This is a genomic window from Tenacibaculum aquimarinum, assembly GCF_022478115.1.
Lineage (GTDB): Bacteria > Bacteroidota > Bacteroidia > Flavobacteriales > Flavobacteriaceae > Polaribacter > Polaribacter aquimarinum_A.
Genome location: NZ_JAKGSC010000005.1, coordinates 1 through 115,343, shown reverse-complemented (window position 1 = coordinate 115,343; position 115,343 = coordinate 1). Strand labels below are relative to the sequence as shown.

General features: G+C 30.5%; 109 protein-coding genes and 2 tRNA genes (1 of these 111 running past the window's edge). 68 read left to right on the top strand and 43 right to left on the bottom strand.

Going from position 1 to position 115,343, the window contains the following annotated elements; translation table 11 throughout:
- The 3 genes in view from L1S33_RS10950 to L1S33_RS10940 are tightly spaced (at most 56 nt apart) and all read left to right on the top strand, a layout consistent with a single transcriptional unit that may run on beyond the window.
- Positions 1–1,082, top strand: partial view of a DUF7507 domain-containing protein gene (locus L1S33_RS10950; protein ID WP_240562357.1) — the final stretch only. It extends 3,883 nt beyond the left edge of the window; only the last 1,082 of its 4,965 coding nucleotides appear in the window; the start codon falls outside the window, past its left edge; its stop codon occupies positions 1,080–1,082.
- Between the two features lie 56 nt (positions 1,083–1,138).
- The gene (locus tag L1S33_RS10945; RefSeq protein WP_240551557.1) at positions 1,139–2,056 is read left to right on the top strand and encodes a PorP/SprF family type IX secretion system membrane protein; all 918 of its coding nucleotides are present in this window, start codon (positions 1,139–1,141) and stop codon (positions 2,054–2,056) included.
- A gap of 11 nt (positions 2,057–2,067) precedes the next feature.
- Positions 2,068–4,044, top strand: a complete 1,977-nt coding sequence (locus L1S33_RS10940; RefSeq protein ID WP_240562356.1) for an OmpA family protein — start codon at positions 2,068–2,070, stop codon at positions 4,042–4,044.
- Between the two features lie 152 nt (positions 4,045–4,196).
- On the opposite strand, the gene L1S33_RS10935 is transcribed toward L1S33_RS10940, so the two are convergent.
- Entirely contained in the window at positions 4,197–5,030 is an 834-nt protein-coding gene (locus tag L1S33_RS10935; protein WP_240562355.1) for a universal stress protein, read from the bottom strand.
- A gap of 126 nt (positions 5,031–5,156) precedes the next feature.
- Between L1S33_RS10935 and L1S33_RS10930 the strand changes: the two genes are divergently transcribed.
- Positions 5,157–5,801 carry a hypothetical protein gene (locus tag L1S33_RS10930; RefSeq protein WP_240562354.1) on the top strand — a complete coding sequence of 215 codons (645 nt, stop codon included), beginning with the start codon at positions 5,157–5,159 and terminating at the stop codon, positions 5,799–5,801.
- Between the two features lie 55 nt (positions 5,802–5,856).
- Here L1S33_RS10930 and L1S33_RS10925 read toward each other — a convergent pair.
- Positions 5,857–5,932, bottom strand: a tRNA-Phe gene (locus L1S33_RS10925).
- Between the two features lie 99 nt (positions 5,933–6,031).
- Here L1S33_RS10925 and L1S33_RS10920 point away from each other — a divergent pair.
- The 7 genes from L1S33_RS10920 to L1S33_RS10890 all read left to right on the top strand — a co-directional run bounded on the left by L1S33_RS10920 (position 6,032) and on the right by L1S33_RS10890 (position 13,634).
- Positions 6,032–6,763 carry a type III pantothenate kinase gene (locus tag L1S33_RS10920; protein WP_240562353.1) on the top strand — a complete coding sequence of 244 codons (732 nt, stop codon included), beginning with the start codon at positions 6,032–6,034 and terminating at the stop codon, positions 6,761–6,763.
- Entirely contained in the window at positions 6,756–8,036 is a 1,281-nt protein-coding gene (locus L1S33_RS10915) for a hypothetical protein (protein WP_240562352.1), read from the top strand. Before L1S33_RS10920 ends, L1S33_RS10915 begins: the two co-directional genes overlap by 8 nt.
- Positions 8,037–8,054: 18 nt before the next feature.
- Positions 8,055–9,368: a tetratricopeptide repeat protein gene (locus tag L1S33_RS10910; RefSeq protein ID WP_240562351.1), complete on the top strand. Its 1,314-nt coding sequence runs from the start codon at positions 8,055–8,057 to the stop codon at positions 9,366–9,368.
- Positions 9,369–9,379: 11 nt separating this feature from the next.
- Complete coding sequence (lptC, locus tag L1S33_RS10905; RefSeq protein ID WP_240562350.1) at positions 9,380–9,943, top strand: LPS export ABC transporter periplasmic protein LptC; 564 nt, start codon at positions 9,380–9,382, stop codon at positions 9,941–9,943.
- Between the two features lies 1 nt (position 9,944).
- The gene (locus L1S33_RS10900; protein WP_240562349.1) at positions 9,945–10,148 is read left to right on the top strand and encodes a hypothetical protein; all 204 of its coding nucleotides are present in this window, start codon (positions 9,945–9,947) and stop codon (positions 10,146–10,148) included.
- Positions 10,148–11,413: a hemolysin family protein gene (locus L1S33_RS10895; RefSeq protein WP_240562348.1), complete on the top strand. Its 1,266-nt coding sequence runs from the start codon at positions 10,148–10,150 to the stop codon at positions 11,411–11,413. The genes L1S33_RS10900 and L1S33_RS10895 overlap by 1 nt, the downstream gene beginning before the upstream one ends.
- A 103-nt stretch (positions 11,414–11,516) precedes the next feature.
- Positions 11,517–13,634, top strand: a complete 2,118-nt coding sequence (locus L1S33_RS10890; protein ID WP_240562347.1) for a peptidylprolyl isomerase — start codon at positions 11,517–11,519, stop codon at positions 13,632–13,634.
- 181 nt (positions 13,635–13,815) lie between these two features.
- Here L1S33_RS10890 and rho read toward each other — a convergent pair whose 3' ends face one another.
- Complete coding sequence (rho, locus tag L1S33_RS10885; protein WP_240562346.1) at positions 13,816–15,486, bottom strand: transcription termination factor Rho; 1,671 nt, start codon at positions 15,484–15,486, stop codon at positions 13,816–13,818.
- A gap of 210 nt (positions 15,487–15,696) precedes the next feature.
- Here rho and L1S33_RS10880 point away from each other — a divergent pair, with 210 nt between their 5' ends.
- The 4 genes from L1S33_RS10880 (at position 15,697) to L1S33_RS10865 (ending at position 19,656) form a co-directional block, all read left to right on the top strand.
- Entirely contained in the window at positions 15,697–16,128 is a 432-nt protein-coding gene (locus L1S33_RS10880) for a DUF4293 domain-containing protein (RefSeq protein WP_240551591.1), read from the top strand.
- A gap of 244 nt (positions 16,129–16,372) precedes the next feature.
- Positions 16,373–17,026 (top strand): response regulator, encoded by a 654-nt coding sequence (locus L1S33_RS10875; protein ID WP_240551592.1) that lies wholly within the window; start codon positions 16,373–16,375, stop codon positions 17,024–17,026.
- Positions 17,027–17,195: 169 nt separating this feature from the next.
- On the top strand, positions 17,196–17,861 hold the full coding sequence (locus L1S33_RS10870; RefSeq protein ID WP_240551593.1) for a hypothetical protein: 666 nt from the start codon (positions 17,196–17,198) through the stop codon (positions 17,859–17,861).
- Between the two features lie 211 nt (positions 17,862–18,072).
- Positions 18,073–19,656, top strand: coding sequence for a tetratricopeptide repeat-containing sensor histidine kinase (locus tag L1S33_RS10865; protein WP_240562345.1), 1,584 nt, complete (start codon positions 18,073–18,075; stop codon positions 19,654–19,656).
- Here the strand turns inward: L1S33_RS10865 and L1S33_RS10860 are convergent.
- Positions 19,646–20,140, bottom strand: a complete 495-nt coding sequence (locus L1S33_RS10860; protein ID WP_240551595.1) for a metallophosphoesterase family protein — start codon at positions 20,138–20,140, stop codon at positions 19,646–19,648. The genes L1S33_RS10865 and L1S33_RS10860 overlap by 11 nt on opposite strands.
- Positions 20,141–20,200: 60 nt before the next feature.
- Between L1S33_RS10860 and truA the strand changes: the two genes are divergently transcribed.
- The 3 genes from truA (at position 20,201) to L1S33_RS10845 (ending at position 23,261) form a co-directional block, all read left to right on the top strand.
- On the top strand, positions 20,201–20,941 hold the full coding sequence (truA, locus tag L1S33_RS10855) for a tRNA pseudouridine(38-40) synthase TruA (protein ID WP_240562344.1): 741 nt from the start codon (positions 20,201–20,203) through the stop codon (positions 20,939–20,941).
- The gene (locus L1S33_RS10850) at positions 20,942–22,705 is read left to right on the top strand and encodes an ABC transporter ATP-binding protein (RefSeq protein WP_240562343.1); all 1,764 of its coding nucleotides are present in this window, start codon (positions 20,942–20,944) and stop codon (positions 22,703–22,705) included. It abuts the gene before it with no gap.
- Positions 22,706–22,784: 79 nt separating this feature from the next.
- Positions 22,785–23,261 (top strand): hypothetical protein, encoded by a 477-nt coding sequence (locus L1S33_RS10845; protein WP_240551598.1) that lies wholly within the window; start codon positions 22,785–22,787, stop codon positions 23,259–23,261.
- 239 nt (positions 23,262–23,500) lie between these two features.
- Here L1S33_RS10845 and cdaA read toward each other — a convergent pair whose 3' ends face one another.
- The 3 genes from cdaA to folP all read right to left on the bottom strand — a co-directional run bounded on the left by cdaA (position 23,501) and on the right by folP (position 25,993).
- Complete coding sequence (gene cdaA / locus L1S33_RS10840) at positions 23,501–24,280, bottom strand: diadenylate cyclase CdaA (protein WP_240562342.1); 780 nt, start codon at positions 24,278–24,280, stop codon at positions 23,501–23,503.
- Between the two features lie 36 nt (positions 24,281–24,316).
- A complete protein-coding gene (locus tag L1S33_RS10835; RefSeq protein WP_317208779.1) occupies positions 24,317–24,937 on the bottom strand; it encodes an ExbD/TolR family protein in 621 nt (206 codons plus the stop codon).
- Positions 24,938–25,165: 228 nt separating this feature from the next.
- Entirely contained in the window at positions 25,166–25,993 is an 828-nt protein-coding gene (folP, locus tag L1S33_RS10830) for a dihydropteroate synthase (RefSeq protein WP_240562340.1), read from the bottom strand.
- Positions 25,994–26,073: 80 nt separating this feature from the next.
- Here folP and L1S33_RS10825 point away from each other — a divergent pair, with 80 nt between their 5' ends.
- Genes L1S33_RS10825 through L1S33_RS10810 form a run of 4 tightly spaced genes read left to right on the top strand, consistent with a single transcriptional unit; the run spans position 26,074 to position 28,667 of the window.
- Entirely contained in the window at positions 26,074–26,610 is a 537-nt protein-coding gene (locus L1S33_RS10825) for a DUF1599 domain-containing protein (RefSeq protein ID WP_240562339.1), read from the top strand.
- 9 nt (positions 26,611–26,619) lie between these two features.
- The gene (locus L1S33_RS10820; RefSeq protein ID WP_240562338.1) at positions 26,620–27,582 is read left to right on the top strand and encodes a BT_3928 family protein; all 963 of its coding nucleotides are present in this window, start codon (positions 26,620–26,622) and stop codon (positions 27,580–27,582) included.
- Positions 27,582–27,953: a fluoride efflux transporter CrcB gene (crcB, locus tag L1S33_RS10815; protein ID WP_240562337.1), complete on the top strand. Its 372-nt coding sequence runs from the start codon at positions 27,582–27,584 to the stop codon at positions 27,951–27,953. Before L1S33_RS10820 ends, crcB begins: the two co-directional genes overlap by 1 nt.
- Before the next feature lie 12 nt (positions 27,954–27,965).
- Complete coding sequence (locus tag L1S33_RS10810; protein WP_240562336.1) at positions 27,966–28,667, top strand: crotonase/enoyl-CoA hydratase family protein; 702 nt, start codon at positions 27,966–27,968, stop codon at positions 28,665–28,667.
- 170 nt (positions 28,668–28,837) lie between these two features.
- On the opposite strand, the gene L1S33_RS10805 is transcribed toward L1S33_RS10810, so the two are convergent.
- The 3 genes from L1S33_RS10805 to L1S33_RS10795 are packed head-to-tail and all read right to left on the bottom strand — an operon-like array spanning position 28,838 to position 31,044.
- On the bottom strand, positions 28,838–29,455 hold the full coding sequence (locus tag L1S33_RS10805; RefSeq protein ID WP_240562335.1) for a DUF1684 domain-containing protein: 618 nt from the start codon (positions 29,453–29,455) through the stop codon (positions 28,838–28,840).
- Positions 29,455–29,988, bottom strand: a complete 534-nt coding sequence (locus L1S33_RS10800) for a DUF4252 domain-containing protein (protein WP_240562334.1) — start codon at positions 29,986–29,988, stop codon at positions 29,455–29,457. Before L1S33_RS10800 ends, L1S33_RS10805 begins: the two co-directional genes overlap by 1 nt.
- A gap of 12 nt (positions 29,989–30,000) precedes the next feature.
- Positions 30,001–31,044, bottom strand: coding sequence for a hypothetical protein (locus L1S33_RS10795; RefSeq protein WP_240562333.1), 1,044 nt, complete (start codon positions 31,042–31,044; stop codon positions 30,001–30,003).
- 219 nt (positions 31,045–31,263) lie between these two features.
- Here L1S33_RS10795 and L1S33_RS10790 point away from each other — a divergent pair, with 219 nt between their 5' ends.
- A complete protein-coding gene (locus L1S33_RS10790) occupies positions 31,264–32,481 on the top strand; it encodes an MDR family MFS transporter (RefSeq protein ID WP_240562332.1) in 1,218 nt (405 codons plus the stop codon).
- A gap of 85 nt (positions 32,482–32,566) precedes the next feature.
- Here the strand turns inward: L1S33_RS10790 and lysS are convergent, their stop codons facing one another.
- Both lysS and L1S33_RS10780 read right to left on the bottom strand, forming a co-directional pair.
- Complete coding sequence (gene lysS, locus L1S33_RS10785; protein ID WP_240562331.1) at positions 32,567–34,261, bottom strand: lysine--tRNA ligase; 1,695 nt, start codon at positions 34,259–34,261, stop codon at positions 32,567–32,569.
- 373 nt (positions 34,262–34,634) lie between these two features.
- Positions 34,635–35,138 carry a DUF456 domain-containing protein gene (locus L1S33_RS10780; RefSeq protein ID WP_240562330.1) on the bottom strand — a complete coding sequence of 168 codons (504 nt, stop codon included), beginning with the start codon at positions 35,136–35,138 and terminating at the stop codon, positions 34,635–34,637.
- Positions 35,139–35,309: 171 nt separating this feature from the next.
- Here L1S33_RS10780 and L1S33_RS10775 point away from each other — a divergent pair, with 171 nt between their 5' ends.
- From L1S33_RS10775 to L1S33_RS10760, 4 genes are read left to right on the top strand one after another with little or no spacing between them, the layout of a single operon-like run.
- The gene (locus tag L1S33_RS10775) at positions 35,310–35,672 is read left to right on the top strand and encodes a BlaI/MecI/CopY family transcriptional regulator (protein WP_240562329.1); all 363 of its coding nucleotides are present in this window, start codon (positions 35,310–35,312) and stop codon (positions 35,670–35,672) included.
- A gap of 5 nt (positions 35,673–35,677) precedes the next feature.
- Positions 35,678–37,234 (top strand): M56 family metallopeptidase, encoded by a 1,557-nt coding sequence (locus L1S33_RS10770; RefSeq protein ID WP_240562328.1) that lies wholly within the window; start codon positions 35,678–35,680, stop codon positions 37,232–37,234.
- A gap of 9 nt (positions 37,235–37,243) precedes the next feature.
- Complete coding sequence (locus L1S33_RS10765; protein ID WP_240562327.1) at positions 37,244–38,497, top strand: tetratricopeptide repeat protein; 1,254 nt, start codon at positions 37,244–37,246, stop codon at positions 38,495–38,497.
- Positions 38,498–38,537: 40 nt separating this feature from the next.
- On the top strand, positions 38,538–39,005 hold the full coding sequence (locus L1S33_RS10760; protein ID WP_240562326.1) for a PIN domain-containing protein: 468 nt from the start codon (positions 38,538–38,540) through the stop codon (positions 39,003–39,005).
- Between the two features lie 42 nt (positions 39,006–39,047).
- Here the strand turns inward: L1S33_RS10760 and L1S33_RS10755 are convergent, their stop codons facing one another.
- From L1S33_RS10755 to secDF, 4 genes are all read right to left on the bottom strand, one after another.
- Positions 39,048–39,551: a hypothetical protein gene (locus tag L1S33_RS10755; protein ID WP_240562325.1), complete on the bottom strand. Its 504-nt coding sequence runs from the start codon at positions 39,549–39,551 to the stop codon at positions 39,048–39,050.
- Between the two features lie 6 nt (positions 39,552–39,557).
- On the bottom strand, positions 39,558–40,547 hold the full coding sequence (gene obgE / locus L1S33_RS10750; RefSeq protein ID WP_240562324.1) for a GTPase ObgE: 990 nt from the start codon (positions 40,545–40,547) through the stop codon (positions 39,558–39,560).
- 87 nt (positions 40,548–40,634) lie between these two features.
- Positions 40,635–41,753, bottom strand: coding sequence for an adenylate kinase (locus L1S33_RS10745; RefSeq protein WP_240562323.1), 1,119 nt, complete (start codon positions 41,751–41,753; stop codon positions 40,635–40,637).
- 91 nt (positions 41,754–41,844) lie between these two features.
- Complete coding sequence (secDF, locus tag L1S33_RS10740) at positions 41,845–44,814, bottom strand: protein translocase subunit SecDF (RefSeq protein WP_240562322.1); 2,970 nt, start codon at positions 44,812–44,814, stop codon at positions 41,845–41,847.
- Positions 44,815–45,103: 289 nt separating this feature from the next.
- Between secDF and L1S33_RS10735 the strand changes: the two genes are divergently transcribed.
- Entirely contained in the window at positions 45,104–46,780 is a 1,677-nt protein-coding gene (locus L1S33_RS10735) for a formate--tetrahydrofolate ligase (RefSeq protein WP_240562321.1), read from the top strand.
- 199 nt (positions 46,781–46,979) lie between these two features.
- Here L1S33_RS10735 and L1S33_RS10730 read toward each other — a convergent pair whose 3' ends face one another.
- From L1S33_RS10730 to L1S33_RS10710, 5 genes are all read right to left on the bottom strand, one after another.
- Complete coding sequence (locus L1S33_RS10730; RefSeq protein WP_240551622.1) at positions 46,980–47,393, bottom strand: VOC family protein; 414 nt, start codon at positions 47,391–47,393, stop codon at positions 46,980–46,982.
- Positions 47,394–47,582: 189 nt separating this feature from the next.
- The gene (gene mdh, locus L1S33_RS10725) at positions 47,583–48,509 is read right to left on the bottom strand and encodes a malate dehydrogenase (RefSeq protein ID WP_240562320.1); all 927 of its coding nucleotides are present in this window, start codon (positions 48,507–48,509) and stop codon (positions 47,583–47,585) included.
- A 123-nt stretch (positions 48,510–48,632) separates the two neighbouring features.
- On the bottom strand, positions 48,633–49,649 hold the full coding sequence (locus L1S33_RS10720) for a DUF6588 family protein (protein WP_240562319.1): 1,017 nt from the start codon (positions 49,647–49,649) through the stop codon (positions 48,633–48,635).
- A gap of 95 nt (positions 49,650–49,744) precedes the next feature.
- Positions 49,745–51,682: a DNA topoisomerase (ATP-hydrolyzing) subunit B gene (gene gyrB / locus L1S33_RS10715; protein WP_240562318.1), complete on the bottom strand. Its 1,938-nt coding sequence runs from the start codon at positions 51,680–51,682 to the stop codon at positions 49,745–49,747.
- 274 nt (positions 51,683–51,956) lie between these two features.
- Entirely contained in the window at positions 51,957–55,409 is a 3,453-nt protein-coding gene (locus tag L1S33_RS10710) for a pyruvate carboxylase (RefSeq protein ID WP_240562317.1), read from the bottom strand.
- Between the two features lie 521 nt (positions 55,410–55,930).
- Between L1S33_RS10710 and L1S33_RS10705 the strand changes: the two genes are divergently transcribed.
- The 10 genes from L1S33_RS10705 (at position 55,931) to trpA (ending at position 67,568) form a co-directional block, all read left to right on the top strand.
- Positions 55,931–56,200, top strand: coding sequence for an Asp-tRNA(Asn)/Glu-tRNA(Gln) amidotransferase subunit GatC (locus L1S33_RS10705; protein ID WP_240562316.1), 270 nt, complete (start codon positions 55,931–55,933; stop codon positions 56,198–56,200).
- A gap of 2 nt (positions 56,201–56,202) precedes the next feature.
- Positions 56,203–57,603: an amidase family protein gene (locus L1S33_RS10700; RefSeq protein ID WP_240562315.1), complete on the top strand. Its 1,401-nt coding sequence runs from the start codon at positions 56,203–56,205 to the stop codon at positions 57,601–57,603.
- A complete protein-coding gene (gene gatB/aspS / locus L1S33_RS10695) occupies positions 57,603–60,941 on the top strand; it encodes a bifunctional amidotransferase subunit GatB/aspartate--tRNA ligase AspS (RefSeq protein WP_240562314.1) in 3,339 nt (1,112 codons plus the stop codon). Before L1S33_RS10700 ends, gatB/aspS begins: the two co-directional genes overlap by 1 nt.
- Positions 60,942–61,121: 180 nt before the next feature.
- Entirely contained in the window at positions 61,122–62,513 is a 1,392-nt protein-coding gene (locus tag L1S33_RS10690; protein ID WP_240562313.1) for an anthranilate synthase component I family protein, read from the top strand.
- 72 nt (positions 62,514–62,585) lie between these two features.
- Positions 62,586–63,161, top strand: coding sequence for an anthranilate synthase component II (locus tag L1S33_RS10685; protein ID WP_240562312.1), 576 nt, complete (start codon positions 62,586–62,588; stop codon positions 63,159–63,161).
- A complete protein-coding gene (gene trpD, locus L1S33_RS10680; protein ID WP_240551631.1) occupies positions 63,161–64,150 on the top strand; it encodes an anthranilate phosphoribosyltransferase in 990 nt (329 codons plus the stop codon). The genes L1S33_RS10685 and trpD overlap by 1 nt, the downstream gene beginning before the upstream one ends.
- Position 64,151: 1 nt before the next feature.
- Positions 64,152–64,940: an indole-3-glycerol phosphate synthase TrpC gene (gene trpC / locus L1S33_RS10675; RefSeq protein ID WP_240562311.1), complete on the top strand. Its 789-nt coding sequence runs from the start codon at positions 64,152–64,154 to the stop codon at positions 64,938–64,940.
- 1 nt (position 64,941) lies between these two features.
- Entirely contained in the window at positions 64,942–65,640 is a 699-nt protein-coding gene (locus L1S33_RS10670) for a phosphoribosylanthranilate isomerase (protein ID WP_240562310.1), read from the top strand.
- Positions 65,621–66,799, top strand: coding sequence for a tryptophan synthase subunit beta (gene trpB, locus L1S33_RS10665; RefSeq protein ID WP_240562309.1), 1,179 nt, complete (start codon positions 65,621–65,623; stop codon positions 66,797–66,799). Before L1S33_RS10670 ends, trpB begins: the two co-directional genes overlap by 20 nt.
- 1 nt (position 66,800) lies before the next feature.
- Positions 66,801–67,568: a tryptophan synthase subunit alpha gene (gene trpA, locus L1S33_RS10660; RefSeq protein ID WP_240551635.1), complete on the top strand. Its 768-nt coding sequence runs from the start codon at positions 66,801–66,803 to the stop codon at positions 67,566–67,568.
- A gap of 37 nt (positions 67,569–67,605) precedes the next feature.
- On the opposite strand, the gene L1S33_RS10655 is transcribed toward trpA, so the two are convergent.
- The 4 genes from L1S33_RS10655 to L1S33_RS10640 form a co-directional block, all read right to left on the bottom strand.
- On the bottom strand, positions 67,606–68,133 hold the full coding sequence (locus L1S33_RS10655; protein ID WP_240551636.1) for a hypothetical protein: 528 nt from the start codon (positions 68,131–68,133) through the stop codon (positions 67,606–67,608).
- Positions 68,134–68,229: 96 nt separating this feature from the next.
- The gene (locus L1S33_RS10650; RefSeq protein WP_240562308.1) at positions 68,230–68,838 is read right to left on the bottom strand and encodes a TonB-dependent receptor plug domain-containing protein; all 609 of its coding nucleotides are present in this window, start codon (positions 68,836–68,838) and stop codon (positions 68,230–68,232) included.
- A gap of 52 nt (positions 68,839–68,890) precedes the next feature.
- Positions 68,891–72,322, bottom strand: a complete 3,432-nt coding sequence (locus L1S33_RS10645) for a methylmalonyl-CoA mutase family protein (RefSeq protein ID WP_240562307.1) — start codon at positions 72,320–72,322, stop codon at positions 68,891–68,893.
- 70 nt (positions 72,323–72,392) lie between these two features.
- Positions 72,393–72,716: a hypothetical protein gene (locus L1S33_RS10640; protein ID WP_240562306.1), complete on the bottom strand. Its 324-nt coding sequence runs from the start codon at positions 72,714–72,716 to the stop codon at positions 72,393–72,395.
- Between the two features lie 70 nt (positions 72,717–72,786).
- Between L1S33_RS10640 and L1S33_RS10635 the strand changes: the two genes are divergently transcribed.
- From L1S33_RS10635 to L1S33_RS10615, 5 genes are all read left to right on the top strand, one after another.
- Complete coding sequence (locus L1S33_RS10635; RefSeq protein ID WP_240562305.1) at positions 72,787–74,781, top strand: urocanate hydratase; 1,995 nt, start codon at positions 72,787–72,789, stop codon at positions 74,779–74,781.
- Between the two features lie 10 nt (positions 74,782–74,791).
- Positions 74,792–75,346, top strand: coding sequence for a DUF4136 domain-containing protein (locus L1S33_RS10630; RefSeq protein ID WP_240562304.1), 555 nt, complete (start codon positions 74,792–74,794; stop codon positions 75,344–75,346).
- Between the two features lie 90 nt (positions 75,347–75,436).
- Entirely contained in the window at positions 75,437–75,604 is a 168-nt protein-coding gene (locus L1S33_RS10625; RefSeq protein ID WP_240551642.1) for a DUF5522 domain-containing protein, read from the top strand.
- Positions 75,605–75,655: 51 nt separating this feature from the next.
- On the top strand, positions 75,656–76,360 hold the full coding sequence (locus tag L1S33_RS10620) for a DUF4197 domain-containing protein (RefSeq protein ID WP_240562303.1): 705 nt from the start codon (positions 75,656–75,658) through the stop codon (positions 76,358–76,360).
- Positions 76,361–76,452: 92 nt separating this feature from the next.
- On the top strand, positions 76,453–76,650 hold the full coding sequence (locus tag L1S33_RS10615; RefSeq protein WP_240551644.1) for a Lacal_2735 family protein: 198 nt from the start codon (positions 76,453–76,455) through the stop codon (positions 76,648–76,650).
- On the opposite strand, the gene L1S33_RS10610 is transcribed toward L1S33_RS10615, so the two are convergent.
- Together L1S33_RS10610 and pyrF are read right to left on the bottom strand one after the other, a co-directional pair.
- Positions 76,633–77,418 (bottom strand): ABC transporter substrate-binding protein, encoded by a 786-nt coding sequence (locus L1S33_RS10610; RefSeq protein WP_240551645.1) that lies wholly within the window; start codon positions 77,416–77,418, stop codon positions 76,633–76,635. The two genes, L1S33_RS10615 and L1S33_RS10610, sit on opposite strands and share 18 nt — an antisense overlap.
- Before the next feature lies 1 nt (position 77,419).
- The gene (pyrF, locus tag L1S33_RS10605; protein ID WP_240551646.1) at positions 77,420–78,235 is read right to left on the bottom strand and encodes an orotidine-5'-phosphate decarboxylase; all 816 of its coding nucleotides are present in this window, start codon (positions 78,233–78,235) and stop codon (positions 77,420–77,422) included.
- Positions 78,236–78,297: 62 nt separating this feature from the next.
- Between pyrF and L1S33_RS10600 the strand changes: the two genes are divergently transcribed.
- The 6 genes from L1S33_RS10600 (at position 78,298) to L1S33_RS10575 (ending at position 82,253) form a co-directional block, all read left to right on the top strand.
- Positions 78,298–79,374, top strand: coding sequence for an ABC transporter permease (locus tag L1S33_RS10600; protein ID WP_240562358.1), 1,077 nt, complete (start codon positions 78,298–78,300; stop codon positions 79,372–79,374).
- Positions 79,375–79,860, top strand: a complete 486-nt coding sequence (locus L1S33_RS10595; protein ID WP_240551647.1) for a TlpA family protein disulfide reductase — start codon at positions 79,375–79,377, stop codon at positions 79,858–79,860.
- A 96-nt stretch (positions 79,861–79,956) separates the two neighbouring features.
- Positions 79,957–80,715: a triose-phosphate isomerase gene (gene tpiA, locus L1S33_RS10590; RefSeq protein ID WP_240562302.1), complete on the top strand. Its 759-nt coding sequence runs from the start codon at positions 79,957–79,959 to the stop codon at positions 80,713–80,715.
- Positions 80,716–80,806: 91 nt separating this feature from the next.
- Positions 80,807–81,643, top strand: coding sequence for a 50S ribosomal protein L11 methyltransferase (gene prmA / locus L1S33_RS10585; protein WP_240551649.1), 837 nt, complete (start codon positions 80,807–80,809; stop codon positions 81,641–81,643).
- 10 nt (positions 81,644–81,653) lie between these two features.
- Positions 81,654–81,965, top strand: a complete 312-nt coding sequence (locus L1S33_RS10580) for an ATP-dependent Clp protease adaptor ClpS (protein WP_240562301.1) — start codon at positions 81,654–81,656, stop codon at positions 81,963–81,965.
- 3 nt (positions 81,966–81,968) lie between these two features.
- Entirely contained in the window at positions 81,969–82,253 is a 285-nt protein-coding gene (locus tag L1S33_RS10575) for a hypothetical protein (RefSeq protein WP_240551651.1), read from the top strand.
- A 354-nt stretch (positions 82,254–82,607) separates the two neighbouring features.
- Here L1S33_RS10575 and L1S33_RS10570 read toward each other — a convergent pair whose 3' ends face one another.
- Positions 82,608–83,294, bottom strand: coding sequence for a Crp/Fnr family transcriptional regulator (locus tag L1S33_RS10570; protein WP_240551652.1), 687 nt, complete (start codon positions 83,292–83,294; stop codon positions 82,608–82,610).
- 104 nt (positions 83,295–83,398) lie between these two features.
- On the opposite strand from L1S33_RS10570, the gene L1S33_RS10565 reads away from it, so the two are divergent.
- The 9 genes from L1S33_RS10565 (at position 83,399) to L1S33_RS10525 (ending at position 93,410) form a co-directional block, all read left to right on the top strand.
- Positions 83,399–85,774, top strand: coding sequence for a heavy metal translocating P-type ATPase (locus tag L1S33_RS10565; RefSeq protein WP_240562300.1), 2,376 nt, complete (start codon positions 83,399–83,401; stop codon positions 85,772–85,774).
- Positions 85,775–85,777: 3 nt separating this feature from the next.
- Positions 85,778–87,148 carry an oxygen-independent coproporphyrinogen III oxidase gene (hemN, locus tag L1S33_RS10560; protein ID WP_240562299.1) on the top strand — a complete coding sequence of 457 codons (1,371 nt, stop codon included), beginning with the start codon at positions 85,778–85,780 and terminating at the stop codon, positions 87,146–87,148.
- A gap of 89 nt (positions 87,149–87,237) precedes the next feature.
- Complete coding sequence (gene ccoS / locus L1S33_RS10555; RefSeq protein WP_072555424.1) at positions 87,238–87,420, top strand: cbb3-type cytochrome oxidase assembly protein CcoS; 183 nt, start codon at positions 87,238–87,240, stop codon at positions 87,418–87,420.
- 7 nt (positions 87,421–87,427) lie between these two features.
- Positions 87,428–89,629, top strand: a complete 2,202-nt coding sequence (gene ccoN, locus L1S33_RS10550; RefSeq protein ID WP_240562298.1) for a cytochrome-c oxidase, cbb3-type subunit I — start codon at positions 87,428–87,430, stop codon at positions 89,627–89,629.
- A 4-nt stretch (positions 89,630–89,633) separates the two neighbouring features.
- Complete coding sequence (locus L1S33_RS10545; protein WP_072555422.1) at positions 89,634–89,801, top strand: cytochrome C oxidase subunit IV; 168 nt, start codon at positions 89,634–89,636, stop codon at positions 89,799–89,801.
- A 12-nt stretch (positions 89,802–89,813) separates the two neighbouring features.
- Entirely contained in the window at positions 89,814–90,686 is an 873-nt protein-coding gene (locus L1S33_RS10540) for a cbb3-type cytochrome c oxidase N-terminal domain-containing protein (RefSeq protein WP_240562297.1), read from the top strand.
- A gap of 29 nt (positions 90,687–90,715) precedes the next feature.
- The gene (gene ccoG / locus L1S33_RS10535; RefSeq protein WP_240562296.1) at positions 90,716–92,137 is read left to right on the top strand and encodes a cytochrome c oxidase accessory protein CcoG; all 1,422 of its coding nucleotides are present in this window, start codon (positions 90,716–90,718) and stop codon (positions 92,135–92,137) included.
- Positions 92,138–92,259: 122 nt separating this feature from the next.
- Positions 92,260–92,706 carry a FixH family protein gene (locus L1S33_RS10530; protein WP_240551657.1) on the top strand — a complete coding sequence of 149 codons (447 nt, stop codon included), beginning with the start codon at positions 92,260–92,262 and terminating at the stop codon, positions 92,704–92,706.
- A complete protein-coding gene (locus L1S33_RS10525; protein WP_240562295.1) occupies positions 92,706–93,410 on the top strand; it encodes a sulfite exporter TauE/SafE family protein in 705 nt (234 codons plus the stop codon). Before L1S33_RS10530 ends, L1S33_RS10525 begins: the two co-directional genes overlap by 1 nt.
- Here L1S33_RS10525 and L1S33_RS10520 read toward each other — a convergent pair.
- The 4 genes from L1S33_RS10520 to L1S33_RS10505 form a co-directional block, all read right to left on the bottom strand.
- Positions 93,407–93,547, bottom strand: a complete 141-nt coding sequence (locus tag L1S33_RS10520) for a hypothetical protein (RefSeq protein WP_204218314.1) — start codon at positions 93,545–93,547, stop codon at positions 93,407–93,409. The two genes, L1S33_RS10525 and L1S33_RS10520, sit on opposite strands and share 4 nt — an antisense overlap.
- Before the next feature lie 148 nt (positions 93,548–93,695).
- Positions 93,696–93,769, bottom strand: a tRNA-Arg gene (locus L1S33_RS10515).
- A 44-nt stretch (positions 93,770–93,813) separates the two neighbouring features.
- The gene (locus L1S33_RS10510; protein WP_083426193.1) at positions 93,814–94,041 is read right to left on the bottom strand and encodes a putative signal transducing protein; all 228 of its coding nucleotides are present in this window, start codon (positions 94,039–94,041) and stop codon (positions 93,814–93,816) included.
- A gap of 15 nt (positions 94,042–94,056) precedes the next feature.
- On the bottom strand, positions 94,057–94,209 hold the full coding sequence (locus L1S33_RS10505; protein WP_240551743.1) for an SsrA-binding protein: 153 nt from the start codon (positions 94,207–94,209) through the stop codon (positions 94,057–94,059).
- Positions 94,210–94,835: 626 nt separating this feature from the next.
- Here L1S33_RS10505 and L1S33_RS10500 point away from each other — a divergent pair.
- Positions 94,836–95,777 carry a calcium/sodium antiporter gene (locus L1S33_RS10500; protein ID WP_240562294.1) on the top strand — a complete coding sequence of 314 codons (942 nt, stop codon included), beginning with the start codon at positions 94,836–94,838 and terminating at the stop codon, positions 95,775–95,777.
- A 76-nt stretch (positions 95,778–95,853) separates the two neighbouring features.
- Here the strand turns inward: L1S33_RS10500 and L1S33_RS10495 are convergent, their stop codons facing one another.
- Positions 95,854–96,870: a glutamine synthetase beta-grasp domain-containing protein gene (locus L1S33_RS10495; RefSeq protein ID WP_240562293.1), complete on the bottom strand. Its 1,017-nt coding sequence runs from the start codon at positions 96,868–96,870 to the stop codon at positions 95,854–95,856.
- A 569-nt stretch (positions 96,871–97,439) separates the two neighbouring features.
- Here L1S33_RS10495 and L1S33_RS10490 point away from each other — a divergent pair.
- From L1S33_RS10490 to L1S33_RS10455, 8 genes are all read left to right on the top strand, one after another.
- Positions 97,440–98,276, top strand: a complete 837-nt coding sequence (locus tag L1S33_RS10490) for a hypothetical protein (protein ID WP_240562292.1) — start codon at positions 97,440–97,442, stop codon at positions 98,274–98,276.
- A 76-nt stretch (positions 98,277–98,352) separates the two neighbouring features.
- Positions 98,353–98,811, top strand: a complete 459-nt coding sequence (locus tag L1S33_RS10485) for a hypothetical protein (protein ID WP_240562291.1) — start codon at positions 98,353–98,355, stop codon at positions 98,809–98,811.
- A 13-nt stretch (positions 98,812–98,824) separates the two neighbouring features.
- Entirely contained in the window at positions 98,825–99,544 is a 720-nt protein-coding gene (locus L1S33_RS10480; protein WP_240562290.1) for a curli production assembly/transport protein CsgE, read from the top strand.
- A 14-nt stretch (positions 99,545–99,558) separates the two neighbouring features.
- Positions 99,559–99,972, top strand: coding sequence for a curli assembly protein CsgF (locus tag L1S33_RS10475; protein ID WP_240562289.1), 414 nt, complete (start codon positions 99,559–99,561; stop codon positions 99,970–99,972).
- 10 nt (positions 99,973–99,982) lie between these two features.
- Entirely contained in the window at positions 99,983–101,329 is a 1,347-nt protein-coding gene (locus L1S33_RS10470; protein ID WP_240562288.1) for a CsgG/HfaB family protein, read from the top strand.
- Between the two features lie 12 nt (positions 101,330–101,341).
- Entirely contained in the window at positions 101,342–102,841 is a 1,500-nt protein-coding gene (locus L1S33_RS10465) for a carboxypeptidase regulatory-like domain-containing protein (RefSeq protein ID WP_240562287.1), read from the top strand.
- Between the two features lie 102 nt (positions 102,842–102,943).
- Entirely contained in the window at positions 102,944–104,122 is a 1,179-nt protein-coding gene (locus L1S33_RS10460; protein ID WP_240562286.1) for an AIR synthase related protein, read from the top strand.
- 141 nt (positions 104,123–104,263) lie between these two features.
- Positions 104,264–105,313, top strand: a complete 1,050-nt coding sequence (locus L1S33_RS10455; protein ID WP_240551753.1) for a nucleoid-associated protein — start codon at positions 104,264–104,266, stop codon at positions 105,311–105,313.
- A 116-nt stretch (positions 105,314–105,429) separates the two neighbouring features.
- On the opposite strand, the gene L1S33_RS10450 is transcribed toward L1S33_RS10455, so the two are convergent.
- The 3 genes from L1S33_RS10450 to L1S33_RS10440 form a co-directional block, all read right to left on the bottom strand.
- Positions 105,430–106,311, bottom strand: a complete 882-nt coding sequence (locus L1S33_RS10450; protein WP_240562285.1) for a DUF4145 domain-containing protein — start codon at positions 106,309–106,311, stop codon at positions 105,430–105,432.
- Positions 106,312–106,457: 146 nt separating this feature from the next.
- Positions 106,458–107,231, bottom strand: a complete 774-nt coding sequence (locus tag L1S33_RS10445; RefSeq protein WP_240562284.1) for a hypothetical protein — start codon at positions 107,229–107,231, stop codon at positions 106,458–106,460.
- A gap of 52 nt (positions 107,232–107,283) precedes the next feature.
- Positions 107,284–107,715, bottom strand: coding sequence for a hypothetical protein (locus L1S33_RS10440; RefSeq protein ID WP_240562283.1), 432 nt, complete (start codon positions 107,713–107,715; stop codon positions 107,284–107,286).
- 82 nt (positions 107,716–107,797) lie between these two features.
- On the opposite strand from L1S33_RS10440, the gene prfA reads away from it, so the two are divergent.
- Positions 107,798–108,874, top strand: coding sequence for a peptide chain release factor 1 (prfA, locus tag L1S33_RS10435; protein ID WP_240562282.1), 1,077 nt, complete (start codon positions 107,798–107,800; stop codon positions 108,872–108,874).
- A gap of 266 nt (positions 108,875–109,140) precedes the next feature.
- On the opposite strand, the gene L1S33_RS10430 is transcribed toward prfA, so the two are convergent.
- From L1S33_RS10430 to thrS, 7 genes are all read right to left on the bottom strand, one after another.
- On the bottom strand, positions 109,141–109,524 hold the full coding sequence (locus tag L1S33_RS10430) for a hypothetical protein (protein WP_240562281.1): 384 nt from the start codon (positions 109,522–109,524) through the stop codon (positions 109,141–109,143).
- A gap of 212 nt (positions 109,525–109,736) precedes the next feature.
- Complete coding sequence (locus tag L1S33_RS10425; protein WP_240562280.1) at positions 109,737–110,495, bottom strand: MBL fold metallo-hydrolase; 759 nt, start codon at positions 110,493–110,495, stop codon at positions 109,737–109,739.
- 185 nt (positions 110,496–110,680) lie between these two features.
- The gene (locus L1S33_RS10420) at positions 110,681–111,271 is read right to left on the bottom strand and encodes a hypothetical protein (RefSeq protein WP_240551759.1); all 591 of its coding nucleotides are present in this window, start codon (positions 111,269–111,271) and stop codon (positions 110,681–110,683) included.
- 94 nt (positions 111,272–111,365) lie between these two features.
- Positions 111,366–111,710, bottom strand: coding sequence for a 50S ribosomal protein L20 (rplT, locus tag L1S33_RS10415; RefSeq protein ID WP_072555391.1), 345 nt, complete (start codon positions 111,708–111,710; stop codon positions 111,366–111,368).
- Between the two features lie 88 nt (positions 111,711–111,798).
- Positions 111,799–111,996 carry a 50S ribosomal protein L35 gene (rpmI, locus tag L1S33_RS10410; RefSeq protein WP_240551760.1) on the bottom strand — a complete coding sequence of 66 codons (198 nt, stop codon included), beginning with the start codon at positions 111,994–111,996 and terminating at the stop codon, positions 111,799–111,801.
- A gap of 77 nt (positions 111,997–112,073) precedes the next feature.
- The gene (gene infC / locus L1S33_RS10405; RefSeq protein WP_303435542.1) at positions 112,074–112,592 is read right to left on the bottom strand and encodes a translation initiation factor IF-3; all 519 of its coding nucleotides are present in this window, start codon (positions 112,590–112,592) and stop codon (positions 112,074–112,076) included.
- Between the two features lie 73 nt (positions 112,593–112,665).
- Complete coding sequence (gene thrS, locus L1S33_RS10400; protein ID WP_240551761.1) at positions 112,666–114,609, bottom strand: threonine--tRNA ligase; 1,944 nt, start codon at positions 114,607–114,609, stop codon at positions 112,666–112,668.
- Positions 114,610–115,343: the final 734 nt, after the last annotated feature.

Below are 115,343 nucleotides of genomic sequence, written 5' to 3'. Positions count from 1 at the left end.
TTGCAGAAATGCCAAATTTATCTTTAGTAAAAGGAGCACAAGTTATAGATACTAATGGAAATAACTTAACAGATGCAGGAGATGAAATTGCATATACATTTACGGTAACTAATACAGGAAATGTAACTATAGATAATGTAACTATTGATGACACAACTATTGGTATCTCGAACTTATCAGTAGCACCATCAACTTTACAGCCTAATGAAACAGGTATTGTTATAGCTAATTATACAATGACACAAACCGATATTGAAAACGGTAGACTTGTTAATTCTGCAGTTGTTAGTGGTACAGATGCCATGGGACAACCAGTAACAGATATTTCAGATAGTGCAAATCCAGCAGATGATACTGGAGCAGGTGATGATCCAACAGTAACAGAATTTGAAATTGCAAGAATTTCTTTATTAAAAGAAGCAGAATATGTAGATGCTAATAATAATGATGTTGTTGATGAAGGAGATGCTATTCATTATTCATTTACTGTTACTAATACAGGTAATGTAAACTTATTTGAAATTACTATTACTGATGATTTAGTATCAGTAAATGGTGGCCCAATTAATTTATTAGTAGGAGCAACAGATAGCACAACATTTACTGCAGTATACAGCTTAACAATAGCAGACCTCCAAGCAGGTATGGTTGAAAATACTGCAACGGTTAAAGGACAAGATAGTAATGGTAATATTGTTAGTGATATTTCTGATGATCCAAACAATCCGTCGGACATTGATGTTAATAATGATGCAAATCCAGATGACCCAACAATTACAATGTTAGAAACTCAAAACGATTTAGAAATCTTTAATGAAATATCTCCAAATGGAGATGGAGATGGAGACTTCTTTGTTATTCAAGGTTTACATAATTATCCAAACAATACATTATATATCTATAATAGATGGGGTAATATAGTGTTTGAAGCTAAAAACTATCAAAACAATTTTGAAGGTATTTCTAATGGAAGAGCAACCGTTGCAAAAGATAAAGAATTACCTGTAGGAACTTATTATTACCTTTTAGATTTGGGTGATGGTTCTAGAGTAAATTCAGGATGGTTATATATTAATAGGTAATTAAAAAAATAAATTAAAAGAAGACAGTTAATGCTTTCTTCAAAATAAAATTTTATATGAAATTAAATTTGAAAACGATAATAGGAGTTTGTTTGTTAGTGGTAGGTAGTACTACTTTTGCGCAACAAGACCCTCAATTTACTCAATATATGTATAACACATTATCGGTAAATTCTGCTTATGCAGGTACAAGAGGTCATGTTGCAATTACAGCAATTCATAGATCTCAATGGGCAGGATTAGAAGGAGCTCCTGAAACACAAACATTAACTTTTGATTCGCCAATTGGTAGAAATTTAGGTTTAGGTATTTCTATTGTTCAGGATAAACTAGGACCATCAAAGGAAACTTATTTTGATGCTAATCTTTCATATTCAATAAAGACTTCTAAAACTCATAGGTTATCATTAGGACTTAAAGGTGGATTAAGATTGTTAAATATTGATTGGTCTAGAGGAAATCATCAAGCAAGTGGAGATGTTCTTTTTCAGGAAAATATAAATAGAACACTACCAACTTTAGGAGCAGGATTATATTACTATAGTGAAAAGAGTTATTTAGGTTTTTCTATTCCTAATTTTTTCGCGGACCAACATTATGATGATATTCAAGGTGGTGTTGCAACCGAACGTTTGCATATGTTTTTTATCGGTGGATTGGTTAGAAACATAAGTGATAACATTAAATTTAAACCAGCATTTTTACTAAAAAGTGTTTCGGGAGCTCCGTTAATTTTAGACTTATCGGCAAACTTTATGTTTAATGAAAAGTTTAGATTAGGTGCAAGTTATAGATGGGACGATTCTGTAAGTGGTTTAATAGGTTTACAAGTTTCTCCTAAATTACTGTTAGGTTATTCTTATGATTATACAACAACAGAGTTGCAGAGAGTAAATTCTGGAACGCATGAATTTATGCTTCGTTTCGAACTTATATCTAAAGAAAGAAAATTAAAATCACCTCGATTCTTTTAAAAAAACATCATATGAAAAATATAATAACTTTAAGTTTTATTCTTATTTCTTTTAGCCTAAGTTATGGGCAAGAAACTTATAAGGCTGCAGATAGAGTTTTTGAAAAAATGCAATATTTAGATGCAGCAAAAATGTATGAATCTAAATTAAGTAATGGAGATTATTCTAAAGAATTACTCCAAAAAGCAGGTGATGCTCATTATTTTAATACCAATATGGCTAAAGCTAATAAATGGTATGATATATTAATAAGTGATTATTTAAATGAAGTTGATGCGGAATATATTTTTAGATACGCACACACTTTACAAGGTATAGGTGAAAATAATTCAGCAAAAAAATGGATGAAAATCTTTGCGAAAAGAGCTAAGCAAAACGATAAAAGAATTGTAGATCATTCAGAAAGTGATGTTGTTTTAGAGAATGTATTGAGTATTAAACCTCAGTTTAGATTGCAAAATTTATCAATTAATACAAAGAATTCAGATTTTGGACCTATGTATTATAAAAATAAATTAGTCTATTCATCAGCTTTAGACTCGTCATATTATCATGAAAGAATATATAATTGGAACAATCAACCCTACTTAAGTTTCTACTTAGGTAGAATTAATGCAGTTGAAACTGATGTAAAATTTATAGAAGAATTTTCTGAAACTATAAACACAAAATATCACGAAGCTACTTTGGCTTTTTCGCCAGACAATCAAAAAGTATATTTTACAAGAAATAACTATATAGATGAATTAGGTAGAGATGATGATGGTGTAAATCATTTAAAATTATATAGCGCAGAGTTATCAGTAGATACTTTATCAAACAAGAACAGAAAAGAATGGAGGAATATAAAAGAATTACCATTTAATAGTGAAAACTATTCAGTTGGTCATCCAACAGTTAGTAAAGATGGTAAAAAGCTATACTTTGTTTCTGATATGCCAGGAACTATTGGAGCAACAGATATATTTGTTGTAGATATTTTAAATGATGATGAGTATTCTACTCCTAAAAACTTAGGACCAAAAGTAAATACTTCTGGTAGAGAAATGTTTCCGTTTATTACTGATAACTCGTTGTACTTTGCTTCAGATGGCCATATTGGTTTAGGAGGTTTAGATGTTTTTGAAAGTGCTTTAACTTCAAATACATTTCAAAAACCAACAAATTTAGGAGCTCCATTAAATAGTCAATTAGACGATTTTAGTTTTATTATTAAAGAAGAAGAAAATATTGGTTTTGTATGTTCTAATAGAGAAGGAGGTAAAGGAGATGATGATATCTATTCTTTTGAAAGATTCCAAGCAATAACTCCAGTTAAGGTAGAAGATTGTCAGCAATTTGTAAAAGGTTACGTATCTAACAGTAAAACAGGAGAACGTATTCCAGATGCAACAGTAACGCTTTATAATGAAAAAGATGTAAAGTTATCTCAAACACAAAGTAGAATAAATGGAGATTATGCATTTAACTTCGACTTAGGATGTAGTAAAAAGCATTATATTAAAGTTGAAAAGAACGGATATAATCCTAATGAAAAGATATTTGTAACCTCAAGTATTTCTTCAGAAACAATTGTTCCTTTAGATATTGAAACGATAGATGAATTAATTGTTGAAGATAACGGGCTTTTAAAAATTAAAATAGGAATTATATATTTTGATTTAGATAAGTTTTTTATACGTGATGATTCTGCTAACGAGTTAAATAAAATTGTAGTATTAATGACTAAATACCCAAAAATGGTTATTAATATAGAGTCTCATACCGATTCTCGATCTAAAGATGAGTATAACTTAGAGTTATCTAACAATAGAGCACAAGCTACCAAAAACTATATAATTTCAAAAGGAATTTCGGCTAACCGTATTAATAATGCTCAAGGGTTTGGAGAAACTCAGTTAATTAATAAATGTAGTAACGGCGTTTCTTGTACTGAAGCTCAACATCAATTAAATAGAAGGTCAGAGTTTATAATTTTGAAGATTTAGTAAAATATATTTAATACTTCAAAAGCCCAAACATAAGTTTGGGCTTTTTTGATACAGCTTTATTTTAGTAAATATATTTTTTGTTGTTAATAGTGCTATTTTCAGCCTGATGAATATTCGAATTTCCTCTTTTTTTATACTTTCTTATTCTTTTATTCAGGAATTATTAAAAAAGGAATTTCTAAATGATGCCCTAGTTTTTTAATAACAGGTTCATGTAAGAGTTTTTCAAGAAAACTATGTTTATATCGTATCATAGCTAAAATATCTATATCAAAGTCAAAGATGAAATCAACTATTTCTCTAGCTTTATCAGCATAATTTGACATTAAATGATAGCTGGTCTTAACATTACTTCTATATAAGTACATTGTTAATGCGTCCAAGTTTTTCTGTTGCCCTGCACTTAATTCACCTTCAGTATTTATGTGCATAATTCTAACTATTGAATTACTAATTTTAGCCATATCTTTAATAGGGTTTAATAATTCACTTTTATATAATCTATTAAAATCTGAAGGAAAGCCAATATCTTCTGGCATTAAAATATCTACCATAATTGGTACAGCCAAAACAGGGCAATTATTAATTTTGTTTATAACATTTATAGTATTGCTACCCAAAAGCACTTCTTTTAAGCCACTTGCTCCTTTGGTTCCCATAACGACTAAATCTATTTGATGATTTTCTATGGCAATTTCTATTGCTTGTTCTAAATCATGACCACTTTCAGAGATTTTGAAGGTGTGCTTAGGGTTTGAATCTGCTTTTTCAGCTCTTTCTTGTAAGTGTTTTAAGTCTTTTATGGCGTTTTCTCTCATAGCACTAGTTAGTTTGTTTGAGATGTTAGACATCATAGATACACCTATTTTTATTGAGTGCAACAAAACGAACTCACACTCTTCACTAGAAAAAATATTTAGAGCATATTTAGTAGCAAACCAAGCGTTGTCAGAAAAATCTGTAGGTATTAATATTTTTTTCATTTTAATTAGATTTATTGTTGATTAAAAGTAAAAGATTAAAAAGCTTTAAAAGCTGATATTTATCAGGATTTAAAAAATAAAAACTAATTAACTTTGATGGGTTAACACTTTTAAATAATGGGTTTTATGAAAACATCGATAAAGATATTTTTACTATTTTTTATATCAATACTTTTTAATAACTGTACAACTGCAGATTTGGTTGAGAGTTGGAAGAGTCCGGATATTGATACACTTACTGTAACAAAAGTTTTGGTTATTGGAATGACACCAAATATTCAAGCACGTAGAGAATTTGAAAAAAAAATAAAAGATGAATATACAGTTAGAGGTATAGAGGCAGTAATGAGTTTAGACGTGCTAGACCCAAATTTTACTTTTGATAGTTTGCCAGAAAATCAAATTAAAATTATTGAAAATATATTAACGTCAAATTTTTATGATGCTGTACTTTTTACGAAAGTAAAAGGTGTTGAAGATAGAGTAGTCTACAATGATAATTTTGAAAGAAAAGAATATTTAGATGTTAAATTTAAAGAAGACTATAACAATCACTTAAAGATAATAAATGATCCAAAGTACTATGATAAGTATAAGGTTTATCATGCAGAAACATCGTTATATTGTATTTGTCCTACAAAAGATAGAGAGTTAGTGTGGAAAGGATCAATTAATATAGTAGACCCAACATCAGTAGAAGAAACAGTTAATGATTATGTTAATGTGCTAATATTAGCAATGGAAGAACTGAATCTATTACCTGAAAAATAAATTGATTTATAATTTTACTAAATTAAAAAAGCCCAAACATAAGTTTGGGCTTTTATGGTGGTGCCTCCAGGAATCGAACCAGGGACACAAGGATTTTCAGTCCTTTGCTCTACCAACTGAGCTAAGGCACCATTGCGTTAGCGGATGCAAATATAAGACGCTTTTTACTTATTAACCAAATAAAAGTTAAAAAATCTGTTGTATTTTTACAATATATTAAAATTAAAAGAATGTACTTAATTATAGATGTTGGTAATACAAGAATTAAAGCAGCTGTTTATCAAAATGATAGCCTGTTGGATCTTGTGGTGTTTGATAAAAAAAGAATTATTTCTGAAATAAAAAAAATAGTAAAAAAGTATACTATTTCTAAAGGAATTATATCTGCTGTAGCTACAATATCAAAATTTAAGATGGATAAGTTGAAGAATATTCTACCAATTATAGAACTTTATCACAAAACTAAGGTTCCTTTTAAGAATAATTATAAAACTCCTAAAACCCTTGGTGTAGATAGAATTGCATTGGTTTCTGCAGCTGTTCAACAATTTCCTGAAGAAAATGTCTTAATTATAGATGCAGGAACTTGTATAACGTTTGATTTTGTTACAAAAGAAAATGAATATTTGGGAGGAGCAATTTCACCAGGAATACAAATGCGCTATAAAGCCCTAAATACGTTCACATCAAAACTACCATTATTAAAAAATAAAGAAGTAGAAGATTTTATAGGTAATTCTACAGATACTTCAATCCATTCAGGAGTTGTTAATGGAGTTTGTAATGAGTTAGACGGTGTAATTAATCAGTATAAAAAGCAATTTAAGGATTTAACAGTAGTTTTAACAGGAGGAGATACAAATTTCTTGGCTAAACAATTAAAAAGTAGCATATTTGCGACTCCAAATTTTGTTTTGGAAGGATTACACACAATTTTGATTTACAATTCTAAGAATGACTAAGAAAATATTATTTGCGTTTATACTATTATCAACTTCAGTAATAATAGCACAAAGGAACAACTCATCACCTTATTCTTATTTTGGTTTAGGTGACGAATTTAGTTCAACCACAGTTGAACAATCGTCAATGGGAGGTATTGGTGTTGCTTTTAAGACAGATCATTATTTAAATTTTATCAATCCTGCTGCAAATGCTAATTTACGTTTTGCAACTTATGGAATAGGAGGTTTAATAACTGACTTAACTTTAAAAGATAACACAGGAGAACAGTCTGGTTCTTCAACAAGTTTACGTTACATAGCTCTTGGTTTTCCTATTGGAGATAAAGCAGGTTTTTCTGCAGGGTTACAACCACAATCTTCTGTTGGTTATGCATTATTAAATCAAGTATATGACACAGATGATAATTTAACAGAGTTTACTCGTTATACAGGAACTGGAGGTACAAGTAGATTGTATGGGGCTTTTGGTATAGAAGTAATGAAGGGATTGTCTTTAGGAGCAGAAGCATCTTTTGTTTTTGGTACGGTTAATAATGATATTTTAAATCAAAGAGATGGCTTAGCTTTAGGAACAAAAAACGAGGAAACCACTAGAGTTAGAGGTGGTTTATATAAAGTAGGTATGCAATACCAAAAAGAGTTATCTAATAAATTACAATTAAACGCAGGAGTTTCATTGCAGCTAGAAAGTAATTTAACAGAAAAAAATCAAGCTTATTTATATTCACTTTCTTTTGATGGAACAGGTTTCGAAATTCCAAGAGATACGCTTTCAGCATCATCAACAGTAACAACATTTAATATTCCTCTAAAAACTAATTTAGGAGTTGGTCTTGGTAAAAGAGATAAATGGTATGCAGGTGTTAATTATGAATTTCAGGATGCGTTAGATAATAATTCTGCTATTGGAAGTACTTATATGTATGGAGAATCTAATAAATTAGCAATTGGTGGTTTTTATTTGCCAAAAATTAATTCTATTTCTAGCTACTGGAACAGAATAACTTACCGCGCCGGATTAAGGATAGAAGATACTGGTTTACTGGTTGATGGAAGTGGAAATGGAAATAATTTTACACCAATTAAAGACTTTGGCATAAATGTTGGATTAGGATTGCCGTTGGGTAACCGAGCTTCTAATATTAATATAGGTTTAGAGTATGGGCAAAGAGGAACAACTGACAATAATTTAATACAAGAAAATTATTTTAATTTTAGATTAAGTTTATCTTTGAACGATATTTGGTTCAAAAAACGACAAATAGATTAACAAAAAAATACGGACAAGATGATGAAAAAAATTACACATTTATTAACAGGGCTGTTTCTTATAGCAGCAATTGGTGTTAACGCACAGGCGGAAGACTGTAATGTTAAATACAACCTTTTTAAAGGGAATGTAACAACAAAAAAATATACCGAAGCTAAAACACAATTAGACGGATTATTAACTAGTTGTCCTACATTATCTGTAAATATTTATAAATATGGAACAAAAGTAGCTGAGAATTTAAAGGATCAAGCGTTAGTAAAAAAACTATATGAAATGCGTTTGGTTAATTTTCCAAACAAAGGAACAGCAAAAGCCCATAGTGATTATGCAAGTTATTTAGCCGAGAACAATTTAGGTTCTGAAGATGAAATTTTTTCAATCTTAGAAAAAGCATATAAAATTTCACCAAAAGATATGGGTGTTAAAAACATCTATAAATATTTTCAAGGTGTAACGGATAGATATAAAGATACAGATCCTCAAAAAGTATTTAATGCTTATGATGATGTAATGGAATCTGTAGGTGAAAAATTAGATGACTATTCTAAAAAAATTGCTAAAGCAAGAAAAGATTCAGCAAATTTAGACAGTAGAGGATTAAGAAACTTAAGAGCATATAAAATAAACTCTAAGTCTTTAGGACAAGTAGAAGGTGGTTTGGATAATATTATTTCTGAAATTGCAACATGTCCAAGATTAATACCATTATTAAGTAGAGATTTTGATGCTAACAAAAATGATGCAACTTGGTTAAGAAGATCTGTTTCTAGATTATATAACAAAGGATGTCAGTCAGATCCATTATTTGAAAAAATGGCTAGAGCTTATGCTGAAGCAGCACCATCTGCAGATTCATATAAATTCTTAGCAGGTGTTTTATCTAAAAATGGAGATGAAGCAGGAGCTACTCAAATGAGAGCAAAATCATTTGACTTAGAAACGGACCCTTTTAAGAAAGCAAAAATAAAATTAAGTTTCGCACAACAAGCTGCTTCTGCAGGTCAAAAGTCTAATGCAAGAGCTTTAGCTTTAGAAGCATTAACTTTTAACCCTAATTATGGTAAAGCATATTTATTAATTGCAAACTTATATGCTAAAAGCGCTAATAGTTGTGGTAGCGATGAGTTTGAAAAGAGAATGGTTTATGCTGCAGCATTAAAAATGGCAAGAAAAGCACAATCTGTAGATCCAGGTTCTAATGCAGGAAGATATGTATCTAGCTATAGATCATCTTTACCTTCTAAGAAATTAATTTTTCAAAAAGGTGTTGCATCAGGAAGTTCTTATAGAGTAGGATGTTGGATAGGTGAAACTGTAAGAGTACCTTAATAGTTTTCAATTTGAAACATACAAGAAATATATATATAAACATTGCTGCCATATTTATGGTGGCAATGTTTTTTTCTTGTACAAACAATGCAAAAGAAGTCCGTAATTTTTTAGCTGAAAAAAATTTACCAATAGCAGTTGCCAAAAATGCATATCACGTATATAAAGATTCAGGTAGAATTACTTCTAAATTAACAACACCTTTACTACACGATTTTTCTAACAGGAAAGATCATCCTTATAACGAATTTCCAAAAGGAATTAAAATTGTAACAATAGATAAAAACGGGATAGATTCTACCACAGTAACTGGAAATTATGCATTATCATATTCTAAAACTTCAATTTCAGAAATTAGAGGCAATGTTGTAGTTGTTAACCATACAGGGAAATCTAAATTAGTAACAGATCAATTATATTGGGACCAAAAATTGGGGTACTTTTTTTCTGAAGATAAATTTATACTTATCCAAGAAAAAGATACCTTTACAGGAGTAGGATTTGAGTCTAAAGAAGACTTAACAAAATGGATGGCAAAAGACGTTACAGGTAATTTAGAAGCAAAACAAAATTAAGATGAACAAACTTTGGAAAATAATACAATACGGTTATTTAGTTGTAGCTGTAATTTGCCTTGTAGAAGGAATAATTAGATTTAATTCTGATAGAAATAAAGCATATCTATTTTTAATAGTTGCGGTTTTAGTTACCTTTATGTTTTTTGTAAAGAGAAGATTAAGACAGAAAATAGAGAAAAGAAATAGTAATAAACCCAATTAATGCAAGTAGAAATAATAATTGCAATAGCTTCCATTTTATTCTCAGCTTTTTTTTCTGGGATGGAAATTGCTTTTGTTTCTGCTAATAAACTTCATATAGAATTAGAGAAAAAACGAGAAGGTTTTTTACCTAAAATACTAACAAGGCTTACACATAAATCTTCAAAATTTATTACCACAATGTTAGTTGGTAATAACATTGCTTTGGTAATTTACAGTTATTTTATGGGAAGAATCTTGTTAAGGTTTCTTCCAGTAGAAATGTTTTCTAATTTTATTGTTTTAGTAATACAAACTCTTATTTCTACCTTAATAATTTTGGTTACTGCAGAGTTTTTACCAAAAGCTATTTTTAGAATTTATGCAAATGAAGCACTAAAGCTTTTCGCAATTCCTGCTTATTTCTTTTATATTATTTTTCATTTTATTTCAGAATTTATAACTGCAATATCAGATTTTTGTTTGCGAGTTTTTTTTAAAACAAATAGTCAAGAAGAGCAAACGGAATTTAGTAAAGAAGAACTAGGGAATTATATTACAGAACAACTAGAAACTACAAATTCAGACGATGAAGAGTTAGATTCAGAAATTCAAATTTTTCAAAATGCTTTAGAATTTCATAATGTAAAGGCAAGAGAAATCATGGTTCCTAGAACAGAAATTATGGCTGTAGAATTACATCAAACAGTTACTAATTTAAAAAAAGAATTTATAGAAACTGGGTATTCTAAAATATTAGTTTATAAAACCTCTTTAGATGATATTATTGGTTATGTAAACGCATTTGAGTTATTTAAAAACCCAAAAACTATAAAATCTATTTTGCTACCAGTAGAAATTGTTCCAGAATCTATGATGATTAATGATGTACTAAATGTTTTAATGAAAAAACGAAAAAGTATAGCAGTAGTTGTAGATGAATATGGAGGAACTTCTGGAATGATAACTGTTGAAGATGTTGTTGAAGAATTATTTGGAGAAATTGAAGACGAACACGATAGTCAAGAGTTTTTAGAAGAAAAAATTAATGATAGAGAATTTAATTTTTCTGCACGTTTAGAGGTGGATTACTTAAATGAAACGTACGATTTAAATATTTTAAAGGAAGAGGCTTATGAAACTCTTGGAGGTTTTGTAATTCATCACACAGAAAATATTCCTGAACAAGATGAAGTAATTATTATAAACAATCTTCATATTAAAATTTTAAAAGTAAGTACCTCAAAAATTGATGAAGTTCATGTAAAACTTCTAGATTTTGAATAGTAAAATATAGCTATTACAAAGAGCTGAAAATCTTGTTTGTAAATCATTGCATTTTACAAACCCAAATTGTATCTTCGCCCACTGAAAATAAATTAAATTACGTATGGCAATTTTATCGAAAATTAGAGAACGTTCAATGTTCTTAATTCTTGTAATAGGTTTAGCACTTTTTGCATTTGTGTTAGATCCTTCAACTTTAGGAGATTTTTTTAACTCTTCTAAAATAAATGAAGTAGGAGATATCAATGGAGAAACTATCTCTAGACAAGAGTTTGCAGAAGCTTTAGAGTTATATCAAACACAAAATGGTAATAGAGTTTCAGAAATGCAAGCATCTAAAATTGTTTGGGATAATTTAGTTAGACAAAAATTATACACAGCACAATTAGAAGAAGCAGGAATAACTTTAGGAGAACAAGATATTATGAATGTTTTGTATCAGACACCTTCTGTGCAAAATGATCCTAGGTTCCAAACTGCTGGAATGTTTGATAAAAGTAAATTTTTAGAGTATTTAGCTACCATAAAAGAAGATTCTAGTCAAAAAGAAACTTGGAATTCTTGGCAAAGTTATATGAGCTCTATAGGAGATAATTTAAAAAGAACTACTTACGACGATTTAATTGGAGCTGGTTTAGGAGCTTCATTAAAAGAAGGAGAGGCTCAATACTTAAATGAAAACACTAAAATTTCAGGTAGTTTTGTTTATGTACCATATACAAGTGTAGCTGATAGTTTAATTGCTTTAAAAAAGAGTGATATTCAAAACTATATAGATGCTAATCCTGCTGATTTTAAAACGGAAGCTTCAAGAGATATTAAATACGTAAAGTTTGATATTTTGCCTACAGCAGAAGATGAATTAGCAATAAAAAATGAAATTGGTGCTTTGTTAGAAGATAATGAGCGGTTTGCTTCTAAAGGATTAAAGAACGCAACGGATTATGTTGCTTTTTTAGATGAAAATAAATCAGACGAACCATTAAACAACAATTATATGTTTAAGAATGATCTTTTTGCAGAAGTTGCAGAAGGTATTATGTCTAAAAATGTAGGAGAAGTTTTTGGTCCTTATAAAGATAGAGGTTTTTACAAAATATCTAAAGTAACTGAAGTTGCGCAAATGCCAGACTCTGTAAAAGCGAGTCATATTTTAATTCCTTTTTTAGGCTCTAGATCAGCTACAGCTGAAACTACTCTAGTAGAAGATGATGCAAGAATACAAGCTGATAGCATTTTATCTGTATTAAAGCGTAACAGAAATAAATTCTCTGATTTGGCAAAGAAATTTTCTGTAGACAAAACAAATGCAGATAAAGGAGGAGAGCTAGATTGGTTTGCTTATAACCGTATGGTTCCTGAGTTTAGAGATTATACTTTTAATAATAAAAAAGGAGATATTGGTGTTGTAAAATCACCATTCGGTTTTCATATTGTTAAAATTGATGATCAAACTAAAAAGCAAAAAGTTGTAAAATTAGCAACTTTATCTAAAAGAATTGTTGCTTCAGAAGCAACTGAAAATACTGTTTTTCAAAATGCAGAAACATTTGCCCTAGAAGTATCTAACGGTAACTCTATAGATGAAGCTGCTAAAAGTAAAGAATTACAAGCTAGAGCATCAGTAGGTTTAAAAGTTTTAGATGAAAACATTGCAGGTCTAGGTAACCAAAGACAAATAGTTTCTTGGGCTTTTGGAAATGATATTGAAGTTGGATCTTTTAAAAGATTTGATGTTGATAATGGCTATGTTGTAGCTACAGTTACAGGGAAAGCTGAAAAAGGTTTATTATCTGTAGAAAAAGCAACAGCAAGAGTTCGTCCATTAGTTTTAAAGGAGAAGAAAGCAGCATTAATTAAAGATAAAATGGATGGGGCTACTTTAGCAGATATAGCAAGTGCAAATGGTCAATCTGTAAAAAATATTTCTGATGTAACATTAAATTCTCCAACAATTTCAGGCGTAGGTAATGAGCCAAGTGTAATTGGAGCAATGATAAATGCTAAAGAAAACGAATTATACAATAAAATAGAAGGTGAAAAAGGAGTATTTGCTTTTAGTGTTTCTAAAAAAGAATTACCAACCGCTTTGCCAAATTATGATACTTACAGAAAACGTATAGCAGATCAGAGAAGAAATCAATCTTTTAAAATGTATGAAGCAATTAAAAAAGCTTCTGATGTTGAAGATAATCGAGCTTCTTTTTACGGAATTCAGTAAAAAAAAACATTATATATAAAAAATACCGAAGCATTTGCTTCGGTATTTTTTTTGCTGAAAAGTAAAACCTTTGAAATTAAATCTATTATTTATACTTAGTAAGTAACACAAAAAATAAAAACCACCTTTTTGATAAATCAAAAAGGTGGTTTTTTTATTTAATAACAATAACTAGTTGAATTTAACCATTCATAGAAATTAAGAACTCATCGTTGTTCTTAGAGTATTTAACCTTGTCATTAATAAATTCCATTGCTTCAATAGGGTTCATATCAGCTAAATATTTACGTAAAACCCACATGCGTTGTACATTTTTAGGGTCTAACAATAAGTCATCTCTTCTTGTAGATGATTTAATTAAATCGATAGCTGGATAAATTCTTCTATTAGAAATGTTTCTATCTAATTGAAGTTCCATATTACCAGTTCCTTTAAATTCTTCAAAGATAACTTCATCCATTTTAGAACCTGTTTCAGTAAGAGCAGTTGCAATAATTGTTAACGAACCTCCGTTTTCAATTTTTCTTGCCGCTCCAAAGAAACGTTTTGGTTTATGTAACGCATTTGCATCAATACCACCAGATAAAATTTTACCAGAAGCTGGAGCAACTGTATTATAAGCTCTGGCTAAACGTGTAATAGAATCTAAAAGAATAACTACATCATGACCACATTCTACCAAACGTTTTGCTTTTTCTAAAACAATATTAGCAACTTTAACATGCTTGTCTGCTGGTTCATCAAAAGTAGAAGCAACAACTTCTCCACGTACATTACGCTTCATGTCTGTAACTTCCTCAGGGCGTTCATCAATTAGTAAAACTATTTGATACACTTCTGGATGGTTTGCTGCAATTGCATTTGCTACATCCTTTAACAGCATTGTTTTACCTGTTTTTGGTTGTGCTACAATCATACCACGTTGTCCTTTTCCGATTGGAGAAAACAAATCAATAATTCTTGTTGATAGAGAACTTCCTTTTTCTGCTAAATTGAATTTTTCTTGAGGAAAAAGAGGTGTTAAGTGTTCAAATGAAACTCTATCTCTTACAATATTTGGATTTAATCCATTAATTTTTGATACTCTAATAAGAGGGAAATACTTTTCACCTTCTTTTGGAGGTCTAACAATACCTAAAACTGTATCTCCAGTTTTAAGGCCAAATAATTTAATTTGAGATTGAGATACATAAATATCATCAGGAGACGATAAGTAATTATAATCAGAAGAACGTAAGAAGCCGTAGCCATCTTGCATCATTTCTAAAACACCTTCACTTTCAATAATACCATCAAACTCAAAATCAGGATCGCGATATTTATTCCCGCTTTTATGACTTAAATTTTGATTTTTCTTATTACTGTTTCGGTTTTTATTTGCGTTGTTATTTTGTGCTTGTTTTGGGTGTTGAGGCTTAGGTTGTTGAAGTTGCTGAGGTTTTTGCGATTTCTGTTGCTTATTCTCAGGTTTCTTGTCTTCCTTTACAACCCTGTCGTTTGTTGCGGATTTTTCTTTTGTATGTTCTTTTTCAACATTAGTAACCTTTTTAACTTCTTTAGTCTTATTAGGAACTACTTGTTTTTCAACTTCTGGTTCCTTTTTTTCTATAGTCGTAGGAGTAATTTTAGTTTCCGCTTTATTTGTAGTGGTATTTCTTACTACACGTTTTCTCTTTGGTTTTTCTGAAGTAGTATTTTCTTTTTTCGCAGCATTAGATTCTGCTTGTGCATCTAGTATTTTATATACTAAATCTAATTTTTTAAGTTGACTAGTTTTTTTTAAACCAATTGTTTTAGCAACTTCTTGTAATTCGGGAAGTGTTTTTGCTTTTAGTTCTTCAATTTCGAACATTATGTATATGAATTAATTATTTTTTATAATTTCTTAATGATAATTAAGATTGAGAGGTGATGTTTTTTTTTTGAATAGAATGCTAAATAGATGTAATTCAGCATCAACTGTTGTGTAGTTGAATATATAGCAAATATAGTATATTATTTTAATATGCAAAGTTTCTTATTAAAAAAGAAAATGCTACTTTTGCTATCTCAATTTTTAAAGATGATTCAAAGAATACAAACTATATACTTAATACTCGCAGCAATAGTAGCTGGAGGATTAATTTTTGTTTTTAATATTTGGACAGTTTCTGATAATACACTTTTTGCTCAAGACTTTATGCAGGTAGTAGATGTAAAGCAAAAAGCAATACCGGTATTATTTATTTTATCATCTTTAATATCCTTAATAACTGTTTTTCAATTTAAAAATAGAAAGTTACAGTTTGTTTTAGGAAGAGTAGTAATTTTGATTAACCTTCTTTTATTAGGACTGTTGATATATCTAATGCTAACATTATCTGGAGAAGCTTCGGTTTCAGAGAAAGGTATTGGGATGTTCTTACCTATTATTGTTATTTTGCTTACTGTGTTTGCAAATAAAGCCATTAAAAAGGATGAAGATCTTGTGAAATCTGTAGATAGATTACGATAAACCTAACATCTTAGTAATATTTTGTGCGAGAAAACCGAAGTGAAAGCTTCGGTTTTTGTATTTTTGTAATTAACTATAAAACAGCTTGTTAATTGTGTTTGGTGCAACTAATTCACGATTTTTCAAAAAACGAGTAACCTAATTTGCGGTAAAACCGAAGGTCATTTGCGGTAAAACCGCAGAAACGTTTCGTATTTTTACCATTGTAAGATATAAAATAACCTCATAGATTTGTAATGTAATAATGAAACAACAGATACAAGTTCACATTGCTGACGATCACAAGATTTTAATTGAAGGAATCGTAGCATTATTAAATACTGATGATGAGATTAATGTTGAAGGCTACTCTTTAACAGGAAGGCAAATTGTAGAATGGTCTAAAAATAACAGTGCAGATGTACTTATTTTAGATATTAATATGCCAGAAATGGATGGTATAGATGTTTTAAAAACATTTAATGCCAGAAACATTGATCAAAAGACAATTATTCTGTCAAGTTTACAAGACCCTAAGCTTGTAGATGAAATGATTAAGTTGGGAGCCAATGGCTTTATTGAAAAAAGTGCGGCAAGCGAACATTTAATCAAAGGAATAAAAACAGTGTATAATAATCAGCAATACATAAGCGATAATGTAAAAGAAAATTTGTTCGAAATGTACTTCTCAAACACTCAAAAAGTAAATAAAAGTGAAGAGTTAGAAGAAGAATTAACTGATAAAGAAATAGAGCTTTTAAAGTTAGTAGCACAAGAAAAAAACACTAATGAAATAGCAGAGTCTATGAATGTTAGTATTCGAACAATAGAACATTACAGAAGTCGATTAATTAAGAAAATAAATGTAAAAAATGCAGTAGGTTTAGCAATGTATGCAGTTAAAAACAATATACTCTAATCCCCCTAATTACCCTTCAGTTTTTCTATTCCCCCAAAAGAAAATTTGATCCCCCTAATTATTGTTCTAGTATATTGCTAAAACCACTCATTTTAACCAAACCAAACCAAACCAAACCAAACCAAATTTAAAGCCTTAATAAAGTCTTTAAAAAGTAAAACTACCTCTTATGAAAAAATTAGTATTAAGTGCATTTGCTTCAGTTCTTTTTTTAGGATTAACATCTTGCTCAAACAATGAGTCTCTTGACAATGTTGAACTAGGAACTCAAGGAAAATTATTAAAATCGTATAAGTTACAAAAAGATGTTAACGGACGTTATTCAATTGATTATACCCTAAATGATAATACAACATCTGAGGTTATAAAAAGTAATGGGACTAAAGAGATTTATTTATATGCTGGTGAATTTACTGGAAAAGGAGAGAAAAGTGAAGAATTATCTTTAGAAAACAACCAATTAAGTGTAGATTTTGTAGAGGATTCTCAATCAAAAACATCATTTGTAGTAGAAGATGAAAATATTGTTTTAGCAAAAGGAGAAAAGAATAATCAATTTTTACAAACGTATAGTTTAGTTAGTAACGGAGACAATACATTTCAATTAGATTTTACTGTTAAAGAAGGTATTAGCGTAGAGTTTGTTTACAATGAAAAAGAAGGAGCTTACGAAATTAACCTAAAGGAAGGTAAAACTAGTAATGATACCTTTACTAAAACCTTTGTAAAAGATGCAAATGATTTAAAAATAGATTTTATAAATCATACAAATAGAGCTGCAAAGGGTGAGGCAGCTGCTGGTCCTAAAAGACCTAGAATGATAATTGTAACATAATAATACCAGACTGAATTTGAAAATTATTAAAATCTTCATTATCCCCCTAATTTTTTTATTATATAGTAGTAGAATTAATTCAACCAATGAAAAAGCTGATTCATCATCAGCTTTTTCTTTATTTACAAAAGTTAATGATTCTATAATAAAAAATAAACTTAATAAGGCGTTAAGTTTAACTAATAACGGAAATTATTCAGAGTCTTTAAAGATGGCTTTTAATATATTAGATGAATCTAAAGATGTAAAAACAATAATTAATGTAAATAAATTATTAGGAAACATTTATGAAAACATCAACGATCATAAAAATGCTATAAAATATTTTAAAACAACTTTAAATTTAATTCTTAAAAACGAAGGTCTATATTCTGAAACAGCAGAAGATGTTTTCGAAAACATTAAAGCAGAAAGCTTATTAAAAATAGGTGGGATATACCAAAAAATTCCCCAGTTAGATAGCGCTAAATATTATTTAGAACAATTACTTAGTTTAAATAGTTTTAAAAAAGAGACTAGACTTAAAAAGGCTGACGCTCACACTAACTTGTCAGGAATACATTTTTATTACGAAAATCTTAAAGACTTAAAAAAGGCTAAGTATCACGCAAATAAAGCTATTGAAATCCATAAAGAACTGAATTTTAATCAAACACTTGCTGCAGATTATGGAAACTTAGCAAGTATTTACATGGAAGAGGATAATCTTATTGAGGCAAAGAAGTTATACTATATAGCCTTAGGTTATGTTGAAAATGATAATAGATTAAAGGCAGTAAAATATAAGGAAGCATTGTATGATAATTTAGGCTGGACTTTATATAATTTAAAAGATTATGTTGCATATGGCTATCTAGATAGGTCAGTTTCTATAAGGGATAGCCTTAGAGACATAGAGCTTAATAAAGCAATTAAAGAGATTGAATCTAAGCATAATGTTGAAATGGCCACTAAAGATGTTGAGGCTCAAAAATTAAAAGCAGAACAGAACACTTGGTTAGTTGGTATAGCAAGTTTTTCAGCGATTGCCTTATTGTTTTACTTTGTCAATGTTTACAAGTTACGCCAACAAAGACTTAAAATTAAGTTGTCGGAAAATGAACTAGTTCAGCAAAAAAACATTGAAAAAATAAAATCTGAATCGCAAATAAAAATATTAAATGCAACTTTAGATGGTAAAGAAGCAGAACGTAAACAGATAGCAGAAACATTACATGATAATGTAAGCGCAATGTTATCTTCGGCAAATTTACACTTACAAGCAAGTCAAAAACAGTTTAATGGAAATGTGCCGGCAGAAATTCAAAAAACCCAAAAAATAATTTTAGAAGCATCTCAGCAAATTAGAGACCTGTCTCATAATTTAGTTTCATCAATTTTATTAAAGTTTGGTTTAGAATATGCTTTAAAAGATGCTGCAGAAAATTTTTCGAACTCTCAAATAAATTTCTTTACCAAAATTGAAGGATTAAATCGATATGATCAAGATTTTGAGATAAAAGTTTATAATATTATTCAGGAGTTTTCTAATAATATTATAAAACATAGCCAAGCAAATGAGGCACTTATAAAAGTTGAAGAGGAAGATGGTGAGTTGAATATTTTAGTTGAGGATAACGGAGTTGGGTTTAATGTTGAGGATCCAATTAATAAAGGTGGTATTGGATTAAATCAGATTAATGCACGTGTTACAATGTTGCAAGGGACTTTTACAGTAGAGTCTAAAGAAAATGAAGGCACAAAAATTAAAATCACTTTACCAATTAAAGAAAGAAAAAAAGCATTTATCGGGTAGCAAGCTCAATTACCTCCATGTTAGTTATATTTCCATTATCTATTTGAAAACGAATCATAGTACGGACTTTATGAAAACCATGTTTGCCACAAGCTCCAGGATTTAAATGGAGTAAATTTAGTTTTTGATCAAACTGAACTTTTAGAATATGGGAATGACCAGAAATAAATATTTTTGGAGAGTTCTCTTTTAATTCTGTCCTAATACGTTGATAGTAATTGCCAGGATAACCACCAATGTGTGTAATCCAAACAGAAACACCATCAACATTAAATTTATTATCTAAAGGAAATTCAGCTCTAGCATCTTTGTCGTCAATATTTCCATATACAGCACGTAGAGGCTTCAGTTTTTTTATAGTATCGGTTACCGATAAATCACCGATATCACCTGCGTGCCATACTTCGTCCGCTTGTTTTACAAACTTTAATATCTGATCATCAATATAACTATGAGTGTCTGAAAGTAATAAGATTTTCTTCACACTGCGAAAGTACAAAGAACAAAATAAATTCAGTAATTTTGATGTTTCCAAAAAACAATTTTGAGATACTTTTTAGAACTAGCATATAACGGGAAAAATTATCATGGTTGGCAAGTACAACCAGATGTAATTTCCGTACAAGAAGAAATAAATAAAGCACTTAGCATAGTGTTGCAAACTACCGTTAATATTGTGGGAGCTGGAAGAACCGATACTGGTGTTCACGCTTCGCAGATGTTTGCACATTTTGATATTGATAGAGAAATTGAAGAGAATTACGTGTTTAAGTTTAATTCAATATTACCAAAAGACATTGTAATTTATAAAATAATTTTGGTTGAAGACGAAGCTCATGCACGCTTTGATGCTTTAAGTAGAAGTTATCAATATAATATTTGGTTAGGTAGAAACCCGTTTACATTAGAAAGTTCTTGGCAAATACATTCGCAGAAATTTAATGTAGATTTGATGAATGAAGCTGCTAAAATTCTTTTAGAATATGAAGATTTTGAAAGCTTTTCAAAAGTAAAAACAGAGGTTTATACGTTTAATTGTACTATTACTGAAGCTTTTTTTAAAGAAAATAGGAACGAAATAACATTCCAGATTTCTGCAAATAGGTTTTTAAGAAATATGGTAAGAGCAATTGTTGGTACATTATTAGAAGTAGGACAAGGAAAAATTTCTATAGATGATTTCAGAAAAATTATAGAAAGTAAGAATAGAGGAAATGCAGGTTTATCAGTTCCTGCAAAAGGATTGTTTTTAACAAAAGTAGCATACACATATATAAAAGATTAAATGAGTAATAAAACAGGAAATGCTTTCGATATAAAGATTTTTGCAAGAATAATGAGTTTTGCAAAGCGTTATCGTATGCAATTTATTATTGCAGCAACATCAACAATTTTACTTGCTATAGTTTCAGCTGTAAGACCATATGTTTTGGTTTTAGCTGTAGATGATTTTACAGTAAGCAAAGATTTAAATAATCTAGTAAACTTTGTATTATTAATGTTAGGACTTCTTATAATAGAGGTTTTATTACAATTTATATTTATTTATTACGCAAATTGGGTTGGTCAGCATGTAATTAGAGATATGAGAGCTAAAGTTTTTCGTAAAATTTTAGCCTTTAAAATGACTTATTTTGATAATACTTCAGTAGGTAAATTAGTAACAAGAGTAGTTTCAGATATAGAAACAATTGCAAACTTTTTTACACAAGGAGTGTTTATGATTGTAAGCGATTTGCTAAAAATGATTGTAATAACAGGAGTAATGCTTTATATAAATTGGAAGTTGGCTTTAATTGCATTAGCAGTTTTACCAATTTTAATTTATGCAACAAAGTTATTTCAAATAGCTATAAAAGCAACTTTTCAAGATGTTAGAGATCAGGTTTCTAACCTAAACGGATTTGTGCAAGAGAGAGTTACAGGAATGAAAATTGTGCAATTATTTAATAGAGAAAAGATCGAGTATCAGAACTTTATGAAAATAAATGATAAGCACAAAAAAGCACACGTAAAAACAGTGTGGTATTATTCAATTTTCTTTCCGATTGCAGAAATTTTTTCATCAATAGCAATTGGTTTATTAGTTTGGTATGGAGGTTTCCAAGCCATTGGAGATGAGGCTGTAACGGTTGGTGCAATTATCGGATTTATAAAAATGTCTCAAATGTTATTTCGCCCTTTAAGACAAATTGCAGATAAATTTAACCAATTACAAATGGGAATTGTAGCTGGAGAACGTGTTTTTAAAGTAATTGATACTGAAAGTTCTATTGATATTTCAGGAACAACTTCAGCAGAAAATCTACAAGGAAATATAGATTTTAAAGATGTTCGCTTCAGTTATATAAAAGGAGAAGAAGTTTTAAAAGGAATTTCATTTTCAGTTAAAAAAGGACAAACTGTAGCTATTGTAGGTTCTACAGGAGCAGGGAAATCTACAATTATCAATTTAATAAATAGATTTTACGAAATAGATAATGGTGTAATATCTGTAGATAAAACACCAGTTCAAGAATATGATGTAGAATCCTTAAGAAATAAAATTGCGGTAGTTTTACAAGATGTATTCTTATTTTCAGATTCAATTTTAAATAACATAACACTTAAAAACGATTCAATTTCTTTAGAAACGGTTCAAAAAGCAGCAAAACAAATAGGTATTCACGATTTTATAATGACACTTCCAGGCGGTTATAATTATAATGTTAAAGAACGTGGTGCAATGTTATCATCAGGTCAACGTCAATTAATAGCTTTTTTAAGAGCATATGTTAGCAAACCAAGTGTGTTAATTTTAGACGAAGCAACATCATCTGTAGACGCACATGCAGAGCAAATGATACAATATGCAACAGAAGAAATTACTAAAGGAAGAACCTCAATAGTAATAGCACACAGGTTAGCTACTATTAAGAAAGCCGATAAGATAATTGTAATGGATAAAGGAGAAATTGTAGAGGAAGGAACTCATCAAGAATTGCTTGCAAAACCTAAAGGATATTATAAAAATTTATTCGATAAACAATTTAGTACACAACTAGCTTAAATAACATAAAAAATGCTTGTTTACTAGTAATAAACTGCTATTTTTGTAGTTCAATCAAAAACATTAAAATCAAAACAAAATGAAAAAAGTAATTTTATCTGTATTTGTTGCTGCAACTTTATTAGCAACAGGATGTAAAAAAGCACAAGAAGCAGGAAAAGATTTAAAAGATGCAACAGTAGAAGCAGCTGATAAAGCTGGAGATGTTGTAGCTGAAGGAGCCGACAAAGTTGTTGACGGAGCAGAAAGCGTTGTAGACGGAGCAAAAGATTTAGCTGATAAAGCTGGAGATGCAATTACATCTGCTATAGAAGGAGTAACTATTCCTAAATTTGAAGACCCTAAAGTTGGTGAGCACTTACAAGCTTATACTGCTTATGCAAAAGATTATATCGCTGCAAAAGGAGATGTTGTAAAGAATGCAGAATTAGCTAAAAAAGGAGTTGAATTAGCTGCAAAAGGTAAAGAGATTTTATCTTCTTTAGACGCTGAAAGCGCTGCAAAATTCAAAAGTGTTATGAACGCTATCCAATCTAAAATGGCACCAGCTAAATAATTAGATTAGAAAACTATATTTAAAAAGGCTCTCAAATTTTGGGAGCCTTTTTTTATGTTATATTTTTTTATTTGAAGCTGTTTCCTGCTTTCCGTTATATCTTTTTTACTTCTGTTCTCGATACAAATTTGTTCATGCTTCACAAATTCACTCGAACTGACAGTAAAAAAGGATGCCACTTCAATCAGGGCTAAGCTAATTTACAAAGTTGGTTTTACTATTAAATAATTAATGGTTTTTTAACCTACCAAATCACCACGAAGTTTTTCTGCAAGAATCTCAAAATCTTTATACAGTACAAACTCTCCATCTTTAATGTAGGAAATTTCTCCTGTTTCTTCAGAAACTAAAATACAAACAGCGTCTGTTCTTTCAGTAACACCAATTGCAGCTCTGTGTCTTAAACCAAAGCGAGCAGGAATTTTAGTATTGTTTGAAACTGGTAAAATAACACGTGTTGCTACTACGTAATTGTCTCTAATTATAGTTGCACCATCATGTAAAGGACTATTTTTATAGAAAATACTTTCTAAAATAGCTTCGTTAATTAACGCATTCATTTTATCACCAGAATTTATAAGAAAATCTAAACTATTGGTACGTTCAACAACAATTAGAGCACCTGTTTTAGTTATACTCATTTTTTTACAAGCACCTAAAATTATATCGCTATCGGTTTCTGAGCTAATTTCAGATTGTAAAAATTTTAATTGCTTTAAAAAACTTTTTTTGGTAGAGAAATTGGTGGTTCCTATCATTAATAAGAACTTACGTATTTCTTGCTGAAACACAATAATAAGTGCAATAACTCCACCAGAAAGCAAGTAGCCTAAAATACCACTTAACATTTCCATTTTTAATGCTTGTGTTACTTTCCAAATTAAAAAGATTAGCGCAATTCCAATAAAAATATTAATAGCAACAGTTCCTTTTAATAATTTGTAAATATAATAGAGTAGTGTTGCAACCAACAGAATATCTAGAACATCTAAAAAAGAAAAATCGATAAAATCTAACATTAAAAAGTTTGTGTTTTGGGTAAATGTACTAATTATTTACCTTTTTGCCATATCTGGACTTACATCAATATCAGAAATAAGTAAAGGATATTTTTCTCGTATGTTTTTAATTTTTTTTAGAATTGGTTCTTTGTTTTTCGAAGCCTTTTTATATGCACCTTCTAAAGCATTGTAGTTTTTACCATAAAGCTTAACTGAAAGCTTGTTTCTTAGTTGATCATAAGCGCTATTTATATTGTCTAAAACTGAAATGTAGGTTCCGTAATCTGCATTTCTGTCTGCATCAATTGCTATAATTGCTTTTGTAGGATGGTCTGATGATTTTGGATTCTTATTACCATTACACCAATTACATTCTTGTCCGTCTTTATTAAGTCCACCACCATTATCTATAAAATTCAATGCAATTTCTTTCAGTTCAGAAATAGCTACTGTTTGCTCGTTTATAAATAACTCGTTGTTTTTGTTGATTGTTATTTCTAAAAGATTTTTTTCTTTAATAGTTATCTCTCGAGGATGTTTCTCTTCCTGAGGTATTTTTTTTAAAATACCTGAATCTACATCCATAGTTGTGGTAACTAAAAAGAAAATTAATAATAAAAATGCGATGTCTGCCATTGAGCCAGCGTTAATTTCTGGCCAATCTTGTTTGCTAATAATAGATAGTTTTAAAAATTAATAAATTGATTTTCTCTTCAATAATTATTGAAAAGCAGTATTAAAGTTTAAGTTGGTTGAGCTTTGGTCTTAACATAATTTTAACAAAAAGAGTGCCAAGTTTTTTGAGTGCTAAAAGTTAGCAAACAAGTTTAGCCCTGATTGAACGGCCTGTTTGAGCTCTTTTGAAGTATGAAAAAAGCGAGTAGTGAAAGCAGGAAATAGCTTCTAAAAAGAAATCTGATTCACAATTTTAACGGCTTCAACAGCTTCTTTAACGTCGTGAACTCTAAGGATTTTAGCACCATTTAAAAGTGCAATTGTATTGGCAGAAGTTGTTGCGTTTAATGCTTCTTGGGCAGTAGTATCTAAAGTTTTATACAACATAGATTTACGAGAAACTCCAGCGAGCATTGGTGCATCTAAACTTTTAAAAAGCGATAGGTTTTTAAGTAATTCGAAATTATGTTCAATGGTTTTTCCGAAGCCGAAACCAACATCGAGAATAATGTCGTTTACTTTTAATTGATGTAAAATGTTAATCTGTTCAGCAAAAAAAGAAATTACTTCTTTGGTTACATCTTTATATTCTGGATTATTTTGCATGGTTTTCGGCGTTCCTAACATGTGCATTAAAATATAAGGAACTTGTAGTTTTGCAACCGTTGCAAACATATTATCGTCCATTTTTCCATCGGAAATATCGTTTATGATTGCGGCACCAGAATTTATAGTTTCTTGGGCAACTTTACTTCTAAAAGTATCTACAGAAATAATAATTTCGGGGAAGTTTTTAACTAATAATTCTATTACGGGAACAATTCTTTGTAATTCTTCTTCTTCAGAAATATGTTTTGCACCTGGGCGAGAAGAATATGCACCAATATCTATAAAAGTTGCATCTTCAGAAAGCATTTTTTCTGTTTGAGAAAGAATGTCAGATTCGTTTTTATATTTTCCTCCATCAAAAAAAGAATCGGGTGTAATATTCAAAATCCCCATAACTTTTGGAGAAGATAAATCTATTAAAGTTCCGTTGCAATTAATTGTGTACATCTAATTAAATTTCTTCTGTAAAAATAAATGAAAAAGAAGTTAGATTTACTATTTTTACACAATTACTTTTAAAAAATACAATGCAAAATACCTCAAAACAATACGATTTAGTTATTAACGAATGTAGAAGTTTATTTATTAAAAAAATGAGCGATTATGGTAGCGCATGGCGTATTTTACGTTTGCCATCGCTAACGGATCAAATTTTTATAAAGGCGCAACGCATACGTCAATTACAGGAAAATGAAGTTAGAAAAGTAGATGAAGGTGAGAAATCTGAGTTTATTGGTATTATAAATTATTCTATTATGGCGTTAATTCAGTTGGAGTTAGGAGTTGTTGAAAATCCTGATTTAAACACGGAAGAGGCAACTGTTTTGTATGACAAGCATAGCAAAATTACCAAAGAATTAATGCTGAATAAAAATCATGATTACGGTGAAGCTTGGCGAGATATGCGAGTTTCAAGTTTAACTGATTTAATTTTGCAAAAATTACTTAGAGTAAAGCAAATTGAAGATAATAAAGGAAAAACTATAGTTTCGGAAGGTATTGATGCAAATTATCAAGACATGATTAATTATGCGGTTTTTGCAATGATTCATTTGGGAGAATAATATTAAAATATGAAAATAATAACACACATCATTAGATTTATAGTCGGAGCATTATTCATCTTTTCAGGATTTGTAAAATTGGTAGACCCAATTGGCTCACAATATAAATTTCAAGAATACTTTTCAGAAGGTGTTTTAGATATGGAGTTTTTAATTCCGTTTGCTTTGCCATTAGCAATTCTTTTAATTATTGGAGAAATAGTTTTAGGTGTTGCACTTTTAGTAGGTTGGCTTCCAAAATTAACTTTATGGAAACTTCTAGGATTAATATTAGTTTTCTTGTTTTTAACTTGGTATTCAGCATATTATAACAAAGTTACAGATTGCGGTTGTTTTGGAGATTTTATGAAACTTACGCCTTGGCAATCGTTTTATAAAGATGTTGTTTTAACTATTATGATTATCTTTTTGTTGTTCCAAACCAAACATATAAAGCCAATACTTTCAGGGAAAACACCAGCATTGGTAACAATTTTATCATTTTTTGCTTCCATGTTTTTGGCGTATCATGTACTAACGCATTTACCATTAATAGATTTTAGACCGTATGCAATTGGTAATAATATTTCGGAAGGAATGGAGTATAAAGGTGATGGTGAAATTCCGCCAGTGCACGATTTTTCTTTAGAAAGTGCAGAAGCAGATTTAACAGAAGAGCTTTTATCTAAAGAAAAAGTAATGCTTGTTATTGTTTATAATATTGATAAAGCTGATGAAAACGGATTTTCACCAATTAAAAAAATGACTGATGAAGCCATTATAAAAGGCTACACAGTGTATGGTGTTTCCGCTTCTTTTGAAGACGATTTAGTAATTGCTCAAAACAAATACAATTTACCTTTCGAGTTTCTTTTCTGTGACGAAACTACCTTAAAAACAATTGTTAGAGGAAATCCAGGAGTTGTAATTCTGAACAAAGGAACTGTAACAGGAAAATGGAATTATACGGATGTTGCAGATATAGAATTATAATGAAACAACTATTCTTAGTTTTTATTGGTGGTGGATTTGGTAGCGTACTTCGTTTTATAATAGGGAAGTGGCTTAATAATTCGGAAAACGGAATTCCGTACGGAACTTTTGCAGCCAATATTTTAGGAAGTTTGTTAATTGGGATAATTTTAGGCTTAGCCGCAAAAAATAATACACTTACAGAAAATAGTACATTACTCTTAGCAACAGGTTTTTGTGGAGGTTTTACAACCTTTTCTACCTTTGCTTATGAGAATCATGTTTTTTTAAAATCGGGAGATTTCACAAGTTTTGCTTTTTATACCATTGCAAGTTTTGTAGTTGGTTTTTTAGCCGTTTTTGCAGGAATGTATGTAGTTAAATTTATATAATAAAATAGTATAATGAACGAAGTAGTAAAATATATATCAGAAGAAAAGTACGCAATTATAAAAATTGAAAACGGAAAAGCAAATGCAATTTCACACGAAGTTGTTGAAGGTTTAAATGCTGCTTTTGATAAAGCGGAAGCTGATAAAAAAGTAGTAATACTTACAGGACAAACTGGAATTTTTTCTGCTGGATTTGATTTAAAAGTAATGACAGCTTCGCCAGAAAGTGCCAAAGAATTGGTAACTAAAGGCTCTAAGTTATCTTTAAGAATGTTGTCTTTTCCAATGCCAATTATTGTGGCTGCTACTGGACATGCAATTGCAAAAGGTGCCTTTTTATTGCTTTCTGCAGATTATAGATTAGGTACAGAAGGACCGTTTAAAATTGGTTTAAATGAGGTTGCAATTGGTATGACAATGCACCAAGCTGGAATTGAAATTGCCAAAGCGCGTTTGTCTTCCGTCTATTTTGAAAGAAGTGTTTGTAACGCAGAAATGTACAGTCCAAATGATGCAATTACTGCAGGATTCTTAGATAAAGTTGTTCCTGATACTCATTTGTTGCCAACGGCTATTAAAATTGCTGAAATGTTTTCACAATTAAACATGAAAGCACATGCAGGAACAAAATTAAAATCGAGAAAACCGTATTTGGACAAATTAGCAAAAGCTATTGAATTGGATTTGGTTTCCGATATTTCTATAAATTCTTAATTGTTTTTGTCATTCCTGCGAAGGCAGGAATCCATAATTAGAATATTAATAAGCGTTCTTTTTATTATAAAAAAGAACGCTTATTAATTAGTTTAGCCCTGATTGAAGTGGCATCCTTTTTTATTTTTCATAAAAAAGATATAACGTAAAGCAGGAAATAGCTTCTAAAATTAATGTTTTTTAAAAGCCTTAACACCAGCTTTAATTTCTAAATCTAAATGATTTTTACGTGGCGTAATTGGGCAAGAGTACTTTGGATTATAGGCGCAGTAAGGATTATAGGTGTTGTTGAAGTTTAAAAGAACTTTGTTGTTTGATGAAATATCTGAAATAAAAATGTCCATATAACGACCGCCTCCGTAAGATTCGTTTCCGCTTGTGTGGTCTGTAAATGGTAAAAATAGATAATCATCATATTTTTTATCTCTATCTAAACTTTGGTCTTGATAAACAGTTAATTCTCCATCTTTTCCATTAACGGTAAAGTTTATTACGCCGTATTCTTTGTATAAAGGTCTTCTGTCTGTAGTTGTTTTCATTTCAAAAACTGGCGCATCAATTGTTGGTGTTAATGAAGCAATTACGATGTAAGAACTGTCTACTGGAAAGAAATCTAAACCTTTAAAATTTTTTAAATCACGTTTGGTTAATGGAGATTCTGATGCGTCTTTATAACTTGAATTTAATTCTTGTTGATACTTAGTTTCTCCAATTAAAGCCCTTTTATTTTGAGAATTACAGGCGTTTATAAAGAATGAAATTAGAATTATTAATGATAGCTTTTTCATTATTTATTAGGATTAAAACCAGGTGTTAAAGGTGATTGGTATTGGTTTAATAGTTTTGTTGAAAGTTGGTCGAATTGATCTTTCTCTGAAATTTCTTTCAATGTATTTGGATCAAAACTTCCTTTTAGATAAAAAACCGAAGTTTTTGCAAGTGTTGAGTTAAAAATAATAGCTTCTTTAACAACGTCTCCATCTTCTACAACGGAAAGTATTTTTGTTTTATCAACCTTATTTTCTCTTAAAATATCGGTGTATTTATTTGTTGTTACCAAGCCCATTTGGTTAATTAATTCTCCTTGTTTGGCTGCATCAATTTCATTAAAAGTAATAAATTTAAAATCTTGAATGTTATCAAAAACTCCACCCATTTCTGGTGAAATAGAACCCAACAAGGTTCTCATAAAATTTGGGACTTGAAATGCAGTTACGCCAATGTCATTTTTATGGTCATTAAAAAAACTTTGAAAAGATTTTCCGCTTCCGCAAGAAATAAATAAGAATAATGTTAAAGTGAGTGTTGCAATCTTTTTCATAAAATGTGTAAATTAATTTCTTTTTAAAATTATAAAATTATCGTCCATAACATTACCAACCAAAATTAAATTTCCAAAAGTTACAGCAACTGTAGAGGCAGACATTTCTGTACCGTCTTCCATATAAATTTGCTCTACTGTGTAATCTCCTTTTGCTTTGTAATTTATTTTAATTATTTCTGAAGGCGATGTTTTTTTGTTTCCTTTTGCGTATTCTGCAAAGTGTAATAAATTTGGATGAGAACCAATCCAAAGATTGTTTTCTTCATCAAATTCAATATTATCTACACCCGTTCCGCAATCTATATCTTCAATAAAAGTTAATGAATTGTCTTCATTTTTTTGATACACTTTTACAATAAATTTTCTTGGAGAAGCAAGAAAGACTAAGTTCCTTTTCTTGTCGATATTTATTCCGTTTGCAAAGGCAATTCCGTCTGCAACTTCTGTGTATTTATTTCCATCAAAAAACACAACGTTTGCTATTTCTACGCCAACATAATCTTCTATAAGTCTACCAATTCCGGTTTCATATTTATGATCGTTGCTAAAATAGAATTTGTCTTTATCTAACCAAACAACGTCATTTGGACTTGTCATAGACTTGTCTTTAAAAGTTTTTTCATGAGTTAAAGTTTTACCTTTAAGAGTAAAAACTTCAATTGTATGCCCTTTTTCTGTATGATTTATTGCAGCAATTTTAAAAATACTATCAACTTTTATCATAGAAATTCCATGCGGAGCAAACTGAGTTTCAAATTCTGATGTTAATTTAATGGGTTCAAAATCATTCGTTTTTAAATCTAAATAATACAATCCGCCAGTTTCATAATTCACTTTTGGTAAAGCTCTTCCTTTGGTAGATGAGATAATAGCAAAGCTATCAATTCTACTAATTACAATATCTTCAGCTCCAGGAAGGTTTATTTTTTTAATGATTTTTCCATCAAACTTATTTTCAATAGTTCTAAAAAAACCGGTTGAAATAAAAACATACGCAACAAAAATTAGAATACATAAAAATAGGATTGAAAAAAATCTTTTAAATAATTTCATTTTATAAAAATACAACTTTCAATTATTTTGTGTAGTTTTGGAGTATAAATAATTAAGAAATGACAATTTATAATTCATATAAGAAACAATTTACCTCTGTGAGAAACGGAAGAAGTTGGGCTGTGTATGTGTTATGATAATATCAATATAAAATCATTCAATCATAAAAAGTCCGACTTCACAGTCGGACTTTTTATTTTTACAATAATCAACCAAACCATGAAAAAATTATACACCAATTACATCAATACTTTTAGAGGCCTCTCTATAGAAGTTTGGTGGCTTTCATTAATTACACTTATTAATAGAGCAGGAACAATGGTAATTCCGTTTTTATCTATTTATTTATCTGAAAGTTTAGATTTTGAAAAATCTGATATTGGCTGGATTATGACATTTTTTGGTTTAGGTTCTGTTGTAGGAACTTGGATTGGAGGTAAGTTAACAGATAAAATTGGCTATTATAAAGTGATGTTGTACAGTTTGTTTGGAACAGGATTTCTGTTTGTAATGTTACAATATGCATCAACTTTTGAAGAATTTTGCTTCGGAATATTTATGGTAATGTTAGTTGCAGATACGTTTAGACCTGCAATGTTTGTAGCATTAAGTGCTTATAGTAAACCAGAAAATAAAACACGTTCGGTTACTTTAATTCGTTTGGCAATTAACCTTGGTTTTTCTGCTGGACCTGCAATTGGCGGATTGATAATTACGCTTTACGGTTATGAAGGTTTGTTTTGGATAGACGGAATAACATGTACGTTGGCTGCAATATTATTGTTGCAAGTTTTACATCCTAAAAAAGCAAAAATTTTAGACGAAGTAAAAGTTGAAAATCCTGTTTCGGTTTATAAGGACAAAGCGTTTTGGATATTCTTTGTGGCAATGTTCATTTTCGGATTTGTATTCTTACAATACTTTTCTACAATGCCATTGTATTATAAAGAAGCAAGAGCGTTAACAGTTTTAGAAGTTGGTTTGTTAATGGGATTCAATGGAGGTTTTATAGCAGTTTTTGAAATGCCATTGATTAAATGGTTAGAAAATACCAAGAATTCAAAAACAAAATTAGTTGCTATCGGTTTGTTTTTAGTAGCAATAAGTTTTTTAGTTTTAAACCTAACTTCTTGGGTTGGAATTTTAATATTTGGAATGTTTTTAATGACCATTGGAGAAATGATAGCATTTCCTTTTTCGAATGCCTTTGCTTTAGATAGAGCAAAAAAAGGAAATCAAGGAGAATATATGGCGTTGTACGCAATTGCTTTTTCATTATCGCATATTTTTAGTCACAATGCAGGAATGCAAATGGTAGCTAAATTTGGTTACGAGTTTACTTGGAGTGTAATTACCGTTTTAGCTTTAATTGGTGTGTTCGTTTTGTTTTGGTTGATGCGAGTTTTGAAAAATGAAAAAGGAACTACATTATTGTAGTTCCTTTTTTACTTTTTTGTCTATTAAGAAATCACATAATTTTCTCAAGATTAGATTCTGAAACAAGATCAGAATGCTAAATATTTTACAAAGCTTCCACAAACAAACCTTCGTCTGTTTTAGAAACCTTTGCAACTTCTTTTTTAGTTAAACCTTTAATGGTTTTATCCCATTTTTTGTTAGACAAACCAGATTGCGTTTTCAATTCGTTTAAATCTATTTTTTCTGCTTTAGTAATAATTTCCAAAACCGCTTTTTCTTCATCATTTAGTTCAACAGAAGGCGCTTTTTTCTCAGGACGCATTTGCGGGAAGAATAATACTTCTTGTATAGATTGGTTATTAGTTAAAAACATAATTAAACGATCCATTCCAATTCCTAAACCAGACGTTGGTGGCATTCCGTATTCTAAAGCACGTAAGAAATCTTCATCAATAAACTCGGTAGCTTCATCATCTCCTTTTTGCGCTAATTTTAATTGATGTTCAAAACGCTCACGTTGGTCAATTGGGTCGTTTAATTCAGAATATGCATTTGCAATTTCTTTACCACAAACCATTAATTCAAAACGTTCCGTTAATTCTGGGTTTTCTCTATGTTCTTTACAAAGCGGAGACATTTCCTTAGGATAATCGGTAATAAAAGTAGGCTGAATGTAGTTTCCTTCACATTTTTCACCAAAAATTTCATCAATTAATTTTCCTTTCCCCATGGTTTCATCAACCTCAATCTTCATACCTTTTGCAGCAGCTCTAATTTCATCTTCAGTTTTACCTGTAATGTCAAATCCTGTAAAATGTTTAATAGAATCTGCCATAGTAACTCTTGCGTATGGCGCTTTAAAATCTATTTTATGTTCACCAAAAGTAGCTTCTGTAGTTCCGTTTACAGCTTTAGCACAATGCTCTAAAAGTTGTTCGGTAAAATCCATCATCCAGTTGTAATCTTTGTAAGAAACATAGATTTCCATGGCTGTAAACTCAGGATTATGTGTTCTGTCCATTCCTTCATTTCTAAAGTTTTTAGAAAACTCATAAACACCATCAAAACCACCAACAATTAATCTTTTAAGATATAATTCGTTTGCAATTCTCATATATAAAGGAATGTCCAAACTATTATGATGCGTAATAAATGGTCTTGCAGCTGCACCACCAGGAATTGGTTGTAAAACAGGAGTTTCAACCTCAAAATAACCAGCTTCGTTAAAGAAAGTACGCATTGCTGTAAACAATTTGGTACGTTTAACAAATACTTCTTTTACATGCGGATTTACTACTAAATCTGCATAACGTTGTCTGTAACGCATTTCTGGATCAGTAAAAGCGTCAAACGTTACACCATCTTTAACTTTAGGCATTGGTAAAGGTTTTAAGGCTTTACTCAATAATTTAAAAGTTTTAACACGTACTGTTTTTTCTCCTACTTTAGTAGTAAATAATTCACCTTCAACACCAACAAAATCTCCTAAATCTAGTAATTTTTTAAAGATTTCGTTGTATAAAGTTTTGTCTTCACCTTGGCAAATTTCATCTCTGTTAAAATAAACCTGGATTCTTCCTTCACCATCTTGTAATTGTGCAAAAGAAGCTTTTCCTTGCACATTAATTGCCATTAATCTACCTGCAATTATAACCTGTTTGCCTTCAGAAAAAGATTCTTTAATCTGTTTTGAATTAGAATTTAACGGAAATAAATCTGCTGGATACGGATTTATACCCAAAGCACGTAATTTTGTTAACTTTTCTCTACGGACAATTTCTTGTTCTGATAACTGCATATCGGTTTATTTAGATAAATTTTTAAAAGCCGTAAAGATACAAACACTCACAGAATTAGGCAATGTAAAAAAAAACGATTTTTCATTGCAGGTTTGGTTAAAGTATTTATATTTGCAGGCTGTTTATTTTTAAGCAGCAGTTGTGTTGTTAGGCACTTAAATGTGTCAAGGTTTTTGTTAAACCGATGGAAAGCTTCCCTTAAATGGGACGCTTTTTTTTTGCACTAAATTTAAATTACTTTTTTTGAAGCTATTTCCCGCTTTCACTACTCGCTTTTTTCGTTCCTCAAAAGAGCTCAAACAAGCCGTTCAATCGGGGCTAAGTGTGTTTGCTAACTACCTTTCAAAGTTTTAGTATTGGCTTAACTACTAACTAGAAAAATACTCCTTTATATTCCCAAAACTGAATAAAAAATAACACAAAATACACAGCAGCAATAGAAAACTTAATAGTTGCTGAAGCTAAAAATCCAAGAAATGCACCAAACGAAGCTTTTAAAGCTCGGTTTGTATCTTTTCCGTCATACATTAATTCACCAATAAAAGCACCTAAAAAAGCACCGATTAACATTCCTAAAGGAACAGGAATAAAGAAAAATCCAATAAATAAACCAATTGTAGTTCCATAAACTCCAAATTTAGTTCCGCCAAATTTTTTAGTTCCCATTGCTGGAATAAAATAATCGAGAATCCATATTAAAATTGCTATTGCTAATGTAATTCCGAGAAAAGTCCAATCCATCGGATAAACCTTTGTTGAATGTAATAATAATAAACCTATCCAAGAAGTTAAAGGACCTGGTAAAACAGGTAAGAAAGAACCAATGATGCCCAAAACAACAAACACAAAGCCTAATAGAAGTAAAAATATATCCATTTAATTTTTTAATTATTATAAATCAATACTCAAAATGTAAGCCAAAGCATTGATTTTACTAACTATTAGACGATTCTTTACTTTATTTGTTACAACTTAATCAACTAAAAAATTAGTTTAAACTAATTTTTTAGTTATATTTGAAACGTAATAATATCAGAAAATTGAAGTATGAGCAAACAATTAACAAAAGCAGAGGAGCAATTAATGCAAGTTTTATGGCAGTTAAAAGAAGCTTCGGTAAAAGAAGTTATTGAAGAATTACCAATGCCTAAACCAGCATACAATACAGTTTCAACCATTATTAGGATTTTAGAGACAAAAGAATTTGTGGGCCACAAAGCAAAGGGTAGAGGTTATGTATATTTTCCATTGATAGAAAAAGCAGCTTATAGCAACCAGAGTTTACACAAACTAATGGATGGTTATTTTGAAGGTTCATTTAAAAGTATGGTTTCGTTTTTTGTAAAAGAAAACAAAATGGATATTAATGAATTGGAAACTATTTTAAAGGAAGTTAATAAGAAAAAATAATTGCCATGATAAACTATATAATACAAGTAATTCTATTTCAAGTACTGTTCTTAGCAGTATATGATTTGTTTTTAAGTAAAGAAACTTTTTTCAATAAAAACAGATGGTATTTATTAGGTACAGCAATTGTTTCTTTTTTAATTCCGTTTATTAAAATACCAAGTTTTCAAAAGGTAGTTCCACAAGAAATTTCAATCTTGTTGCCAGAAATAATGTTGTCTCCACAAAAAGTTATTGAGAGTACAACAATGTATCAATCAACATCAATAAATTATATTCAAATACTATTTTGGTTAGGTTGTGCAGTTTTCTTTGTGCTATTCCTATTCAAATTAGAAAAGATAATCCGACTAATTTTAAAACACGAAATAGTTAAAAAAACGACTTATAAATTAGTCTTATTACCAAAAAAGAGTAGTGCATTTTCATTTTTTAAATTCATTTTTTTAGGAAAAGATATTGCCGAGAATAAAAAAGAGAAAATAATACAACATGAACTGGTTCACAGTTCACAAAACCATACAGCTGACCTGTTATTTTTTGAATTTTTGAAAATTGTAATGTGGTTTAATCCTATGATTTGGATGTATCAAAACCGAATTACGTTGGTTCATGAATATATTTCAGATGAAATTGTAACCAAAGAAACTACTAAAGAAAACTACATAAATAATATACTTTCAGATCTTTTTCAAGTAGAAAATATATCGTTTATCAATCAGTTTTATAAACATTCATTAATTAAAAAAAGAATTATTATGATGACCAAAAGAAAATCAAATCAAACAAAACAACTGCGTTATTTACTGTTAGTTCCAGTTTTAGCAAGTATGTTATTTTATACAGCTTGTACGGATGAGGTTCAAAATACCGAAGATGCGGTTGCTAAAAAGGAAGTAATGAAAGTGTATTTTGGTGAAAAAAACATAAAATCTGGTTTAACAGAAGAATCTTATTTCGATTTATATGTAGGTGAATTACCAAGTACAAAAGAATTAACTTATAACGATTTAGAATTATACGAAAAAGATGAGTACGATAAGTTTAATGATAAAGCAAAAGGCAATAAGAGTAGGTTTTCAAATCCCAAAATTTATGAAGGATTAGATTCCAAAAAGAAAATGTTAGTTTTTGATTTAGATAAAATAAGAGATGCTAACGTAACAGGTGGAGTTACAGAAATTCAAGAAGTGGATAGCAAAGGAGAAATATCAGAAGACGTTCCTTTTTCAATTATAGAAACACCACCAACATTTCCAGGTTGTCCAGAAGGAGATAAAGATTGTTTCAATAAAAAAATGAGAGAATTTGTAAGAGACAATTTTGATGCCAGTTTAGGAAAAAGTTTAGGCTTATCTTCAGGTAAAAAGAAAATATATGTGCAATTTAAAATTGATAAAGATGGCTTTATTGCAGATGTAAATGCACGTGCACCACATCCAGATTTAAAAGCGGAAGCTGTTAATATGATTGATAAATTACCTAAAATGAAACCAGGCATACAAAGAGGTAATAAAGTAAGAGTAGGTTATACATTACCAATTACATTTATGATAGAATAAAAGTGGATTATGAAAAAGAAAATTTTAGTACTATTTGTTTTAATTTTTCTAACAAAAGTCGAGGCGCAAACTTCGGCTTTTACTACGATTGATAGTTTACTGCAAAAAGGACGTTATAAGATTGCGTTACAACAATTAGAAAAACTACCAGAAAGTTTTGTGTCTAATTATAAAATAGCTGCCATTTTTGAAGCAATAGACAATAATAAAAAAGCAGTTTTATATTATGAAAAAGCGCTTAGTTTTAAAGATGATTATGCTACTAAGGTAAAACTAGGTAAAGCATATCAAAAACTAAAAAAATACAAAAAAGCTATTTCAGTTTTTGAAGAAATTACTAAAAACGATTCAGAAAATCTATTAGTAAATTATAGCGTTGGGCGTCTGTATTTGTTGACAAACAAGCCTAAAAAAGCAAAAGAAATTTTTCAAGAACTAATTAAAAAAGATGCTGAAAATGCTAATTACTCATATCAATTAGGTTTGGCATATACAATGTTAAAAAAGCGAAATTTAAAAATTAATAGCTTTTTAGATACGTATAAAAAAGATGATGAACATATTAAAGCAATTCATCTATTAGCAACTTCATTTCTTAGCCTAAGAGATAGAGATTCTGCGAATATTTTTATAGAAAGAGGTTTGGTTGTGAATCCAAATCATATTCCGTTAAATAAATTAAAAGCTAATAAGTTGTATCGAGACAAACGTTATTTAGACGGAATTAGAATTTTAGAAAAAGTAGATTCTTTAAGTCCAAACGAAATGTTTACACAAAAGATGCTGGGTAGAAGTTGGTATAAATTAAAGAATTTTGAAGAAGCTAAAAAGTATTTTAAGAAGGCTAAAGAATTGGATCAAAATGATCATAAAAGTTATACTTATTTAGGTCAAATTGCTTTAGAAGAGAAAGACTTTAAAACAGCTTTTTTTCAATTTAGCATGGCAACTTTTACAGGTAAAGATAGGAGAGACGAAGAGTATTATGGTTTAGGTCAAGTAAATTTGGAAACCAAAAAAATAAAAGAAGCAATTGCTATGTTTAAAAGTGCATATCAGGAAAATCGTGCTAATTATAAGGCATTGTATCAAATGGCAACCTTGTCTCAAGAATATTATAAGGACAAGAAAATAGCATATAAACACTTTAATAATTACGTAGATAAGTTTGAAGAAAAGGATAGTTTATTAACTAATCATGCAAAAGAACAACTCACAATAATCAAGAAATATTATTTCCAAAAAGGAGAAATTTTAGATTAAACTAAAAGTTGTATTTTCACGTAATAATTTATTTAACTAAATGCGTGTATTGTTTTGTTTTTTACTAGTAATTTGTTGCACTTCGTGTACGTATTTTTATTCGGATAAAAACTCAACTCAGCAAAGTTTAGATACAATTATCAATTTTAATAAAGTTGACGTTTTTCCATCATTTTTAGAATGTAAAGACAAAATTGATGAAGCTAAAACAAGTTGTTTTAGAGAAACTATTCACAAAAAGATTGCAGCTAATTTAGCACAACATCATTTAGAAATTAAAAAACCTATTGACGAGTTCATAAATGTTGAGTTAGAGATTTCTACAGAAGGGAAATTTATTTTAAAAAAGATAAATTCTTCAGAAAATATTAGAGAACAATTACCTAAGTTAGATAGTTTACTACAAGCATCCGTAAATAGTTTACCTAAAATATTTCCTGCTATCAAACGTGGAATTCCAGTTGCTTCGCAATATTCTTTGCCGATAAGAATTCAGTTAAAGGAGTAAGTTTATTTAAGGCCTAATCTGTTTTATGCAGTCGAAACCTAATTATTTGTTAAATTTCTCTCTAAATTTCTCTGTAGACTTAACTAAATACATGCTGTAAGATAAACTACCAATAAAAATTATTTTCCATAAAATTCCTTGAAAAAGAGTGTTTGGATTAATAATAAAATTTAATATAATTATTGAAATAAATAGAATTAACGGAATTAGTGTTTTTTCAAAAGGATTTTTTTTAATCGTAATAGCACACCAAATAAATATAAAAATTACAATTAAGTTAAGGATTATATTTAAAATATCTATTTGTCCGTTATATAAGCCAAAAATTAAAAAGATAGTATTGAATAAAGCAATAATTGAAATTATTTTCTTGCTCCTACCTAAAGATTCATCAGTGTCATAAACAACTCCTTTTTTCATTATGAATTGTCCAATATGTTTAGATTTTTCTTGCTCAGATCCGTTAAAAGGGAAATCACATTTAATACAGTTATCAACACTTTGTGTTGATTCGTTTTTACAGGCTAAACAAATAATTTTTTCCATAGGTATCTAATTCAACATTTTCCATAGTTTATCTTTTAATTCAGTAATACCTTGTTGGGCAACAGAAGAGATAAATAAAGCTTCAATACCTTCTGGTAAATCTTGCTTAATTTCTTCTTTTAATTCATCATCCAACATATCTGATTTTGAGATTGCTAACAACTTATCTTTATCTAATAATTCTGGATTGTGTTTTTTAAGTTCGTTTAGTAAAATTTCATATTCCTTTTTAATATCATCACTATCAGCAGGAACTAAAAATAACAAAGTAGAATTACGTTCAATATGACGTAAAAATCGGTGTCCTAAACCTTTTCCTTCGGCTGCGCCTTCAATAATTCCAGGAATATCTGCCATTACAAAACTTTGATAATCACGATATTCTACAATACCTAAATTAGGCTTTAGCGTTGTAAAAGCATAATCTGCAATTTTTGGTTTTGCTGAAGTAATAACAGATAATAAAGTTGATTTTCCTGCATTAGGAAAACCTACCAAACCAACATCTGCTAATAATTTTAATTCTAATCTGTACCAACCTTCTTGGCCTTCAATACCAGGTTGCGCATAACGAGGTGTTTGATTTGTAGAAGATTTAAAATTCCAGTTTCCAAGTCCACCTTTTCCTCCAGGTAATAAAATTACTTCTTCTTGATCTTCAGTTATTTCAAACAATATTTCATCAGTATCTGCATCTCTAACAATGGTTCCTAAAGGAACAGGAATTACAGCATCTGCACCATCTGCGCCAGAACTACGGCTTGCGCTTCCGTGTCCACCGTGATCTGCTCTAAAGTGCTTTTTAAACTTTAGGTGAAATAATGTCCACATATTTTTATCGCCACGAACAATTATATGTCCGCCGCGACCACCATCTCCACCATCTGGACCACCTTTGGTAATAAATTTTTCACGATGTAAATGCACCGATCCACCGCCGCCTTTTCCAGATTCTGCGTGTATTTTTATGTAATCAACAAAATTTCCTTCAGTCATGGTTTCTGTTTAATCGTGTAATTGTTTATTCGTTTATTTGTTTAAATAGTTTATTCGTTAAACGGATAAACTAATCAACTATATAATTTATAATGTATCAAAAACTTCAGATAAACGTGCTGTAATTTCTTCAATAGAACCTACACCATTTATACCAAAGTAATTTCCTTGTGCCTCGTAAAAATCTTTTAAGATGGCTGTTTTTGTATTGTATTCGTTAAAACGATTTCTAATTTTAGATTCGTCAGTATCATCTGTTCTTCCACTAGTTTTACCACGTTCTAATAAACGCTCTACTAATAAATCTTCAGGAACTTCTAAAGCAACCATACCGTTAATACGTTCTCCTTTTTCAGCTAAAAAAGCATCTAAAGCTACTGCTTGATCTTCAGTTCTTGGAAATCCGTCAAAAATAAATCCGTTAGCATTAGCATTTTTTTCAACTTCAGCTTTTAACATGTTTATGGTAACTTCATCTGGAACTAAATCTCCTTCATCCATATATTTTTTGGCTAATAAACCAAGCTCAGTTTGATTTTTTATATTATAACGAAATACATCTCCAGTAGAAATGTGAATTAAGTTATACGTGTCTTTTAAAACTGTTGCTTGTGTTCCCTTTCCTGCTCCTGGAGGGCCAAATAATACGATGTTTTTCATTTTAGGTTGTGTTGTTAGTTGGTATATTGAAGGTAGATTTCTACCTAATTCGTTGTAGTCTAATCCGTAGCCAACAATAAATTTGTCGTCTATGTTTTTACCAATATAATTTATTGGCAACTCTTTTTTGTAAACATCTGGCTTAAAGAATAATGTTACAATTTTAAGTTCTTTTACATTGTGGCTTCTAAAAATTGTATAAATCTCCTGTAATGTTGTTCCTGTATCAATTATATCTTCAAGAATTATAACTGTTCTTCCAGTTAAATCTTCATTTATACCTACTAGTTTTTTTACATTTTCGGTTGAAGATGTACCATTGTAAGATGCCAGTTTTACAAATGAAACTTCGCAATTACCATTATATTCTCTAATAAAATCTGCGGCAAATACAAAGCATCCGTTTAAAATACCAACAAATATTGGCACTTCATTTTTGTCTATATCGCTTTCTACTTGTCTTGCTAAATTTTTAACAATGCTAGTAATTTCATCCGAAGGGATAAACTCTTTAAAATATAAATCGTGAATTCTTGTTATTTTCATCAGGTTGCAAAGATAGTTGCTTGATATTAAATACAAAAACCGTTTTTAGCGATAACTTAAAACGGTTTTTGAATATTTTGTGAAAAGAGTTTTAGTTCTTTTTGTTTTCTTCTTTTTTAGAAGTATCGTACATTAATGGAGTAGCCACAAATAAAGATGAATATGTACCTACAACAACACCTACAATTAAGGCAAACATAAATCCTCTAATAGAATCTCCTCCAAAGAAGAAGATTGCTAACATTACTAATAATGTTGTTAAAGATGTATTTATTGTTCTTCCTAAAGTAGAACTTAATGCTTTGTCTACATCTCCTTCAGCAACTGTTTTCTTACCACCAACAAAATCTCTAATTCTATCAAAGATAACCACGGTATCATTTAATGAATATCCAACTACAGTTAATATAGCTGCAATAAATGATTGCCCGATTTCCATATCAAATGGCATTATTTTATAGAATATTGAGAATACTCCTAATACAATTAATACATCGTGGAATACAGCTCCAACAGCACCAATAGAATAAGACATTTTTCTAAAACGTAATAAGATGTATAAGAATACAACTATTAATGAACCAATTACAGCCCATAAAGCAGATTTTTTAATATCATCTGCAATAGTTGGTTCTACTTTCATATAGCTCATTACTCCACTTCCTGCTTTTTCAAAACCAGGTTTAAAGGCTTCGTAAGTAGTGTCTCCTAAATAAGATTTTAATCCAGTAAATAATGCATTTTGAACATCGTTGTCAACATTTTTACCTTCTTCATCAATTTTATAAACCGTTGTTATTTTTAATTGATGATCGTTTCCATAAGTTTTTACTTCGGGAGCAGTACCAAATGCGTCTTTTAATGTATTTGCAACTTCTGTTGGGTTCATTGTTTGATCAAAACGAACAACATAAGAACGTCCTCCTTTAAAATCAACTCCCTGTTTTAATCCTAAAGTTCCAATAGAAACTAAACCAGCTAAAATAATAGCACCAGAAATAAAGTAAGCAATCTTACGTTTTTTTAAGAAGCTTATGTTAATGTTTTGGAACCATCCTTTAGAAATTGAAGTGTTAAATGTTAAGTTACTTCCTCTTGCAACAGCACCATCAATAAACAAACGAGTAATAAATACTGCTGTAAATAATGATGTTAAAATACCAACCATTAATGTTAATGCAAAACCTTTAATTGGTCCAGTTCCAAATACGTATAAAATAACTCCTGTTAAGAAAGTAGTAATATTTGCATCAATAATTGCAGATAAAGCTCCTTTAAAACTAAATCCTTCTTCTACAGATTGTTTTAAACCTTTTCCTCCGTAAAGTGCTTCCTTAATTCTTTCAAATATAATTACGTTTGCATCTACAGACATACCAATTGTTAAGATAATACCAGCAATACCAGGTAATGTTAACACAGCATTAAATGAAGCTAAAACTCCAAAAATAAATAAGATATTTACTAATAATGCAATGTCTGCATATAAACCAGCTTTACCATAGTATAAGAACATCCATACTAATACTAATAAAATTGCTAAGCCAAAAGACCAAGTACTTGCACTAATAGATTCTTTACCTAAAGATGGTCCAACAACTTCCGATTGAATAATTCTTGCAGCAGCAGGTAATTTACCAGCTTTTAAAACCGTAGCAATATCTTCAGCTTCTTCAACTGTCATAGTTCCACCAGAGATAGAAGTTCTACCACCAGTAATTGCACCAGGAACAGATGGAGCAGTATATACATAGTCATCTAAAACAACTGCTACAAATTTACCAGTATTATCACCAGTTAATTTTGCCCATTGCTTAGAACCAGAACTGTTCATTGTCATACTAACTTCAGGCTTACTTAATTGGTCGTAAACTTGTGCAGCATCTAAAATAACATCTCCTTCTATATTTGCAACATCGTTTCTGTTACCTTTAATAGCGTATAAACCAATGTATTCAGTTCCGTCAGTTCCTGTATTAGATTTATAATCCCATAAGAATTTTGTGTACTTTAAGTTTGCAGGTAATAAAGCAGTAACTTCTTTCATTGCTAAAAGAGTATTAACCTTAGCAGTATCTAATACACTTGCATTAGCAACTAAAGAGCTAATTTGTTGTTGGTTTTGAGCAACCATTGGTTGTAAATACTTAAACAACGATTCTTGTTGAGCAACCTTTGTAGAGTCTGCACTTTCACCTAAAAGATCATCAATACTATTTGTATCTGTAGAATCTTTAGCTTGTTCTGTAACTGAAGTATCTTTTAATAATTCGCTTACTTTTGCGTTCGCTTCAAAGAAAAAGTTTTGTACTTCTGCGTTAGTATGTACTTCCCAGAATTGTAATTCTGCAGTACTTTGTAATAATTTTTCTACACGATCAATATCTTTAGCTCCTGGTAATTCAATTTGAATTCTTCCAGAGTTTCCAATACGTTGTATGTTTGGTTGTGCTACACCAAATTTATCAATTCTACTACGTAATACTTCAAAAGCAGTATTAATAGAACTGTTAATTTCTTCTTGTAAAATAGGTTTAACCTCAGCGTTTGTCTTTTTAAAGTCAATTTTTTCACGTAAAGCTTTAGTTCCAAAAACTCCAGGATCACTTAATTTAATAGTACCGTTTGCTTCCGTTTCAAAAGCATTAAAAAATAAGTCTAAGTAGTTATCTTGACTATCTTTTTGAGCTTCATCAGCATTTGCTAACGCTTTTTTAAATACCACACTCTTAGAATCGTTAGATAAACCAATTAAGATATCTTTTACAGATACTTGTAAAATGGCATTAATACCACCTTTTAAATCTAACCCAAGGTTCATTTCCTTGTCTTTAATATCATTGTAGGTATACCCAGCAATAATATCTTTGTTAGCAACACTATCTAAATATTTTTTCTCTAGCGTAGCAAGTTCTCTACCTGTTTTTTCAACAGCCATTTCCTGAGAATAGGCTTTTGCACTGTTCTCTACATTGTTTGTAAAAAACGAAAATGATAATTGGTATAAACTAACTAATCCAAAAAGGATAGCGAATACTTTAATAAGTCCTTTGTTTTGCATCTTTATAATTTTGTTCGACTTTTGTGTAAAAACGTGCAAATATAGTATTTCAAATACTCTTACCCAATTCTTTTTTAATACAATTGCAAGTGTTTTAAAAAGTTAATTTTTTTACTTACAAAAAACAGTATATTTACTTGGTTTTTATTGTATTGAAATATTGCTATTTGGGCGTTCGAGCGGGCTTTCATTACTCGCTTTTTATTCGTGCCTCATAAAAGAGCTCAAACACGCCATTCAATCCCTAACGCAAAACCAAAATTGAACATAAACAACTAAAAAGATAAGAATGAGTTTTAAATCGGATATAGAAATTGCACAAGAAAAGCATTTATTACACATAAAAGATATTGCAAAAAAGCTTTCTATTAAAGAAGACGATTTAGAAATGTACGGAAAATACAAAGCTAAATTACCTTTACATTTAATAGATGAAGAAAAAATAAAAAACAACAATCTTGTTTTAGTAACCGCATTAACACCAACGCCAGCAGGCGAAGGAAAAACCACAGTTTCAATTGGTTTAACCGAAGGTTTAAATAAAATAGGAAAACAAGCAACCGTAGTTTTAAGAGAACCATCTTTAGGGCCCGTTTTTGGAATAAAAGGAGGTGCAGCTGGTGGCGGATTCTCGCAAGTTGTACCAATGGAAGACATAAATCTTCATTTTACGGGAGATTTTAACGCTATTGAAAAAGCCAATAACTTATTGTCTGCCTTAATTGATAACAATTTACAAAGCAAAGAAAATAACTTAAATATAGATCCAAGAACTATTTTATGGAAACGCGTTATCGACATGAATGATAGAGCGTTGCGAGATATTACAATTGGTTTAGGGGGAACAGCAAACGGAATTCCAAGACAAGACGGATTCAATATTACGCCAGCTTCAGAGGTAATGGCAATTCTTTGCATGACAACCGATTTCGAAAACCTTAAAAAACGTTTAGGAGATATTTTTATAGGATTTACTTTTGATAAAAAACCTGTTTTTGCACGCGATTTAAAAGCCGAAAACGCCATGGCAATTCTGTTAAAAGATGCCATAAAGCCAAATTTAGTACAAACATTAGAAGAAAATCCTGCAATTATTCACGGTGGACCTTTTGCAAATATTGCACAAGGAACAAATACTTTAATTGCTACCAAAATGGGACTTTCATTATCCAATTATGTAGTTACAGAAGCTGGTTTTGGAGCAGATTTAGGAGCGGAGAAGTTCTTGAATATAAAATCTGCTTTTGGAGGTTTAAACCCTAAGTGTGTAGTTTTAGTGGCAACAATTAGAGCATTACGTCATCATGGAGGCGCACAAAAAGAAGCGTATAATACGCCAGATTTAGAAAAAGTAAAAACGGGATTTTCAAACTTAGAAAAACATATAGAAAACATCAGAAAATTTAATATTGAACCTGTGGTTGCAATCAATTCTTTTGTATCAGATTCTGATGAAGAAGTGAATTTTGTGATAGAGAAATGTGCAAGTTTAGGTGTACAAGCAGTTTTATCTAAAGGTTGGGCAAATGGGGGAGAAGGAACTAAGGATTTAGCAACTGCTGTAGTTGATGTTGTGGAAAATAAAGCGACAGAGTTTAAGCCGTTATACAATTGGAAGTCTCCTGTAAAAGATAAGATTGAAACTATAGCTAAAGAAATTTATGGAGCAACTTCTGTAGAATACGATAATAAAGCAAAGTTAAATTTACGTAGAATTGATAGGTTAGGTTTTAACGATTTTGCAATTTGTATGGCAAAAACACAGAAATCATTTTCTGATAATGCTAAACTGATTGGAAGACCAGAAAACTTTGTAGTTACCGTTCGTGAAATAGAGATTGCTGCTGGTGCACAATTTATAATTCCTATTTTAGGTAAAATGATGCGAATGCCAGGTTTGCCGTCAAAACCAGCTTCCGAAGGAATGACAATAGATAATAATGGTGTAATTTCTGGGTTGTCTTAGTTTTATAGAAAAATATTAAAAAAAACTCCAATTTTAAGAATTGGAGTTTTTTTATGGTTTCGCTAACGTGTTTGTATATGGTTTGTTGCGTGGTTTTGCACGTAATTTAGCAAATACAAACCAAATAGAAAATCCGCGAGGATTTTCGTAAGTAGGCTAGAACTAGCAATAAATTATATACGTTGTTACCTGCTGGCTTTTATTCGGCAAAAACCTCATTATTGTTTGAAAATGATTTAAATTCTATTGGGTTTCCACTATAATCAAATACAAACATTGTCATCTGTTCTCCAACTTTTCCTTCGTATCTCTTTTGTGGTTTAACTACAAAGTCAATTTTCTCCGATTTCAGTTTCTTTTCAATTCTTTCGAACTCGCTTTTGTCCAATAAACACCCAAAATGAGGAATTGGAACACTTACTCCATCTACTTTTCCACAATAATCCAATTCAGGAAATTTATTACTAACGTGAGCAGATAGTTGATTATCAAAAAAATCAAAATCAATCCAAGATTCAGTTGACCTTCCTTCTTTACATCCTAAAATTTCTACATAAAATTTTCGTGTTGACTCGATGTCTTTTACTTTAAAAGCGAAGTGAAATATACTCATATTTTCTATTTTTTTCTTTTTGTTCGGTTGTTCAGCTTGCAGGTAACTTAAATGATATGCCGAGTTTTAATTCGATATATCAGGAGTTAGCGAAGTTCGTATTTTTTTATGAGAAAGTCAAGTGAAGTAAAACCATAAAAAAAAAGCAACTCATTTGAGTTGCTTTTTTAAAAGAATATAAGTTTACTATTATAATTCTAATGCAGCGTTGTTGTTTTTAACAGCTTCTGCAGAAGAGCTTAAATGCGCTTTTTCAGCGTCAGATAAATTAATTTCAACAATATTTTCAATTCCGTTTTTACCTAATACAACAGGAACTCCAATACATAAACCAGATAAACCGTATTCTCCATCTAATAAAGCAGAACAAGGAAAAATCTTTTTAGTATCACAAGCAATAGCTTGTACCATTCCAGAAACTGCAGCACCTGGCGCATACCAAGCAGAAGTTCCTAATAAACCAGTTAATGTTGCTCCACCAACTTTAGTGTCTTGCATAACTTGGTCTAATCTTTCTTCTGATAAAAATTCTGAAACTGGTACAGAGTTGCGAGTAGCTAATCTAGTTAAAGGAACCATTCCTTTATCTGAGTGTCCACCAATAACCATTCCGTCTACATCAGAAATAGGAGCTCCTAAAGCTTCTGCTAATCTATATTTAAAACGAGCTGAATCTAATGCTCCACCCATTCCAATAATTCTATTTTTTGGTAATCCAGTTGTTTTATGAACTAAATAAGTCATTGTATCCATTGGATTAGAAACAACAATAATAATTGTGTTTGGAGAGTGTTCAATTAAGCTTGCAGAAACCATCTTTACAATACCTGCGTTTATTCCTAATAACTCATCACGAGACATTCCTGGTTTACGAGCAATACCAGAAGTAATTACACAAATATCAGAACCTGCAGATTTACTATAATCTCCAGTTGTTCCTGTAATTTTAGTGTCAAAACCGTTTAAAGAAGCGGTTTGCATTAAATCCATTGCTTTACCTTCAGCAAAACCTTCTTTAATATCTACTAATACAACTTCAGAAGCGAAGTTTTTTATTGCAATATATTCTGCACAACTTGCGCCTACTGCTCCTGCACCTACAACTGTTACTTTCATTTTATGTTTTTTTATTGTGTTATTAATTTAAGTTACACAAAAGTAGTTATTTACGGAGTTATATAAAAGTAAAACTCCATTGAAATTTCAATGGAGTTAATATAAAATAATGTAATTTTATTTCTACCTGAAACTAAATGCAATACCTGCATTTACTGAATTGTATTCTTGAAATGTGTAGCTTCCAAATACTTTGAAAAACCCTAAACTTATTCGTGTTCCAAGGGTTGCGTTCATTCCGCTAGAGTTAAAGTCTAAATTTAATGGATCGTTAAGAGTTCTTTGGTTTAAAGAAGCGTTATATGAAACAGTATATTTTCCAGACATTACAAAAGAAGAAGAGCCGCCATTATAACCAACACCTCCATAAACGTTAATGATAGGAAAATTTAAAGAAGCAATTGCTTGAATTGTATAAGAATTTAAATCAAAATCTACTTTACCATTTTCAATTTCAATATCATCAGTAGGATCTTCGTCTGTAATATTGTAATCAACATTCATGGTAGAATAAGCAGCTAATAAAGAAATGTGTAGCGGTATTTTTCCTAAAGGACCAAACCAATCTGTTATTTCTTTTTTCAAACCAACACCAAATAAACTCCCTTTTACGTCATTATCTCCAACTTTAGGAACGTAACGTACCATAATGTCAGATTGAAATGGAAGTCCTAAACTTGCTTGTATTGCCGGAGCAGGAACAGCATTTATTGGTAGCTCTTCTTTTATTCCGCCAGGCATATCAAAAGTTCCGGTAAAAGTAATTCCATTTTCTTGAAATGTAACTGTAGCTGTGCTTCCATCATTTTCTGAGCCAGCAATTGTAGCTGAAGTTAAATTTCCAGATGGTTGATTTACCGAGTTTAAGTTTGTTAATGAAAATATTTCATCTTTTGAAGGAACTATAGAACCACTAACTCCAATTGTAATATCGAATCCAAATTTCTTATGAACTTTTGCTGTATGATACCAGCCATTACTCATGCTAAAAATTAGTCCGTTCATAACAGGATTTACGTATCCTTCTGCTAAGCGGTTTGTATCTTCTGAAGCAGCAAAAAGAATTCCTTCTGCACCATCTTGTGAGTATATATTAATTGTTGAGACTGAAAATAAAAGTAGTAAAAGTATTTTTTTCATGTTGTAGTAGTTTTACGTAAATATATGAAACTGAAATTTAGTGCATAAAAAAGCCCAATCTAAATTAATTGGGCTTTTAAGTTTGTTGCTAATAATTAAGCATCAATATTTGCATATTTAGCATTTCTTTCAATAAAATCTCTACGCGGTGGAACTTCGTCTCCCATTAACATAGAGAAAACTCTATCTGCTTCTGTAGGGCTATCAATAACAACCTGACGTAGCGTTCTAAATTCAGGATTCATTGTTGTGTCCCAAAGTTGTTCTGCGTTCATCTCTCCAAGACCTTTATAACGTTGAATATTTACTGAACCGCCCATTTGCTGTGCAATTAAATCACGTTGATTGTCATCCCAAGCGTATTCTCTCTTTTGACCTTTCTTAACTAAATATAACGGTGGTGTTGCAATGTAAATGTAACCTTGCTCAACCATTTCTCTCATGTATCTAAAGAAGAATGTTAATATTAAGGTAGCAATATGCGATCCATCTACATCGGCATCACACATAATAACTACTTTATGGTATCTAACTTTTGATAAGTTTAATGCTCTTGGGTCCTCTTCAGTTCCAATAGAAACTCCTAAAGCGGTAAACATGTTTTTGATTTCTTCGTTTTCAAAAACTTTATGCTGCATTGCTTTTTCAACATTTAAAATTTTCCCACGTAGTGGAAGAATTGCTTGAAAGTTTCTGTCACGACCTTGTTTTGCTGTTCCACCTGCCGAATCTCCCTCAACTAAGAAAATTTCACATTGAGCTGGATCCGTTTCAGAACAGTCAGATAATTTACCAGGTAAACCTCCAATAGACATTACAGTTTTACGTTGTACCATTTCTCTGGCTTTACGTGCTGCGTGTCTTGCGGTTGCTGCTAAAATTACTTTTTGAACAATTGTTTTTGCATCATTAGGATTCTCCTCTAAGTAATCAGTTAACATTTCTGAAACTGCTTGAGAAACTGCAGAAGATACTTCTCTGTTTCCTAATTTGGTTTTTGTTTGTCCTTCAAATTGTGGTTCTGCAACTTTTACAGAAACAATAGCTGTTAAACCTTCACGGAAATCATCTCCAGCAATTTCGAACTTTACATTTTTCAATAAACCAGATTCATCAGCATACTTTTTTAAAGTATGTGTTAATCCACGTCTAAAACCAGATAAGTGTGTTCCTCCTTCGTGCGTATTAATGTTGTTTACATACGAGTGTAAATTCTCTGAATACGACGTATTATAAACCATGGCAACTTCAACAGGAATTCCGTTTTTCTCACCTTCCATAGAAATTACTGTAGCTGTTAATTGCTCACGAGTAGAATCTAAATATTTGATAAATTCAGGTAAACCTTCTTTAGAGTGAAATGTTTCAGAAACAAAGTTTCCTTCATCATCTGTATTTCTTTTATCTGTTAGAGTGATTGTAATACCTTTATTAAGGTACGCCAATTCACGCATACGCGTTGCTAATGTTTCGTAATTGTATTCTGTAGTTTGCTGAAAAATAGAAGTATCTGGTAAGAAAGTTACTATTGTTCCAGTAAAATCAGTTTCTCCAATTGTTTTAACTGGATATAATGTTTTTCCTTTAGAATATTCTTGTTGCCAAACTTTTCCTTCTTTATGTACTGTTGCTGTTAAGTGTTCAGATAATGCGTTAACACAACTTACACCAACACCATGTAAACCACCAGAAACTTTATAAGAATCTTTATCAAATTTACCACCAGCACCAATTTTTGTCATTACAACTTGTAATGCAGAAACGCCTTCTTTTTTGTGAATTCCAACTGGAATTCCACGACCGTTATCTTTAGTTGTGATAGAGTTGTCTTCGTTTATTGTAACATCAATTGTATCACAATAACCACCCATTGCTTCATCAATAGAGTTATCTACAACTTCATAAACTAAATGGTGTAAACCACGTACGCCAACGTCTCCAATATACATTGAAGGACGCATTCTTACATGCTCCATTCCCTCTAGTGCCTGGATGCTGGACGCATCATAATTATGTTTTTTTTCTTCGCTCATTATAAAGTGAATTATTAAGTTTTAATTTCATAAAAAATCGTCTTTAAATAAGACGACTTGAATTGTATCAAATTTACGAAATTTTGATATTAAATAAAAGCTTTTAATGAAGTGAAGTTGATAATTATCAACATTTGTTAAGAAGAAAAAAGTGGCTTAAATCGCTTAAAAATGACTTTAAATTTAATTTGAATACTTTTTTATGTTGATGTAAAATTGAAAAACCTAAAAAACCTCGCAAAAGCGAGGTTTTTAATTTGTTGGAAATGGTGTTTTATGCTAATTTAATCACTAAATCTTCAGAATTTACCATAATGCCAGCTTTTAAAACGAGTTGTTTTATGGTTGCGTCTTCTGTCGCTGTAATTGTGGTTTCCATTTTCATGGCTTCAATAATAAATAAAGGTTGATTTTTACTTACTTTTTCGCCTTTCTTAACCAAAATAGTAGATAACATTCCTTGTAAAGGAGCACCAATTTCTTTCTGGTTGGCTTTGTCTGCTTTTGCATGTTCTACTTTATCAACTTTAATAGATTTGTTTTTTATCTGAACAGATCTTCCTTGTCCATTCACTTTAAAATAAACAGTTACCATTCCGTCACTATTTGGTCTTCCAATAGAATCTAAGGTAATCAATAAGGTTTTTCCTTTATCGAGCTCAATAATAATTTCTTCGCCTCGTTCCATTCCGTAGAAGAAATTTTTGGTTGGTAAATTTATTAAACTGTCGAATTTTAAGTGCTTGTTATAGGCTTCTGTAAATACTTTTGGATATAATTTATAGGATAAGAAATCAGTAAAATCGATTGGTCTACTTAAATCGTTTTCAAATATTTTTCTGAACTCTTTGTATTCTTTGTCAATATCAATAGGTTCAATATGTGCGTTTGGTCTGTCTGTGTAAGGTTTTTCATCTTTCAAAATTAACTTTTGTAGCTCTTTTGGAAAACCACCAACAGGTTGACCTAAATCTCCTTTAAAGAAACTTACTACAGATTGCGGAAACGAAATGGTGTCACCACGCTCTAAAACATCTTGAACTGTTAAATTGTTACTAACTAAGTATTGTGCCATGTCTCCAACTACTTTAGAGCTAGGCGTTACTTTTACAATATCTCCAAAAAGTAAGTTAACATCTCCGTACATTTTAGTAATTTCATGGAACCTATCTTCCAAACCTAAAGCCTGAGCTTGTGGTTTTAAGTTTGAATATTGTCCGCCTGGAATTTCATGTTGAAAAACTTCACCAGAACCTGCTTTTAAGCCAGATTCAAACGGATAATAATATTCTCTTACAGTTTCCCAATAATTAGAATATTCATTTAAAGAATCGATATTTAAACCGCTTTCTCTTTCGTTGAATTTCATCATTTCTACAACCGAATTAAAGTTGGGTTGGGATGTTAATCCAGATAAACCGCCAAGAGCAACATCAACAACATCTACACCAGCTTCAATAGCTTTTAGGTAGGTTGCGGATTGTATTGATGAAGTATCATGTGTATGTAAATGAATAGGAATATTTACTTCTTGTTTTAAGGCTGAAACCAACTCGAAAGCTGCATACGGTTTTAATAAACCAGCCATATCTTTTATGGCAAGAATATGAGCACCTGCATTTTCAATATCTTTTGCTAAAGTTGTGAAGTATTTTAGGTTGTATTTTTTGTTTTTTGGGTCTAAAATATCGTTTGTATAACAAATTGAACCTTCTGCTAAACCATCTGTTTTTGTACGAACATGTTCGATACATGGTGCAATCGATTTCATCCAGTTTAATGAATCGAATATTCTAAAAATATCGACTCCGTTTTCCCAAGATTGCTGTACAAAACTTTCAATTAAATTGTCTGAATATGCTGTGTAACCAACTCCGTTAGAACCTCTAATTAACATTTGAAGTAATACATTTGGCATCGATTTTCTTAATAATCGTAGGCGTTCCCAAGGATTTTCTTGTAAAAAACGCATACAAACATCAAAAGTTGCGCCTCCCCAAACTTCCATGCTAAAGATATTTGAATTGTTTTTTGCGTAACCTTCAGCAACTTTTAGCATATCATACGTGCGCATTCTGGTTGCTAATAAACTTTGATGTGCATCTCGCATTGTGGTGTCTGTAAAATGAACTTTCTTTTCATTTTTTAACCATTGAGAAAACTTGTCTGGGCCTAATTCTGTTAATAAATCTTTTGTTCCTTTTGGAAATGCTGCATTTGCATCAAACTTAGGAACAATAGGTTGTGAAAATGTTTTAGTTGGATCTAATTTTTTAACATCCGGATTTCCGTTTACAATAACATCACCTAAATACGTAACTAATTTTGTAGCTCTATTTCTTGGTGCTTTAAAGATGAATAAATCAGGATTTTGTTTAATAAAGTTTACGGTTACTTCACCTTTTCTAAAGGTTTCGTGTTGTAAAATATTATCCAAAAATGGCATGTTGGTTTTTACACCTCTAATTCTAAATTCAGCTAAAGCTCTCCTTATTTTTCTACAAGCACCATCCAAAGTTCTGCTATTTGCAGTAACTTTTACTAACATAGAGTCGAAGAAAGGAGAAATTATTGCACCTTGATAAACGCTTCCGGCATCTAAACGAATTCCGAATCCAGACGCACTTCTGTAGGTTGTAATTTCTCCGTAATCAGGTTTAAAATCGTTTTGAGGATCTTCCGTAGTAATTCTACATTGCAACGCGTAACCATTTACTTTTACAGCTTCTTGATTTGGTATCTTAATTTGCTGATCTGCCAGTTTATAACCGCCAGCAATAAATAACTGTGTTTTTATTAAGTCGATATTTGTTACTACTTCTGTAACCGTGTGTTCTACTTGAACTCTTGGATTTACTTCAATAAAATAGATAGAACCATCATCATCAACTAAAAATTCTACGGTTCCAATATTGTTATAATTTACAGCTTTACAAATGTCAATTGCATACTTGTAAAGTGCATCTTTTGTTTCTTGTGCTAAATCAAATGAAGGAGCAAATTCAATTACTTTTTGGTAACGACGTTGCACAGAACAGTCACGTTCAAAAAGGTGAACTGTATTTCCGTAATTATCGGCAACAATTTGAATTTCTATATGCTTCGGGTTTTCAACAAATTTTTCTAGAAAAACTGTGTCGTCTCCAAAAGCATTTAATGCTTCTCGCTTACTTTCGTTAAAAGCTCTTTTTAATTCGTCTGCTTTTCTAATAACACGCATTCCTCTTCCGCCTCCACCAGAAGCAGCTTTTAGCATAATTGGATAGCCGATTTTATCAGCTTCGCTTAAAGCAGTTTCAATATCCTTTAAAGGTTTGTTATTGCTTTTAATAATTGGAATATTATTAGCAACAGCAACTTCTTTTGCGGTAATTTTATCACCTAAAGACTTTAGAACAGACACTTTTGGTCCAACAAAAATAAGGCCGTTGTCTTCGCATTTTTGAGCAAGATTTGCATTTTCAGATAAAAAACCATAACCAGGATGTATAGCGTCAGCGCCACTTTCTAAAGCAACTCTAATAATTTCATCAATGTTTAAATACGGTTTTAGAGGTTCGTTGTTTTCTCCAATCTGATAAGATTCATCAGCTTTATATCTGTGTAAAGAGTATCTATCTTCAAACGTATAAACACCTACGGTTTTAACGTTTATTTCTGTACAGGCTCTAAAAATTCTAATAGCAATTTCTCCTCTGTTGGCAACAAGTACTTTTTTAATTTTCATTTTTGTTGTTGTGTGTTTTGAATTCTGTTAGCGAATGTTCGCTGTAAAAATAAGAAACGAAAATTTAATTATCAATAAATTTTCAATTAGAATGTTATTGCTTATTAACAATCTAGTTTTTTTTAGTGCCAATTTTAATTATTTTAAAGCATGTGTACAGTGTCTTTAAAATCTTTATTTAATGAAAGTACATGTAATATTTTGCGTTATTTTACAATATCTGTAATTAAATACCAATATTTTACAAATACTTCAATAGCCTTATAAAAATAAGAGAAAGAGGTTTTTGTACCATATTTTCTACATATATTTGTCAGTAATATAACAAAAATGGCAAACAATAATAACAATCGTAATTTCAATAATCCTAATTTATAGGACGGAAGGCTGTTGTTTAGAAATATATAAAGCCTTCCAAATTTTGGAAGGCTTTTTTAATTAAAGAAATGCTCCTCGTTTTTTATTGCGGGGTTTTAAATGAATTGTCATTCTCGCGAAAGTGGGAGACTAAAAATAAAGAAATGAGTAAAATAATGACTGTCGACATTTTGTCGAGTATTAAAGGAGCTAAAGAATCTGAAGCTGTAGGTAAATTGTTTGAAACAATTAAAAACGCAAATACTTCAAATAATAATGCTATTAATGCAAATCATAATAACGCAGTGTCTTTAGATGAATTAAGAGAAGACATTGTAATTGATAGTCCGCAAGCGGAAAAAGAAATCATTATTGAAAACTTCCCAAAAGAAAAGAACGGATTTTTAGTAGTTGCTAAAGTGATAGAAGAATAATTATGGAATCTCAAATACATAAAATTCATCAACAATTGATGAAAAAAGAAATTTCATGTACAAATTTAGTGCAAGAAAGATTAGATTTATTAAAATTGAATACACACAATACTGTTAATTCACTTTTAGACAATCTGGCGTTAGATTTAGCAGCAAAAGTAGATGTTAAAATTGCAAACGGAGAAGAAATTGGCTTGTTAGAAGGAATTCCATTCGGAATTAAAGATGTGTACATGGTGCAAGGAACTTTAACAACTGCAAGTTCAGATTTGTTGAGGAAATACAAATCACCTTATACGGCAACTGCTATTCAGAAATTATTAGATGCAGGTGCAATTCCTTTAGTAAAAGAAAATTGTGATTCTTTTGGACACGGTTCTTCTTCTGAAAACACCATTTTTGGAGCCGTTAAAAACGCCATTAATACAGACTTAGTTTCTGGAGGATCAAGTGGAGGTTCTGCAGTAAACGTTGCCAAAGATTATACTGTTTTTTCAATTGGTGGAGATACAGGAGGTTCTGTTCGTCAACCGGCAGGTTATAATAAAATATATGGATTAAAACCAACTTACGGAAGAATTTCTAGATTCGGATTAATGGCATACGCATCATCTACAGATTGTGTTGGGCCCATTGCAAAATCGATAGAAGATATTAGAATTGTTTTAAATGTAATGAGTGGTAAAGATGTAAAAGATCAAACTACGTATCAATCAGAAGCAATATCAGAAGAAACTATTTTAAATGCTGATGAAATTAAAACCGTTGGTTATTTTAAAAACTTTATAGAAACTGATGCAATTGACGCAAAAGTAAAAGCAGATTTTTTAGCATCTATAGAAAAAATTAAAGCCAAAGGAATTGAAGTAAAAGAATTAGATTTCTTTGAATCTGATACCTTAGTTTCTACTTATTACACCTTGGCAATGGCAGAAACGGCATCAAATCTTTCCAGATTAGATGGTACAAATTACGGAAATAGAATAGAAGGTGCTAATTTAAAGGATACCTATTCTATTACACGTTCAGAAAACTTTTCAGAAGAAACAAAACGTAGAATTATTGGTGGTAATCAAGTATTATCTCAAGGTTTTTCTGATGAAATTTATTTAAAAGGATTGAATTTAAGAGACCAGATTTCTGAAAATTTTGAAAAAGATTTTAAAGAAGTTGATGTTATTTTATCACCAGTTACTCCAAACTCACCTCCAAAAATTGGTGATAGTTTAAAAGATCCATTAGCAATGTATTTGTCTGATGCGTATACGGTTGGTTTTAGTTTAGGGCAATTGCCAACGTTAACAGTGCCACAAGGAACAGAAACTGGTTTACAAATTACGGCAGCAAAAAATAATGACGAACTTGTTTTGAAGTTTGCTAACTTCTTAAAAGATACGATATAATGGAATTGGAACAATTAAATGAGCTTATAGAAAAGCACGATTTAGAGTTAGTAATCGGTTTAGAAACACACGTTCGACTAAATACAAACACAAAGTTATTCTGTTCTTGTGCAAATCAAGAAATAGAACAACCAAACCAGAATATTTGTTCTGTTTGTACGGGACAAATGGGCGTTTTGCCTTCTATTAACAAAGAAGCAATTACAAAGGCTATTTATTTTGGTAAAGCAGTAGAATCTACTTTTTCTAATGAAGTAATCTCGTGGGATCGTAAACATTATGAATATCCTGATAATCCGAAGAATATTCAGATTACTCAGTTCCATAATCCGGTAATTCCAGACGGAAAAGTTTCTTGTTTTAGAAATGATGGAAGTCAATTTACGGTAGAATTAACACAAGTTCATATAGAGGAAGATGCGGCAAAATTAATGCACGAAAAGAAAGTTTCTTTAGTCGATTTTAATAAAGCTGGTGTTCCGTTAATTGAAATTGTTACCGAACCTTGTATTCGTAATATTGAAGATGCATCTACATACGCACAATACATTCAGCGTATTGTTCAGAATTTAAAAATATCGGAAGCAAACCTAGAAAAAGGAGAGTTTAAATCGGATGTTTCTGTATCTTTAAGAAAGAAAAATAGCAATGTTTTAAACCCAAGAACAGAAATCAAAAACTTAAATTCTTTTAAGTTTATGGTAGATGCTTTAAAGGAAGAAATTGAAAAGCAATTAAATTATTACGTAGAAAATAACGCCTTTAGACCAGACCAAACTACGGTTTTATGGGATGCCGATTTAAAGCAAACCAAAACCATGCGTAAAAAGGAATTTGAAGCAGATTATCGTTTTATTTCTGAGCCAGATTTACCTTTTGTAAGCATTAAACAAGTGGTAGAAAGTATAGATGTAGACGTTAGCACTTTGCCATTTGCAGTTGAATCAATTTTGATAAAAGGTGGCGTTTTACCACAAGATGCTAAGTTTTTTACAGCAGATTCGTTACGTTCAGAAACCTTTGTGGCTATTAATAATAAGGTGAATGATGCTTCTTTTGTAGCAAAAACGTTAACCAACAATATTAAACCAGAACAATATAAGGATATTCAGAATATTGACGACTTAAGTGCTATTTTTACTTTATTAAAAGAAGATAAAGTAACTATTGTTTTGGCTCAAAATGCTATTACATCGTTATTAGAAGATTCAAAATTTGACTATACAGCATATTTTAAAACAAATACAATTTCTGGAGCTCAAATTGAAGCTGCAATTCAGAAGGTAGTTTCAGAAAATGAAGCAATTGCAAACGATATTAAAGCAGGAAACCAAGGTAAAGCAGGTATTTTAGTTGGTAAAGTAATTGGAATTATAGGTAAAGGAGCTTCAGGAAAAGTAATTCGTGAGGGCATTTTAGATGCTTTAAGTAATAAAGTTGTTGTACAAACTTCAAATAATAATGAAGAAAGTAAAACAACAACTAACAACCAAAAACAAAAGGGCAACAACCAAGAGGAAGAATTGCCAACAGTTCCTATAATAATCAAGGAAAATTATAGAACCCATAAAATATCTCAATTATCCGAAGCTTCTATTAATGAAGAGGTAACGTTATCAGGTTGGGTTTCTAGTGTTAGAGATCATGGAGAATTAATTTTTATCGATTTAAGAGATTCAAGTAATCAAGTTTTTCAAGTACGTTTAAGTAAAGAAACGTTTCCTAATTTAGATGAACTAGTAAAGCTGAAACCAGAATCGGTAATTGCTGTAACAGGTGTTGTAGTTCAAAGAAATGAAGACGATTATAATGCAGGTTTAAGAACCGGTAAATTAGAATTAGAAACAGCTAGTTTAGAGATTTTAAACCTTTCTAAAACGTTGCCTTTCGAAATTAAAAGAGCGTTTAAAAGTAACGAGCAGGTTCGTTTTCAATACAAATTTTTAGACCATAGAAATGATGAGGTTCGTAAAGCAATTGTAAACCGTCATAAAGTAATCAAGCTAATGCGAGATATTTTAGATGAAGAGGAATTTTTAGAAATTGAAACACCAATTTTAACTGCTGGTACAGACGAAGGCGCAAGAGAATTTATTGTGCCAACAAGAAAACAAGCAGGTTCTTTTTATACGCTTCCACAAGCGCCACAACAATTTAAACAAATGTTAATGGTTGGTGGATTTGAAAAATACTTCCAAATTGCACGTTGTTTTAGAGATGAAGATTCTCGTGGAGACAGACAGCCAGAGTTTACACAATTAGATATTGAAATGGCGTACGCAAGTATGCAACAGATTATCGATTTAAACACCAAAATGTTTAATGAAATAGTAAGAAAAATTTATGGTAAAAAATGGATTTTACATCCTTTTGAAGTAATAACGTATAAAAATGCAATGGACAAATATGGTTGTGATAGACCAGATTTACGTTATGGATTGCAAATGCAAGACATTACAGGCATTGTAAAAGATACAACGTTCCAGGTCTTTAGTAAACCTATTGAAGAAGGCGGAATTGTAAAATGTATTAAAGTTTCTGCAAAAGAGCAAGGAAACAAAAGGATGTCTAAAGGACAAATAGAAAACCTAACAGCTATTGCACAACAAAATGGTTTAGGTGGTTTGGCGTATATTATTGTAAATGAAAACGATTTACAATCGCCAATTATTAAATTTTTAGGCGAAGAAATTGCAGCAAATATTATAAAAATAACCAATGCACAAGTTGGAGATATTGTGTTTTTCTCTGCGGCAGATTATGCAACAGCAAACAAAGCATTAGACGCCGTTCGTCAAGAAATGGGACGTTTGTTAAAATTGATTAATCCTAAAGAGTTAAGACCTGCTTGGGTTGTAGATTTTCCAATGTTTGAAAAAACAGACGAAGGAAGATGGACGTTTACGCACAATCCTTTTTCTATGCCAGCAATCTACGATTTAGAAAAGCACATGACTGGTGAAGGTGAAGCGATAGGAACAATAATAGCACAACAATACGATTTAATCTTAAACGGTTACGAAATTGGTGGAGGTTCTGTTCGTGCGCATAAAGCAGAAATTTTAGAAGCAACCTATAAAAATATGGGTTATGATAAAGAAGAAATGATGAAAAGTGTGGGAACCATGTACAAAGCGTTTCAATATGGAGCACCACCACATGGAGGAATTGCTTGGGGAGTTGACCGTTTAATGATGATTTTAGAAAAGAAAGCTTCTATTAGAGAGGTAATGGCTTTTCCTAAAACAGGTTCGTCAGAAGATCTATTATTTAATGCACCATCAATTTTATCAGATAAAAAGGTGGAAGAAATGAATGTGAAGATAATTAGGAAATAAAATCATTTTTAAGGTTGCTTAATATAAAAATCTACCTTACTTTTGTTGAACAATGAATAAACAACAAAACATATCTTGGTGGTGGAACTCTCTTAATTAATAAGTGAGAACTAAACCTATATGTAATAAATATAAAAAAAAAAGGCTTATCTCACGATAAGCCTTTTTCAATTCTATAAAATGAAGAAAATTAAATTTAATACAATAACTAAAAAACGAATTTCAGACACAATAACGCCTGTTGGTTTGTATTTGCGTTTTAGAGATAAATTTGCAAATACGTTATTATTAGAGAGTTCAGATTATCATAGTAAAGAAGAAAGTTTTTCTTTTATAGCTATTGAGCCTGTTTTTTCTATGAAAGCAGATAAGAACTTTTTTTCGACAAACTATAAAGGAAGAGAAGTTGATAATCAGAAAATTGATCGAAATTTCTACCAATTATTTGATGGGTTTTGTAATAATGTGGATTTAAATTGTGATGAAAATTTAAAATCGTTTAACGGATTGTATGGTTACACAACCTTTGATTCTGTTCAGTATTTTGAAACCATAAAATTTAACAATCCAGATGCGCCTTCTGCAATTCCAGAAATGCAATACAGTTTTTATCGATTTATAATTGCAATTAATCATTTTAATGATGAGTTAACCTTGATTGAAAATGTTGAAGAAGGCACGGAATCAAGAATTTCTGAAATTGAAACGATAATTGAAGCACAAACTTTCAATACACAAAAATTTGAAATTGTTGGTAATGAAACGTCAAATTGTACCGACGAAGATTTTATAGATTATGTAAGGAAAGCAAAAGCGCATTGTAAAAGAGGAGACGTTTTTCAATTGGTTTTATCGCGTCAATTTCAACAAAAATTTAAAGGAGATGAATTTAATGTGTATAGAGCATTACGTTCTATAAATCCATCACCATATTTATTTTATTTCGATTACGGAAGTTTCAAATTAATGGGTTCTTCACCAGAAGCACAAATTAAGATTTCCGAAGGAAAAGCAACTATAAATCCAATTGCTGGGACGTTCAGAAGAACTGGCGATATGGCAGAAGATATTAAGTTAGGTAAAAAGCTTTCTGAAGACAAAAAAGAAACTGCAGAACACGTAATGTTGGTAGATTTAGCACGTAACGATTTAAGTAAACATGCAGATAATGTTACGGTTGAGGTGTTTAAAGAAGTTCAGTATTTTAGCCATGTAATTCACTTGGTTTCAACAGTTCGTGGTAAGATAAAAGGAAATCCGATAGAAATAGTTGGAGATACTTTTCCGGCAGGAACGTTGAGCGGCGCACCAAAATACAAAGCAATGGAGTTGATTAATAAATATGAAAATCAAACTCGTGGATTTTACGGAGGAGCAGTCGGAATTATCGGTTTAAATGGTTCTGTAAATTTGGCAATTGCCATCAGATCTTTTGTAAGTAAAAATAACACGTTGTATTCGCAAGCAGGCGCAGGAATTGTAATTCATTCCGACGAAGAAAAGGAATTACAAGAAGTAAATAATAAGTTAGCTGCGTTAAATAAAGCGTTGATTTTAGCAGAAAATATATAGTTATTAAAAGATTGAAGATTTAAAGATTCAAGAATTTTTAAATTATTTAATCATTCAATTTTTGAATAAATTATGAAAATATTAATATTAGACAATTACGATTCATTTACCTATAATTTGGTGCATATGGTGGAAAAAATCACCAACAAAATGCCAGATGTTTATAGAAATGACGAAATTTCAATTGAAGGAGTTGGAACGTACGATTTAATTATGTTGTCTCCAGGACCTGGAATTCCTGATGAAGCAGGAATTTTAAAAGACGTAATTAAAACTTACGCAGGTAAAAAACCAATCTTTGGGGTTTGTTTAGGTTTACAAGCAATTACAGAAGTTTTTGGTGGAAAAATTATCAATTTAGACGATGTTTTTCATGGAGTAGCAACAGAAATGAAAATTACAGATACAACAGCTACAATTTTTAAAGATGTTCCAGAAACCTTTTTAGCAGCACGTTATCATTCTTGGTCTGCAACAGATGAAGGTTTTCCAGCGGATTTAATTGTAACTGCAAGAGATGAAGATGGAGGAATTCAAGCAATTGAACATAAATCATTTCCAATATCAGCAGTTCAATTTCACCCAGAAAGTATTTTAACAGAAGTTGGAGAGCAATTAGTGAAGAATTTTATTGAAGCAAATTCATAATGAAAGATATTTTAAACGATTTATATCAACATAAAAGATTAACTCAATCTCAGGCAAAAGAGGTGTTAATTAATATTGCTGCAGAAAAATATAATGATGCGCATTTAGCGTCTTTTATGACTGTTTTTATGATGCGCCCAATTACAGTTGATGAACTTTCTGGATTTAGAAACGCTTTAAAAGAATTGGCTATAAAAGTAGATTTTTCTGATTATAATACTATTGATATTGTAGGAACTGGTGGCGATGGGAAAGATACGTTTAACATATCCACTTTAACTTCATTTATTGTTGCAGGAACAGGGCAAAAAGTTGCGAAACATGGTAATTATTCTGTTTCTTCAAAGTCAGGTTCTTCAGATATGTTAGAAAGTTTTGGTTATGAATTTACCAATGATGAAAACACATTAAAAGAGCATTTAGAAAAAGCGAATATTTGTTTTTTACATGCGCCAAAATTTCATCCAGCAATGAAAGCTGTAGGACCAACCAGAAAAGCATTGAAATTAAAAACATTTTTTAATATTTTGGGACCTTTGGTAAATCCTAGTTCGCCACAAAATCAATTATTAGGAACTTTTAATGTTGAGGTTGCACGTTTGTATAATTACATTTTACAGGAGGAAAAATCTAATTACGGAATTGTGCATGCATTGGATGGTTATGATGAAATTTCGTTAACAAGCGGATTCAAATTATTCACTAAAAACGGTGAACAATTAATAAATCCCGAAGATTTAGGCCAAAAAAGAATACAACAATCAGAAATTTTTGGAGGGAATTCCGTTGCAGATGCAGCAAAGATTTTCAAAAATATTTTAGAAGGAAATGGGAGTGAAGCGCAAAACAATGTGGTTTTAACAAATGCTGCTTTCGCCTTAAAAATAGTAGATGCAACTAAGAGTTTTGAAACTGCTTATGAAGAAGCAAAAGATTCTCTATTTGGATTAAAAGCAAAACAAACATTAGAAACATTAGTAAGTATATAGAATGACAATTTTAGATAAAATAATAGCATTTAAGAAAAAGGAAATTGCAAAGATTAAAGCTGATGTTCCATTAAAGAAATTAGTGGAAAGCCCAAAGTTTAAGAGATCGGTAATTTCTTTAAAATCATCTTTATTAGAAGTTGGTTCAACTGGAATTATTGCCGAATATAAACGTCAATCTCCATCAAAAGGAATTATTAATGATAAGGCTACTGTTACTGAAGTTACAAATGGATATTTAGATGCAAACGTTGCAGCACAATCTATTTTAACAGATACTTCTTTTTTTGGAGGAACCATGGCAGATTTAATGGAAGCAAGAGTTATCAATCAGCAAAAACCAATTTTAAGAAAAGATTTTATTGTTGATGGATTTCAAATTGTAGAAGCAAAAGCAATTGGTGCAGATGTTATTTTATTAATTGCTTCTTGTTTAACATCTACAGAATTAAAAAACTACGGAAGCTTAGCAAATGATTTAGGTTTAGAGGTTTTGTATGAAGTACATACGCAAGAAGACTTAGATAAAATCAACAATTTAGATAATAAAATTATCGGTATTAATAACCGTAATTTAAAAACGTTTGAAGTTGATTTAGAGCACTCAATAAAATTAGCAGGTCAAATTCCTGATACTTGTATTAAAGTTTCAGAAAGTGGAATTTCTGATCCAAGAATTATTACAGGATTAAAAGAATATGGATTTCAAGGTTTTTTAATAGGTGAAAACTTTATGAAGACAGAAAACCCAGGAGAAGCTTGTCAAGAATTTATCAATCAAATTAGATAAGATGAAACTGAAAGTTTGCGGAATGAAATACATAGAAAACATCCAACAAGTTGCAGATTTGCAACCTGATTATTTGGGTTTCATTTTCTATGAAAAATCAAAAAGAAATTTTGAAGGAATCATTCCTGAATTGCCGAAATCAATAAAAAAGACAGGTGTTTTTGTTAATGAATATTTAGAGATTGTAATTTCTTTAGTTGAAGAATATCGCCTAGATGCCATTCAATTGCATGGAGACGAATCTGTGGAATATGTCACAGAATTAAAAAGTCAGTTAGCAGAAAGAAGAGCTTTATTTATTGAAGAAAATAAGCTACAGAAAAAGAAGAAAAATAAGCAATATGTTGCTGAATTTCCAATTGAGATAATAAAAGTATTTGGAATTAAAGATGAATTTGATTTCGACGTTTTAAAACCTTATGAAGAAGTTGTAGATTATTTTTTATTCGACACAAAAGGAAAAGAAAGAGGAGGAAATGGTGTAACTTTCGATTGGAGAGTTTTAGCGGAATATCCGTTTTCAAAGCCATTTTTTCTAAGTGGAGGAATAGGGTTAGAACAGATTAAAGAAATAGAAGAAATTAAAAAAACTGATTTACCAATTTATGCTTTAGACGTAAATAGTCAATTTGAAATTGAAGCAGGATTAAAATCAGTAGAAAATATAAAGAAATTTAAAGATGAAATTTCAACCAAGTAAAGACGGTTATTACGGGCAATTTGGAGGCGCATTTATTCCTGAATTATTGTATCCAAATGTTAAAGAGTTAGAAGATAATTATCTAACAATTTTAGAATCAGAGGCGTTTCAAACTGAATATAAAGATTTGTTGCAGCACTATGTTGGTCGCCCAAGTCCGTTGTATTTAGCAAAACGATTGTCAGAAAAATACGGAGCAACTATTTATTTAAAACGCGAAGATTTAAATCATACTGGAGCTCATAAAGTAAACAATACAATTGGTCAGATTTTAGTAGCTAAGCATTTAGGGAAAACTAAAATTATTGCAGAAACTGGAGCAGGTCAACATGGAGTTGCAACGGCAACTGTTTGTGCTTTAATGGGCTTAGAGTGTACGGTTTTTATGGGGGAAATTGATATTAAACGTCAAGCCCCAAATGTTGCCAGAATGAAAATGTTAGGAGCCAAGGTTGTTGCAGCTACAAGTGGAAGTAAAACGTTAAAGGATGCAACAAACGAAGCAATTCGTTATTGGATTCAGAATCCAGATACTTATTATTTAATTGGTTCTGTGGTTGGTCCACATCCATATCCAGATATGGTAGCGCGTTTGCAAGCTGTAATTTCCGAAGAAATGAAAGCACAATTAAAAGCCCAAACAGGGAATGAAAATCCAGATACAATTATTGCTTGTGTTGGTGGAGGTTCTAACGCTGCAGGTGCATTTTATCACTATTTAGAAAATGAAAGTGTTGAATTAGTGGCTGTTGAAGCTGCTGGTTTAGGTGTTAATTCTGGTGAAAGTGCTGCGACTTCTCAATTAGGAGAAGTTGGTGTAATTCACGGAAGTAAAACCATTTTAATGCAAGACGAATATGGGCAAATTGTAGAACCATATTCTATTTCTGCAGGATTAGATTATCCTGGAGTTGGACCATTGCATGCTTTTTTACACGAAACAAAAAGAGCAAAATTTTTGAATGCAACTGATAAAGAAGCATTAATGGCAGCTTATGAATTAACTAAAATCGAAGGAATTATTCCTGCATTAGAAAGTGCACACGCGTTAGCTGTTTTGCCAAAAATGAAGTTCAAAAAAGATCAAGTTGTAGTTGTGAATTTATCGGGTAGAGGAGATAAAGATTTAGAAATGTATATCAATAATTTAGAAGAGTAATATGAATTCAATTCAACAACTATTTCAGAAAAAAGAGAAGAATGTATTGTCTATATATTTTACTTCTGGTTATCCTAATTTGCACGATACAACACAGGTTATTTCTCAATTAGAAAAAAGTGGCGTGGATTTTATTGAAGTTGGTTTACCATATTCAGATCCTTTAGCAGACGGACCAACGATACAAGATAGTAGTCAAATTGCTTTGCAAAATGGTGTTAATTTAGATATTATTTTCGAACAATTACTTTCTATTAAAGAAACGAATAAAACCCCTTTGGTCTTAATGGGATATTTAAATCAGATGCTAAAATATGGTGAAGAAAAATTCTGTCAGAAAGTAGTTGATTGTGGTATAGATACAGTAATTCTTCCAGATTTACCAATGATAGAGTTTGAAAATCATTATAAAACACTGTTTGAAAAATATGGAATCACTAATGTGTTTTTAATTACGCCGCATACTTCTGAAGAAAGAATCAGAAAAATAGATTCATATTCTAAAGCGTTTATTTATGTGGTTGCTTCAGCTTCAATTACTGGGGCAAAAGGAGATATTTCTAACAATCAGGTTGCTTATTTCGAAAGAATAAAGAAGATGAATTTACAAAGTAAATTAATTATTGGTTTTGGTATTTCTGATAAACAAACCTTTACAACAGCTTGTAATTACGCTAACGGAACTATTATAGGTTCAGCTTTTATAAAACACTTAGGAAATAATGGAGTTGATAAAATTGATGGTTTTATAAATCCAATTATTTCATAAAACAAAAAAGCGAAACTTCCTAAGTTTCGCTTTTTTGTTATTTAGATTTTACGCCGCTAAAGTGTTGGTTTTTTAATTTAAATAACACATTAAAAGTGGTTAAACTCCCATAAATTCGAGTTATATATTGTTGTAAATCAATTTTATCTTGGTTGTCTAATGTTTTACTTGCATTTACTTTTTGTTCCATTACTCGGACTCTGTCACGAACCATAACTATTTTATTAAAGAAAGTATCCATTGGAATTTCTTTAGAAGACAAGTTAGTGTCTTTAGGTTCTAAAATAAGTTTTCCGCCTTTCCATTTATCAGCAATATGTACAACTTCAGAAATATCGCTATATTGTTTTAATAGATTTCTCAAGGTGCTTTCAACTTCATAAAAACTTACTGTGTCTAATTCATCTTCAATAGCTTCAATTATCTCTATTTCACTATTAATATCAATAGTTTCCAGCCCGTTTTCTTGAAAAGTTACCCAGTAGTTTTTACTATCAACATTAGTTACTACTCCAAAGCCAAATTCAGGATGATTTATTCTTGATCCTATTCCTAATATTTTCATTTCTATTCTCTTTCTGCAAAAATACAAGTTTAATTACTTTTGAAAAATAAAAACCCGTACAGAATGTACGGGTTTTTAAAAAATTAAAAATTGTATTTACAATGTTTCAACAACAATAACACCGTTTGCTCCTCTGACTCCATATCTCGAAGTTTCTGGTCCTTTTAATACAGTTACTGATTTTATTTGATTAGGAACAATACTTCCAAAAGTAACTTCACTAACAGTATTATTATTTAATACATATAATGGTGTCATAACCCCGTTTATAGAATTATAGCCTCTTATAACAATATTATTTTCTGAATCTACATTTACACCTGGGATTCGTCCTCTTAAATAATCATAGATGTCGTTAAACTGATTTGAATCTATGCTTTTTCCTTTTGAATTATTTACAACTTCAAAATCATTTCCTTTTTTTATTTTAATAGTTAGGTTTTTTTTGCCATCATATTTTATTTTTTTTATCCCAATAGTAGGATGAAAAGCACTTATTACAATGGGGTCTTTTTCTAACTTTATTTTAAAAACTCCATTTGAGTTAGTCCATCTTTTTTGCCTAGTGTCATCAAAAAGAATAATTGCACCGGCAACTGGTTTATTTTTTTCGTCCTTAACTTTAATAGTTAGGTTTTTAGATTGAGCACTAATTTTGAAACTTAAAAAGAATACTCCTAAAAGAATAATTATGTTTTTTTTCATCTTATTTGGTTTATAATAACGCCTCTAATATAATAAATTTTAAATAGAATATTTACATATTCCTTCTATATTGTCCACCAACCTTAAATAAAGCTTCCGTAATTTGACCTAAAGAACAGAATTTTGTTGCTTCCATTAATTTATCAAATAAGTTTTCATTTTGAATTGCAGCTTCTTGTAAAATTGCAATTTGAGCAGCAACTTTATCAGGATTAGCTTTGTTTAATAGTTCTTTGGTTTGAATTTGAAATTGCTTTTCTTCTTCCGTAGCTCTAATTACTTCCGCAGGTTGAACTGTTGGAGAACCTTTAGAACTCAAGAACGTATTAACACCAATAATTGGGAATTCTCCCGTATGTTTTAACGTTTCATAATACAAGCTTTCTTCTTGGATTTTAGAACGTTGATACATCGTTTCCATCGCTCCTAAAACACCACCACGTTCTGTGATTCTGTCAAATTCTAACAATACAGCTTCTTCTACTAAATCGGTTAATTCTTCAATAATAAATGAACCTTGAATTGGATTTTCATTCTTTGTTAACCCTAATTCTTTATTGATAATTAATTGAATTGCCATGGCTCTTCTTACAGATTCTTCCGTTGGCGTTGTAATTGCTTCATCATACGCGTTGGTATGTAAAGAATTACAGTTATCGTTAATTGCGTATAAAGCTTGTAATGTAGTTCTAATATCGTTAAAGTCGATTTCCTGCGCGTGTAAAGAACGACCAGAAGTTTGAATATGATACTTTAACATTTGTGCTCTAGAATTTGCTCCGTATTTATTTTTCATGGCTTTTGCCCATATTTTACGAGCAACTCTACCAATTACAGAATATTCTGGATCAATTCCGTTTGAGAAAAAGAACGATAAATTCGGTCCGAATTTATTAATATCCATTCCACGAGATAGATAATATTCTACATAGGTAAATCCGTTAGACAATGTCAATGCCAATTGTGTAATAGGGTTTGCGCCAGCTTCTGCAATATGATAACCAGAAATAGAAACCGAATAGAAATTTCTAACTTGTTTTTCAATAAAATATTCTTGAACATCACCCATTAAACGCAACGCAAATTCTGTTGAGAAAATACAGGTATTTTGAGCTTGATCTTCTTTTAAAATATCGGCTTGAACCGTTCCTCTAACTTGCGCTAAAGTAGTTGTTTTTATTTGTTGATATACATCTGCCGGTAACACTAAATCACCTGTTAAACCTAAAAGCATTAATCCTAAACCATCATTTCCTTCAGGTAAATCTCCTTGATATGTTGGTCTTTCTAATCCTTTTGAATCGTAAATTTCCTTGAACTTCGCTTCAACAGTTTTTTCTAACTTGTTTTCTTTGATGTATTTTTCACAATTCTGATCTATTGCCGCATTCATAAAGAAACCTAACAACATTGGTGCAGGTCCATTTATTGTCATAGAAACCGAAGTCATTGCGTGACTTAAATCGAAACCAGAATATAATTTTTTAGCATCGTCTAAACAGCAAATTGAAACTCCTGCGTTTCCAATTTTACCATAAATATCTGGTCTTTCGCCAGGATCATTTCCGTATAAAGTAACCGAATCGAAAGCAGTTGATAAACGCTTTGCATCCATTCCTAAACTTACATAATGAAAACGTCTGTTTGTTCTTTCTGGTCCACCTTCACCCGCAAACATTCTTGTAGGATCTTCTCCTGTTCTTTTAAAAGGATATAATCCTGATGCAAATGGAAATTCACCGGGAACATTTTCTTGTAAATTCCAACGTAATAAATCTCCCCAAGCTTTGTATTTTGGTAAAGCTACTTTTGGAATTTGAGAATGTGAAAGCGATTCTGAATGTGTTTCAATATTAATCTCTTTATCACGAACTTTAAACGTGTAAATAGGGTTTTTATATTTGGCAACTTTATCGTTCCAGTTTAAAATAACTTCCCAATTATGTGGGTCGAAATTTAATTTCACCTTTTCGAATTGTGCAATTAACAATTTAGCAAATTGTTGATTGTCATCCTGAACTTGTTTCAGGATCTCATCATTATCTAATCCAGTTTTAATAATTTCTACAGTTGAATTTGTAATAGATTCAATTGTTTGATGAATTCCATATAACTTTTGAGCAACAATAACTTGATCGTCAACTTTTTTGTCGTATGCTCTATTGCTTTCAGATATTTCAGACAAATAACGAACTCTACTTGGTGGAATTACAAATATCTTTTCAGACATTTCTTTGGTAATTTCCATGCTCGTTTTTAAATCTGCATTTGTTTTCTCAACCAATTTATCCATAATACGTTTGTACAACGTATTCATTCCAGGGTCGTTAAATTGCGATGCGATTGTTCCAAAAACAGGCATGTCATCCATATGTACATCCCATAAATTGTTGTTACGCATGTATTGTTTTTTTACATCGCGAATTGCATCTAAAGCACCACGTTTATCAAATTTATTGATAGCAACTAAATCAGCAAAATCTAACATATCAATTTTTTCTAATTGTGTTGCAGCTCCAAATTCTGGAGTCATCACATATAAAGAAGTGTCTGAATGTTCTATAATTTCGGTATCAGATTGCCCAATACCTGAAGTTTCTAAAATAATTAAATCGAATTCAGCAGCTTTTAAAACTTGTACAGCTTCATTTACATATTTAGATAAAGCCAAATTAGATTGACGTGTTGCCAAAGAACGCATATAAACACGCTCGTTATTAATAGCATTCATTCTAATTCTATCACCTAAAAGTGCGCCACCAGTTTTTCTTTTTGAAGGGTCTACAGAAATTAAACCAATGGTTTTTTCTGGAAAATCAATTAAAAATCTTCGGACTAATTCATCTACCAAAGAAGATTTTCCTGCACCACCAGTTCCAGTAATTCCTAAAACAGGCGTTTTAGAATTTTTATTCTTTTCATGAATTGCATCTAAAGTTTCTTTAGCAACTTCAGGAAAGTTTTCCGCAGAAGAAATAGTTCTTGCAATGCTTCCAATTTCTTTTTTTGCTAAATCTTCAATTTTTACGTTTAGTTTATCGCCAACAGCAAAATCCGAAGTTCTTACCAAATCATTAATCATTCCTTGTAAACCTAATGCACGTCCATCATCTGGAGAATAAATACGGGTAATTCCGTAATCCATCAACTCTTTAATTTCTTCCGGAAGAATTACGCCGCCACCGCCACCAAAAATCTTGATGTGTGTAGCGCCTTTTTCTTGCAATAAATCATACATGTATTTAAAATACTCGTTATGACCTCCTTGGTAAGAAGTCATTGCAATTGCATTTGCATCTTCTTGGATTGCACAGTTCACTACTTCTTCAACAGATCTATCGTGTCCAAGATGAATAACTTCAACTCCGGTAGATTGAATAATACGTCGCATAATATTTATGGCGGCATCGTGTCCGTCAAAAAGCGAAGCTGCAGTTACAATTCTAACTTTGTATGTAGGTTTATAAGGTGTAATTTGTTCCATTCGTAAAATTTATAGAAAATTGATGTCGCAATTTACGAATTTCTTAAAATAAACAAGAATTCTTTGTCAATTATAAATAGTTAATAAAAGCCCAAAATTTTCGAGTTTTAAGATACTTAAAATCGTGTTCATTTATATAAGCTTCACGTTCAAAACTTAAGTTTTTATAAGTAATAAAAGCATTTTTATATTTGAAAAATTTTATTAAAAACTCCAATCCGTAAAAAATATAGAAGAAAATAATTAATAATTCTTGTTGTTGTTTTAGGTGTGTTTTCTCATGATTGATTAAAACTTTGTTCGATTTTAACTCTTTCTTTTTCAGAATGATAAAAGGGAATAAGGTGATTCCAACAAATCCTTTTGGAACAATATATTTAGAAATAAAAATCATTAATTGTAAAATAAACAAATATCAATCCAAAATAAATATATTTGTTTACAGATACAAAAGAAGTTTAGTCATGACATTTAAAGAGCAAATACAACAAGGAATTCCAGCTATTTTACCAGCAAAAAAAATGTATGATTTAGCTATAAATCATGCACCAAAAAGAAAAGATATTTTATCTGCTGAAGAAAAAAAGTTAGCACTTAAAAATGCATTACGTTATTTTGAAGCAAAACATCACGAAGAATTATTACCTGAATTTGCTGAAGAATTAGAAAAATACGGACGAATTTATATGTATCGTTTTCGTCCTGATTATGAAATGAAAGCAAGAGATATTGCAGAATATCCTGGGAAATCTGTGCAAGCAAAATCTATTATGTTGATGATTCAGAATAATTTAGATTATGCAGTAGCGCAACATCCTCATGAATTAATTACTTATGGAGGAAACGGAGCCGTATTTCAGAATTGGGCACAATATTTATTAACGATGCAGTATTTATCTGAAATGACTGATAAGCAAACGTTAACAATGTATTCTGGTCATCCGATGGGTTTGTATCCTTCAAACAAAAATGCACCAAGAGTTGTGGTAACCAACGGAATGGTAATTCCAAATTATTCTCAACCCGACGATTGGGAGAAAATGAATGCTCTAGGTGTTTCTCAGTATGGACAAATGACTGCTGGAAGTTATATGTACATTGGTCCGCAAGGAATTGTGCACGGAACAACAATTACTGTTTTAAACGGATTTAGAAAGATTAAAAAAGAGCCTAAAGGAAATTTATTTGTAACGGCAGGTTTGGGCGGAATGTCTGGAGCGCAACCAAAAGCTGGTAATATTGCAGGTTGTATAACGGTTTGTGCAGAGGTAAATCCGAAGATTACACAAGTTCGTTTAGATCAAGGTTGGATTGATGAAAAAATCACTGATTTAGATGAATTAGTAGCACGAGTAAATTCAGCAAAACAAAACAAAGAAACCGTTTCAATTGCATATTTAGGAAACATCGTTGAAGTTTGGGAAAAGTTTGATGAGGCAAATGTTCATATAGATTTAGGTTCCGACCAAACATCACTACACAACCCTTGGGCTGGAGGTTATTATCCAGTTGATATTTCTTTTGAAGATGCTAATAATATGATGGCAGAAAACCCTGAATTATTCAAAGAGAAGGTTCAAGAAACATTAAGAAGACACGCAAAAGCAATAAATAAACATACAGATAAAGGAACGTATTTTTTCGATTATGGAAATGCATTTTTATTAGAAGCAAGTAGAGCAGGAGCAGATGTTATGAATCCGAATCCAACTATAGGAAGAGAATTTAAATATCCATCTTATGTGCAAGATATTATGGGACCAATGTGTTTCGATTATGGTTTTGGACCCTTTAGATGGGTTTGTGCGTCTGGAAAATCAGAAGATTTAGCAAAGACAGATGCAATTGCCTGTGCAGTTTTAGAAAAAATAAAAGAAAATTCGCCAGAAGAAGTTCAGCAACAAATGGCCGATAATATTCAGTGGATTAAAGGCGCACAAGAAAACAAATTAGTGGTTGGTTCTCAGGCAAGAATCTTGTATGCAGATGCAGAAGGAAGAATGAAGATAGCCAAAGCGTTTAACAAAGCGATTAAAAAAGGAGAGATTGGTCATGTTGTTTTAGGAAGAGATCATCATGATGTTTCTGGAACCGATTCACCTTATAGAGAAACTTCAAATATTTATGATGGTTCTCAATTTACAGCAGATATGGCAATTCAGAACGTAATTGGCGATAGTTTTAGAGGTGCAACTTGGGTTTCCATTCACAATGGCGGCGGAGTTGGTTGGGGAGAAGTTATAAATGGAGGTTTTGGCATGCTTCTTGATGGTTCTAAGGAAGCATCAAAGCGCTTAAAATCAATGCTTTTCTGGGATGTAAATAACGGAATCTCAAGAAGAAGTTGGGCAAGAAACAGTGAAGCTGTTTTTGCAATTAAAAGAGCAATGAAAGCAGAGAAGAAACTAAAAGTTACACTTCCTAATTTTGTAGATGATGCCTTATTAAAAAACTTTTAAAACCTTAGATATGAAAATTAAAAACTTACTTTTTTTACCGCTAATTGCACTTTTAGTTACTTCATGTAGTTCAGTTAAAGTAACAACTGATTATGATACCAAAGCAAATTTTAATGAATATAAAACATTTGCATTTTATAAAACAGGAATTGATAAAGCAACGATTTCTGACTTAGATAAGAAGCGAATTATGCGTGCAATTGAATCTGAATTATTAGCTAAAGGAATGACTAAATCTCAAACTCCAGATGTTTTAGTAAGTCTTTTCACTAAAAGTAGAGAACGAGTAAATGTAAATAGCAACAACGCTGGTTGGGGTTACGGATACGGTTTTGGTTGGAATCCATGGATGTATGGTGGAATGAATAATAATCTTAATGTTTCGCAACACACTGAAGGAACGTTGTTTATCGATATTATTGATGGGAAAAAGAAAGAATTAGTATGGCAAGGAATTGGTTCTGGAGCTTTAAGAACTAAAGATGTAGAAAAAAAAGAAGCTCGTATTAAGGAATTTGTTGCCGAAATTATGGCTAAATATCCTCCAGGAGCAGAAAAAAAATAATTTAAGAATTATTAAATTTTAATAAATTTATAACGTCAAACTAAACTGAATTCAGTTTAGTTTGACGTTTTTTGTAGATATTTACAAAACATGAGAAATAAAATTTTAAAACCAGAGCCTCACGAGTATTATGAAAACGAACAAGGTTATCGAGTTTTTAAAGAAAATTACCATTTAAGAAGAGGTTATTGCTGTAAAAGTGGCTGTAAACATTGTCCGTATGGTTATGATAAAAAAACAGACAGTTTTAAAAAATAAACATATTTCGTGTTTTTGACCAAGTGTATTCAATAAATTAATAAATAAAAGATGATTAAAAAAGTAGTACTATTATTAATTGTAATTAGTTTTTCTGGTTGTGCAGAATTACAGAAAGTAGTGAGCCAGTTACCAACAGGAGGTGTTTTAACGCAAGAACAAATTGGTGGAGGTTTAAGGCAAGCTTTAGATAATGGGATAAGCAATCAAGTTTCTAAATTAACATCAGAAAACGGGTTTTATAAAAATGAGTTGGTTAAGATTTTATTACCAAAGGAACTACAAACTGTAGATAATGCCTTACGTAAAATAGGTTTAAGTAATTTGGCAGATGAAGGAATAAAAGTTTTAAATAGAGCAGCAGAAGATGCGGTAAAAACAGCAACTCCAATTTTTGTAAGTGCTGTTAAAGACATCACATTTTCGGATGCTAAAAATATTCTTTTAGGAGAACAAAATGCAGCGACTTCTTACTTACAAGGAAAGACAGAAAATGCTTTGTTTAGTAGCTTTTCACCGGTAATTAAAAATTCTTTTGACAAAGTTGGGGCAGATAAAATATGGACAAATTTAATTACTAAGTATAATAATATTCCGTTTGTAAATAAGGTGAATCCAGATTTAACAAACTATGTTACAACTGAAGCCTTAAAAGGTGTTTTTACTATGATTGCTGTAGAAGAAAAAGGAATTAGAGAAAAAGTCGGTTTACGAAATACAGCTTTATTACAGCAAGTATTTGCATTACAAGATTAGGGGATAAAACCTCTTTTTTTGCTGAGTTTTAAAATTAATTGTTTATAAATTAGATTTTTACGTATATTTATAAACAATTAATTTTTTGCATTATGTCACGACTAAATCAACTTAAAAGATATCGAAAGCACTTAGAAGAACGCTATAATAAATTAGTAGAAAGAGCTAACGATTATAAATATGTTGATGAGGGTAAAAGTGATAGATCTGCTTTTAAAGCAATGAAAGTTTTGGAAAAGCTAAATAGAGTTAAGTATTTAGATCAAGAAATTTCAAAAGCTATTTCTTAGTATTTTAAAATACTCAAAAGCTTTTAAAAGTCTACTTCCGTACCAAGAAAACATTTCTCCATCAACAAGTTTAATCTTTATTTGAGGTAGTGTTTTTTGCAGTTCAAAAATGTGTTTTTCTGTAAAAGGATAAGGTTCGGACGATAATAAAATAGCATCAACAGAAGCTAGTTTTGTAATGTCAACTTCAGGATAACGTTCTTTGTTTCCAAAAACATTTTCAAAATTATTTAGTTCTAATATATGATTGATGAAAGTTGTGTTTCCAGCAACCATCCAAGGATTTTTCCAAATAAAATAAGCAGTTTTTATCGTTTTTTCACCTTTTATAAATTGCTGAAAATCGATTAGTTTATCATTTAAATCATTCAGTAGTTCTGAAGATTTAGAAACACAATCAAAAATTTCTCCGTATTGATTGATGAGTTCTATTACATCATCAATTGTGAAAATATCAGAAACATGAGTTGGTGCAATTTTAAGACAAGATTCAACAATTTCTTTGGTGTTTTCTTCTTTATTACAAAGAATAATATCGGGTTGTAAAGCTTTTATTTTTTCAATGTTGATGGTTTTTGTGCCACCAACAATAGTCTTCTCATTTCTTAATGAAGAAGGATGAATGCAAAACTTAGTTAAGCCAATAATACTATCTTTTAAACCTAAATCAACCAATAATTCGGTCTGACTTGGCACTAAAGAAACAATTCTTAGAGGAGTTTTTTTTAACTCCAAAATACTTCCAATTTGATCTTGGAACCTTTTCAAATTATTGATTTAAAATTTCAGCCATTTGAATTTGCAATTCTTTCGCTTTTTCAGCAGCAGAATTAGCAAATTTTTCATCTTTAGAAGCGTAAATAATTCCGCGAGAAGAATTAATTAACAAGCCTATATTTTCTGATAAACCATATTTACAAACATCTTGTAAGTTTCCGCCTTGTGCGCCAACTCCAGGAACTAATAAAAATGAATTCGGAATTATCTTTCTAATTTCAGCAAAATATTCAGCCTTTGTAGCACCTACTACATACATTAAGTTTTCACTATTCTTCCATGATTTAGAAGTTTCTAAAACTTGTTTATAAAGTTCTTTTCCATCAACAGTTTTTGTTTGAAAATCAAAAGCACCTTCGTTTGAAGTTAACGCCAACATAATAGTATGTTTGTTCTCAAAAGCTAAAAAAGGTTCAACAGAATCTTTTCCCATATAAGGTGCAACGGTAACAGAATCAAACGCTAAATCTTCAAAAAAGGCTTTCGCATACATTGTTGAGGTATTACCAATATCGCCACGTTTAGCATCTGCAATTGTAAAAATTTCAGGATGCTTTTCATTTAAATAGTTAATCGTTTTCTCTAAAGATTGCCAACCTTTTATTCCGTAAGCTTCATAAAAAGCAGTATTTGGTTTGTAGGCAACACATAAATGATGCGTTGCATCTATAATTGCTTTATTAAAAGCAAAAATTGGATCTTCTTCTTGCAATAAATGCGATGGAATTTTAGCTAAATCTACATCTAAACCAATGCATAAGAAAGATTTCTTTTTGATAATTTGAGCTACAAGTTGTTCTGTTGTCATTACTATGGATAAAAGTTATGCAAAAGTACACTTTTTTAACGCTTTCTACTATCTTTGTTTTAATGATACGTTACCTTTTTAATAAAATTTTCTACGGATTTTTAACACTTTTTGGTGTGGTAACCGTTATTTTCTTTTTGTTTAATATTTTACCAGGAGATCCTGCAAGAATGTTGATGGGACAAAGAGAAGACACAGCGCAGTTAGAGAACATCAGAAAAAAGTATGGTTTCGATAAACCTGTTTTTACACAATATTTATATTATTTAAATGATGTTTCTCCGCTTTCTTTTCATAGTAAAGACAAAGAAAATTACACTTTTTTATCTGAAGGAAAATATACGCATCAACAACTATTTTCAGCAGGAACTACAAATGTGGTTTTAAAATACCCTTATTTACGAGAATCATTTCAAAAAAACGGAAAAAGTGTTTCATCAGTCATTTCAGAAACCTTACCTAATACAGCAGTTTTAGCTGTTTTTGCAATTGTTATTGCTATCTTTTTCGGAATAATTTTAGGCGTATTTTCCGCCTTGTATAAAGATACTGTTTTCGATAGAGTTATAGCTGTTATAAGTACTTTGGGAATGAGCGTTCCGTCTTTTTTCTCGGCAATACTGTTTGCTTGGTTCTTCGGATTTGTCTTACACAAATACACCAATTTAGAAATGACAGGAAGTTTATATGAAGTAGATAATTTTGGTGAAGGAAGTTATATTCAGTGGAAAAACTTGATTTTACCAGCAGTTGTTTTAGGAATTAGACCGTTGGCTGTAGTTATTCAATTAATGCGAAATTCTTTATTAGAAATATTGAATCAAGATTATGTAAGAACTGCAAAAGCAAAAGGACTAACCATGTATCAAGTGGTAAAAAAACACGCGCTTAAAAATGCGTTAAATCCTGTTGTTACTGCAATTTCTGGTTGGTTTGCATCCATGTTAGCTGGAGCTGTTTTTGTTGAATATATTTTTAACTGGAATGGTTTAGGAAAAGAAATTGTGAACGCGTTAAATACCTTAGATTTACCTGTAATTATGGGGAGTGTTTTGGTAATTGCCACATTGTTTATAATAATTAATATTCTGGTTGATGTTATTTATAGCTGGCTAGATCCAAGAATTAGATTGAATTAAATGAAGAAACTTATCCTATTAATCACACTTGTTTTTGCAAGTTGTAATTTCGAAACTCCAACGCAATTTTCAGAAAAAGCAAATAATGATATTCTCTATTCTTTAGACGGCACAACACAAACTTTTAAAGAAGTAATTAATCAATACAAAGGAAAAAAAGTATTGATAGATGTTTGGGCGTCTTGGTGTGCAGATTGTGTAAAAGGTTTACCAACTGTAAAACAACTACAAAAAGAATTTCCGGAAGTAGTATTCTTATTTCTTTCGGTTGATAAAAAGAGTAACTCTTGGAAAAACGGTGTTAAACGATTTAATATTAAAGGAGAACATTATAATTTGCCTAAAGGGATGAAAGATGGCGATTTTGTAGATTTCTTAAATGCTAGTTGGATTCCACGTTATGTGGTAGTTGATGAGGTTGGAAATATTTCTTTATTTAAAGCTACTAAAGCTACAGATAAAAGAATTACAGAAGCCTTAAAGTAATTACAACGTTTTAGTAACTTCTAATTTTTTTTGCAACAATTTTTACTATTCTTTTGTAACTTTACAGATATAATTTTACATCAATAAAACAGATTTATGAGAGCAAAAATAGTTGCAGGAAACTGGAAAATGAATAACGATAAAGATGCTACAAAATCGTTATTAAAGGATCTTAAAAAGAGTATTAAAAATTTACCTTTAAAAAATACAAGAGTTATTGTAGCTCCAACATTTGTAAATTTATCTTCAGCATTAAAAAGAACAAAGAAAACTCAAATTGAAGTTGTTGCTCAAAACATGCATCAATCAAAAAGTGGTGCTTTTACTGGAGAAATTTCAGCTGAAATGTTAAAAAGTATTGGTGTAAAAACTGTTATTTTAGGGCATTCAGAAAGAAGGTCTTTATTTGGAGAAACAGATAATATTCTTGCTAAAAAAGTAAATGCAGCACTTTCAAATAACTTAGAAATTATCTTTTGTTTTGGAGAGCAATTAGAAGATAGAAAATCAGGAAACCATTTTAAAGTAGTAGAAAGTCAACTAAAAAATGCACTTTTTCATTTAGAAGCAGCTGCTTTTAAAAACATTGTTTTAGCATACGAACCTGTATGGGCAATTGGAACAGGAGAAACTGCTAGTCCAGAACAAGCACAAGAAATGCATGCTTTTATTAGAAAAGTATTAGCAGAAAAATACAATCAAAATACAGCTTTAGCTGTCTCTATTTTATACGGAGGAAGCGTAAAACCAGCAAATGCTGAAGAAATTTTTTCTAAACCAGATGTAGATGGTGGTTTAATTGGTGGAGCAGCTTTAAAGGCTGAAGATTTTACAGCAATTATTAAAGCAATTTAAAAGTAGTTAATTTGTAATACTTCTAAAGAAAACTAATAAATTTGCATCGAGATTTTAAAAATCTTGATGCATTTTTTTTGAATACAATTTTATGGATAATATTTATATAGAGTACAATTTTTCAGTTTCTCCAAAAGAGCCTGGAGTAGAAATTTTAATTGCAGAATTAGGAAACGTTGGTTTTGAAAGTTTTGTTGAAACGGAAGAAGGTGTTACTGCTTATGTTCAAAAAAATGAATGGAATTCAACAATTTTAGAATCAATTTTTATTCTTTCTTCTGAAGAATTTAACATTGAATACACTAAAGTAGAAGTTGCGCAAACTAATTGGAATGCAGAATGGGAAAAGAATTTTCAACCAATTGAGGTTGATAATTTAGTTAGTGTTCGTGCACCATTTCATGAAAATCCAAATTTAAAATACGATATTGTTATAGAACCAAAAATGAGTTTTGGTACAGGTCATCATGAAACAACTCACATGATGATTCAGCATTTAATTGATTTGGATGTTGAAAATAAAAAAACATTAGACATGGGTTGCGGAACTGGAATTCTAGCAATTTTTGCTGAAATGAAAGGAGCACAACCTATTGATGCAATTGATATTGATAACTGGTGTTATGAAAATTCTGTAGAAAATGTAGCGCGTAATAATCGTAAACACATATCGGTTTTTGAAGGAGATAGTTCTTTGTTAGTTAATAAAAAATACGATGTAATTATCGCAAATATTAACAGAAATATTTTATTAAACGACATGAAAACGTATACAGATTGTCTAAATAAAGATGGAGTTTTATTGTTAAGCGGGTTTTATAAAGAGGATATTTCTACAATAGATGCAGAAGTTTCTAAATATGGTTTATCTTTAGCAAAAACAATAGAACGTAATAATTGGGTTGCTTTAAAATACCTAAGCAAATAATTAATTAAGTATGAAGAAAATTAATATTCATATAAAAATAACAAAGTCTAGCGCAAAAGAGGAAACGCAAGAAGAAGTTGATGTACTAGAGAAAGAGGTAAATCAACATCAAATTGTATTACATAATGATGATGTAAATACATTTGATCATGTTATAGATTCTTTAATGGATGTTTGTGAGCACACTTTAGTGCAAGCAGAACAATGTGCAACTTTGGTACATTACAAAGGAAAATGTACTGTAAAAACGGGTGAGTTTAAAGATTTAGAGCCTCGTTGTTCTAAATTATTACAATTAGGTTTATCTGCAGAATTAGTTTAGATTATGGAAAATGTTTTTAGATATTATGATTTTTCTACTTTTTTTATAGATAAATCAGGTGCTTTTTCAGGGAATGAAATTGCGTATACAGAATTAAATACCGAACATTTTTTAATTTTCGAAAAAAATATTAAAAATAATTTAGAACATTATAATTTATACGTTTCTAAATATGTTGGCAAAAAAGAAATAGGGCAGAAACCTCCGGAAATACTACAATTGTTGGTAGAAAATTATGATAAGTCTTTACCAGAACATCGTTTAAAAATTAAACAATATTTATATTAAAATCTCAAAAAAATCTTTTTTTTGAGATTTTTTTTGTTCTCAATGTGACCTATCAAATAATTGTGTGTCATAAGAGTGTAGATAAGTTAGTTATATTTATAGAATTAGTTAAGTTCATAGTAAAATTTAGAAGATATAGTTCCCTTAAGAATTAGTCCCTGATAATTAAAGCTTCTCAGAGTACGTTTTACCTCTTAGTTTTTCGAAAGAAAGACACTCAGAAATGAGAAGTTTAATTTAGAAATTGTAGCACTGCAAAGTGCATTAAAGATAGTAGTAGTTAGTTTTATACTAAGTTTGGTTAGACGAAAGACCTCAAGCATTTGCTTGGGGTTTTTCTATTTGTATAATTAACTAAAATCCTTGAGATTCTTTGGTTAAACCATTTAAGTCAAGAATAAAAATATCTTTACCCGTTAACTGTATGTATTTTTTCTTTTTAAATTCAGACAGTAATCGAATTGCACTTTCTGTTGCAGTACCAATAATATTAGCTATATCTTCTCTAGATAAATTAATATCAATTGCATTATTTTCTTTCTTAGGAAACTTTTTATCTAAATAGGTAAGTGTTAGCGCAAGTCTTTGTTTAACTGTTTTTTGCGCCATGTCTACAATAACATTATCTGCATTTTTAAGAGATAACGCCATGTTTTTTAAAATATCCATAGTAAAATTTGGATTCTTTTGTAAGTCGGTTATTATCTCTTCTTTAGGAATAAAACAAACTTCCATATCATTAACAGCAGTGGCTTTAAGGTTGGAAACTTCAGCATTAATTAAACTTCTTTCTCCTAATAAATCACCCTTTTTAATTAAATTAATAATTTGCTCTCTCCCATTATCACTCATTTTAGAAACCTTGCAAATCCCATCTTTAATACAGAAAACACCATTAATATGCTCACCTTCATTAAATAAAACTTCACCTTTTTTAATTATAGTAGTAGTCTTACAGCTAGAAATTCTAACCAACTCATCTTTGGTTAGCGTTTTAAGCGAGTTAAATTGACGAACAATACATTGGTTACAGTTACTCATCGAAAGACTTATTAGTGTGGAACTCAAAGATAATTAAAAGCTGATAAATATCATATTTTAAATTGATTTCTTATTGGAAATTTGTACCAGGCAAACGAGTAAATATGAAAGACATAACGTGTTTTCATTGTGGTAATGAGTGCGATTCAAAGAATATAGCTATTAAAGAGAAGTTTTTCTGCTGCAATGGTTGTAAAACTGTTTTTGAAATTTTTTCTGAAAACGATTTAACTTGTTACTATGATTTTCAAAACAATCCTGGAGCAATTCCAGAAGAAATTGCTGGAAAATATGATTTTCTAGAAAATAAAGCTATTGTAGCAAAATTACTAGAATTTAGCGATTCTAATATTCAAATTGTAAACTTATACATTCCGCATATACATTGTAGTTCTTGTATTTGGGTGCTAGAAAATCTACATAAACTACAAGAAAACATAAGCTCTTCTCAAGTAAATTTCCCTAAGAAAACGGTTAGAATTACTTTTAATGCTGAAAAAACAACTCTTAAAGAGATTGTGTTTTTATTGAGTTCAATTGGTTATGAACCTTATATAAGTTTAGAAGATTATGAAGTTGGTAAAAAGAAAGTAGATAGAAGTCTAATTTATAAATTAGGTATTGCAGGTTTTGCCTTCGGAAATGTTATGTTCTTATCTTTTCCAGAATATTTTGAAGTTTCTGGCTTTTGGTTAGATCAGTATAAGAATGTTTTTCGTTGGTTAATGTTTTTCTTTTCATTACCTGTAGTTTTTTATTCTGCACAAGATTATTTTATTTCAGCATATAAAGGTTTAAAAGCAAAAATTTTAAATATTGATGTTCCAATTGCGTTAGGAGTTTCAGTTTTATTTATACGAAGTTCTGTAGAAATAATATTCGATTTAGGAACCGGTTTTTTCGATAGTTTAACCGGTTTGGTTTTCTTTTTACTCTTGGGTAAGTTTTTTCAACAAAAAACATATAATTTTTTGTCTTTTGAGCGCGATTATAAATCGTATTTCCCAATTGCTGTTACCAGAGTTTCTTCAGATAAAAAAGAAGAAAATATACAGATTTACGATGTAAAAAAAGGAGATCGATTATTAATAAGGAACCAAGAGTTAATTCCTGTTGATGGAATTCTAATAAACGGAAATGCACAAATTGATTACAGTTTTGTAACAGGTGAATCTAAGACTATAAGAAAACAATCTGGAGACAAACTTTTTGCAGGTGGAAAGCAAGTTGCTGGAGCCATAGAGTTAGAGGCTTTAACATCAGTAGAGCAAAGTTATTTAACACAATTATGGAGTAATGATGTTTTTAAAAAAGAGCATAAATCTAATTTTAAAACACTTACTAATTCAATAAGTAAGAATTTTACAGTAACAGTTTTATCAATAGCAATTATATCCTTAGTTTTTTGGTTGTTTTTTGATGCAAGTAAAGCATTAAATGTTTTTACAGCTATACTAATTATTGCTTGTCCGTGTGCAATTGCACTGGCAGCTCCATTTGCATTTGGTAATTTATTACGCATTTTAGGGAAGCAAAAATTCTATGTAAAAAACACGGATGTTTTAGAGCAATTAGCAGCAATAGATACCTTGGTTTTTGATAAAACAGGAACCTTAACTTCAAACAAAAAGAATACAATAAAATACGAAGGAGATTCACTTTCTGAACCTGAAGAAATATTGTTAAAAAATACACTTCGAGGTTCAAATCATCCATTAAGTAGAGCTTTGTATAATTTGTTAGATAAAAATGATATTATCACTTTAGATTCTTATGAAGAATATGTTGGAAAAGGAATTGAGGCTAGTTATCAGAATAAAAATATTAAGGTAGGTTCTGCTAAATTGGTTAATAATGCTATCGAAGAAAAAGAGTTAAACACTGCTGTACATATTAGTACAGATAATACATACAAAGGAAAATTCACTTTTTATAATAGCTACAGAAAAGGGGTTTCAAAATTGTTTAATAAGTTAAAGCAACACTATAATTTGGTTATTCTTTCTGGCGATAATGACAGTGAAAAAGAGAATTTGGAAAAATTACTTCCTGCAAAAACAAAGCTGATTTTTAATCAAAAGCCAGAAGATAAGTTAGAATATATCAAATATCATCAAACTGAAGGTGCAAAAGTTGTAATGGTTGGCGACGGTTTAAATGATGCTGGCGCGTTAGCACAAAGTAATGTTGGTATTGCAATTGCAGAAAATGTAAATGTGTTTTCGCCTGCTTGCGATGCTATTTTAGATGCTTCAAAATTACATCTCTTAGAAAAATATATTTCAATCGCAAAATCTGGAATCTCAATTGTAAAATGGAGTTTTGCTTTGTCTTTTATCTACAATATCATTGGTTTGTATTTTGCAATTACAGGGCAATTAAAGCCCGTTATTGCCGCAATTTTAATGCCTTTGAGTTCTATAAGTATAGTTGTGTTTACAACTATTGCTACAAATTTAATAAGTAAAAAAATAAAGTAAAAGATGAAGAATTCTCTCATACAAAAATACAATATTCCAGGACCAAGATATACAAGTTATCCAACAGTTCCTTATTGGGATAACAACACTTTTTCAAAAGGAAAATGGATAGAAACTTTTAAAAAATCTTTTTCAGAAAGTAATTCTGAAGAAGGAATTAGCGTTTACATTCACTTGCCATTTTGTGAGAGTTTATGTACGTTTTGTGCATGCCATAAACACATTACAAAACGTCATGAAGTAGAAGAGGAATATATTGAAACTGTTTTAAAGGAATGGAAATTATATGTTGCTTTAGTTGATGAAAAACCAATTATTAAAGAATTGCATTTAGGAGGAGGAACACCTACTTTTTTCTCCAAAGAAAATTTAAAATATTTACTAGATGGGATTTTTAAATTCGCAGAAAAACACCCAGAATCTGAGTTTAGTTTTGAAGGACATCCAAACAATACTACAAAAGAACAGTTACAGACACTTTATAATTGTGGTTTTACAAGAGTAAGTTTTGGAGTGCAAGATTATAATGAAAAAGTACAAAAAGCAATTCATAGAGTTCAACCTTTTGAAGCCGTAGCAAAAGTTACTAAATGGTCTAGAGAAATTGGATATACATCTGTAAGTCACGATTTAATTTTTGGATTACCACATCAAACCAAAGAAAACGTAATTCAGAGCATCAACAAAACAAAAGAATTGCAGCCAGACCGAATCTCTTTTTATAGCTATGCTCATGTTCCATGGGTAAAAGGTGTTGGTCAACGTGGTTTTAATGAAGAAGATTTACCAAAAAACGATGAGAAAAGGGAACTTTATGAAGTAGGTAAAGAGCTTTTTGCTGAATTAGGTTATGAAGAAATTGGTATGGATCATTTTGCTTTAAAAACAGATAGTTTGTATAAAGCAACCATCAAGAAAACACTGCATAGAAACTTTATGGGTTATACGGCCAATAAAACGCAATTAATGATTGGTTTGGGAATGTCTGCAATTTCCGATTCTTGGTATGGATTTGCGCAAAATGTAAAAACGGTAAAGGAATATCAAGAATTAGTAAATGAAGGAGAAATCCCAGTTTTTAGAGGGCATGTTTTAACGGAAGAAGATGTAATTATAAGAAAACATATTTTAAATATGATGTGTCATTTTTCCACTTCGTGGGAAGAAGAAACTATGAAAATAAATACTATTGAAACACATTTGTCATTGTTAAAAGAAATGGAAGAAGATGGTTTGGTTGCAATAGATTTAGCGTCAAAATCTTTATCAATTCCGGAAAAAGCAAGGCCATTTGTAAGGAATATATGTATGGCTTTTGATGTCCGTTTATTAGATAATAAGCCTAAAACACAATTATTTTCCATGACGGTTTAATTTTTTAAAAGAAAATCTAAACATGACAAATATCATATTTTAAGAAATCAATCAGTATTATTTTTGAGGTATAATTTATCAGGCAAGATATGAGCGTAATATACCTACTACTTTCACTAAGTATTCTAGTGGCAATTGTATTCTTTATCGCATTTATTTATTCAGTAAAAAATGGACAGTACGATGATTCGTACACGCCATCTGTACGTATGTTGTTTGAAGATGAATTGGTTAAAGAACAACCAGAAGAACTAACAAAAACTAAACATTAAATTAATTATGGAAATGCAACAATTTTATTACGATAATAAAATCGTTAAGAAGTTTATCTACGCTACTCTACTTTGGGGAATTGTAGGTTTTAGCGTAGGTTTACTTCTTGCTTTTATGTTCTTATTTCCCAATGTAACTAGCGGAATTTCTTGGCTAAGTTTTGGGCGTTTAAGACCACTACATACAAATGCAGTAATTTTTGCCTTTGTAGGAAATGCTATTTATGCAGGAGTTTATTACTCATTGCAGCGTTTGTTAAAAGCAAGAATGGCAAGTAACTTTTTAAGTAATTTTAATTTTTGGGGTTGGCAATTAATTATTGTTGCTGCTGCAATAACATTACCTTTAGGATATTCTACTTCTAAAGAATATGCTGAATTAGAATGGCCAATAGATATTGCTATCGCTTTAGTTTGGGTAGCTTTTGGAGCAAACATGATTTGGACAATCTTACAAAGAAGACAACGCCATTTATATGTTGCTATTTGGTTCTATTTAGGAACTTTTGTTACCGTTGCTGTCTTACATATTTTTAACAGTTTAGCATTACCAGTTAGTTTTTTAAAATCATATTCTGTGTATGCAGGTGTACAAGATGCATTGGTGCAATGGTGGTACGGACATAATGCTGTGGCATTTTTCTTAACCACACCTTTTTTAGGGCTGATGTATTATTTTGTTCCTAAAGCAGCTAATAGACCTGTGTATTCATATAAATTATCAATTGTACACTTTTGGTCTTTAATTTTTATATACATCTGGGCAGGACCACATCACTTATTATATACATCTTTACCAGAATGGGCTCAAAATTTAGGAGTAGCATTTTCTATAATGTTATTAGCGCCTTCTTGGGGTGGAATGATAAACGGTCTTTTAACGCTTCGTGGAGCTTGGGATAAAGTACGTACAGATCCGGTTTTAAAGTTTATGGTTGTAGCAATTACTGGTTATGGTATGGCAACTTTTGAAGGACCAATGTTATCGCTAAAAAATGTAAATGCAATTGCACATTTTTCTGATTGGATTATAGCACACGTTCACGTTGGAGCTTTAGCTTGGAACGGTTTCTTAACTTTTGGTATGTTATACTGGATGATACCAAGATTATTTAAAACAAAATTATATTCTACAGCGTTAGCAAACTTTCACTTTTGGATAGGAACTTTAGGTATTATAATGTACGCTTTACCAATGTATGTTGCAGGTTTTGTGCAAGCATCTATGTGGAAACAATTTAATCCAGATGGTACATTAACTTACGGTAACTTTTTAGAAACTGTAAATGAAATTATACCAATGTATTGGATGCGTGCTATAGGAGGAAGTATGTTTATTATTGGAGCTTTTGTAATGCTGTATAATGTTGTAAGAACTGTTAGATCAGGTAGTGATGTTACAGATGAATTGGCAGAAGCACAAGCTTTAGAAAAAGTTTCTAAGCATAGAACATCAGGAGAAGCATGGCACACTTGGTTAGAAAGAAAGCCTATTAAATTAACAATATTTGCAACTATTGCAATCTTAATTGGTGGTGCTGTACAAATAATTCCAACATTGTTAATAAAATCAAATATTCCAACAATTAGTACTGTAAAACCTTATACACCTTTAGAATTAGAAGGAAGAGATATTTACATAAGAGAAGGTTGTGTAGGTTGTCACTCTCAAATGGTTCGTCCGTTTAGAAGTGAAGTAGAACGATACGGAGAATATTCTAAAGCGGGAGAATTTGTGTACGATCATCCATTTTTATGGGGATCAAAAAGAACAGGGCCAGATTTACATAGAATTGGAGGTAAATATTCAGACAGTTGGCACTTAAATCACATGTATGATCCACAAAGTACCTCTCCAGGATCAATTATGCCTTCTTATCAATGGTTATTAAAAAATGAGCTAGATAAAACAGGAACTGAAGATAAGTTAAAAGTTATGGTAAGCTTAGGTGTTCCTTATACAGAGGAAGAAATAGCCAATGCACAAGCAAATATGGACGCTCAAGGAATAAAAATTGAAGAGAACTTACATCAAGATCCAGACTTTGCAAAAACGTATGAAGCTGATAAAAAATATGCACAAGAAAATGGGCAGGATTTTATTGAAATGAAAGACAGAGAAATTGTGGCGGTTATAGCTTACTTACAAAGGTTAGGTGTAGATATTAAGCTAAAAGATGTTCAAGACAAACTAACTTCTAAAAACTAAAACTATGTTGAAATTTGTAAAAAAACACATGGAAAGTATAATTGGAATAGAAATTTATCCAATAATATCTTTAATCATATTCTTTACCTTTTTTGTAGTCTTGTTTTGGTGGGTTTTTACTGCTAAAAAAGAGTATATAAATAAAGTAAGTCAATTACCGTTAAACGATTAAAAAGAATTTAAAATGAAAAAATATATACAATCAATAGTGTCTTTTATTTTTGTTTTTTCGATGCCATTTCTATTAGTCGAGGTAACAAAAGCGTATAAAGAACCATACAATTTCCTTGAAAATCCATTGGTTTGGGTCCTTATTTTGTTTTTTGGATTAGTAGTTGTATTCAAAGAAATTTTAGCAGTAACTGCAATACAAAAAGCAGAAAAACTTCAAATGGAAAAAGATGGAGTTGTTCCAGAGAAAGTTGATCCATGGGCAGCTATAAAAGCTATTATTCAACGTTGGACAAACTCTAAACCGATAGAACAAGAAGGGGAAATTGCTTTAGATCATAATTATGATGGAATTAGAGAATTAGACAACTCGCTTCCACCATGGTGGAAATATATGTTCTATGCTTCAATAGTTTTTGCTATTGTGTATTTAATTCGTTTTGAAGTTTTAGACGGAGATAATCAAATTGTTGAATATGAAAAAGCGGTAGCACAAGCACAAGCTGAAATTAATAAATTCAAAAAATCTTCACCGGATATTATAGACTTAGAAAATGTAACATTATTAACTGAAGCATCCGATTTAAGTAGAGGTAAAGCGGTGTTTAATTTAAACTGTGCTTCTTGTCATATGGCAGATGGAGGAGGTTCTATTGGGCCAAACTTAACCGATGAAAACTGGATTTTAGGTGGTGGAATTAAAAATGTATTTGCAACTGTTTCTAATGGCGGTAGAGATGGAAAAGGTATGGTTGCTTGGAAAAAAATATTAAAACCAATTGATGTGCAAAAAGTTGCAAGTTATGTGTTGTCTTTACAAGGTACAATACCTGCAAAAGCAAAAGCACCTCAAGGAGAGGTTTGGAAAGAAGAAGAATTAAAATAATAGTGAAAGAGAGTTTTTAGTAGTTAATTATGGAAACACCCGAGAATGAATATTTTAGAGATAGTATAGGTACTGTTGATGAGCAAGGTAAACGTTCTTGGGTATATCCTAAAAAACCGAGCGGAAGGTTTTATAAATATAGAACTACTGTAAGTTATTTTTTACTTGCTTTTCTCCTGGCTGCACCTTTTGTAAAAATTAATGGGAATCAGTTTTTGCTCTTTAATGTTTTAGAGCGTAAGTTTAATATTTTTGGCTTCCCGTTTTGGCCACAAGATTTCCATTTACTAGTAATCTCTATGATTATTGGAGTGGTGTTTGTAATTCTCTTTACAGTGGTTTTTGGTAGGATTTTTTGCGGATGGATTTGTCCACAAACCATTTTTCTAGAAATGGTTTTTAGAAAAATAGAATACTGGATTGATGGCGATAGAGGAAAACAAATTCGTTTAGAGAAGCAAGCTTGGAATGCTGAAAAAATCAGAAAAAGAGTTACTAAATGGATTATCTTTTTTATCATTTCATTTATTATCGCAAATGTGTTTTTGGCTTATTTAATCGGTGGAGACACTGTTATTGAATATATAACAGGTAATCCGCTAGATAATACAAGTACGCTAATTTCATTGCTAATTTTCACTTGTGTTTTCTATTTTATTTTTGCTTGGTTTAGAGAGCAAGTTTGTATAATAGCTTGTCCTTATGGAAGGTTGCAAGGCGTTTTATTAGATAATAAAACAATAAATGTTGCTTACGATTATAAACGTGGTGAAGGCGAGAAGGGAAGAGCAAAATTCAAGAAGAATGAAGATAGAAAAGAAGTTGGAAAAGGAGATTGTATAGATTGTAAACAATGTGTTGTTGTTTGTCCCACAGGAATAGATATTAGAAACGGAACACAGTTAGAGTGTGTAAATTGCACAGCTTGTATTGATGAGTGTGATCATATAATGGAAAAAGTTGGTTACCCAAAAGGATTAATTAGGTATGCAAGTGAAGAAAATATTGAAAAGAAAACACCCTTTAAACTTACACCAAGAATTAAAGGATATTCTTCAGTATTACTTATTTTAATAGGATTTTTAGTAGGAATGTTATTTTTAAGGAATGATGTTGAAGCTAGTATTTTAAGATTGCCAGGACAATTATATCAACATAAAGAAGGCAATGTTATAAGTAATGTTTATACCTATAAAGTGGTAAATAAAACAACAAAAAAAATTGAAAACGTTCAATATAAATTAATGTCTCATCAAGGAAAAATTGAACTTGTAACACACACAAACTTCGAAGTTCCAAAACAAGGTTTAGCAGAGGGAACATTGTTTATAGAAATAAATGCATCAGCATTAAAAAAAGATAAAGAACAACTTAAAATAGGGGTTTTTAGTGGAGATAAATTAATTGAAACTACAACAACCAATTTTTTAGGACCAAGAAGTTATAAGTAAGTTAATAGTTTAGCAGTAGATTGTTTGCAGTAAAATAGAGGTATTGTGAAAAGAAGATTTGTCATTTCTACTTTAGGTGAAATCTCTTAACTAAATAACGATTTTACATTAAATAAAAAAATATGAAAGTAAATTGGGGGACAGGAATAGTAATTGCAATTATAGCTTTTATGGGGTTTATACTTTTTTTTGTAATAAAAATGAGTAGCAATAAAAAATATAGTTACGATTTAGTTTCAGAAAAATACTATCAAAAAGAGTTGGTATATCAACAAGAAATAGATGCTGCAAATAATGCAGCAGAATTAAAAGAAAAAGTAACAATAAAAAGAACTATTGAAGGTTTACGAATTTATTTTCCAAAAGATTTTTCTTCTGAAGAAATTAAAGGAAAAGTGTTCCTATATAGACCGTCTAATAAACAGTTAGATTTTGAAATACCTATTTCATTTTCTAACACATATTTGCTCGTGCCTGAGGATCGTTTATTAGATGGTCGTTGGAACATTATTGTAAAATGGAAAATTAAAGATAAAGATTTTTTATTTAAAGAAGAATTAATTTATTAATGTTAGCAACGGCACTTATATTTGGTTTATTAGGTAGTTTTCACTGTATTGGTATGTGCGGACCAATAGCATTTATGCTACCATTAAATAGAAGAAATAAGTTTAAACAATTTCTACAAGTTGCTAGTTATCATTTAGGTAGGCTTTTTACTTATAGTTTAATCGGTTTGCTTTTTGGAGTGTTAGGTAAAGGGTTTTATTTCTTCGGATTTCAGCAGGTTATCTCCATAGTTGTTGGTGTTTTAATGATTTTATTCATATTGCTTCCAAAAGTGTTTAATCGGTTTAAATCTTTTGATTTTATTCAAAGAAAACTGATGAAAATAAAAAGTAAATTAGGAAAAGAGTTAGCAAAAAAAGAAAATGACACTTTTTTTACTATCGGATTTTTAAACGGATTTCTTCCCTGCGGATTGGTGTATATGGCACTTTTTGGAGCTTTAGCTACAGGTAATGCTTTTAAGGGAAGTTTGTATATGTTTCTTTTCGGGTTAGGAACTGTTCCTTTAATGACAATTGTAGCCTATTTTGGTAATTTTTCTAATGTGTATTGGAGACAAAAAATTCAGAAAGCAATACCTTTTGTAGTTGTCTTTGTTGGAGTTTTATTTGTATTACGAGGTTTGGGTTTAGGAATTCCATACGTATCGCCTTTAGAGCCAGTATTAACTAAAACTTTAGAAGCTACAGTTGGTTGTCATTAATTAATATCTTCTTTATTTTTACCGCCAAGTACTAAAACTAATACTGCTGCAATTAAAAGAACACATACAATTGCAAAAACAGCAATCATAAAAACACCGTTTCCCCAAGAAACTAAAGGTAAATTCTGTAACATCATAATTTTTAAATTTTAATCAAAAATAAATTGATAAAACTGTTTTAAAAATGACTTTTGTCATAAAACAAAAAAATATAATGTGGTGAAATAAGTAAAAAGGAGAAGAAATAAAAAACCCTATCAATTAATTTTGATAGGGTTTTTCTTGTGACCATGCTAGGATTCAAACCTAGAACCTCTTGAGCCGTAATCAAGTGCGCTATTCAGTTGCGCCACATGGCCTTTTTGCGGTTGCAAATATAAGATGTTTTTAGAAATTAAAAAGACTATTCTTCAATTTCTTTTTTATAAGTTTCAATTATTGGTTTTGCCTTTTCTAAATCTGTATTTAGAATAAACAATTGAGCAGATAAAGAATGAGAACCAAAGCCTGCTAATCTACCCGATTCTGCTTCATCTTTTAGTATTGTTGGTATTTCTGCCTGCTCTAAAATTGTTTTTAATCTGCTAGCAATTATAGGCATTCCTGTAAAAATTTTAACGTGTTCTTGCATAATTAGTAGTTTAAATTAATCTAAAGAATTCATTGTTATAAAAGCTTTCCAACCAATTATTGCTAATTGAAATTTAGAAGCTTTAGTTATATCCAACTTCTTTTTAGTAAAAGAAGGTAAAAGCGCCTTGTTTAATTTTGCTATAAATTTAAAAAAATGTTTTTTCATTATACGTTTGGTTGTACGCCAAAAATAATCATTTTTTTTCTTTTGTGGAGCAAAGCTACATTTGTAGCTTCACTCATTAGTGTAGATGTTAGTAGTCTTTTTCTTTTAGCAAATTTCCCACATTAAAAATAAATAGATATAATAGATATTGTGGATTCAATAGTTTCAATTGTTAGTGTAATGATAATTGTGAACATAGTTTTGTAGTGTATTAAAGTTAGTAAATTAGTATAATTCTAGAATTGTCTTCTCAATATATGAGGGTTGTAAATCACTACCAAATTTTTTCAATACAATTCATTTGTTTGACTTTATATATGAAGCTTAAAAAGTAATAATTGTTTTAAAATGTAATTCAGTTGTCTATATTTTGATTTTAATTTGAAGCTGTATTGTATTTATAATGTTTTAATGTGTTATAAAATAAAGGGTATTTTTGGGTGCTTTTTAAAAAGTAAAGGGATTTATGTCTTTTAATAGATGCTTTTTTTGTGTTTCTATCTTTTCAGAAAAATAAAAACTGATATATGTCATAGTTTTAATGATGTTATTTTTGTATCTATTTCAGGTAAAAAACGAAGAATTAAATTAGGCAAAGTTCTATCTTCGCAAAAAAAAATATTTAAATGAGTATTGCTTATATTATTATTGGATTAGTCCTTTTAGTTTTTGGAGGAAATTTTTTATTGAAAGCTGCAGTTGGTTTATCACTTAAACTAAATATTCCAAAAATAGTTATTGGTATGACGGTTGTATCTTTTGCAACATCTGCTCCAGAGTTAATAGTTAGTATAAAATCTGCCTTAGATGGAGCAACTGGTTTAGCCGTTGGTAATGTTATTGGTTCTAACATAGCTAATATTGCTTTGGTTTTGGGTGTAACTATAATTTTGTCTACAATTAATGTTGAAAAAAGCTTTTATCAAACAGACTGGCCTGTTATGATGTTTGCATCCTTATTGTTTTATTCATTTATAGCGTTTGATAATACTATTCAGCAATACGAAGGAATAATAATGGTTTCACTTTTAATTGTGTTTTTAATCTATTTGTTGAAGTTTCAAAAAACAGCTGTTGTTGATGAGATGCCAGAAGATGATGAAGAGTTGCCTTTGTATAAAATTGTGCTTTTTTTAGTTTTAGGAGGACTTGGTCTTTGGGGTGGTTCAGAATTACTAGTTGATGGAGCAACAACATTAGCAAAAGGTTTAGGTGTTAGTGAGGCAATAATTGGTGTTACTATAGTTTCTATTGGAACAAGTGTTCCGGAATTGGCAGCTTCTATTATTGCAGTGTTGAATAAGGAGAAGGCAATTTCTTTAGGAAACTTAATTGGTTCTAACATCTTTAATATTCTAGCTGTTTTAGGGATAACTTCTATTATTACTCCAATAACAGTAAATCCAGGAGATATGAGTTTGTTAGATCATGATATTTATTGGATGTTGGCTATTTCCTTCATTATATTACCATTAGTGTTTTTTCCGAAAGGATATCGTTTAAATTGGCGTGACGGAATTATTTTACTTTCTTTATATGGGTTGTTCATTTATCAAACGATTAGCTAGAAGAACTTAAAAATTAAGAATAAAAAAACGCTAACAAATTAATGTTAGCGTTTTTTATATATACAAAGCTTTGAGATTATTTAATCGGCTTAACCGTTTTAATAATTCTTGCTGCAATTTTATATGGATCTCCGTTAGAAGATGGACGACGGTCTTCTAACCATCCTTTATATCCTTTTTCTACTGCAATAATTGGAATACGAATTGAAGCTCCTCTATCTGAAACTCCCCAAGAAAATTCATTAATAGAAGCAGTTTCATGATCACCCGTTAAACGTTGTTCGTTATGCTCTCCATAAACTTCAATGTGTTCTTTTACTAAAGGACGGAAAGCTTCACAAATTTCTGCGTACTTTTCTTTAGAACCACAAGTTCTTAAGATTGTGTTAGAAAAGTTTGCATGCATTCCAGATCCATTCCAATCTGTATTTCCTAATGGTTTTGGGTGGTACTCAATGTACATTCCTTTACCTTCAGTTAAACGATCTAATAAATATCTAGATATCCAGATCTCATCACCAGCTTTCTTAGCGCCTTTTGCAAATAATTGGTATTCCCATTGTCCGGATGCAACTTCCTGGTTTATTCCTTCAAAGTTTAAACCTGCATCAATACAAAGATCTGCATGTTCTTCAACTAAATCTCTACCATGTGTATTTTTACCTCCAACAGAACAATAGTACATTCCTTGTGGAGCTGGATAACCACCTCTAGGGAAACCTAATGGTAAGTCTGTACTCGTATTCATTATAAAGTATTCTTGCTCAAAACCAAACCAGAAATCATTATCATCATCTTCAATAGTAGCACGTGCGTTAGATTCATGTGGAGTTCCATCAGCATTCATTACTTCAGTCATAACTAAATAACCATTTCTTCTTGTAGGATCTGGGTAAATTGCTACTGGTTTTAAAATACAGTCAGATGCTCCTCCAGAAGCTTGCTTTGTAGAAGAACCATCAAAAGACCAAAGGCCTAATTCTTCTATAGTTCCTTTAAAATCTTCATGTTCTTCAACTTTGGTTTTGCTTCTCATGTTTTGAGTTGGATAATATCCATCTAACCAAATGTATTCTAATTTAATTTTTGCCATAATGTGTTGTTGTAATGTGTTAAAACTTAGTTACAAATATAAAATTTTTTTAAGCTTTTGTCTTATAAAAAGACAAGATTGGGTGTTTTTTACCAAATCATTAATTTTAGTACTTTATTTTACTGATATTATAATTTTATATGACTTTTAAAAAAAATATAATAAGGTAGCAATATTATAAATGTATTAGAAATACACTTATCGGTTATAGGTATTTTTCCTATATTTTCCTGTATAAATAAAGTTTAAATTTCTTTTAATAGCTTGTTTTTGTTGACTTTTTGCGTTTTTTTTGAATTATATTTTGTCGTTTTAATTATTCAGGTGTTTTTTTTTTGAAAAAAAGTTATATATTAGCAGTGTTTAAACGAGCAAACTATATAGTTTATAAGTACAACTCTAAATTTGAGTTGATGAAAATGTAAATTACACCTTAATAAATTACATTTTACCCTGATTTTATTTTACCCTTAAATTTTTTATTAAGCATTATTATATTTTATAATTAAGTGAATTATAAAGTATTCCTTATGCAAATTTTTAACTAACGTATTTTAAAATTATTTATCATGAAAAAATTATTAAGTTTAGCTATGGTATTAGCTACAGGAGCGCTTTTCGCGCAAAACACAAACGATTCTTACCAAAACGGTTTCGGAAATGATGTAAACGTAATGCAAGTAGGTTGGGACAATAGTTCTACATCTGACCAAGATGGTAAAATTTATGGAGCCGGAAATGGTGGAGATAATAATATGATCGACGTTCAGCAATATGGAGCTTACAATAGTTCTGAGGTTAAGCAACATGGTGATAGTAACACAGGTTATGTGTATCAAGATGGTTACTTTAACGATGCAGTACAAGATGTAGGTGTTGGATATGCAGAGTATAACTTTGCAAGTGTTGTACAACTAGGTGTAGGTAACTCATCTATGCAAAAGCAACGTTTTGACAATAATACTGCTTACGTTTGGCAAGATGGTTATGATAACACAGCTAAACAAGTTCAAAAGAGTGGTGCAGATGGTGTAGCGGGTAGTTATGCAGATATCTGGCAAGATGGTTCTGATAACAATGCAGTTCAAAAACAAACTGGTAGTTATAACGATGCTACAGCTTGGCAATTTGGAACTAACAACAAGTCTAAAGAAACTCAAACTTCTATGGCTGGTGGTTTTTATGCTAATAGTTCTTTTACTTACCAAGTTGGAGATGATCATACATCTACAGTTACTCAAGATTCTGCTTACGGAAACAACACAAGTTTTGTTGGGCAAGCTAACTTATTAGGATTTGGTGGTAATACAGCTACAGTTACTCAAGATGCTGTTTATAGTGGTAATGCAAGTTCTGTTATTCAATATGGAGCTAACACAGCTACAATTAACCAAACTGGACTATAATATACTAAGTATATTAAAAGCAAGAGAGGCTTTCCTCTCTTGCTTTTTTATTTAATTAAATTAAAAATTTTGTCAGATGAAAAGAAATGTTCTTATAATAGTTTTGTTAGTAGCTCAGTTTTTCTGCACAAGTATTTTTTCTCAAGAAGAGATTACACCTTCATATTTTTCAAGTACTTCTAGTAATAAAAATACTCCAGAAATATTGTTCAATTCAAGTAATAATTATTTAGTCGATGTTGTTCAGATACAAACAACTAATAGTGTTAATTCAGTTGTTTTAAATCAAAAAGGGTTATATAATGTTGCAGATATTTCACAATCTAATTTAACAAGCCAGGCTGTTACTCAACTTGGTAATAAAAATTATTATAGTTTTAATAATTATAATAACACTTCTCCGGTAAACCTTAGTGTTCTACAACAAGGTAATGCAAATTCTTTGCAAATTTATGGAACAAATTCTTTTATGGATGGTTTAAAGATTGTCCAAAAATCTAACTTCAAGAATATTGTAATTAAAAATTATAAGTAATATATTTACTGAAATGAAAAATTATATCATATTTTTTTTAGTTTCTATTTTGAGTGTTATAAAACTTGAAGCTCAAGAAGAAGATGTATATGGTAAAATTAGTATTTTAAAAAGTGATAGATTTATCACTTTAGACGCACAAATACATAACGATGGACCTCTTATTAGAGATGAGATGAAGTATGTGTTTTTAGCATTAAAAAAAAGTAAAGAAGGAAACTACTCAAACAATAAACAAACTGGTGAATTCATAATAAACCCTAAAGAGGAAAAAAAAGTTTCTACAATAAAAGTTAATCTAAGCGAAGATGAAGAGCTAAAGGTTTATTTGTTTGTTAGGTATAAGGAGAAACTTATTTCAAAAGACTCATTATTTATACTTCCAAAAATAAAAAGGCAATCTAATGCCCAAAAAAATCAAGAGATAAATTTTAGTTTAAAAGGTATTGTTCTTGATGAAGCAATTACAAAAACGGGTAAAGATTTTTTTGATTTCTTCTATCAAGACTACTTATTATCAGGAAAAAAATATCCTTTTATTATAAAAATAAAAGAAAAACCAGCTATGGGTAGGTCTAGCATAATATATGTTGAAGTTGGTGACTCAAAAATCCATGAGTTTTATTCAAGGCCAGAAGAAGAATATTTAAAAAATAATGTAAAGACTGTTTTAAAAAGAATATATTTATACAACAAAAGGCGTAGTAGGTTATATAAAAACAGTAATTTGTAATAAAAAATAAAAAAATGATGAATAAAAGATTTATAGTTACACTCTTATTTTTGGGGATTGCCGGTTTTTGTTTTTCTCAAGATATAGTTTATAAACCAATTAGTGTTTTATCTGGAGGAGACGCTTTTAGTTATCAACAGGTTTTAACATTAGCTAATGCCCAAAATGATTTTCAAGAATCAAATGCTAATCAATTTGAGCAACCTTCAGAAATAGAAAATTTCACTGATAATTTAAATAGACAGTTATTAAATTCTTTATCACAAAGTTTGTTTCAGGAACAAATTGGTTCAGAAGATTTAACCGTTGGAACCTATGTTTTTGGCTCATTGGTTGTTGAAGTAACTCCAGGAGCTGGTGGTTTAAGTGTTAGTATTTTAAATACATCCACAGGAGAGCAAACTCAAATAACAATACCTGGTAACTAAAAAAAGATTTATGAAAAAATCCTTCAATATAATTGTATGTGTAATTTCTGTGTTTTTATTTACAAGTTGCGGTACATATTTTAATCAACCTTTTGATGTTAATAAAGCAAGAATAGGAGAAAATACATCGCCTGTTTCTAGCATTAAAAACTTTACACCAACAAAGAAAACTATAATTGGTGTTTATAAATTTAGAGACCAAACGGGACAATTTAAACCTGTTCAAAATGGATCTACTTTCAGCACTGCAGTTACACAAGGAGGAACTTCAATCTTATTAAAATCTTTAGAGGAATCTAATTGGTTTCAACCAATAGAAAGAGAAAATATTGCAAATTTATTAAACGAGCGTCAAATTATTAGAAGTACGCGCCAAGAGCATGCAACTAATAAACAACAGGTAAAAATGTACCCTTTATTATTTGCTGGTACTATAATTGAAGGTGGAGTTGTTTCTTATGACTCTAATATAATCACAGGTGGTTCTGGACTTCATTATTTTGGTGCTGGAGCATCAAATGAATATAGACAAGATAGAATAACTGTTTATTTAAGAGCAGTGTCTACAAATAGTGGGAAAATTTTAAAAAACGTTTATGCTTCCAAGACAATTTTATCACAAGGTATATCAGCTAATTTATTTAGGTATGTAGATTTAAGAAGATTGTTAGAAGTAGAAACAGGAGTTACAAAAAATGAACCAGCTCAATTAGCTGTTAAAGAAGCTATTGACAAAGCTGTAGAATTGTTAATTATTGAAGGGGTAATTGATGGCCTTTGGAAACCTTCAGGCGGGCAGCCAGAAATAGATATAATAAAAGAGAATTACGAAAAAGAGAAAAGAGAAGCGGACGCAACAGGCTTGTTTAATAGAAAGCAAGAAAAAAGAAGATCTAGAAACTCAATTAGTGTTTTAGGTGGTGTGTCTCGTATAAACGGAGATTATTCAAACGCAACTTTTAGCCCTGGTTTTGACGTTAAATTTAAGTATTTACTTAAGAATCCAAAGTTCTCTTTTTCAGTTGGTTTAGGAAGAACAGAACTGAATAATGAAAACATTTTTAATGAATCGTTCTTTACATCTAGCTTAAATTTTGAATATAACATTTTACCTTATGATAGACTTACACCATATTTTTATGCAGGTATAGGTTCTGTATCGGCAGGAGACTTAGATAGAACTTTAATGAAATTTCAATATGGTTTAGGGCTAGAGTATTTGGTAACAAATAAGTTTGGAATAATTTTAAGTGCAGATCATAACATGCTTTCAGGTGATAATTTAGATTTACTAGTTAGAGGGAATCGGAACGATCAAATACTCAATGTAAGAGCTGGTGTAAACTTCTATTTTTAAAAAAACTATATAATGAAAAAGCTAATAAAATTTTTGAGTTTTATATTATTCATGACATTTATAAATTGTAGTGAAGATAATACTATTGGTGGAGTTGAGTTTGGAACAATTACGGGTAAAGTTGTAAAAGCATCAGATTTTGAACCTATAGAAAATGTAAAAGTTACATTGTCTCCTACCAACAATACAACTACTACAGATGAAAATGGAGAATTTGTTTTTGAAGAAGTACCTGTTAATGATTACTCTGTAGAAGCAGAAAAACCAGATTTCTTAAATACATTTGAAGCAGTTTCATTGGCTGCAGGGGCTACAGTTAATATAATCTTTGAAATGGAAATTTCAACAGCGCTTAACAATCCACCAACAACTCCAGAATTAATTGCCCCAACGGATGGTACTGTAAATACAGATAATTCTGTGGAGTTAATTTGGTCTTCTTCTGATGTAGATGAAGATGCAATTGAGTATAGATTAGAAATTAAAAATGATTTTAATAATGATATTATCAATATTCAAAACCTTTCAGATACAACATATGTAGTTTCTAATTTAAAATTTGGAGGTAAATATTTTTGGCAAGTAGCAGCTTCTGATAATATAAATCCAGAAGTGTTAAGTACAACCAATACTTTTTCTGTAAAAGAAGATCCAGGAAATAGGTTTACTTATGTTAAAATTGAAGATGGAAATAATGTAATTTATTCTTCAAGTTTGGACGATGATGGAAATGTCACAAATACTGTGCAATTAACAGAATCTGGGGCTAATTCTTGGAGACCAAGAAAAAATAACACTGTTAATCTTATAGCATTTTTAAAGACATTTGATAATGAAACTCATATTTTTACAATGAAACCAGATGGTTCTGAAGTTACAAAAGTAACATCCAATATTCCAATAAACAGTTTTAACTTAAATGAAGTAGACTTTTCTTGGTCTGCTACTGGAGATAAATTTATATATCCAAGTTTTGATAAATTATATATGATTAATAAAGATGGTAGTGGTCTTCAATTAATACATCAAACAACAAACGGGCATTTAATTACTGAATGTGATTGGAGTAATGATGGTACAAAGGTTGCTTTAAGAACAAACAATTCTGTTGGATATGATGGATTTATTTATACAATAGATATGTCAGGAAACATATTAGACACAATTATTTCTTCTAATATTGGAGCCTTAGGAGGTTTAAATTTCTCAGTAGATGGTAGTAAGTTACTTTATACTAAAGACTTTAGTAATTTTCAATCATCAAATTATAGAAGATTAGATAATAGAATTTATTTATATGATTTTTCAGCTATGACTGAAACTGAAGTATTAACTCAAAGGACATCAGGAACTAACGATTTAGATCCAAGATTTTCACCAAATGAAGCCGAAGTAATTTTTGTAAATACCTCTAATGATGGTATTTCTGAAAAGAAAATATTTAAAGCTTTTGTTGCAGGAAGTACTGCAGAAGAAATGTTTCAAGATGCTCTTATGCCAGATTGGGAGTAAAATTAAAATATAAAAAAATATAAGCCGAATGATGAAAATCATTCGGTTTTTTTTATGATGCCAAATAAAAGAAAGTTAAATTTGCACTCACAACACAACAACATGAGTCAAGAAGTTTCTAAAAGATACGCCCAAAGAGGTGTATCCGCATCTAAAGAAGATGTACACAATGCAATTAAGAATATAGACAAAGGTTTATTTCCCAAGGCATTTTGTAAAATTGTTCCAGATTATTTAACAAATGATGAAGATTATTGTTTAATAATGCATGCAGATGGAGCAGGAACTAAAAGCTCTTTAGCCTATATGTATTGGAAAGAAACAGGAGATATTTCTGTTTGGAAAGGTATTGCACAAGATGCATTAATAATGAATATTGATGATTTATTATGTGTTGGTGCAACAGATAATATTATGTTATCTTCTACAATTGGGCGAAATAAAAGTAAAATTCCTGGTGAAGTTTTATCAGCAATTATAAACGGAACAGAAGAACTTATTGAAGATCTTAAAGGTTTTGGAGTTACCATTCATTCAACTGGAGGAGAAACTGCTGATGTAGGAGATTTAGTTCGTACAATTATTGTAGATTCTACTGTTACTGCAAGAATGAAACGTTCTGAAGTAATTGACAACGCAAACATAAAAGCCGGCGATGTAATTGTTGGATTAGAATCTTTTGGACAAGCAACTTATGAAACCGAATATAATGGCGGAATGGGGTCAAACGGATTAACGTCTGCAAGACACGATGTTTTTCATAAATATTTAGCAGCTAAATATCCAGAAAGTTTTGATGCAGCTGTTCCTGAAGATTTAGTGTATTCAGGTAATACAAAATTAACGGATGAAGTTGAAAACTCTCCAATTGATGCAGGAAAATTGGTTTTATCTCCAACAAGAACGTATGCACCAATTATAAAAGAAATTCTTTCTAAGTTTACTTCGGAAGATGTGCACGGAATGATTCATTGTTCTGGTGGAGCGCAAACAAAAATTTTACATTTTGTAGATAATTTACACATTGTAAAAGATAATATGTTTCCAATACCGCCTTTATTTAAATTAATACAAGAGCAATCTAACACTGATTGGAAAGAGATGTACCAAGTTTTTAACTGTGGTCACAGAATGGAAATCTATGTTTCTCCTACAGTTGCCGAAGAAATTATTTCAATTTCAAAATCTTACAACGTAAATGCACAAATAGTTGGTAGCGTTGAAGAATCAGCTACTAAAAAACTGACTATTAAAAGTGAATATGGTACTTTTAAGTATTAAAAACAGTAACATAAACAAGAAAGTCTCAGAGATATCTGAGGCTTTTTTTATGATTACACTTTTTTTAATAATTAATTAGTACGCTACTGTTTTTTTACAACCAAACTTCCTTTATTTTTGCCTTCCTAAATTCATCAGAAAATGATTAAAAGAACACGCGCAGAAATAAGTAAATGTATAATTCATAAAGTAGGGAACAAGTACAATAGCGGCCAAAATGCTATGTCGGAAAGTTTGGTGCGTTTTGATGAAGAAAGCTACGAATTATTAATGCCGTTTTTATTGAAACCTTTTGCAAATGTTACGCAGAGTTACCGTTTTAATCATCATGCAGATGTTCGTTTAAATGAAATGAATAACTATTCTCACGAAGTTTTTGGAAATCAAGAAACATTTATAGAGTATTCTAAAAACATTGTAAACCATTTGTATGAACAATCCAACTCGGCACAAATTAAAGCAGGTGATGTTTTAGTGGTTTTGTTTGAAAACTTAGATTACAAAGACATGATGGTAGAAGGTGTTGGTGTTTTTAAGATTGAAAATAAAGTCGATTTCTTCCAAACTTATTTAGAAGAAGATAGTTTTGATGTTGTGGTTCAAAAAGGAATTTCAACCAAGAAATTAGACAAAGGATGTATAATTTTGAACACAACTGATGCAGAAGGAACCGTTGTTTTATCGGTAGATAACAATAATTACGATGCACAATATTGGATTAAAAACTTCCTGAATGTAAAATATGCAGATGATAGAAATTCGCACACACAGAATTATTTAGAAATGTGTAAAGAATTTTCTGAAGAAGTAATAAAACCAGAGCTTGGTAAACAGGAGCAAAGTACTTTCTTAGCAAATACGGTAGATTATTTTAAAGAGCATGAAAATGTAGATTATCATACTTTTAAAGATGAAATTTTTGAAGAAGAGAAGCATAAAGAGAAGTTTGAAGACTACAAAAAACACTTCGAAGGTTTAAACGATGTCTTAATTAGAAACAATTTTGAAGTTTCTGATGTTGTATTAAAAAAGGAAAAGAGTAAGTTTAAAACTGAAATTAAGTTAGATACAAATATCAAAATTTCTATAGATGTAGATGCGCCAGACGCTTCTTCTGAATATTTAGAAAGAGGTTACGACGAAGAGAAAAAAATGAAATACTATAAAGTATTTTTTAACGAGGAGAAGTAAGGTTACGTGTTTTAATCACTAAGTTTAGCATATAAATCACAGATAGAAAGTCCGCGAGGACTTTCGTAAATTGTCTAAAACCAAGCAATTAATTATACACGGTGTTGGGCACAGTTTTACCAGTTAAAAATATTATTCGGTACTTTTTCAATTTTATATTTTCCTTCATTTGCTATTGATAAAAAATCTATTTCTCCATCTTCTATTTTTTTATTCAACTCTTCTATAGATTTATTAAAGAATACTTTGTTTTTAAGTAATCTTTTTGAATTTCCTAAAATCTCATTCATTGTTAATTCCTTATTAAGAATTTCATCACTAATTTTATTCCTTATTAGTTTTAGAAAGTCTTTATATTCATCAATTATTATTTCAATTTTATCTCCTATTTTTTTATCTTGAATAAACAAATTCTCAAGTAAATGGTTTACAATATCTAAAAGTATTAGTAAATGTTCTCTTCGTGGTGTTTTCATTTCGTGTAATGCGTCATTTCCTAAAAATCTAATTGAGTGTAATCTTTTTGATTCACTCTTTGTTAGAAGCCCTTTTTCTTGAAGAGAGTCAATTCTTGCAGATAGATTGTCTTTTTTTATTTTCAGATGAATGCAAGTAGCTTCAATTATAGCTCTAAAACCACCTGCAGTTAATATATAGGCATTACCTTTAAAAGAGGTTAACGTTTCTTTATAAATATTTTTAATAATTGGTGGTAAAAAATTTAAATACTCTAATTCTTTTCCGTTTTTTAATATATGCGGAAATATTGTCGTTTCATCATAATATTCAACGTTTCCTTCTTCATCATATTGTTTCATTTCGGAATCTGCATAAGTATGAACAAATGAAACAGTTTCACAGCCTAAACATTCAATGACCATATAAAATTCTATCCATTGGATGTACCCTTCTGCATCATCTCCTTTTATCTTTTTTTCGTGAATTAGCTTATGATTTCTATTTCCTTTACAGTTTCTACAGAAATATTTTTTATCCATTCAGAGTTTTTTTTTAATTGTGCCCAACGTGTTTGTATATGGTTTGTTACGTGGTTAAGCAACTAAGTTAACAAATAAAAATCGAATAGAAAATCCGCGAGGATTTTCGTAAGTATGCTAGAACTAGCAATAAATTATATACGATGTTACCCAACGTTATTTTTTTCATTGTTTTCCCAAATAACATCTTCAATTGTTGCTTTTGAATAGCATATTTTTTTCGATAATTCTATCAAGTTTTCTATTTCATACTGATTTCCATAAGCCATTAGTAATTCGTTTGTTATTGATTCGAAATTTTGATAAATATAAGAAAGTCTTTTTCGAAATTCATTCAGCTTCTCGTCATTCAAATTTGTGTTTATTTCTTCTAATTTTTCTTCTGACCAATCAAAGTCATTTCTATTTAAAACAAATTCAGATTGTTGTTCATTAACTGGCTTAAATCCTAATGACAAAGCTACTTTTTTTGAGTTATTATAATTAAACTCTCCAATTTGTGATTCTGTTATTGTTATTCTCTGGCTTTCTAAATCCTTATTTTCATCATAGAAAATATATGGTAGAATTGCATTTTTCAATGCTTTAACTAAATAACCTTTTTTTCTGCTTTTCTTATTTATATACCAATGTAAGTCAGAATATCTATCTTCAACTGCTCCTATAAATTCATCATTTTCATTTTTGATGAAGAAAAAAGTATAATAATTCTGTGAAAATTTTGGCTTGTCTTTTAAGTCAATTTTTTTCTCTCTCACTTTTGAAATAAATACAAATTCGCTTATTTGTCTCAAGAATATCGTGTCCTTATATCTTCCGCTATTCAATCTGTCTATAAATTCTTGTATATCCTCATTTCTCATTGTGCTGGTTAATGTTGGGTAACTTGTCATATAAAAACTAAATATTGTATTATCCATAATATTGGAAATACAAAAGATAGTTTTTGTGGTTTTTATAAAGATATAAAACTTATTTCATTTCCTCAAAAACAAAATCTATTTCAAATTCTTCGTTAGAAATTTTACATTTTAGACGTTTTCCATCTTTAAAATAATGTATTTTCTTTGGGAATTCATTTAACTTATTTTCAGCAACAAAAGAATCTTCAGTTTGTTCAGTAAATTTAAACAAAGTAGGTTTTTCATTTACACCTTCAACTTTTAAACACAATGTATCTTTTAGAGAAACAATACTCATAATTTCTTTAAAAATAGTGTCTTTGTCTTTTAAGGTAAAACCAATTCCAGTAAAGTCTTCATTCCAAAAATCAAAAGTTTGTTTTTCTGGTTTTTCGTTAACACGTTGCCAATTTCCTAAAAGAAAATCAGGATAGTTTTGTTTAGTTGTTGTCTGGCAAGAATTCAAAAGTAAAATAAGTGCAAAAAAAGTTAAAATACGCATAGTCAGCAATTTGATTTATCAAATATAATCAAATTTAAATTCGATAAAAAAACGTAAATTCGCATTTTAGAAAAGACACCCAATGTTAGATAAAATAAGAATTGTAAAGCAACGTTTCGATGAGGTTTCAGATTTAATAATCCAACCAGAAATTATTATGGATCAGAAACGTTATGCTCAATTAAGTAAAGAGTATAAAGATTTAGGAGATGTTGTAAAAAGAGGTGATGAATACCAAAAATTACAGCAAAATATAGAAGAAGCCAAAGAAATTATTGCAGACGGAAGCGATGCAGAAATGGTAGAAATGGCCAAAATGGAAATTGATGAAGCAAATACTCGTATTCCAGAATTGGAAGAAGAGATTAAGTTTTTATTAATTCCTAAAGATCCAGAAGACAATAAAAATGCAGTTGTAGAATTGCGTGCAGGAACAGGTGGAGACGAAGCAAGTATTTTTGCCGGAGATTTATTTAGAATGTACACAAAATATTGTGAAGGTAGAGGTTGGAAAGTTTCTACGGTAGATTATTCTGAAGGAACCAACGGCGGATTTAAAGAAATTCAGTTTGAAGTAACCGGAGATGATGTGTACGGAATTTTAAAGTTTGAAGCTGGAGTGCATCGTGTACAACGAGTTCCTCAGACGGAAACACAAGGGCGTGTACATACTTCTGCAGCAACTTGTATGGTTTTTCCAGAAGCAGAAGAATTTGATGTAGAGATAAATCCAAAAGAGGTACGTATAGATTTTTTCTGTTCGTCTGGTCCAGGAGGTCAATCTGTAAACACAACCTATTCGGCGGTTCGTTTAACGCACATTCCAACTGGTTTGGTTGCACAATGTCAAGATCAAAAAAGTCAGCATAAAAATAAAGAGAAAGCCTTTAAAGTATTACGTTCTCGTTTGTACGATATGGAATTGGCTAAAAAACAAGCAGAAGACGCGTTAAAACGTGGTTCTATGGTTTCTTCTGGAGATAGAAGTGCAAAAATTAGAACTTATAATTACGCACAAGGAAGAGTAACAGACCACAGAATTGGATTGTCTTTATATGACTTACCTAATATTATGAATGGTGATATTCAGAAGATTTTAGACGAATTAATGATGGCAGAAAACACCTCTAAATTAAAAGAATTAGGAGAAAGTATTTAACATTTGCTTCATTGAAAGGAAACGAAGTAATTTCTTAATTTATAAGTATAAAAATCCCAAGTTGAAAAATTTGGGCTTTTTTAGTTTTAAAAACTGAATACTTTTTAGGGTAAAAAAGATTAGAATTTGGGCATTACCTTTCAGGTCGGGCTTTTCGCACTCGCTTTTTTTTCGTTCCTCAAAAAAGAGCTCAAACAATTGCTGCAATCCCTAACGCGCTTATTTGCTAACTATTTTCATTAACATAAAACATATAGAGTTTTTATTTAAATAATATTTTTAAAAGGGTTGAAGTCCTTTTTAAATATGTTAAAACTTATGCCGAATATTGCTAGAGCACTAACTGCAGCTACAGTTAAAGTTGTTAAACTAGTTTTTAGTATAGAAAATTTTCTTTTCTTGATTTCTTTAACGTCTTTTTCTGAAATTTTTAAAGTTTTCCCTTTTGATAAAAGTTGAATTGTATCATTATAAAAGCCAACAATCTTTCCCTTTATCCTTTTTGAGTTTTTTAAATCAATCTTGTATTTTTTCAATAATTCAATATCTTTTTCATCACCTTTTATCGTTTTGTAACTATAACAGCTTTGAAAAAGAATACAATAAGATAAAAGAACTGAAACAAGTTTTAAATAATTTATAGCTTTCATAATAAAATAGTTTTAAAGTTATTGTTATTTAAAACTATGAAACATTAAATACGAAGTGTCCGAAAACGTCCAATTGTGGACGTTTTCGGACAAAGTTGGACGTTCTCGGACATAATTTAACATAAAAAAGTAAATCCTAAGATTTTAAACTTAGGATTTATTTGTTTTGAATATTGAATATTGAATATTGAATATTGAATACTGAATACTGATTACTTCATATACCAATCTCGTAAGCGAACTTCTATCTCTAAATTTTCAGCATCAACAAGTTCTTTAAACTTTTTAGTATCGCTAATCATTCCTTTTCCTCTGTAATGATAAGGATACATTATCTTCGGTTGAAAAGCTAAAACACCTTCCGACGCTTCGTTAATATCCATTGTATAAGGTAAGTTCATGCATACAAATGCTAAATCAATACCATATAACATCTTCATTTCTTGAATAGCCGAAGTATCTCCAGAAATATAAATATTAAAATCTTCAATGCTTATGGTGTATCCATTTCCTCTACCTTTTGTATGTCTGCTATCTTCCGTTTCTGGTAAATTATACATTGGTACTGCAGAAATAAACAAACCCATTCTATGAACACCTTGTTCATTCTTTAAAGCAATTGAGTTTTGTTTGTAAGTATAAGTTAGTTTATTTGCAACAACTTCAGGAGCAATAATTACAGCGTTTTTTGCATCTAATTCCTGTATGGTTTCCATGTTAAAGTGATCTCCATGAATATCTGTAATAAGAATCATATCTGGTTTTGCAATTCCTGTGTAGGCTTTTTTTCCACCAGTTGGATCAACATAAATAGTTTTTCCGTTGTAAGTTAAAACTAAACTTCCGTGTTTTATTGGTTGAACGGTTAAATCTCCATAGCCTGTATCAATAATGTCAGCTTTAGGAAAGTTGTTTTGAGCTTGTATATTTCCGAAGAAAATTAAAGTAATAAAGGTAAAGAGTGATTTCATCTATTTCATTTAAATAGTTAAATAAATTTATGCTTCTATTAAATACCCATTATGGGTTTTTTGATTTGTTTATATAGTGTTTTGCAAACAGTGTACCAAAGTTACTAAAAACAAAAAAACTCTCAAAAGTTTATTCTTTTGAGAGTTTGTCTTGATTCTTGTTTCTAAAAATCTTTAATTTTTAATTAAACACCACGCTGTTTATTAATTTCATCTTGTAATTGTCTACGTAGTTTCTGTTCTTTTTCTATACTTTTTTTACGATATTTTTCTAACTCTTCTTCTACATCAGATAAAGATTTTCTCGCTTCGTTTGTAAGTGAATTACTGTTGTTGTATCTAAATATAAAAAATAATAGTCCAGCTAAAAGCCCAGCTATAATTCCCCATAAAATAGTATTATAAGTAATCTTGCTTAGCTGTAACCCAAACAAAGAAATATTATCTTCTTTACTTAAAGAAGTTGTAAGTTCTTTATTTGTTTTAGAAATTGTACTTTCTAAAGTAGCTATAGTTTTTTGTTGAGAATTAATTGTTTGTTGTTTGTTTGAAGCTTCTTTTTCAATAGCAGAAATACTATCTAAGACGTTTTTCTGTAATTTTAAAAAATTATCTTTTCGCATTACCTTATAAACTTGGTAATTGTTAGATTGCTTGTAAAGTTTCTGAAATTGTCCTTCAATAGTTTTTGGAAATTCTTGAACTTGGTTAGGTTGTTGCGCAAATATATTTAACGTTAATAAAGCGCTTAAGATAGTTAATTGTATAGTTTTCATCTGAAAGTTTGTACAGTTGGTGTTATAATATAATAAGTGTAAAAAAACCCAAACGTAAAGTTTGGGTTTTTATTATAAGCAAGGTTATTAAAACTTATTTTACTTTTTCTACAATTGCCTTAAAAGCTTCTGGATTGTTCATAGCTAAATCAGCTAAAACCTTACGGTTTAATTCGATATTATTAGCTTTTACTTTTCCCATAAACTGTGAGTAAGACATTCCATACTGTCTAGCTCCTGCGTTAATACGCACGATCCATAAAGAACGGAAGTTTCTCTTATTGTTTTTACGGTCACGGTATGCATATAGCATAGCCTTTTCAACCGCATTTTTTGCTACTGTGTAAACGTTTTTACGTCTTCCAAAGTAACCTTTTGCTGCCTTCAAGATTTTTTTTCTTCTTTTTCTTGAGGCTACTGAATTTACTGATCTTGGCATAATTTCAATGTGTTTTGTAGTAGGCGATTCTAAAATTTGAATTCTTTGAGCCTAATACATGGTTAATAATTAAATTCCCTTATTAAACTTATCTTAAGTTTAACTGTTGCTTGATATTTCCTTCATCAGCTTTGTGAACTAATGTTGAGTGAGTCAAGGCTAGCTTACGTTTCTTAGACTTCTTTGTTAAGATGTGACTTTTAAACGCGTGCTTTCTTTTGATTTTACCAGTACCTGTAACTTTAAATCGTTTTTTGGCACTAGATTTGGTTTTCATTTTAGGCATCTCTGTCTCTCGTTTTTATCTTGCTTATTATCTTTAGTTGTAAAGTAAAAGGTTTTAACCTTTAATTTTCAACTCTCTTATTTCGTTTTCTTAGGAGAAATAAACATAATCATACGTTTACCTTCTAATTTTGGCATCTGTTCTACCTTACCATAATCCTCTAACTCTTGCGCCAGCTTTAATAGTAAAATATGACCTTGTTCCTTAAAGATTATTGAACGTCCTTTAAAGAATACAAATGCTTTTAATTTAGCACCATCTTGTAAAAACTTAATGGCATGCTTCTTTTTAAATTCATAATCATGCTCATCAGTTTGTGGTCCAAATCTAATTTCCTTTACGGTAACTTTTGTAGCTTTAGATTTTAAGACTTTTTCACGCTTCTTTTGCTCGTACATAAACTTTTTGTAATCTATTACTTTACAAACAGGTGGTACAGCTTTAGGTGAAATTTCAACTAAATCTAATTCTTGCTCTCTAGCTAGTTCTCTAGCTTTAGAAATTGGGTATACACCAATTTCAATATTTTCACCAACTAAACGCACTTCTTCTACGTCACGAATCTTTCCATTGATTCTATGTTGATCTTCTTTAATTACTCGTAATGGTCTTCTTGACCTTTTTCTTCTAATTGCTATGACTAATATATTTAAAAGTTAATTTCTATTTTTATTTAAAAGGAACTAGGGTTTTACTAACTTCATTCTGTATTAGAGAAATGAATTCTTCAATAGTAAAGGTACCTAAATCACCTTCTCCATGTTTTCTTACAGATACCGTGCCATCTTGCTCTTCCTTTTCACCAACAATAACCATAAATGGTATCTTGCTTACTTCGGCATCTCTAATCTTACGTCCCGTTTTCTCATTACGTGAGTCTACGAGGGCGCGAATTTCGGAATTTTCAAGCAGATTTAAAACTTTTTCTGTATATTTTTCATATTTCTCACTGATTGGCAGTATAATAACTTGATCTGGTGTTAACCAAAGAGGGAAATTTCCTCCTGTATGCTCAAGTAATACGGCAATAAAGCGTTCCATAGAACCAAATGGAGCTCTATGAATCATTACAGGTCTGTGAGATTGATTATCTGATCCTTTATACGTTAAATCGAAACGTTTTGGTAAATTATAATCAACTTGTATCGTTCCTAATTGCCAACTTCTGCCTAAAGCGTCCTTTACCATAAAGTCTAACTTAGGACCGTAAAAAGCCGCTTCGCCTTCTTCAATAACAAAATCTAACCCTTTATCTGTTGCTGCACTTATAATTGCATTTTCAGCAATATCCCAAGTTGCTACATCACCGATGTATTTGTCGGGGTTTTTAGGATCTCTTACAGAAACTTGTGCTGTAAAGTTTTCAAAACCTAAAGAACCAAAGACATATAATACTAGATCTATAACTTCTTTAAATTCCTGATCTAATTGTTCAGGTGTACAAAATATATGAGCATCATCTTGTGTAAAACCTCTAACACGAGTTAAACCGTGTAGCTCTCCACTTTGTTCATATCTATAAACCGTTCCAAATTCTGCAAAACGTTTAGGTAAATCCTTATATGAATAAGGTTTAAAATTATAAACCTCACAATGATGTGGACAGTTCATTGGCTTTAATAAAAACTCTTCATCCATTTTTGGAGTTTTAATTGCCTGGAAACTATCTTCACCGTATTTTTCATAATGACCAGAAGTAACATATAGTTCTTTTTGTCCAATATGAGGAGTCATTACCATTTCGTAACCAGCCTTCTTTTGTGCTTTCTTTAAAAAGTCTTCCAATCTACCTCTTAAAGCAGCACCTTTTGGTAACCATAAAGGTAAACCAGCACCAACTTTTTGAGAGAATGTAAAAAGTTCTAACTCTTTACCAAGTTTTCTGTGGTCACGTTTTTTAGCTTCTTCTAAAATTTCTAAATATTCAGTAAGCATCTTTTGCTTCGGAAAACTAATTCCATAAACACGTGTAAGCTGATTATTCTTTTCATCACCACGCCAATAAGCACCAGCAACGTTCATTATCTTAATAGCTTTTATAATTCCTGTGTTAGGAATGTGTCCACCACGACATAAGTCAGTAAAGTTACTATGATCACAAAAAGTAATATCACCATCCGTTAAGTTTTCAATCAACTCAACCTTATATTCATTGTTCTCTTCCTCATATAAAGACAAAGCATCCGCTTTAGAAACCGATCGCATAGAAAACTCATGTTTCCCACGAGCAATCTCTAAAAATTTCTTCTCCAATGCAGGAAAATCTTTTTCAGAAAGTGTTTCATCGCCTAAATCTAAATCATAATAGAAACCATTATCAATAGCAGGCCCAATAGTTAACTTCGCATTTGGATGAAAACTTAAAATAGTTTCTGCCAAAACATGTGCAGACGAGTGCCAAAAAGCTTTTTTTCCACCTTCATCATTAAAGGTATATAGAATTAAAGAACCATCTGTGGTAAGTGGAGTAGTAGTTTCAATAGTAGTTCCGTTAAAATTTGCCGAAATAACGTTTCTTGCAAATCCTTCACTAATACTTTTAGCAACATCCATTGGTGTGCTATTGCTTTCAAATTCTTTGACGTTTCCGTCAGGTAAAGTAATATGTATCATTATATATGTTTCATTTCCCTACAAGCGGAAATAGTTGAAAGGCAAAGATATTGTAAAACTAAAACCTGTACAATATATATGTATACATATATAGGAGTAATTTTTTGTTTGTGCGTTACCCTTTGGGTCGGGCTTTTTGCTATATCTTTTTGCGAAAAGCAAAAAGGATACCGCTTCAATCCCTAACGCGTACTTATTAATAAGATGTAGTACATAATATAAAAGTGTAGTTGTTTGTTTTGTTAAGGGGAAAGTCAAGGTTTCCATCTAACCATTTAGAAAACTATGTCATTATATGTTAGAGTAGATTTAGTTTTAATATAAAAATGAAAAAACTTTAAATATAAAACACTCTTAATCAGTGTATGTAAAAAAAAGATTAAAAAAAGATTAAAAAAGTTAGTTTAGAATAGAAAATGTGTTGTATGTTTGCAGCCGCTAACGGGAATATGGTTAGTTAGTTTAGTTCATTGAGATTGTTGTTAGAGTAGGCGTAAATAGTAGAAGCGATTAAATAAAAAGGTTTTAAATTTTTCAAAAAAAAGTTTATTTTTTATTTGGTTATCAAGAGAAAAAGGTAGTATCTTTGCAGTCCGATTTTTTCGGCAAATAAGTTCAGTTTTCTTGAGGTTCTAAATAAGTTTAAAAAAGTTTTATTTTTTTTATTGCGAGATTAGAATAAAGTTTTATATTTGCAGCCGCTAAGAAATACAGCAAATTAGTTCACAGAAATT

Bases quoted from the DNA above. Each gene is read 5' to 3' on its own strand.
- L1S33_RS10945 (WP_240551557.1), top strand. From the start codon at position 1,139: ATGAAATTAAATTTGAAAACGATAATAGGAGTTTGTTTGTTAGTGGTA.
- L1S33_RS10940 (WP_240562356.1), top strand. From the start codon at position 2,068: ATGAAAAATATAATAACTTTAAGTTTTATTCTTATTTCTTTTAGCCTA.
- L1S33_RS10935 (WP_240562355.1), bottom strand. From the start codon at position 5,030: ATGAAAAAAATATTAATACCTACAGATTTTTCTGACAACGCTTGGTTT.
- L1S33_RS10930 (WP_240562354.1), top strand. From the start codon at position 5,157: ATGAAAACATCGATAAAGATATTTTTACTATTTTTTATATCAATACTT.
- L1S33_RS10920 (WP_240562353.1), top strand. From the start codon at position 6,032: ATGTACTTAATTATAGATGTTGGTAATACAAGAATTAAAGCAGCTGTT.
- L1S33_RS10915 (WP_240562352.1), top strand. From the start codon at position 6,756: ATGACTAAGAAAATATTATTTGCGTTTATACTATTATCAACTTCAGTA.
- L1S33_RS10910 (WP_240562351.1), top strand. From the start codon at position 8,055: ATGATGAAAAAAATTACACATTTATTAACAGGGCTGTTTCTTATAGCA.
- L1S33_RS10900 (WP_240562349.1), top strand. From the start codon at position 9,945: ATGAACAAACTTTGGAAAATAATACAATACGGTTATTTAGTTGTAGCT.
- L1S33_RS10895 (WP_240562348.1), top strand. From the start codon at position 10,148: ATGCAAGTAGAAATAATAATTGCAATAGCTTCCATTTTATTCTCAGCT.
- L1S33_RS10890 (WP_240562347.1), top strand. From the start codon at position 11,517: ATGGCAATTTTATCGAAAATTAGAGAACGTTCAATGTTCTTAATTCTT.
- rho (WP_240562346.1), bottom strand. From the start codon at position 15,486: ATGTTCGAAATTGAAGAACTAAAAGCAAAAACACTTCCCGAATTACAA.
- L1S33_RS10880 (WP_240551591.1), top strand. From the start codon at position 15,697: ATGATTCAAAGAATACAAACTATATACTTAATACTCGCAGCAATAGTA.
- L1S33_RS10875 (WP_240551592.1), top strand. From the start codon at position 16,373: ATGAAACAACAGATACAAGTTCACATTGCTGACGATCACAAGATTTTA.
- L1S33_RS10870 (WP_240551593.1), top strand. From the start codon at position 17,196: ATGAAAAAATTAGTATTAAGTGCATTTGCTTCAGTTCTTTTTTTAGGA.
- L1S33_RS10865 (WP_240562345.1), top strand. From the start codon at position 18,073: ATGGCTTTTAATATATTAGATGAATCTAAAGATGTAAAAACAATAATT.
- L1S33_RS10850 (WP_240562343.1), top strand. From the start codon at position 20,942: ATGAGTAATAAAACAGGAAATGCTTTCGATATAAAGATTTTTGCAAGA.
- L1S33_RS10845 (WP_240551598.1), top strand. From the start codon at position 22,785: ATGAAAAAAGTAATTTTATCTGTATTTGTTGCTGCAACTTTATTAGCA.
- cdaA (WP_240562342.1), bottom strand. From the start codon at position 24,280: ATGTTAGATTTTATCGATTTTTCTTTTTTAGATGTTCTAGATATTCTG.
- folP (WP_240562340.1), bottom strand. From the start codon at position 25,993: ATGTACACAATTAATTGCAACGGAACTTTAATAGATTTATCTTCTCCA.
- L1S33_RS10825 (WP_240562339.1), top strand. From the start codon at position 26,074: ATGCAAAATACCTCAAAACAATACGATTTAGTTATTAACGAATGTAGA.
- L1S33_RS10820 (WP_240562338.1), top strand. From the start codon at position 26,620: ATGAAAATAATAACACACATCATTAGATTTATAGTCGGAGCATTATTC.
- crcB (WP_240562337.1), top strand. From the start codon at position 27,582: ATGAAACAACTATTCTTAGTTTTTATTGGTGGTGGATTTGGTAGCGTA.
- L1S33_RS10810 (WP_240562336.1), top strand. From the start codon at position 27,966: ATGAACGAAGTAGTAAAATATATATCAGAAGAAAAGTACGCAATTATA.
- L1S33_RS10805 (WP_240562335.1), bottom strand. From the start codon at position 29,455: ATGAAAAAGCTATCATTAATAATTCTAATTTCATTCTTTATAAACGCC.
- L1S33_RS10800 (WP_240562334.1), bottom strand. From the start codon at position 29,988: ATGAAAAAGATTGCAACACTCACTTTAACATTATTCTTATTTATTTCT.
- L1S33_RS10795 (WP_240562333.1), bottom strand. From the start codon at position 31,044: ATGAAATTATTTAAAAGATTTTTTTCAATCCTATTTTTATGTATTCTA.
- L1S33_RS10790 (WP_240562332.1), top strand. From the start codon at position 31,264: ATGAAAAAATTATACACCAATTACATCAATACTTTTAGAGGCCTCTCT.
- lysS (WP_240562331.1), bottom strand. From the start codon at position 34,261: ATGCAGTTATCAGAACAAGAAATTGTCCGTAGAGAAAAGTTAACAAAA.
- L1S33_RS10780 (WP_240562330.1), bottom strand. From the start codon at position 35,138: ATGGATATATTTTTACTTCTATTAGGCTTTGTGTTTGTTGTTTTGGGC.
- L1S33_RS10775 (WP_240562329.1), top strand. From the start codon at position 35,310: ATGAGCAAACAATTAACAAAAGCAGAGGAGCAATTAATGCAAGTTTTA.
- L1S33_RS10770 (WP_240562328.1), top strand. From the start codon at position 35,678: ATGATAAACTATATAATACAAGTAATTCTATTTCAAGTACTGTTCTTA.
- L1S33_RS10765 (WP_240562327.1), top strand. From the start codon at position 37,244: ATGAAAAAGAAAATTTTAGTACTATTTGTTTTAATTTTTCTAACAAAA.
- L1S33_RS10760 (WP_240562326.1), top strand. From the start codon at position 38,538: ATGCGTGTATTGTTTTGTTTTTTACTAGTAATTTGTTGCACTTCGTGT.
- L1S33_RS10755 (WP_240562325.1), bottom strand. From the start codon at position 39,551: ATGGAAAAAATTATTTGTTTAGCCTGTAAAAACGAATCAACACAAAGT.
- obgE (WP_240562324.1), bottom strand. From the start codon at position 40,547: ATGACTGAAGGAAATTTTGTTGATTACATAAAAATACACGCAGAATCT.
- L1S33_RS10745 (WP_240562323.1), bottom strand. From the start codon at position 41,753: ATGAAAATAACAAGAATTCACGATTTATATTTTAAAGAGTTTATCCCT.
- secDF (WP_240562322.1), bottom strand. From the start codon at position 44,814: ATGCAAAACAAAGGACTTATTAAAGTATTCGCTATCCTTTTTGGATTA.
- L1S33_RS10735 (WP_240562321.1), top strand. From the start codon at position 45,104: ATGAGTTTTAAATCGGATATAGAAATTGCACAAGAAAAGCATTTATTA.
- L1S33_RS10730 (WP_240551622.1), bottom strand. From the start codon at position 47,393: ATGAGTATATTTCACTTCGCTTTTAAAGTAAAAGACATCGAGTCAACA.
- mdh (WP_240562320.1), bottom strand. From the start codon at position 48,509: ATGAAAGTAACAGTTGTAGGTGCAGGAGCAGTAGGCGCAAGTTGTGCA.
- L1S33_RS10720 (WP_240562319.1), bottom strand. From the start codon at position 49,649: ATGAAAAAAATACTTTTACTACTTTTATTTTCAGTCTCAACAATTAAT.
- gyrB (WP_240562318.1), bottom strand. From the start codon at position 51,682: ATGAGCGAAGAAAAAAAACATAATTATGATGCGTCCAGCATCCAGGCA.
- L1S33_RS10710 (WP_240562317.1), bottom strand. From the start codon at position 55,409: ATGAAAATTAAAAAAGTACTTGTTGCCAACAGAGGAGAAATTGCTATT.
- L1S33_RS10705 (WP_240562316.1), top strand. From the start codon at position 55,931: ATGAGTAAAATAATGACTGTCGACATTTTGTCGAGTATTAAAGGAGCT.
- L1S33_RS10700 (WP_240562315.1), top strand. From the start codon at position 56,203: ATGGAATCTCAAATACATAAAATTCATCAACAATTGATGAAAAAAGAA.
- gatB/aspS (WP_240562314.1), top strand. From the start codon at position 57,603: ATGGAATTGGAACAATTAAATGAGCTTATAGAAAAGCACGATTTAGAG.
- L1S33_RS10690 (WP_240562313.1), top strand. From the start codon at position 61,122: ATGAAGAAAATTAAATTTAATACAATAACTAAAAAACGAATTTCAGAC.
- L1S33_RS10685 (WP_240562312.1), top strand. From the start codon at position 62,586: ATGAAAATATTAATATTAGACAATTACGATTCATTTACCTATAATTTG.
- trpD (WP_240551631.1), top strand. From the start codon at position 63,161: ATGAAAGATATTTTAAACGATTTATATCAACATAAAAGATTAACTCAA.
- trpC (WP_240562311.1), top strand. From the start codon at position 64,152: ATGACAATTTTAGATAAAATAATAGCATTTAAGAAAAAGGAAATTGCA.
- L1S33_RS10670 (WP_240562310.1), top strand. From the start codon at position 64,942: ATGAAACTGAAAGTTTGCGGAATGAAATACATAGAAAACATCCAACAA.
- trpB (WP_240562309.1), top strand. From the start codon at position 65,621: ATGAAATTTCAACCAAGTAAAGACGGTTATTACGGGCAATTTGGAGGC.
- trpA (WP_240551635.1), top strand. From the start codon at position 66,801: ATGAATTCAATTCAACAACTATTTCAGAAAAAAGAGAAGAATGTATTG.
- L1S33_RS10655 (WP_240551636.1), bottom strand. From the start codon at position 68,133: ATGAAAATATTAGGAATAGGATCAAGAATAAATCATCCTGAATTTGGC.
- L1S33_RS10650 (WP_240562308.1), bottom strand. From the start codon at position 68,838: ATGAAAAAAAACATAATTATTCTTTTAGGAGTATTCTTTTTAAGTTTC.
- L1S33_RS10645 (WP_240562307.1), bottom strand. From the start codon at position 72,322: ATGGAACAAATTACACCTTATAAACCTACATACAAAGTTAGAATTGTA.
- L1S33_RS10640 (WP_240562306.1), bottom strand. From the start codon at position 72,716: ATGATTTTTATTTCTAAATATATTGTTCCAAAAGGATTTGTTGGAATC.
- L1S33_RS10635 (WP_240562305.1), top strand. From the start codon at position 72,787: ATGACATTTAAAGAGCAAATACAACAAGGAATTCCAGCTATTTTACCA.
- L1S33_RS10630 (WP_240562304.1), top strand. From the start codon at position 74,792: ATGAAAATTAAAAACTTACTTTTTTTACCGCTAATTGCACTTTTAGTT.
- L1S33_RS10625 (WP_240551642.1), top strand. From the start codon at position 75,437: ATGAGAAATAAAATTTTAAAACCAGAGCCTCACGAGTATTATGAAAAC.
- L1S33_RS10620 (WP_240562303.1), top strand. From the start codon at position 75,656: ATGATTAAAAAAGTAGTACTATTATTAATTGTAATTAGTTTTTCTGGT.
- L1S33_RS10615 (WP_240551644.1), top strand. From the start codon at position 76,453: ATGTCACGACTAAATCAACTTAAAAGATATCGAAAGCACTTAGAAGAA.
- pyrF (WP_240551646.1), bottom strand. From the start codon at position 78,235: ATGACAACAGAACAACTTGTAGCTCAAATTATCAAAAAGAAATCTTTC.
- L1S33_RS10600 (WP_240562358.1), top strand. From the start codon at position 78,298: ATGATACGTTACCTTTTTAATAAAATTTTCTACGGATTTTTAACACTT.
- L1S33_RS10595 (WP_240551647.1), top strand. From the start codon at position 79,375: ATGAAGAAACTTATCCTATTAATCACACTTGTTTTTGCAAGTTGTAAT.
- tpiA (WP_240562302.1), top strand. From the start codon at position 79,957: ATGAGAGCAAAAATAGTTGCAGGAAACTGGAAAATGAATAACGATAAA.
- prmA (WP_240551649.1), top strand. From the start codon at position 80,807: ATGGATAATATTTATATAGAGTACAATTTTTCAGTTTCTCCAAAAGAG.
- L1S33_RS10580 (WP_240562301.1), top strand. From the start codon at position 81,654: ATGAAGAAAATTAATATTCATATAAAAATAACAAAGTCTAGCGCAAAA.
- L1S33_RS10575 (WP_240551651.1), top strand. From the start codon at position 81,969: ATGGAAAATGTTTTTAGATATTATGATTTTTCTACTTTTTTTATAGAT.
- L1S33_RS10570 (WP_240551652.1), bottom strand. From the start codon at position 83,294: ATGAGTAACTGTAACCAATGTATTGTTCGTCAATTTAACTCGCTTAAA.
- L1S33_RS10565 (WP_240562300.1), top strand. From the start codon at position 83,399: ATGAAAGACATAACGTGTTTTCATTGTGGTAATGAGTGCGATTCAAAG.
- hemN (WP_240562299.1), top strand. From the start codon at position 85,778: ATGAAGAATTCTCTCATACAAAAATACAATATTCCAGGACCAAGATAT.
- ccoS (WP_072555424.1), top strand. From the start codon at position 87,238: ATGAGCGTAATATACCTACTACTTTCACTAAGTATTCTAGTGGCAATT.
- ccoN (WP_240562298.1), top strand. From the start codon at position 87,428: ATGGAAATGCAACAATTTTATTACGATAATAAAATCGTTAAGAAGTTT.
- L1S33_RS10545 (WP_072555422.1), top strand. From the start codon at position 89,634: ATGTTGAAATTTGTAAAAAAACACATGGAAAGTATAATTGGAATAGAA.
- L1S33_RS10540 (WP_240562297.1), top strand. From the start codon at position 89,814: ATGAAAAAATATATACAATCAATAGTGTCTTTTATTTTTGTTTTTTCG.
- ccoG (WP_240562296.1), top strand. From the start codon at position 90,716: ATGGAAACACCCGAGAATGAATATTTTAGAGATAGTATAGGTACTGTT.
- L1S33_RS10530 (WP_240551657.1), top strand. From the start codon at position 92,260: ATGAAAGTAAATTGGGGGACAGGAATAGTAATTGCAATTATAGCTTTT.
- L1S33_RS10525 (WP_240562295.1), top strand. From the start codon at position 92,706: ATGTTAGCAACGGCACTTATATTTGGTTTATTAGGTAGTTTTCACTGT.
- L1S33_RS10520 (WP_204218314.1), bottom strand. From the start codon at position 93,547: ATGATGTTACAGAATTTACCTTTAGTTTCTTGGGGAAACGGTGTTTTT.
- L1S33_RS10510 (WP_083426193.1), bottom strand. From the start codon at position 94,041: ATGCAAGAACACGTTAAAATTTTTACAGGAATGCCTATAATTGCTAGC.
- L1S33_RS10505 (WP_240551743.1), bottom strand. From the start codon at position 94,209: ATGAAAAAACATTTTTTTAAATTTATAGCAAAATTAAACAAGGCGCTT.
- L1S33_RS10500 (WP_240562294.1), top strand. From the start codon at position 94,836: ATGAGTATTGCTTATATTATTATTGGATTAGTCCTTTTAGTTTTTGGA.
- L1S33_RS10495 (WP_240562293.1), bottom strand. From the start codon at position 96,870: ATGGCAAAAATTAAATTAGAATACATTTGGTTAGATGGATATTATCCA.
- L1S33_RS10490 (WP_240562292.1), top strand. From the start codon at position 97,440: ATGAAAAAATTATTAAGTTTAGCTATGGTATTAGCTACAGGAGCGCTT.
- L1S33_RS10485 (WP_240562291.1), top strand. From the start codon at position 98,353: ATGAAAAGAAATGTTCTTATAATAGTTTTGTTAGTAGCTCAGTTTTTC.
- L1S33_RS10480 (WP_240562290.1), top strand. From the start codon at position 98,825: ATGAAAAATTATATCATATTTTTTTTAGTTTCTATTTTGAGTGTTATA.
- L1S33_RS10475 (WP_240562289.1), top strand. From the start codon at position 99,559: ATGATGAATAAAAGATTTATAGTTACACTCTTATTTTTGGGGATTGCC.
- L1S33_RS10470 (WP_240562288.1), top strand. From the start codon at position 99,983: ATGAAAAAATCCTTCAATATAATTGTATGTGTAATTTCTGTGTTTTTA.
- L1S33_RS10465 (WP_240562287.1), top strand. From the start codon at position 101,342: ATGAAAAAGCTAATAAAATTTTTGAGTTTTATATTATTCATGACATTT.
- L1S33_RS10460 (WP_240562286.1), top strand. From the start codon at position 102,944: ATGAGTCAAGAAGTTTCTAAAAGATACGCCCAAAGAGGTGTATCCGCA.
- L1S33_RS10455 (WP_240551753.1), top strand. From the start codon at position 104,264: ATGATTAAAAGAACACGCGCAGAAATAAGTAAATGTATAATTCATAAA.
- L1S33_RS10450 (WP_240562285.1), bottom strand. From the start codon at position 106,311: ATGGATAAAAAATATTTCTGTAGAAACTGTAAAGGAAATAGAAATCAT.
- L1S33_RS10445 (WP_240562284.1), bottom strand. From the start codon at position 107,231: ATGGATAATACAATATTTAGTTTTTATATGACAAGTTACCCAACATTA.
- L1S33_RS10440 (WP_240562283.1), bottom strand. From the start codon at position 107,715: ATGCGTATTTTAACTTTTTTTGCACTTATTTTACTTTTGAATTCTTGC.
- prfA (WP_240562282.1), top strand. From the start codon at position 107,798: ATGTTAGATAAAATAAGAATTGTAAAGCAACGTTTCGATGAGGTTTCA.
- L1S33_RS10430 (WP_240562281.1), bottom strand. From the start codon at position 109,524: ATGAAAGCTATAAATTATTTAAAACTTGTTTCAGTTCTTTTATCTTAT.
- L1S33_RS10425 (WP_240562280.1), bottom strand. From the start codon at position 110,495: ATGAAATCACTCTTTACCTTTATTACTTTAATTTTCTTCGGAAATATA.
- L1S33_RS10420 (WP_240551759.1), bottom strand. From the start codon at position 111,271: ATGAAAACTATACAATTAACTATCTTAAGCGCTTTATTAACGTTAAAT.
- rplT (WP_072555391.1), bottom strand. From the start codon at position 111,710: ATGCCAAGATCAGTAAATTCAGTAGCCTCAAGAAAAAGAAGAAAAAAA.
- rpmI (WP_240551760.1), bottom strand. From the start codon at position 111,996: ATGCCTAAAATGAAAACCAAATCTAGTGCCAAAAAACGATTTAAAGTT.
- thrS (WP_240551761.1), bottom strand. From the start codon at position 114,609: ATGATACATATTACTTTACCTGACGGAAACGTCAAAGAATTTGAAAGC.